Origin of the sequence: Pseudomonas sp. Leaf129 (assembly GCF_001423465.1) — a bacterium.
Lineage (GTDB): Bacteria > Pseudomonadota > Gammaproteobacteria > Pseudomonadales > Pseudomonadaceae > Aquipseudomonas > Aquipseudomonas coleopterorum.
In genome coordinates this window covers 23,642-135,085 of record NZ_LMOC01000006.1, presented here as the reverse complement: position 1 = coordinate 135,085, position 111,444 = coordinate 23,642, and the positions used below count along the sequence as shown (strand labels likewise).

Genomic DNA, 111,444 nt, shown 5'->3' with positions numbered 1-111,444 from the left:
ACCAACCTGAAAATCGATTCGTCCAACCTGCAGCCCAAGGCCACTTCCAAGATAGCCGAAACCGTCAACCTGAACTCCAGCGCTGTGCAGCCGACCATTACGCCGTTCGATCCGAGCAACGTCAGCAGCTACAACTACACCTTCAACACCGACGTCTACGACAGCCTGGGCAACGCGCACCAGATGAACCAGTATTTCGTCAAGGACGAGGCGGCCAACAGCTGGACGATGCACACCACCATCGACGGTCGCAATCCAGCCGATTCGACGCTTACCACACCGCTGGTGAACAAACTGACCTTCAAGTCCGACGGCAGCCTCATCGTTCCCGATCAGGGCGATGTCGCCGGCGGCCTGGGCATCAACGCCGACAAGAGCTTCAACCTGGCCGGCTGGATCCCTGCCAGCAAGGGCGCCGACGGTACCTGGACGCCCAGCGGCGCAACGGCCAATGCCGGTGGCGTCGCTCTGGACATGCTGAAGACCACGCAATACAACTCAGCCTCCGCCACCTCGGCCAAGACTCAAAACGGTTATGCGACCGGCGAACTCACCGGCCTCTCGGTGGACGGCACCGGCAACCTGTTCGCCAACTTCACCAACGGCCAGAACAAGGTCATCGGTCAGGTCGCCATGGCCAGCTTCGCCAACATGCAGGGTCTGGCGCCCAACGGCGGCACCAACTGGAAGGAGTCGTTCGCGTCCGGTACCGCCGTGATCGGCACTCCGGACACCGGCGTCATGGGCAACCTGCAATCGCAATCGCTGGAAGACTCCAACGTCGACCTGACCGCTGAACTGGTGAACCTGATCAAGGCGCAGAGCAACTACCAGGCGAACGCCAAGACCATCTCCACCGAAAGCACCGTGATGCAGACCATCATTCAGATGACCTGATGAGGGCAGGGCAGTGATGCGGTGTCTATGTGCGGCCTGGGTCATCGCGGCAACCTGCGCGATGGCGGTCGCTGCGCCAGCGCCCTGGTACAAATACCAGAGCCTGGAGACCGGTCGGTACCTGTGCAGTCAGGTCGACCCCGGGCCGCATTACCGGCGCTTTGCCGGGCCCTTCGGCAACGCCGGTTGCCGTCGTTGACAGCACACCTGCCACGCTTCGCCGTGGCAGGGTGACGTAAATCCTTTCTTCCTTTGCCGCTAGCGGCAATGTCGCGCCGACTTTTCGGCGTCAAGCTTCCAGTTGGTCTCTCCAGAATCGCTGCAGGCCCCGTCCCAGAGGGGCTGCAGGTATCTGCCGAAAGTTGGCCCGCATATTGCTCTACCTCTCTCAGTACAGCAGTAGACGGCATTCGCCCGTCGATGGAGAGACCTGTGGACAAGATGCTCTACGTGGCAATGACCGGTGCCAGCCAGAACGCGCTGGCGCAGAAGGCCCATGCCAACAACCTGGCCAACATTTCGACCACTGGCTTCAAGCGTGACCTGGAACAGGCGCGTTCCATGCCGGTGTTCGGCGACACCTTTCCTTCGCGGGCCTATGCGCTTACCGAACGCCCGGCGACCGATTTCAGCGGCGGTGCCTTGCAGGAAACCGGCCGAGACCTGGACGTGGCAGTGGGCGGCAACGGTTTCATCGCCGTGCAGACACCAGACGGCGGCGAAGCCTATGTGCGTACCGCCAGCATGAACGTCGATGCGCTCGGTGTACTGCGCGCCGGCAACGGTTTGCCGGTCATGGGCAACGGCGGTCCGATCGCCGTTCCGCCAGACGAGAAAATCGAGATCGGCATGGACGGCACCATCAGCATTCGCGGTCTGGGCCAGGCGCCGAACGTCATGGCCCAGGTCGACCGCATCAAGCTGGTCAATCCCGATGTGAAAACCCTGACCAAGGGGCTGGACGGCCTGATCCACACCACCAGCGGCCAGCCGGCGCCCGCCGATGCCGCCGTGCGGGTCGAGTCCGGTTTCCTGGAGGCAAGTAACGTCAACGCGGTCGAGGAGATGACCTCGGTGCTGGCGCTCTCCAAGCAGTTCGAACTGCACATCAAGATGATGAGCACCGCCAAAGAAGGTGACGAGGCCATGGCCCGGGTCTTGCAAATCTAATTCCAGCGTAGCGATCGCGCCGTAAACCAGGCGCTCCAGGAGATGACACATGCTTCCAGCACTTTGGGTCAGCAAGACCGGCCTCCAGGCCCAGGACACCAACCTGACCACGATTTCCAACAACCTGGCGAACGTATCGACCACCGGCTTCAAGCGTGATCGCGCCGAATTCCAGGACCTGCTCTATCAGATCAAGCGTCAGCCCGGCGCCCAGTCGACCCAGGACAGCGAATTGCCGTCGGGTCTGCAGGTCGGTACCGGTGTGCGCATCGTCGGCACCCAGAAGAACTTCACCGCCGGCAGCCTACAGACCACCGAGCAGCCGCTGGACATGGCCATCAACGGCCGCGGTTTCTTTCAGGTGATGCAGCCTGACGGCACCGTTTCGTACACCCGAGACGGCACGTTCCACCTGAACTCCGACGGCCAGATCGTCACCGCTCAGGGCCTGGCCCTGGAGCCGGCCATCGTCGTCCCCAACGACGCGCAGACCTTCACCGTGGGCACTGACGGCACCGTCTCCATCACCACCGCCGGCAACCCTGCTTCGCAGGTGATCGGCAACCTGCAGACCGCCGACTTCATCAACCCGGCAGGCCTGCAGGCCATCGGTGGCAACCTGTTCCTGGAAACCGCCTCCAGCGGCGCGCCGCAGGTGGCGACCCCCGGTCTGAACGGTGCGGGCACCGTGCTGCAGAACACCCTGGAGAACTCCAACGTGAGCACCGTGGAGGAGCTGGTCAACATGATCACCACCCAGCGTGCCTACGAGATGAACTCCAAGGTGATCTCCACCGCCGACCAGATGCTGCAGAACCTGACCCAGAACCTGTAACCCTGGGCTATCCGTAACCCCCAAGCTACCTGGGCGCCGTGTGCGCCGGCTACACCGTGAGGTCTGTGTCATGCGTCGTGTCTCGATTGTTCTTGCCCTGAGTGGAATGGCCCTGCTGACCGGTTGCGTCGCGCCACCGGCCAAGCCCAACGACCCGTACTACGCCCCGGTGCTGCCGCGCACGCCGATGCCTGCCGCCGCCAACAACGGCTCGATCTACCAGGCCGGCTTCGAGCAGAACCTGTACAGCGACCGCAAGGCGTTCCGCGTCGGCGACATCATCACCATCACCCTCAACGAGCGGACCAGCGCCAGCAAGAGCGCCAACTCCAAGGTCGGCAAGGACAGCAGCAACAGCCTGGGCCTGACCTCGCTGTTCGGCGCCGGCGTGAACACCAACAACCCGCTGGGCAGTGGTGATCTGAGCCTCAACGCGGGCTACAGCGGCACGCGCGCCACCAACGGCACCGCCGCGGCGGCGCAGAACAACAGCCTGACCGGCTCGGTCACGGTGACGGTGGCCGACGTGCTGCCCAACGGCATCATCTCGGTCCGCGGAGAAAAGTGGATGACGCTCAACACCGGCGAAGAGCTGGTGCGCATTGCAGGGCTGGTCCGGGCCGATGACATCGCCACCGACAACACCGTGTCCTCGACACGAGTAGCCGATGCGCGCATCACCTATTCGGGCACCGGTTCATTCGCCGAAGCCAGTCAGCCGGGTTGGTTCGACCGGTTCTTCGCCAGCCCCCTGTTTCCTTTCTGAGTGCGTCCGTCCATGCTCAACTTCAAGCACCTGATCGCCGCTGCACTGCTGATGTCCGCCGCGTTCGGCGTTCAGGCCGAGCGTCTCAAGGACATCGCCAGCATTTCCGGCGTGCGCACCAACCAGCTGATCGGCTACGGCCTGGTCGTGGGCCTCAACGGCACCGGCGACCAGACCACCCAGACCCCGTTCACCCTGCAGACTTTCAACAACATGCTGTCGCAGTTCGGCATCAAGGTGCCGCCAGGGTCGGGCAACGTGCAGCTCAAGAACGTCGCTGCGGTATCGATCCACGCTGATCTGCCCGCATTCGCCAAGCCGGGGCAGGTGATCGACATCACCGTGTCGTCCATCGGCAACTCGAAGAGCCTGCGCGGCGGCAGCCTGCTGATGACCCCGCTCAAGGGTATCGACGGCAACGTCTACGCCATTGCTCAAGGCAACCTCGTCGTCGGTGGTTTTGACGCCGAAGGTCGCGACGGGTCGAAAATCACCGTCAACGTGCCGTCGGCGGGACGGATTCCTGGCGGTGCCAGCGTCGAGCGCTCCGTGCCCAGTGGCTTCAACCAGGGCAACAGCCTGACGCTGAACCTCAACCGGCCTGACTTCACCACGGCCAAGCACATCGTCGACAAGGTCAACGAGCTACTTGGCCCGGGAGTTGCACAAGCTGTCGATGGGGGCTCGGTACGCGTCACTGCACCGGTCGACCCCAGCCAGCGTGTGGACTACCTGTCGATTCTCGAGAACCTCGACGTCGACGTGGGCCAGGCGGTGGCCAAGGTGATCATCAATTCGCGCACCGGCACCATCGTGATTGGCCAGAACGTCAAGGTATCGCCTGCGGCAGTGACCCACGGCAGCCTGACGGTGACCATCACCGAAGATCCGATCGTCAGCCAGCCCGGGCCTCTGTCCGGCGGCCAGACGGCGGTGGTGCCACGTTCGCGGGTCAGCGCCCAGCAGGAAGCCAAACCGATGTTCAAGTTTGGCCCTGGCACCACGCTCGACGAGATCGTCCGCGCGGTCAACCAGGTAGGCGCGGCGCCCGGTGACTTGATGGCCATTCTCGAAGCCCTGAAACAGGCCGGCGCCTTGCAGGCCGACCTGATCGTGATTTGAGGTAGCAGCTGATGGAAATGCCGAATGGCGGAGTATCGGGAACACGGGATTCAGGGGCTTACACCGACCTCAATCGCCTGAGCTCGTTGAAAGTCGGGGATCGCGACAGCGAGGCCAACCTGCGCAAGGTGGCCCAGGAATTCGAGTCGCTGTTCCTCGGTGAAATGCTCAAGTCCATGCGTTCGGCAAATGACGTGTTGGCCAAGGACAACCCGCTGAACACCGAAACCACCAAGCAATACCAGTCCATGTACGACCAGCAGCTGTCCGTGACCCTGTCCAAGGAAGGCGGCGGCATTGGCCTGCAGGACGTGCTCATGCGCCAGCTGTCCAAGACCAAGGGCGTGGCCCGTGCCGGGGCGAATCCGTTCGCCCATGCCGACAACAGCCTGACCAAGCCGCTGGGCGCCACCCGCGATGCTTCGGCCGATGCCAAGGCTGCCGGCACCACGGCGCACAACGACATGGCCTTGCTGAACCAGCGGCGCCTGTCGCTGCCGAGCAAGTTGGCTGACCGTCTCGTGGCCGGCATCGTGCCTTCCACGGCGACCGATGCGAGCGCCGCCACCGGCAGCAAGAACCTCATCAACGTCCCGGCCAGCGCACCGGCCAACAGCATTGCCAATGCCGTGCGCAGCGGTGCCGCGGTCGAGGGCAGCAGCCTGGCCAAAAGCGTCGCCCAGCCGCCCTTGGCGCCGGCCAAGCGCGCCTTCGGATCGTCCGACGAATTCATCGCGACCATGTTGCCCATGGCTGAAAAAGCCGCTGCGCGCATCGGTGTCGATCCCAAGGTGCTGGTCGCCCAGGCGGCGCTGGAAACCGGATGGGGCAAATCGATCATGCGTGCCGACGACGGCAGCAACAGCCACAATCTGTTTGGCATCAAGGCGACCGGCAACTGGAAGGGCGAGAACGCCCGTGCGATCACCAGCGAATTCCGCGACGGCCAGATGGTCAAGGAAACCGCCGATTTCCGCTCCTATGATTCATACGAAGACAGCTTCCACGACCTGGTCAGCCTGTTGCAGAACAACGACCGCTACCAGGGCGTGGTCAAGTCCGCGGACAACCCCGAACAATTCGTCAAGGAACTGCAGAAGGCCGGCTACGCCACCGACCCGAACTACGCCAGCAAGATCTCCTCGATCGCCAAGCAGATGCAAGGCTATGAGAACTACGCTCGCAGCAGCACCAGCGCTACCACGAATCTATAAGGTTTGAACCCATGTCGAATCTGATCTCCATTGGGCTGTCCGGTCTGGCGTCCAGCCAGGCATCCCTGGCGACCACCGGTAACAACATCGCCAACGTCGCGACCGCCGGCTATTCCCGGCAGTCGGTGGTGAATACTGCCAGTGGCTTGCAGAACATCGGCGTGGGCTATCTGGGCACCGGCACTACCATTTCCGACGTGCGCCGCATCTACAGCAGCTACATGGACACCCAGTTGCAGACCAGTACTGCACTGAGCGCCGACGCGACCGCGTACAGCACCCAGATCAACAGCATCGACAAGTTGCTGTCCGATGGCAGCACCGGTATCAGCGCCGTGCTCAGCAGCTTCTTTTCCGCCGTGCAGACCGCATCGGCCAACCCCAGCGATACCTCGGCGCGGCAGCTGCTGCTGACCCAGGCGCAGACCCTGAGCAATCGCTTCAACTCGATTTCCTCGCAGTTCAGTCAGCAGAACGACAGCATCAATGCCTCGCTGACCACCCTGACCGGGCAGGTCAACAAGCTCAGCGGCAATATCGCCGATCTCAACCGGCAGATCACCGAGATGTCGGGCAGCGGTTCCACGCCCAACAGCCTGATCGATGCGCGCAACGAGAACGTCCGCCAGCTCAACGAGCTGGTCGGCGTGACCGTGCAGCAGCGCGACGGCAACTACGATGTCTACCTGGGTTCGGGGCAGTCGCTGGTCACCGGTAGCTCGGCGAACTCGCTGGTGGCAACGCCTGGCGTAGCCGACAAGAGTCAGTACGGCTTGACCATCCAGTACCAGGGTTACAGCACCGACGTGACCTCGGTGACCACCGGCGGCGAGATCGGCGGCCTTTTGCGTTTTCGCAGCGACGCACTGAACCCGGCGATCAATGAACTGGGGCGCACGGCAATCGTCGTTGCCGACAGCCTGAACAGCCAGTTGGGTAAAGGCATCGACCTCAACGGTGACTTCGGCTCGTCGCTGTTTTCCAGCATCAACAGCGCGACTGCCGTTGCCAACCGCAGCCTGGCGTCGTCCAACAACAGCGCAGGTTCGGGCAACCTCAGCGTTACCGTGGCCGACTCCAGCAAGCTGACCATCTACGATTACAACGTCAAGTTCAGCAGCGCCACTGCCTACAGCGTGACCCGTTCCGACGGCACTTCCATGGGCAATTTCGACCTGGGCACGAACCCTGCGCCGGTGATCGATGGCGTTACCCTGGGTCTGAAAGGCACTGTAGCGACTGGCGACAGCTTCGTGGTCACGCCGACCCGCAGTGGCGCGAGCGCCATCACCAATACACTGACCGACTCGAACAAGCTCGCCTTCGCCGCGCCACTCACCGGCACGGCGACCGTCGGCAACTCGGGCACCGGCACCTTCACCCAGCCGGTGCTCAGCAGCGAGCTGGACATCTACAGCGGCACGGCTCTGAGCCAGTTGCAGAGCGGCATCGAAACCTCGTCGCCGGTCAAGCTGGTGTTCGGCAAGACCACCGACGGCGCGCAGAGCTACAGCCTGTTCAATGCCTCGGGCACCAGCATCGGCAGCGGCACGATCGTGCCCGGCCAGAGCAACAACCTGAGCCTGACCGTGCCGGTGGTGGGTGCCGATGGCCAACCGGTCAACGGCGCCGACGGCAAGCAACTGACCTTCACCTTCGAAACCACCGTGGGTGGCTCGCCTGCGGTCAACGACAGCTACACCGTGTCGTTCAACGCCGACGGCAAATCCGACAACCGCAATGCCACCCAACTGCTGGCGTTGCAGACCAAGGCCACCGTGGGCGCCACGGCGGGCAACCCCGGCATGAGCTTCACCAGTGCCTACGCCTCACTGGTTGAGCGGGTCGGCGCCAAGGCCAGCCAGGCCACCGTCGACACCAAAGCCACCGGCGCCGTGTTGACCCAGTCCAAGACCAATCGCGACTCGGTATCCGGCGTCAACCTGGACGACGAAGCGGCATCCCTGGTGAAGTTCCAGCAGTACTACACCGCGTCCTCGCAGATCATCAAGGCTGCTCAGGAAACCTTCAGCGTCCTGATCAACGCCCTCTAAGGAATAGTCGACCATGCGAATTTCCACTTCTCAGTACTTCGAGACCAGCGCGACCGGCTATTCCCAGAATTTCTCGGACACCGCCAAGACCCAGGCACAGATCAGCTCGGGCAACCGCATCCAGAGCGCTGGTGACGATCCGGTCGGCGCGGCCAAGTTGTTGCAGTTGCAACAGCAGAGCAGCTTGCTGACCCAGTACAGCGGCAACATGACCAGCGTCACCAACTCGCTGACCCAGGAAGAGAGTGTGCTCGACAGCATCACCACGGCCTTGCAGCGGGCGCAGGAGTTGACCATCCAGGCCGGTAACGGTGGCCTTAGCGACGCCGACCGGACGTCGATCGCCAGTGAAATCGGCGAGATCGAAAAGAACGTCCTGGGCCTGCTCAATACCAAGGATTCCAACGGCCAGTACATGTTCTCCGGGTCCAAGACCGGCACGCCGCCCTATGTGCAGAACAGCGACGGCAGCTACACCTATCAGGGCGACCAGACCCAGCTCAGCCTGCAGGTGTCCGACACCCTGCAACTGGCCACCAACGACACCGGCTACAGCATTCTGGAAACGGCGGTGAACACCAGCCGCACGCAGACCACCATGACCGCGCCGGTGGATGCCAACGGCGCGGTGGTCGACGACGGTCTGGTCACGGTGTCCGACGGCCGCCTGGAATCGCTGACGACCTACAACAAGGCCTTCACCGATGGCCAGCCGTACAAATTGACGTTCACCAGCAGCACCCAGTTCACCCTCACCAACAGCAGCGGCAAGGACGTGACGTCCCAGGTCAGCGGCAATGGCACCTTCGATCCGAAGGCCGACGGCGGCACCACCGTCAGCCTGTACGGTGTGGAGTTCGACATCGATGTGGCCACCAAGCAAAGCGAGCTGGGCACCGTCACCGATGCCGACATCGCCGGGCGCACGTTCAGCCTCGGTAGCAAGCCGGACAGCATCAGTTCGACGCGCAACGCGGCCAACACGTCCACGGCGCAGTTGGTCAGTGCGAACGTGACCGATACCCAGGGCTATGCGGCGGGCTTCCCGGCCGGGGGGGCGGTGATCAAGTTCACCAGCAGCAGCGAGTACGAGGTTTATGCCCAGCCCGTGACCGATTCCAGCCGAGCCATCGGCAAGGGTGCGGTGGTCGCCGGGGCCAATGGCAGCACGATCACGGCTGCGGGTGTGACTTTCAAGCTCTCCGGCGAGGCAGGTGCGGGTGACAGCTTCAGCGTCAACGCCAACAGCCACAAGACGCAGAACGTGCTGGACACCCTGCATCAGCTCAAGACAGCTCTGGAGATACCGGTGACGGACGCCAAGTCCGCGCTGGCGCTGAAGAATGCCACCGACTCGGCGCTGGGCAACCTGGCCAGCGCCAATGAGAACATCGACATCTCCCGCGGGCAGATTGGCGCACGGCTCAATTCGCTGGCCATTCAGAACGACGAGAACGTGAGCTTGGCTCTTGCCAACAAGGGGACCCAGTCGGCGATAGCCGACACCGACTTCGCCACGGCCTCGGTCACCCTGAGCCTGCAACAGACTATGTTGCAGGCCTCGCAGCTGGCTTTCGCGAAGATCTCTCAGCTCAGTCTGTTCAACAAGCTGTAAGCGGCGGGGCGCAAGCCCCGTCTTCCCTCTACCACCCCGCGTCGCGCCATTTCCTACGGCCTATGGCACAATATCCCTGTGACCAATGAGTCGGATCGTGCATCTTCACCCTTATGTATTACCAGGTCGCTGCATCAGCGGCCTGCAGCTGCTTGTTTTTCGGCAGCGCTGGCGCCGTCCCGTAGAGGTCGGCGCCGCCTGAGACCCTTTTCGATGGCATCGCGCACATGCCCCGCGTGATGACCTCCAGCTACCTTTGTATTGGGAAGCCACAATGATTGGCATAAAAAGCATCGCGAGTTACGTGCCTGCCGAAGGCCTGGACAACTACGCCCAAGGTGCCAAATTCGCCAAGGATGAAGAATTCATCATCGGCAAGATCGGCTCGGCCTTCCTGCCGCGCAAGGCTGCCGACCAGGAAACCTCCGACCTGTGCGTGGAAGCGGCCAACGCGCTGTTCGCCAGCAATCCGCAGCTGTCGCGCGAGTCCATCGACGCGTTGATCGTCGTGACCCAGAACGGAGACGAGGAGGGCTTGCCGCACACAGCCGCCATCGTTCAGGACAAGCTCGGCCTGCCGACCCACGTCGCAGCGTTCGACATCAGCCTGGGTTGCTCAGGCTATGTATACGGCATCTATGCACTCAAGGGCTTCATGGAAGCGGCCGGCCTGAAGAACGGTCTGCTGATCACCGCGGACCCGTACTCCAAGATCGTCGACCCTGAAGACCGCAACACCACCATGCTTTTCGGCGACGCGGCCACCGCCACCTGGATGGGTGAAGACGCGCCCTGGCAGTTGGGCAAGGCCAAGTTCGGCACCGACGGTTCCGGCGCGCCGCATTTGAAAGTGACCGATGGCGTTTTCTTCATGAACGGCCGTCAGGTGTTCAACTTTGCGCTGCTCAAGGTGCCGGCACATTTGCATGAACTGCTCGACGAATCGGGACTGACCAGCGCCGATGTTGACGCGTACTGCATCCACCAGGGCAGCGCGGCGATCGTCGACGCCGTGGCGCGGCGCTTCGAGGAAGAGCCGGAGAAGTTCATCAAGGACATGGTCGAAACCGGCAATACAGTGTCGAGCAGCATTCCGCTGTTGCTGGAAAAGCACATCCTCGACTCCTCCTGGAAGCGAGTCGCCCTGAGCGGCTTCGGCGTCGGCCTGTCCTGGGGCTCCGCGCTCATCTACCGCCCCTGATACCGCGCCGCCTGCCGACGCGGCTCGCGCCGCTGCTACAAAACCTGGGCCGCCCACGCGGACAACACGATCCCTGTAGCAGCGGCGCAAGCCGCGTCCGGCCGCCCCGCGGTCGTCCATACACACCGCGCATCTACCAACGCGACCGACGCCACTGCGACCGTCTATCCGTTGACGCCAGAAATCCCCGCTTTTCCCACGCATCTCCCTCAAGTTCCCCCTTCCCCGGACGAAATAGTTATCAAGAGAGATCAAGCCAACGCTTGCTTTTTCCGGCTACAGCGGCTCGAAGGTGAAAAAACATTGCAATCACCCTCAAGCAAAGCGCTGAACCGACGATAACTACTACGAAGGTTCTCTAGGCCACACCCGGCGCTCGCCAGGGCCGGAAGCCACAGCTAACAACCCCGAGGAATTTGTCATGGCCTTATCCGTAAACACCAACACCGCTTCCTTGACCGTTCAGAAAAACCTGAACAAGGCTTCCGATGCGCTGAGCACCTCGATGACCCGTCTTTCCTCGGGCCTGAAAATCAACAGCGCCAAGGACGATGCCGCCGGCCTGCAGATCTCCAACCGTCTGACCAGCCAGATCAACGGCCTGTCGGTTGCAGTCAAGAACGCCAACGACGGTATCTCCATCGCCCAGACCGCTGAAGGCGCGATGCAGGAATCCACCAACATCCTTCAGCGTATGCGTGAACTGGCTCTGCAATCGGCGAACGGTTCGAACAGCAGCGAAGACCGTTCTTCCCTGCAGTCCGAATACTCGCAGTTGACTTCGGAATTGACCCGTATCTCCACTACCACCACGTTCGGTGGTCGTAACCTGCTTGATGGTTCTTTCGGCTCCACCGCCTTCCAAATCGGCGCTAATGCCAACGAAACAATCAATGTGACGCTTGGCGACATCTCTGCGAACAAGATTGGCTCCCAGCAGCTGAAGTCCGCAACCATAGCTCCGACCACGGCCGGCGTGACGGGTGAATTGACATTTAATGTGACCGGTGGTGGTTCTGCCAAATCAGTCGTGATCGGCGCTGCCGACGTAGCTAACTCCGCGAAGTCTGTTGCAAGCGCACTCAACAACGCTGTGCCGGGTCTTTCCGCAACTGCAAGCACAACAGTTAGTCTTTCTGTTGCTAAAGATGCGGGGGCTTCTTTCAGTATCAAAGTTGGCGACGCCGATGCTGTTGATATCATCGGTGCGAACAGCACTGCCGAGCTTGCGGATCAATTGAGCTCGAATGCTGCTGCGCTGGGTATATCCGTTGACTTTGATTCGTCGAAAGGTACCCTCAAGATTACTTCGGCTTCAGGGGAGAACGTGTCCTTTGGTGATCTGTCTACAGCGGGTGGTGGTACTGCCGCTACTAAATTTGTGGGGTTGAGTGCAGCGGTCGCTGATGGTAGTGGAACAACTCCTGCTCTTTCTGGTGGTGCGGTTACTGCTGCCACGACGCTCACGGGCGCAGTTCAGATGAACTCAGCCAAGGCGTACTCGGTAACTGGTAGTGGTGCCACAGCATTTCTGGGCGGCGCTACGGCCGCTTCAACGCTCACCAGCATCGATAAGACGTCGATTACTACCGCCGACGGCGCGCAGAATGCTCTGGCCGCAATCGATAAGGCAATCTCCAACATCGACTCGCAACGTGCGGACCTTGGTGCAATCCAGAACCGCTTCGATAGCACTGTTTCCAACCTGCAGAGCATTTCGGAAAACTCCAGCGCTGCCCGTAGCCGCGTACAGGACGCCGACTTCGCTTCGGAAACCGCTGAGCTGACCAAGCAGCAGACCCTGCAGCAGGCATCCACCGCGATCCTGTCCCAGGCCAACCAGTTGCCTTCGTCGGTACTGAAGCTGCTTCAGTAATTCGCCACTTGGCTGACTGACGGAAGGGTGCCCACGCACCCTTCCGTTTTTTGATTTCCGGGGTGATGAACATGGACATGAGCGTTACAGCGAGACCGCCTCTTGCCGTCACGTCAGCGCCAGCCGGCGCCGCCTCCCTGCCTGCCCGGCAGGTCACGCAAGACGAACCCGCGGCGCAACCCGTTGCACCCGAGCGGGCCGAATTGGAACAAGCGGTGAAGGATATCCAGGCGCACGTGAACACCTCACAGCGCAACCTGGAGTTCTCTATCGATGACTCGACGCATCACGTCGTGGTCAAAGTCATCGCTACGGACAGCGGTGAAATCATTCGTCAGTTGCCGACCGAGGCCGCGCTCAAGCTGGCGCAGAGCCTTGCGGACGGTCGCAGCGGTCTGCTTGACGCGAAGATCTGAACTGGCACGAAAAATGTAGCTGGGTGTGCTTGGGGCGGTATCCGTCAAAAACACGCCTGACTCAGTTCTAGGAGATTGCGATGGCTACTGTTTCCTCCACCACTGGCACCACGGCCGCTACCACCGCTGCCAGCACCGCAAGTACCAGCAGCACCACCAGCTCGACCAGCACCAGCGGCGCGATCAAGTCCAGCGGCGTGGGCTCGGGTATCGACACCGATGCCATCGTCAAGGCCTTGGTGAACGCCGAGAAAGCGCCCAAGCAAAAGCAGATCGATACCCAGACGCTGACCACGACCACGACGTTGACTGCTGTTGGTACCGTCACCAGCGCGCTGGAAACCTACCGCACGGCCGTCGCGGCGATGAACAAGGCCTCGACCTTCAGTGGTTTGACCGGTGCCTCGTCCAATGACAAGACCGCTTCGGTAACGGTGACCGATTCCGCCTCCGACGGTACCTACTCGCTGGAAGTGACGAGCCTGGCCAGCGCCTCGAAGATCTCTTCCGGCGTGTATGCCGAGAAGAGCGCGGCGGTGGTCAACGCCACGTCGTCGGCTCAGGACCTGACGATCAGTCAATCCGGCAAGGACAGCAAAGTCAGCATTCCGGCAGGTGCCACGTTGGCGCAGACCCGTGATCTGATCAATACCCAGATGGCCAGCCGTGGCATCAGTGCCAACATCCTGACCGACGCCAGTGGCTCGCGTCTGGTACTCAGTTCGTCGACCACAGGCTCGGGCACCGAAATTTCCATGTCGGCCAACGCTGACAGCGGGCTCGACAAACTGACCGCTACCACCACCGTCACCGCGCCAGGCAATGCGAAATACAAGATCGACGGCATCGAGATGGAATCGTCGACCAACACGGTGGCAGCTGCTATCAGTGGCGTGTCGATCAAACTGTTGGAGGCCGGTAGTGAAAAGACGACCATCAGCGTCACCACCAACACCGACACCCTGAAAAAAGCCACCACCGGATTCGTGGACGCCTACAACGCGCTCATGACCCAGCTCAACACCTTGACCAAGGTCAGTACAGCGGCCGACGGCACGACCAGCGGGGGAGGGCTGACCGGAGATTCCACCGTGCGTCACCTGATCCAGTCGATGCGCAACGAGCTGGTCACTTCCTCGGGTTCGAGCAAGCTGACGTTGTCTCAATTTGGTATCAACACCGACCAGAAGACCGGCCTGCTGGTAATGGACGACGCCAAGTGGACCAAGGCCATGGGCGACACCGCCAATGTGGCTGCCATCCAGGAGATGTTCACCGGCAAGGACGGCCTGCTTGCGCGTATGACCATCGCAACTGATTCCTACGCAGTGAAGGGCGGCATTCTTGCCGCGCGCTCGGACGCGCTCTCCGGCACGCTGACCAAACTGACCGAGCAGCAGGAAGCCTTGGATCGCCGGATCAAGAACCTCACGGACACCTTGAATGCCAAGTACACCGCGATGGACACCCTTGTCGCACAGCTGAACGCCACCAGCAAAAGCATCATGACCACGCTTAATGCGCTGAACAAAACCGACAGCGATTGATGCTTCGCGAAAATCCAGAAGCCCGGTTCATACCGGGCTTTTGCTTATTCTGCCGTTTCTCGAATGTCTCCATATCGCCGACGTTGCCGGTGTGATTTCAGTTTCATGCGCATATTCCCCCAGGCCCGCTAAAGTTTTCCCCGCCCGCGACGACATAGTAATCAAGCGATACAACATCAAATACTGTGTGACGAGGTCCACCGCAATGAACGCCATGAGAGCGCTGAGCCAATACCAGAAGGTCGATTCCCATGCCCAGACATCCGAAGCCACGCCTCACCGGCTGGTGCAGATGCTGATGCAGGGCAGTCTCGATCGCATGGCCCAGGCCAAGGGCGCGATGAGCCGCGGTCAGGTTGCACAGAAGGGCGAGATGCTCGGCAAGGCCGTCGCCATCATTGGCGGTCTGCGCCAGGGGTTGGATGCCACCAAGGCGGCTAACGAACAGTCTGTCAAGGACCTCGATGATCTGTACGCCTACATGTCTGGACGCCTGACCGAAGCCAACATCAAGAACGATCCACAGCTGATCGACGAAGTCGCTCGCCTGATGATCACCGTCAAGAGCGGTTGGGACGCCATTGCCAGCCACGAATCGGCCCTGCCGGCCTGAGGAGTTCGTCATGAGTGCACTACAGCGTATTCAGCAGACTCGCCACGCCCTGGTAGACGCCATGCAGGCCGGAGACTGGGATGCGATCGGCGTACTCGACATCGAGTGCCGCGCCTGCGTCGACAGCGTGCTGCAGGAAGTCCCGGAAGATCCCTCCCAACTGCGCAGCCACCTGGAAGATCTGCTCGAGGTCTACCGTCAATTACTCAACGTCACTCGTTTAGCGCGTCAGTCGGTTGTCGACGAAATGTCACAGTTCAACCAAGCGAAGAACGCTGCAAAGGTTTACCATCTGTTCCGTTGACAGCCATTGCGCCATAAATTTGACTAAGTCGATTTTTTTGCCTTTACTAGTGGCTGTTGTGATTCGTCTGGCGTCTGTTAGCTGAAACCATGGCCAAAAACGTCGAGAGCGCCCTCCGGGCTTCGAGTTGACTAGGGAAGTTGCTATTGCATGTGGCGTGAAACGAAAATTCTGCTGATCGATGACGATAGCGTTCGCCGCCGGGATCTGGCGGTCATCCTGAACTTTCTTGGCGAAGAGAACCTGGCCTGCGGCAGCGGCGACTGGCAGATGTCGGTCGACTCGCTGTCGTCCAGCCGCGAGGCGCTCTGCGTTCTGGTGGGGGACGTGTCTTCGGGCAATCTGGCCGGGCTGCTGAAGACCTTGGCCAACTGGGATGAATTCCTTCCGGTGCTGTTGCTGGGTGATCCAGGCGCCGTCGAGCTTCCCGACGACCTGCGTCGTCGCGTGCTCTCCCACCTGGAAATGCCGCCCAGCTACAGCAAGCTGCTCGATTCCCTGCACCGCGCCCAGGTCTATCGCGAGATGTACGACCAGGCCCGCGAACGCGGCCGTCAGCGTGAACCCAACCTGTTCCGCAGCCTGGTCGGCACCAGCCGCGCGATCCAGCACGTTCGGCAGATGATGCAGCAAGTGGCCGATACCGACGCCAGTGTGCTCATCCTTGGCGAATCGGGTACCGGCAAGGAAGTGGTTGCGCGCAACCTGCATTACCACTCAAAGCGTCGCGATGCGCCGTTCGTGCCGGTCAACTGCGGCGCCATTCCCGCCGAGTTGCTCGAAAGCGAGCTGTTTGGCCATGAAAAAGGCGCTTTCACTGGGGCGATTACCAGTCGCGCCGGCCGTTTCGAACTGGCCAACGGTGGCACCCTGTTCCTCGACGAGATCGGCGACATGCCGTTGCCGATGCAGGTCAAGCTGCTGCGAGTGTTACAGGAACGGACATTCGAGCGGGTGGGCAGCAACAAGACCCAAAGTATTGACGTGCGCATCATCGCTGCCACCCACAAGAATCTGGAAAGCATGATCGAGGTCGGCACGTTCCGTGAAGACCTGTACTACCGCCTGAACGTGTTCCCCATCGAGATGGCGCCGTTGCGTGAGCGTGTGGAAGACATTCCACTGCTGATGAACGAGCTGATCTCGCGCATGGAACATGAGAAGCGCGGGTCGATCCGCTTCAACTCGGCGGCCATCATGTCGCTGTGCCGCCACGGCTGGCCGGGCAACGTACGCGAGCTGGCCAATCTGGTCGAGCGCATGGCGATCATGCACCCGTACGGCGTCATCGGCGTGGTCGAGTTGCCGAAGAAATTCCGCTACGTGGATGACGAAGACGAGCAGTTGGTCGACAGCCTGCGCAGCGATCTGGAAGAGCGGGTGGCAATCAACGGCCATACTCCCGACTTCGCGTCCAGCGCCATGCTGCCGCCCGAAGGCCTCGATCTGAAGGACTACCTCGGCGGCCTGGAGCAAGGCCTGATCCAACAGGCGCTGGACGATGCCAACGGTATCGTCGCCCGGGCTGCCGAGCGCCTGCGCATCCGCCGTACCACGCTGGTGGAGAAAATGCGCAAGTACGGCATGAGCCGGCGCGAAGGTGAGGGCGAAGAGCAACAGGCAGACGATTGACGCCTGTGGCTGCAACGGCCGCTGCTTGCAAGGCAGCGGCCACGCTTCACATCCAATCTGCTACTTCGTGTCAACCGCGCCAAGCCGCTGAAATCGCGGGCTTTAACCCAGCGCATCCGCCTCATTCTTTCCCGTGACTTGCGCCTTTCGAGTTCCATTCGGCACGGCTATTGCTTTTGCCCCTGTCACGATACCGTTTTTGACGGTGAGCCAAGTGAGAGAGAGCCATGCCACAGGCCGCTATCCAGCCGTCCGCTGCCCAGCCCCATCGCGACGTTAGCGCATCAGCAGCGCAGCCCGACAGCCGCCAGGGCCTGAATCAGGCCTTCGCTCTGTTCGACCAGATGTCCGATCGCCTGAGCGACTCCTACAGCCTGCTCGAAGAGCGTGTGGCAGCGCTCAAGGGTGAGCTGGAAGTGGTCAGCGCGCAGCGCCTGGCCGAGCTGGCGGAAAAGGAACGCCTCGCCAATCGCCTGCAGAACCTGCTCGATCTGTTGCCTGGCGGGGTCATCGTCATCGATGGTCAAGGTCACGTACGCGAGGCCAACCCGGCAGCCCTGGAAATGCTGGGTGCACCGCTGGAAGGCGAGCTGTGGCGTGAGGTGATCGTGCGCAGTTTCGCGCCGCGCCGGGATGACGGCCACGAGATCTCTTTGATCGACGGGCGACGCCTGTCGATTGCCACGCGCTCGCTGGATGCCGAGCCTGGCCAGTTGGTGTTGCTCACCGACCTGACCGAAACACGTCGGCTGCAGAGTGAGGTGGCGCGCAGCGAGCGCCTGTCGTCGCTCGGCCGCATGATGGCTTCGCTCGCCCACCAGATTCGCACGCCGCTGTCGGCTGCGCTGCTGTACGCCAGCCACCTGACCGATAAGCCTTTACCGGTCCAGACCCAGCAGCGTTTCGCCAGCCGCCTCAAGGAGCGTCTGCACGAGCTGGAGCATCAGGTCCGCGACATGCTGGTGTTCGCCCGCGGCGAGCTGCCGCTTCCGGATCGCTTGGCGCCCAAGCAATTGCTGCAGGCTTTGCAGGCTGCCGCTCAGCCCCATGTGCAGGAAGTACCTGTGCGTTGGCAATGCGACAGCCACGCCGGCGAGCTGCTGTGCAACAAGGACACCCTGGTGGGCGCCGTGCTCAACCTGGTGAATAACGCCATTCAGGCCAGCAACGGTCAGGCCCGTCTGAAACTCCACCTGTATACCCGCGGCGATACCCTGCGCCTGTGCGTCAGCGACGACGGGCCTGGCATGGCGCCGGCGATCCTGGCGCGTCTGGGTGAGCCGTTCTTCACCACCAAGGCCACCGGAACCGGGCTCGGCCTGTCGGTGGTCAAGGCCGTTGCGCGCGCGCATCAGGGTGACCTGGTCTTGCGTTCCACAGTCGGGCGGGGTACCTGCGCAACCTTGACCTTGCCGCTGGTCGTTCAGCAGGAGCCCATTCGATGAACATCAAGGTGCTGTTGGTCGAGGATGACCGTGCCCTGCGCGAGGCGCTGGGCGATACCCTCGAACTGGGCGGTTTCGAATTCGAAGCGGTGACCTGTGCCGAGGAGGCCTTGCTGGCGGTGGCACGCGAAGCCTTTGGCATCGTCATCAGCGACGTCAACATGCCCGGAATCGATGGACATCAGCTACTGGCACTGCTGCGCGCTCGCCAACCGCAACTGCCGGTGTTGCTGATGACAGCCCATGGCGCGGTCGAGCGAGCGGTGGATGCCATGCGCCAGGGCGCGGCCGATTACCTGGTCAAGCCGTTCGAGCCGAGTGCGTTGATCGATCTGGTGACCCGGCATGGTCGTGGTCTGGTTCCGGCGGGAAGCGAGCAGGGGCCGGTGGCGCTGGAACCCGCCAGTCAGGCTCTGCTCGAGCTGGCCGCGCGGGTCGCGCGCAGTGATTCCACGGTGCTGATATCCGGTGAGTCGGGTACCGGCAAGGAAGTGCTGGCGCGCTATATCCATCAACAGTCGAACCGCGCGCAGCAGGCCTTCGTTGCCATCAACTGCGCGGCGATTCCGGACAACATGCTCGAAGCCACCCTGTTCGGCCACGAGAAAGGCGCGTTCACCGGCGCCATTGCGGCCCAGGCCGGCAAGTTCGAGCAGGCCGATGGCGGTACCCTGCTGCTCGACGAGATTTCCGAGATGCCCCTGGGGCTGCAGGCCAAGTTGCTGCGTGTGCTGCAGGAGCGCGAGGTCGAACGTGTCGGCGCGCGCAGGCCCATTGCCCTGGACATCCGGGTCATCGCCACCACCAACCGCAACCTTGCGCAAGACGTCGCAGCGGGGCGTTTCCGCGAAGACCTGTTCTATCGGCTTTCGGTGTTCCCGCTGGCCTGGGCACCGCTGCGCGAACGGCCTGGCGACATTCTGCCGCTGGCCCGACGGTTGCTGGCCCGTCAGGTCGACAAGATGAAGCACGCGCCCGTGCGCTTCGCGCCCCAGGCCGAAAAGTGCCTGCTCGATCACCCCTGGCCGGGTAATGTTCGCGAGCTGGACAACGCCATCCAGCGTGCGTTGATCCTGCAGCACGGTAACCTGATCCAGGCCGCCGACTTCTGCCTGGCCGGGCCCGCCGGTGCAGTTGCGTCGTCACCGTTGAGCCTGGTGGAGCAGGCGCCCGCGCCTGTCGAGCCCGAGGCACTCCCCGGCGTGCTGGAGGACGATCTGCGCCGACGCGAATTCGAGATGATCATCGACACTCTGCGCAGCGAGCGGGGTCGGCGCAAGGAAGCCGCCGAGCGCCTGGGTATCAGCCCACGGACACTTCGCTACAAACTGGCCCAGATGCGTGACGCCGGAATGGATGTGGAGGCCAGTCTGTTCGCCTCTTGAAGGCCGTCCGATGAGCGACGGCCGGTGCGGTCATTTGTCGCCGCCGATCCGTTTGGCCACCCTGCGACTGCAACTGGCACCCTCCTTGCTACTACCTCTGTAGTGAATGCAGCAGTGTCAAAAAAACGCAGGTCGTCGCAGAGGGTTACCCATGAGCCAAGGTATTGAATTCAACCGCTTGATGCTGGACATGCGCGCCATGCAGGCGGACGCCATGGCCAGACCCAAGGCGGTTGCGGCACCGGAAGTCGGTGCCAGCAGCTTTGCCGATATGCTTGGCGGCGCGATCAACAAGGTCGCCGACGTACAGGGCGCCTCCAGCCAGTTGGCCACTGCCTTCGAGATCGGCAAGAGTGGCGTCGACCTCACCGACGTGATGATCGCCTCGCAGAAAGCCAGCGTCTCTTTCCAGGCCTTGACCCAGGTGCGCAACAAACTGGTCCAGGCTTACCAAGACATCATGCAGATGCCGGTCTGAGGACGAATTGAGTCATGGCTGAAGCGACCACCGACAATCTTCCGGCCAAGAGCGGCAACAAATCGCCGCTCATGGGTCTGTCCGTCCTGCAGAATCTGTCACAGATGACCATGCTGCGTCAGGTCGGCCTGCTGGTCGGCCTGGCGGCCAGCGTGGCGATCGGCTTCGCCGTGGTCCTGTGGTCGCAGCAGCCCGACTACCGTCCGTTGTACGGCAGCCTGGCGGGCATGGACACCAAGCAGGTGATCGATACCCTGACCACCGCCAACATTCCCTACACCGTGGAACCCAACTCCGGCGCCTTGCTGGTCAAGGCCGACGATCAGTCGCGTGCGCGCATTGCCCTGGCCTCGGCCGGCGTGGCACCCAGCGACGGCAATGTCGGCTACGAATCGCTCGACAAGGAGCAGGGCCTGGGCACCAGTCAGTTCATGGAAACCGCGCGTTATCGCCGCAGCCTGGAAGGTGAACTGGCCCGTACCATCGGCAGCCTGAACAACATCCGCGCAGCGCGTGTGCACCTGGCCATTCCGAAAAGCTCGGTGTTCGTCCGCGACGAGCGCAAGCCCACCGCGTCGGTCCTGGTGGAAATGTACCCCAACCGTACCCTGGACGCCGGCCAGGTGGCGGCCATCGTCAATCTGGTGGCGACCAGCGTTCCGGAGCTGAACAAGTCGAACGTCTCGGTCGTCGACCAGAAGGGCACGCTGCTCTCCGCGCAGCTCGAAGACAACGCGTTGACCATGGCTGGCAAGCAGTACGACTACAGCCGTCGCCTGGAAAGCATGCTGACCCAGCGGGTGCAGAACATTCTGCAGCCGGTGGTGGGCAGCGATCGGTTCAAGGCTGAAGTTTCGGCAGATCTGGATTTCAGCGCGGTCGAATCGACCTCCGAGCAGTTCAATCCGGACCAGCCGGCGTTGCGCAGCGAGCAGTCCACCACCGAGCAGCGTTCCAGCGGTTCGGGCCCTTCGGGTGTGCCGGGGGCCTTGAGCAACCAGCCTCCGGGGCCTGCCACCGCGCCGCAGAATGCCGCTCAGGGGCAGGCAGCCGCAGGCGCCATCCAGCCGGGCCAGCCGCTGCTCGACGCCAACGGCCAGCAGATCATGGACCCGGCCACCGGCCAACCGATGCTGGCACCGTATCCGGCCGACAAGCGTCAGCAGTCGACCAAGAATTTCGAGCTGGACCGTTCCATCAGCCACACCAAGCAGCAGCAGGGTCGTCTGAGCCGATTGTCGGTGGCGGTAGTGGTCGACGACCAGGCCAAGGTCAACCCGGCTGACGGTACCGTGACCATGACACCGTGGAACGCCCAGGAGCTGGCCCGTTTCACCCGCCTGGTGCAGGACGCCGTGGGCTTCGATGCCAGCCGCGGCGACAGCGTGACCGTGATCAACGTACCGTTCGCGCCGAACTCGGCCGAAGTCATCACCGAACCTGCGTTCTACAAGGAGCCCTGGTTCTGGGACATCATGAAGCAGGTACTGGGTGTGGTGTTCATCCTGGTTCTGGTGTTCGGCGTGCTGCGTCCGGTGCTGAACAACATCACCGGCGGTGGCAAGGGCAAGGCGGGGGATGCCGAACTCGGCGCCGCCGGCGCAATGGGCGGCGTGGCTGCCCTGGGCATGGATGGCGAGCTGGCCAACGATCGGGTCAGCCTGGGTGGGCCGCAGAGCATTCTGCTGCCCAGCCCGACCGAGGGCTATGACGCCCAGTTGAATGCGATCAAGAGTCTTGTGGCCGAAGACCCGGGCCGAGTGGCCCAGGTCGTGAAAGAGTGGATCAATGCCGATGAGTAGTTCACAAGCCGTCACCCCCAAGCTGACCAAGGTCGACAAGGCCGCCATCCTTCTGCTGTCGCTGGGTGAAACCGACGCGGCGCAGGTGCTTCGCCACATGGGCCCCAAGGAGGTCCAGCGCGTGGGCGTGGCCATGGCGCAGATGCGCAACGTGCACCGCGAGCAGGTCGAGCAGGTGATGAGCGAATTCGTCACCGTGGTCGGCGATCAGACCGGTCTGGGTGTCGGTTCCGACAACTACATCCGCAAGATGCTGACCTCGGCCCTGGGCGAAGACAAGGCCAACGGCCTGATCGACCGGATCCTGCTGGGCGGCAACACCAGCGGCCTGGACAGCCTGAAGTGGATGGAGCCCCGCGCCGTGGCCGACGTCATTCGCTACGAGCACCCGCAGATCCAGTCGATCGTCGTGGCCTACCTCGACCCCGACCAGGCCGGTGAAGTGCTGGCGCATTTCGAGCACAAGGCGCGGCTGGACATCATCCTGCGCGTCTCGTCGCTCAACACCGTACAGCCGGCAGCATTGAAAGAACTCAACACCATTCTGGAGAAGCAGTTCTCCGGCAATTCCAACGCCACCCGGACGACCCTGGGTGGGGTCAAGCGCGCCGCGGACATCATGAACTTCCTCGACAGCTCGTCCGAAGGCCAGTTGATGGACTCCATCCGCGAAGTCGACGAAGAACTGTCCGGGCAGATCGAAGACCTCATGTTCGTCTTCAACAACCTCAAGGATGTCGACGACCGGGGTATCCAGGCGCTGCTGCGCGAGGTTTCCTCGGACGTGCTGGTGGTGGCGCTCAAGGGCGCCGACGAGGGTGTGCGCGAGAAGATCTTCAAGAACATGTCCAAGCGCGCGGCCGAGCTGCTGCGTGACGACCTCGAGGCCAAGGGGCCGGTGCGGGTCAGTGATGTCGAGTCGGCGCAGAAGGAAGTGCTCACCATTGCTCGGCGCATGGCCGAAGCCGGCGAAATCGTGCTCGGTGGCAAGGGCGGGGAAGAGATGATCTAATCATCCCACCCCCAGACCTCTGTCGTGGAGGCCGGCTGCCCTGGGGTGGTCGGCTCCGAGCGACCCCACTTCGCACCCAGGCGTCAGGAATCGCAAGCCATGTCCCGCCCCACCCAAGAACCCGTCAGTGAACTGATTCGCGCCGTCGACGCGCGCAGTGCCGACCTGTGGGCGTTGCCCAGCTTCGATCCCGAGCGGCCTGCCGAAGAGGTGGTGCCGGAGCCCGTGTCGGTCGAGGAAATCGAAGAGGTGCCCCTCGATGAGGTGCAGCCCATCACCCTGGAAGAGCTGGAAGCCATTCGCCAGGAGGCCTACAACGAGGGCTTCGCCACCGGTGAAAAGGAAGGCTTTCACAGCACCCAGCTCAAGGTCCGTCAGGAAGCCGAAGCGGCGCTGGCCGGCAAGCTTGCCCAGTTCGACCGGCTGTTGGGACACCTGCTGACGCCTATTGCTGATCAAGATACCCAGATCGAGAAATCACTGGTCGAGCTGGTGGGCCACATTGCCCGCCAGGTCATCCGCCGCGAACTGCTCACCGATTCCAGCCAGATCGAAAAAGTCCTGCGCGAAGCGTTGAAGTTGCTGCCCATGGGCGCCAACAATATCCGCATCTTCATCAACCCTCAGGACTTCGAGCAGATCAAGTCGCTGCGCGAGAAGCACGAGGAAAACTGGCGAATCCAGGAAGACGACTCGCTACAGCCCGGTGGCTGCCGTATCGAAACCGAACACAGCCGCATCGATGCGAGCATGGAGACGCGCATTACCCAGGCCATTGCGCAATTGTTCGATCAGTTGCACGAGCAGAACATGCACCCGGCCCCGGCCGACATCACCGTCGATCTGGACGCGCCCGATGAAGCTTGATCGCACCAGCTTCGGCAAGCGCCTGGGCAGCTACGAGGCGGCCATCGACCTGCCGCGCCAGCCCATCGTCGAAGGTCGCCTGCTGCGCATGGTCGGCCTGACCCTCGAAGCCGAAGGCTTGCGCGCGGCCATGGGCAGCCGCTGCGTGGTGATCAACGACGACAGCGACCAGCCGGTGCAGGTCGAAGCCGAAGTCATGGGCTTTTCCGGCAGCAAGATCTACCTGATGCCCGTGGGCAGCGTCAGCGGCATCGCGCCCGGCGCGCGGGTGGTGCCGGTGGCCGATACCGGGCGTCTACCGATGGGCATGAGCATGCTCGGGCGCATCCTCGACGGCGCCGGCCGAGCACTGGACGGTAAGGGCGGCATGAAGGCCGAGGACTGGGTGCCGATGGACGGGCCCACCATCAACCCCCTCAAGCGTGACCCCATCAGTCAGCCGCTGGATGTCGGCATTCGCAGCATCAACGGTTTGCTGACCGTGGGCCGTGGCCAGCGTCTGGGCCTGTTCGCCGGTACCGGTGTGGGCAAGAGTGTTCTGCTGGGCATGATGACGCGATTTACCGAAGCCGACATCATCGTCGTCGGCCTGATCGGCGAGCGGGGCCGCGAGGTCAAGGAGTTCATCGAACACACGTTGGGCGAGGAGGGGCTGCGCCGTTCGGTGGTGGTGGCGTCACCGGCTGACGAAGCGCCACTGATGCGCCTGCGCGCCGCCATGTACTGCACGCGCATTGCCGAATATTTTCGCGACAAAGGCAAGAACGTCCTGCTGCTGATGGACTCGTTGACCCGTTTCGCTCAGGCCCAGCGGGAAATCGCCTTGGCCATCGGCGAGCCGCCGGCGACCAAGGGCTATCCGCCTTCGGTGTTCGCCAAGCTGCCCAAGCTGGTCGAGCGCGCGGGCAACGCCGAGGCTGGTGGTGGCTCGATTACCGCGTTCTATACCGTGTTGTCCGAAGGCGACGATCAGCAGGATCCCATCGCCGACTCGGCGCGAGGCGTGCTCGACGGCCACATCGTGCTGTCACGGCGCCTGGCAGAAGAGGGGCATTACCCGGCCATCGATATCGAGGCGTCGATCAGCCGGGTAATGCCCAGCGTGGTCAGCCCCCAGCACTTGGGCCAGGCACAACAGTTCAAGCAACTGTGGTCGCGCTACCAGCAGAGCCGCGACCTGATCAGCGTCGGCGCCTACGTCGCGGGCGGTGATCGCGAGACCGACCTTGCGATCGCCCTGCAACCGCAGCTGGTGCGTTACCTGCGCCAGGGCCTCAACGACAATGAAAGCCTGCAGGCCAGCGCCGAGCGCCTGGCTGCGGTGTTCACGCCTGTGGCGCCGGGGTAAGCGCGGATGGCGATGAGTCGCGCAGCGCGCCTGGCTCCCGTGGTGGAGATGGCCGAAAGCACCGAGCGCAAGGCTGCCCAGCGCCTGGGTCATTTTCAGGGGCAGGTGAACCTGGCCGAAGCCAAGCTGGCGGAGCTCGAGCGTTTTCGCAACGACTATCAGCAGCAGTGGATCAACAACGGCAGCCGCGGTGTGTCCGGCCAGTGGCTGATGAACTACCAGCGCTTTCTCAACCAGCTCGAAACGGCCGTCGGTCAGCAGCGCCAGAGCCTTGCATGGCACCAGAACAACCTGAACAATGCGCGCGCCACCTGGCAGCAGGCCTATGCTCGTGTGGAAGGGCTGCGCAAGCTGGTCCAGCGCTATATCCTCGAGGCCCGGCAGTTGGAGGACAAGCGTGAGCAGCGCTTGCTTGACGAGTTGTCGCAGCGACTGCCCAGGCACGACAGCTTCTAGTCAGATTTAGTCAGTACCCTGTTGAACGCCCCGTCATGCAGTGTTAAACCTTGCCTGCACGGCACACCCAAGGAGCATTACTACATGGCTGTAACCCAGAGTTCGGTAAGCCACAGTTTCAATGGCGAAAACAATACGTCATTGATTGCGGTCAAGGGTCGATTCGACTTCAGCCTGCACCAGCAATTTCGTGAGAGCTACGAGCGCGAGGGCAAGTCCACCCGCTATGTCGTCGACCTGAACGAAACCACCTACATGGACAGCTCGGCACTGGGCATGTTGCTGTTGCTGCGCGACCACGCCGGTGGTGACCACGCCGATATCACGCTGTCGAACATTTCCTCCGACGTGCGCAAGATTCTGGCGATCTCCAACTTCGACAAGTTGTTCAAGATCCCTTGAAACCGCCCGTCAATGAGGAAGCCCTGACGGTTCTGATCGCCGACGACAACATGACCGACCGCATGCTGCTGTCGAGCATCGTGCGTCGGCAGGGGCACGCGGTGATCACCGCCAGCAACGGTCAGGAAGCCATCGAACTGTTTCGCCAGCAACGACCGCAGCTGGTGTTGCTCGACGCCATGATGCCGGTGATGGACGGCTTCGAGGCGGCGCGCACGATCAAGCAATTGGCCGGCGAGGCGCTGGTGCCGGTCATCTTCCTGACGTCGTTGACCGAAGAACAGGCGCTGGTCCGCTGCCTGGACGCCGGTGGCGACGACTTTCTGGCCAAACCCTACAATCAGGTGATTTTGGCCGCCAAGATCAAGGCCATGGATCGCCTGCGCCGCTTGCAGGCCACGGTGCTGGAGCAACGTGACCTGATCACCCGTCACCATGATTACCTGCTCAACGAGCAGCGCGTGGCCAAGGCGGTGTTCGATCAGATCGCCCACTCCGGCTGTCTCGATGCGCCCAACGTGCGTTATCTGCAATCACCCTACGCGCTGTTCAACGGTGATCTGCTGCTCGCCGCCTATACACCGTCGGGCGACATGCATGTGCTGCTCGGCGATTTCACCGGGCATGGACTACCGGCAGCGGTGGGGGCCATGCCGCTGGCCGAGGTGTTCTACGGCATGACCGCCAAGGGATACGGGCTGGCCGAAATCCTGCGCGAGATGAACGCCAAGCTCAAGCGCATCCTGCCGGTGGACATGTTCTGCTGCGCCACCCTGCTGCGCCTGAGCTTTCAGCGTTGCACCGTGGAAGTCTGGAACGGCGGCATGCCCGATGGCTATCTGCACCGCCAGGACGGCTCGAAGCGCGTGGCGCTGGTATCGCGGCATCTGCCGCTGGGTGTACTGCCAGCTACCCGTTTCGAGGACCAGACCGAAGTCTGGCCGCTGGCGCCGGGTGATCGGGTGCTGCTGCTGTCCGATGGCGTTATCGAAACGAGCAATGCGCAGGACGAATCCTTCGGGGTGGAACGGCTCGAACGGGTATTCGACACCCACAAGGACCCCGAGTCACTGTTCGAAGGCATCCTGCAGGCCCTTGAGGATTTTCGCGGTGAATCGCGCGACGACGTGAGCATGGTGCAGTTGGCCCTGATCGACGCCCAACGCCAGCCGCCGGCCAGCCTGATCTATTCCGACAGTGGTCAATCCAGTCCGCTCGACTGGTCGGCCATGTTCGAATTTCGTGCCGACACCCTGCGTCGTTTCAATCCGCTGCCTTACATCCTGCAACTGTTGCAGGAGATTCACGGCCTGCGCTCGCAGAGTGGTGAGCTCTACAGCGTGTTGGCCGAGCTATACTCCAACGCTTTGGAGCATGGCGTGCTGGAGCTCGATTCCGCACTCAAGCGCGACGCCGCTGGTTTCTCCCGGTATTACGCGCTGCGCAACGAGCGTCTGGCCGCTTTGGAAGACGGCTATATACGCTTACACTTGCAGGTACGTCCGCAAGGCGTTGGCGGCGTGCTGCGCATCGTGGTCGAAGACAGTGGCAAGGGCTTCGATCCGGCCAAGGTGCTGGCCAGAGCGCCGAGCGTGCATGGGCTGTCGGGGCGCGGGGTCAACCTGGTCCGCCAGCTCAGCAGCAGTTCGGGGTGGTCGGAAGACGGACGCAGTGTCCACGTTGAATTTACCTGGGAGTCTCAAGCGTAACTGGCTTGATCAAGGAGCGAACAAGTGACTATCGAACATCTAGCTGGCGAACCGCTGACGGTGCACAAGCCCAGCCATGAACAGCCGGAAAAGCCCCATGTCGACCCCACGGCCCTGGCCGCTCTGGAGGATGTCATGGAAGATGAATACCCTCTGTTGCTCGATACCTTCCTCAGTGACTCGCAACTGCGCCTGAACGAATTGCATCGATCCCATGATGTGGTCGAGCTCGGCCATGCTGCCCACAGTTTCAAGGGCAGCAGCAGCAACATGGGCGCCATGCGCCTGGCGCAACTGTGCAGCGAATTGGAGCAGTACTGCCGTCAGGGCACGCCGGATGGCGTGGATGCCTACGTGCAGCGTATCGACAGCGAGTTCGCGCTGGTCCTGAAACTGTACTCCGAAGAGCGTGCGCGATTCCATGACTGAGCGACACCTTTGGCCGTTGACTGCCGATGGCCCGATACTTGCTTTCTCCCAGGCTATCAGCGTTAACGCCACCGTATCGGGGAGATCTTCATGGCTGTCGCTTCAAACCCTCTGCTGCTGCAACTGGGCGCTGCCGCACGCGCGGCCTCCGCCACCGGTGCGGCCAAGCCCGCTGCAGCGGACACCGATTCGTCGCCGCGTTTCGCCGATCTCTATGCCCGCCAAAACCACGCAACCACAGTCAAGGCCAAGGCCGACCCTGCGTCCGTGGCTGCACGGGAAACGGCTGCTACTCCTGCCAACAAAGCTGCCGGACCCAGCTCGACAGTTGCCGATAGCGGCAAGAAGTTGCCAGTGGCCAAGGCGGACAAGCCGGAGAAACCTGAAAAGATCGACAAGCCCGACAAGGCCGACAATGTTGCCGACAAGGACGACGACAAGGTCACCGCTGCCGACGACAAGGATGATTCTGCCGTCGCCTCGACGGCTGCACCGGTCGATCCCGCCGCTGCGCCGGTCCCTGTCGACCCAGTCAGCAACCCAGCGCTGGTCCAGGCTCCGCCTGCGGCGTTGACCGCTGCCAGTCTCACCGACAGCGACACCGATACCCCGTCCGAGGAGTTCGATCCGACCCAGGACGTCCTGGCTGACCTGCCTGCACTGCGTCTGGCGCTTGAGCAGACCGCCAAAAACAATGGCACCACCTCCGCACATGCCAGCCAAACGTCACCGACCGACCCTTCGGCGACCAGCGAGCGAGGTCTGGAGGGCAGTTTCGTCAACGGTCTGGCGGCGATGATGGGCAAGGAGCAGGCAGGTGAAGCGGGCGAGGGCGGTGATACCGGCTTTGCCGGTTTGCTCGACAGTGGCTTGAAAGACCCCGACGCGGCCGCCAGCGACAGCCACATCGACAGTTTCGCCGATCGCCTGCAGGCCCTCACTCAGGCCGCCCCGGCCAAGGCCGGCGGTGCCGCACCGCTGGCCGGTCCGCTGGGCCAGCCCCTGGCCATGCAGCAGTCAGGATGGACCGAAGGCCTGGTCAATCGGGTCATGTACCTGTCGAGCCAGAACCTCAAGTCGGCGGATATCCAGCTGACACCCGCAGAGCTGGGACGTCTGGACATTCGAGTCGACATCACGCCCGACCAGCAGACGCAGGTGACCTTCTCGAGCGCTCACATCGGCGTACGCGAGGCGCTGGAAAGCCAGCAGCATCGCCTCAAGGACATGTTCAACCAGCAGGGCATGGGACAGTTGGATGTCAACGTATCCGACCAGTCTCGCCAGTCTCAGGGCGAGCAGCAGCAGGCCCAGCAGAGTCGCCGCAGCACTGGTGAACGCTCAGGCGGCGACGCGATCGACACAAGCGAGTCCGCGGTGGCTGCTGTCCAGCCCGTGACCTCCAGCACGGTGCTGGGCAGCAGTGCGGTGGATTACTATGCCTAATCCAGCCGCCTGATTCAGCCGCCTGATCCAGCCGGTCGATCCTGGCGATGCGCCGCACAGGCGCGTCGCGATGAGTGTTGGCATAACCCTTGCTCCATCGTCGCCATGGGTACGCTTACCCCTCAATGGTGACGGATTATTGGCATGGCAAAGACCGAAGAAGCAAAGGACCCCGCAGCCAAGGAAGGCAAGGGCAAACTCAAGCTGATCATCCTGGTGGTCGTAGGCCTGTTGCTGGCTGTCGGCCTTTCGGTGGGCGCCACCTGGTACTTCATGCACAAATCCGCCAGTGCGCCCGCCGCGGAAACCCCGGCGGCAGCCACCAACGTCAAGCCTGCGGCAATATACGAATCGATGACTCCCGCCTTTGTGGTCAACTTCAAGCAGAACGGCCGTGATCGCTACATGCAGGTCAGCATTGTCCTGCAGGCGCGCGACAAGGCCGACATGGAGGCCTTGAAGGTGCACACCCCGGTGATCCGCAACAACCTGGTCATGCTCTTCTCCGGGCAACCGTTCGACACCCTGACCACGCCGATCGGCCAGGAAATGCTGCGCCAGAAAGCGACCGCAAGTGTGCAGGAAGTGGCGCAGAAAGAAGTGGGCAAGCCAGTCATCGACCAGGTGCTCTTCACTAACTTCGTATTGCAGTAGGAACAACTCATGGCCGTGCAGGACCTGCTGTCCCAGGACGAGATCGATGCGCTGCTGCATGGTGTCGACGATGGCCTGGTGCAAACCGAAGGCAATGGCGAACCCGGAGGCATCAGGAGCTACGACCTGACCACCCAGGATCGCATCGTGCGGGGGCGCATGCCCACGCTGGAAATGATCAACGAGCGCTTCGCCCGCTATACCCGGATCAGCATGTTCAACCTGTTGCGTCGCTCCGCCGATGTGGCGGTTGGCGGCGTGCAGGTGATGAAGTTCGGCGAGTACGTCCACTCGCTGTACGTCCCCACCAGCCTCAACCTGGTGAAGATCAAGCCGCTGCGTGGCACCGGTCTGTTCATTCTCGATGCCAAACTGGTGTTCAAGCTGGTCGACAATTTCTTCGGCGGCGACGGTCGCCACGCCAAGATCGAGGGTCGCGAGTTCACCCCGACCGAGCTGCGCGTGGTGCGCATGGTGCTGGACCAGGCGTTCCTCGACATGAAGGAGGCCTGGCAGGCGATCATGGAAGTCAACTTCGAGTACATCAACTCGGAGGTCAATCCGGCCATGGCCAACATCGTCGGCCCCAGCGAGGCGGTGGTGGTGTCCACGTTCCACATCGAGCTCGATGGCGGTGGCGGTGACCTGCACGTGACCATGCCGTACTCGATGATCGAGCCGGTGCGCGAGATGCTCGATGCCGGCTTCCAGTCCGACCTGGACGACCAGGACGAGCGCTGGAGCAAGGCGCTGCGCGAAGACGTGTTGGACGTCAGTGTGCCGTTGAGCGCCACCGTGGCGCGACGCCAGCTGAAACTACGCGACATCCTGCACATGCAGCCCGGCGACGTGATTCCGGTGGAACTGCCGGAAGAGCTGGTGCTGCGCGCCAATGGCGTACCTTCGTTCAAGGCCAAGCTGGGCTCGCACAAGGGCAACCTGGCTTTACAAGTAATCGAACCGATCGAGCGTCGCTGATCGCTTCAATCCGATGATTTAGATGCCCGTCGAGGACCACTGATGGCTGATCAAGATGAAACAATTTCCGCCGAAGACCAGGCGCTCGCCGATGAATGGGCCGCTGCACTGGGTGAGTCCGGGGACGCCGGGCAGGACGACATCGATGCGCTGCTGGCCGCCGATGCCCGTGGCGGTTCCGCCTCCTCGCGCCTGCCCATGGAAGAGTTCGGCAGTTCGCCCAAGTCGGGCAACGGCCCGGTCACCCTCGATGGCCCGAATCTGGATGTGATCCTCGACATTCCGGTGACCATCTCCATGGAAGTCGGGGCGACCGACATCAGCATCCGCAACCTGCTCCAGCTCAACCAAGGTTCGGTGATCGAGCTCGACCGGCTGGCGGGCGAAGCGCTGGATGTGCTAGTCAATGGGACGTTGATCGCTCATGGCGAAGTCGTGGTGGTCAACGAGAAGTTCGGCATCCGCCTGACCGACGTGATCAGTCCCAGCGAACGCATCAAGAAGCTGCGGTGATGGGCCGCCTTCTGTGGGCTCTGCTGCTCCTGCCCATGGTCGTTCTGGCGGCGCCCGAAGCGGCGCCGGCTGCGGCGCCGGTGGTGGCGTCGGGTGGAACTGGCCTGGCCGGTCAATTGACCCAGACGGTGCTGGGGCTGTTGGCCGTGGTGGCCTTGATCTTCGGTCTGGCCTGGCTGATGCGCCGCGTGCAGCAGGTCGCACCGCGTCAGGGGCAGGTCATCGACGTGATCGGCGCCAAGGCGTTGGGTCCGCGTGACCGGCTGGTGCTGGTGCAGGTGGGCGAGGAGCAGATCCTGTTGGGCGTCAGCCCCGGTCGCATCAGCGCCCTGCACGTGATGAACACGCCGGTCATGCCGCCCGACCGAACCACGCAGGCCACACCCGAATTCGCCCAGCGCCTGATGGAACTGCTGGGCAAGGACCAGAAGGATAAGAAGTGATGGTTGCGTTGCGCGTAGTCCTGCCCCTGGCCTTGATGTTGGCAGCGCCTTTGGCGCTGGCCGCCGATCCGCTGCAGATTCCGGCGTTGACCATGACCAGCGGCGCCAACGGCCAGCAGGAGTATTCGGTCAACCTGCAGATCCTGCTGATCATGACCGCGCTGAGTTTCATTCCGGCGTTCGTCATGCTGATGACCAGTTTCACCCGCATCATCATCGTCTTTTCCATCCTGCGCCAGGCACTGGGCCTGCAGCAGACCCCGTCCAACCAGTTGCTGACCGGCATGGCGCTGTTCCTGACCATGTTCATCATGGCGCCGGTGTTCGACAAGGTGAACCAGCAGGCCCTGCAGCCCTACCTGAACGAACAGCTCAGCGCCCAGGACGCGGTCGCCCGCGCCGAAGGTCCGATCAAGGACTTCATGCTGGCGCAGACGCGGCAGAGCGACCTGGAGCTGTTCATGCGGCTGTCCAAACGCACCGACATCGCCAGTGCCGACCAGGCGCCGCTGACCATCCTGGTACCGGCTTTCGTCACCTCGGAGCTGAAGACGGCGTTCCAGATCGGCTTCATGATTTTCATCCCGTTCCTGATCATCGACCTGGTGGTCGCCAGTGTGCTGATGGCCATGGGTATGATGATGCTCTCGCCGCTGATCATCTCGCTGCCGTTCAAGATCATGCTGTTTGTCCTGGTCGATGGCTGGGCGCTGATCATCGGGACCCTCGCGGGGAGTTTCGGTGGTGTCTGACTTTGCGATGTGCTGTGTTGTCGAGGGCTTCTTCGCGGGCAGAGCCCGCTCCCACATCAGTCGCGGCGCTACCCATCGTGTGGGAGCGGGCTCTGCCCGCGAAGAAGCCAGATCTGCCTTGCCCAGGAGCCTGAACCCATGACCCCAGAAGTCGCCGTCGACCTGTTTCGCGAAGCGCTGTGGCTGACCACGGTAATGGTCGCGATCCTCGTGCTGCCGAGCCTGATCGTCGGCCTGATCATCGCCATGTTCCAGGCTGCCACGCAGATCAACGAACAAACCCTGAGCTTCCTGCCGCGCCTGCTGGTCATGCTGGTGACGCTGATCGTCATCGGCCCGTGGATGGTGCGCACCTTCATGGAGTACATCACCACCCTGTACTCCAACATCCCGCAGGTGATCGGCTGATGCAGCCACTGCTGCAACTGACCGACGCGCAGATCGGTGGCTGGGTGGCCAGCTTCATCCTGCCGCTGTTCCGGGTTGCCGCGATGCTGATGACCATGCCGATCTTCGGCACCCAGGTGCTGCCGCAGAGGGTGCGCCTGTACGTCGCCGTGGCCATTACCGTGGTCATCGTACCGGGGCTGCCGCCCGCGCCGACGGTCGACGCCATCAGTGTCCAGGCGCTGCTGCTGGTGGCCGAACAGATCATCATCGGCGCGCTGTTCGGCTTCTCGCTGCAGTTCCTGTTCCAGGCCTTCGTGGTCGCCGGGCAGATTCTGGCGATCCAGATGGGTATGGCCTTTGCGTCCATGGTCGACCCCACCAACGGCGTATCGGTGGCGGTGGTCGGCCAGTTCTTCAGCATGCTGGTGACCCTGGTGTTCCTGTCCATGAACGGCCATCTGGTGATCTTCGAGGTGCTGACCGAGAGCTTCACCACGTTGCCCATCGGCGGCGGCCTGCTGACCGCGCATTACTGGGATGTGGTGCTGCGCATGGGCTGGGTGCTGGGTGCCGGTGTGCTGCTGGTGCTGCCTGCCATCACTGCCTTGTTGGTGGTCAACATCGCCTTCGGCGTGATGACCCGTGCCGCGCCGCAATTGAACATCTTTTCCATCGGTTTCCCGCTGACCCTGGTGCTGGGGATGTTCATCCTCTGGGTCAGCCTGGGCGATATCCTCAACCAGTATCAGCCGCTGGCGACCAACGCCTTGCAGTGGCTGCGCGAATTGGCGCGAGCGGAGTAGGCAATGGCCGAAAGCGAAAGCGGTGCCGACAAGACAGAAGACCCCACGGACAAGCGCAAGAAAGACTCGCGCGAAAAAGGCGAGGTCGCCCGATCCAAGGAGCTCAACACCCTGGCGGTGATGGTCGCCGGGTGCGGCGCGCTGCTGGCGTTCGGCGGACATTTGGCGCAGAGCCTGCTGGAACTGATGCGCAGCAACTTCACCCTGAGCCGCGAGGTGCTGCTCGACGAGCGCTACATGGGCATCTTTCTGCTGCAGTCGGGCAAGGTGGCGATCCTGGCCACCCAGCCGATTCTGGTGACGATGCTGCTCGCAGCCCTGATCGGGCCGGTCGCATTGGGCGGGTGGCTGTTCGCCGCCAGCTCCATGGCACCCAAGTTCAGCCGCATGAACCCGGCCGCGGGCCTCAAGCGCATGTTTTCCATGCATGCGCTGACCGAGTTGCTGAAGGCCCTGGCCAAGTTCGCCATCATCCTCATCGTTGCCATAGCTGTCCTGGCCAAGGACCGCGCCGACCTGCTGGCCATCGCCAATGAGCCACTGGAAATGGCGATCATCCACAGCGTGCAACTGGTCGGCTGGAGCGCCTTGTGGATGTCCTGCGGGCTGGCGCTGATCGCCGCCGTGGACGTGCCGTTCCAGCTGTACAGCAGCAAGCAGAAGCTGATGATGACCAAGCAGGAGGTCAAGGACGAGCACAAGGACGCCGAAGGCCGTCCCGAGGTGAAAGGGCGGGTGCGCCAGTTGCAGCGCGAGATGTCCCAGCGGCGGATGATGACGGCCATTCCCGAGGCGGACGTGATCATTACCAACCCGACCCACTACGCCGTGGCGCTCAAGTACGATCCGGAGAAGGGCAATGCGCCGGTGCTGCTGGCTAAGGGCTCGGACTTCATTGCCCTGAAGATTCGCGAGATCGGCAACGAGCACCGTATCCAGGTGCTCGAATCACCGGCCCTGGCACGCTCGATCTTCTATTCCACGGAAATCGAACAGCAGATCCCGGCCGGGCTGTACCTGGCGGTGGCGCAGGTGCTCGCCTATGTCTACCAGATTCGCCAGTACCAGGCCGGACGCGGCAAGCGACCCGATCCGTTGAATGACCTGCCGATTCCGCCGGATCTGCAGCGCGACAGTTGAAACGGGTCGCGGCCCTCTGCCCGCGAAGGGCGCACCGCCGATATCAGAGATTTACCCGGTCTCGGCAGCTCTCCAAGATTCTTTAACCCCTTCCGCCAAAAGTTGGACCCCTTCTTGCACTGCCCCCTGGCAGGACGCCTGGCGCGTCAAAAGTTCGCTTGGGGAAGTGGGGAATGCCGGTGGATCGCTCTCAATTAATCAACACCGCTCGCAGCAACATCGTCGGCCTTGGCCGCGGCAACCTTGGGGTGCCGCTGCTGTTGCTGGTGATGCTGGCGATGATGATGCTGCCGATCCCGGCACTGCTGCTCGACGTCTTCTTCACCTTCAACATCGCCTTGTCCATCGTCGTCCTGCTGGTGTGCGTGTACGCCCTGCGGCCGCTGGATTTCGCCGTGTTCCCGACCATCCTGCTGGTGGCCACGCTGCTGCGCCTGGCGCTCAACGTGGCGTCGACGCGGGTGATCATGCTTCACGGCCAGGAAGGCCACGCCGCTGCGGGCAAGGTGGTCCAGGCCTTCGGTGAAGTGGTGATCGGCGGTAACTACATCGTCGGTATCGTGGTGTTCGCCATCCTGATGATCATCAACTTCGTGGTGGTCACCAAGGGCGCCGGGCGTATCTCGGAAGTGAGCGCGCGTTTCACCCTGGACGCCATGCCCGGCAAGCAGATGGCCATCGACGCCGACCTCAACGCCGGCCTCATCGACCAGAACCAGGCCAAGGCGCGTCGCGGCGAAGTGGCGGCCGAGGCCGAGTTCTACGGCTCGATGGACGGTGCCAGCAAATTCGTCCGCGGCGACGCCATCGCCGGCCTGCTGATCCTCTTCATCAACCTGATCGGCGGCATGCTGGTGGGTATGCTGCAACACAACATGCCGTTCGCCGAAGCGGGCAAGGTGTATGCCCTGTTGACCATCGGTGACGGCCTGGTGGCGCAGTTGCCCTCGCTGCTGCTCTCCACCGCAGCCGCGATCATGGTCACCCGTGCCTCGGGCTCAGAGGAAATGGGCAAGCAGATCCAGCGGCAGATGTTCGCCTCGCCCAAGGCGCTGGCCGTTTCCGGCGCGCTGATGGCCATCATGGGCATGGTGCCTGGCATGCCGCACCTGGCCTTCATTACCCTGGGTGCCATCGCCGGTGGCGCCGCCTACCTGTTGTGGAAGAAGCAGAACGACGTCAAGGTCCAGGCTCTGGCCGAAGTGCAGCGTCAGCAGGAGCTGCTGCCATCGCCGACGCGTACCCAGGAAACCAAGGAGCTAGGCTGGGACGATGTGACGCCCATCGACATGATCGGCCTGGAAGTCGGCTATCGCCTGATTCCCCTGGTGGACCGCAACCAGGGTGGGCAGTTGCTGGCGCGGATCAAGGGTGTACGCAAGAAGCTGTCCCAGGACCTCGGTTTCCTGATGCCGACGGTTCATATCCGCGACAACCTTGACCTTGCTCCTAGCGCCTATCGTTTGACGCTGATGGGCGTGATCCTGGCCGAAGCCGAGATCTACCCGGATCGCGAACTGGCGATCAACCCGGGTCAAGTGTTCGGCTCGCTCAACGGCATCACCGCCAAGGATCCGGCGTTCGGCTTGGATGCGGTATGGATCGACGTCAACCTGCGCAGCCAGGCGCAGTCCCTGGGCTACACCGTGGTCGATGCCAGTACGGTAGTGGCCACGCATTTGAATCAGATTCTGCAGAAGCACGCCCACGAGCTGATCGGTCACGAAGAAGTGCAACAATTGCTGCAAGTTCTGGCAAAAGGCTCGCCCAAGCTGGCTGAAGAGCTGGTGCCGGGAATCCTTTCGCTGTCCTCGCTGCTCAAGGTGTTGCAGGCACTGTTGGCCGAACAGGTGCCTGTGCGCGACATCCGCAGCATCGCCGAAGCAATCGCCAACAACGGTCACCGGAGTCAAGATACCGCCGCGCTGGTCCAGGCCGTACGGGTCGGTTTGTCCCGTGCAATCGTGCAAAGCATTGTAGGCGTTGAGCCGGAGCTGCCAGTTATCACCTTGGAACCAAGGTTGGAACAGATATTGCTCAATAGTCTGCAGAAGGCTGGTCAGGGTCAGGAAGAAGGCGTTTTGCTGGAACCGAGCATGGCGGAAAAGCTGCAACGATCCCTGATCGATGCGGCGCAGCGGCAGGAGATGCAGGGCCAACCGGTGATACTGCTGGTGGCCGGTCCGGTCCGCGCGATGCTGTCACGCTTCGGTCGCCTGGCGATCCCCAACCTTCACGTACTGGCCTATCAGGAAATCCCTGATAACAAGCAAGTCACCATCGTAGCGACAGTAGGGCCCAACGGCTGAGGTAGTGGGTTATGCAAGTGAAGCGATTTTTCGCCGCCGACATGCGTCAGGCCATGAAATTGGTCCGCGATGAGCTGGGTGCCGACGCTGCCATCATCGGCAACCGTCGCATTGCCGGCGGCGTCGAGCTGACCGCTGCGCTGGACTACAAGCTGTCGGCCCTGGCCCCGCGCGTACCCAACCTGGAATTGGAAGAAGAGCTGCGCAAGACCCAGTCGCGCATCGTTTCTGCCCAGGCCGAACTGAGCACCCGTGGCGAGACCGACGCCGCCACCAATCGTCAACTGGTCGCCGGTCTGCCGTTGACCGCCGCCGAGCCGTTGGTGGAGCCGCGTCGCGAAGAGCCAGCGCGTGCCCAGCCAGCACCGGCGCCTCAGCCCGCCGTCGACCAGCGCGTGTTCGATTCCATGCGTTCGGAACTCAACGGTCTGCGCCAGTTGCTCGAAGTGCAGTTGGGCTCCCTGGCCTGGACGCAGCTGCAGGGCAGCAAGCCGGCCCAGGCCAATCTCTGGCGGCGCTTGCAGCGCATCGGCCTGTCTGGTCCGATCGCTCGCGAACTGCTCAGCCTGACCAGTGAAATTCACGAGCCACGGCAGGCCTGGCGGATGCTGCTGGCGCACTTGGCGCGTATGATTCGCACGCCGGACGTCGAACCGCTCGAAGAAGGTGGCGTGATCGCCATGGTCGGCCCGGCGGGGATGGGCAAGACCACCACACTGGCCAAGCTGGCGGCACGCTATGTGCTCAAGTACGGCTCGCAGAGCGTGGCTCTGGTGAGCATGGACAGTTTTCGCATCGGTGCTCAGGAACAGCTCAAGACCCTGGGTCGCATTCTCAACGTTTCGGTGACTCAGGTGGATCCGGGCCAGTCATTGGTACAGGCCCTGGAGCCGCTGCTGCGCAAGCGCGTGGTATTGATCGACACCGCCGGCCTGCAGGCCAGCGATCCGGCCCTGCGCATGCAGCTCGAAAGCCTGGCCGGACGCGGGATCAACGCCCGCAACTACCTGGTCCTGGCGACCACCAGCCAGAAGCAGGTGCTGACCGCGGCCTACCATAGCTACAAACGTTGCGGTCTGGCCGGGTGCATCCTGACCAAACTCGATGAAACGGCCTGTCTCGGCGAAGTGCTGAGCCTGGCCATCAGTCAGGAACTGCCGATTGCCTATCTTACCGATGGGCCGCGCATTCCCGACGACTTGCATCTGCCACGCCGGCATCAGTTGGTCAGCCGTGCGGTGAGCGTGCAGATGCAAGAAGAGCCCAGCGAAGAGGCCATGGCCGATATGTTCGCGGGTCTCTACCACAGCCCCGACAAGCGAGTTGGCTGAGGTGAAGAACGTTAGGCAAGCACAATCTTCCTGCATCGTAGGGTTGCCAGGAAATACTCGAGCAATCGAACTGGCAGCCACTGGTGTGGCCTCGGTCTAGACAAGGTAAAGAACGAACATGGGCAGCATGCATCCCGTACAGGTGATCGCGGTGACCGGCGGCAAAGGCGGCGTCGGCAAGACAAATGTGTCAGTGAACTTGTCCCTGGCATTGGCCGAACTCGGCCGTCGGGTCATGTTGCTGGACGCCGACCTTGGCCTGGCCAACGTCGACGTGCTGCTGGGCCTGACCCCCAAGCGCACCCTGGCCGATGTGATCGAAGGTCGCTGCGAATTGCGCGACGTGATGTTGCAGGGGCCCGGCGGCATTCGCGTGGTGCCGGCCGCGTCAGGTACCCAGAGCATGGTGCACCTGACCCCGGCCCAGCACGCAGGCTTGATCCAGGCTTTCAGTGACGTGGGCGACAACCTCGACGTGTTGATCATCGACACCGCTGCCGGCATCGGCGACTCCGTGGTGAGTTTCGTGCGCGCGGCCCAGGAAGTGCTGCTGGTGGTGTGCGACGAGCCGACCTCGATCACCGATGCCTACGCCTTGATCAAGCTGCTCAACCGCGACTACGGCATGAACCGCTTCCGGGTCCTGGCCAACATGGCGCAGAGCCCTCAGGAAGGCCGCAACCTGTTCGCCAAGCTGACCAAGGTGACCGACCGCTTCCTCGACGTGGCCCTGCAGTACGTCGGCGCCGTGCCGTACGACGAGTCGGTGCGCAAGGCCGTGCAGAAGCAGCGCGCTGTCTACGAGGCGTTTCCCCGCTCCAAATGCTCGCTGGCCTTCAAGGCCATCGCGCAGAAGGTAGACACCTGGCCGTTGCCGGCCAATCCCCGCGGCCACCTGGAGTTCTTCGTCGAACGCCTGGTGCAGCAAACCAGTGCAGGGCCCGTATCATGAGCGCCAGCGGATACCGTATGTACAGCAAGGCGTCGCGCGACTCGCAGCAGCATCAGCTGATCGAGCAGTATGCGCCGCTGGTCAAGCGCATCGCCTATCACCTACTGGCGCGACTGCCGGCCAGCGTGCAGGTCGAAGACCTGATCCAGGCCGGCATGATCGGTCTGCTGGAAGTCTCGACAAAGTACGATTCGAGCAAAGGGGCCAGTTTCGAGACCTATGCCGGTATCCGTATCCGCGGTGCGATGCTCGACGAGGTGCGCAAGGGTGACTGGGCACCGCGTTCGGTACACCGCAATACCCGTATGGTCAGTGATGCCATTCGCCGAATCGAGTCAAAAACCGGTCGCGACGCTAAAGATCACGAGATTGCGGCCGAACTCAATCTGAGTCTGGATGATTACTACGGGATTCTGAACGATACCTTGGGCAGCCGCCTGTTCAGTTTCGACGATCTGCTGCAGGACGGCGAACACGAGGGGCTGCACGAAGACGGCGCCAGCGGTTCGCTGGAGCCCTCGCGGGATCTGGAGGACGAGCGCTTCCAGGGCGCGCTGGCCGAGGCCATCGCCAACCTGCCCGAGCGCGAGAAACTGGTGCTGTCGCTGTATTACGACGAAGAGCTGAACCTCAAGGAAATCGGCGAGGTGCTGGGCGTTAGCGAATCGCGCGTCAGCCAGTTGCACAGCCAGTGCGCAGCGCGATTGCGCGGGCGCTTGGGAGAGTGGCGGGCACGCTGAAGGAACGGCGAGATCGGTGCGGGCTTTTTCGCGGGCAGAGCCCGCTCCCACAGTCTCGACCTATGTGGGAGCGGGCTCTGCCCGCGAAGAGGCCTGCAGGCGTAGAGCGTGTAGGCGATCTGCAGCGACAAGTGGCTCAGGCGAATTCGATTGTTATGCACGCTCAGGGGCTGGGCGTGTTCAAGACTGCTGGAGGTCTAATTGGACAAGAACATGAAAATCCTCATCGTCGACGATTTTTCGACGATGCGGCGCATCATCAAGAATCTGCTGCGTGACCTGGGCTTCACCAACACCGCCGAGGCCGATGACGGCAACACCGCCTTGCCGATGTTGCACAGCGGCAACTTCGATTTCCTCGTCACCGACTGGAACATGCCGGGCATGTCGGGCATCGATCTGCTGCGCCAGGTGCGCGCCGACGACCGCCTCAAGCACCTGCCGGTGCTCATGGTGACTGCCGAGGCCAAGCGCGAGCAGATCATCGAAGCCGCCCAGGCCGGGGTCAACGGGTATGTGGTCAAGCCTTTCACTGCGCAAGTGCTGAAAGAAAAAATCGAAAAGATTTTCGAGCGCGTCAATAGCTGAAGTCTGCAATGGGGGCGCAATGGACCACAAACAAAGCACGTTGGGGGACTTCGAGTCGACCCTGAAGAAACACGCCGTCGAGCTGGTCGACAGCCTTGAAAAAGGCCGATTCGGTGAAGCGGTGCAATTGATTCACGAACTGAACCAGACCCGCGATCGCGGTTTGTATCAGGAAGTCGGCAAGCTGACCCGCGAGCTGCACAGCGCCATCGTCAGTTTCCAGATCGATCCGACCATTCCCCAGGCTGAAGAGGTGTCGCAGATCACCGACGCGACCGAACGCCTGTCGTACGTGGTGCGCCTGACCGAGAGCGCGGCCAACCGGACGATGGACCTGGTCGAGCAGAGCACGCCAGTGCTCAATACCCTGAGCACCGAGGCCAGCGCCTTGAGCGCCGACTGGCAGCGCTTCATGCGCCGCGAAGTGGCCGCCGACGAGTTCCGCGAACTGGCCCGCCGGGTCGACGGATTCCTGACCCGCAGCGAGCAGGGCAATCGTGAAGTGGCCAGCCACCTCAACGACATCGTGCTGGCACAGGATTACCAGGACCTCACCGGCCAGGTCATCAAGCGCGTCACCGCGTTGGTCACCGAAGTGGAAAGCAATCTGCTCAAACTGGTCCTGATGGCCAGCCAGGTGGACCGCTTCGCCGGCATCCAGCACGACCACGAAAAGCTTCGTGCCGAAAAAGATCAAGAAAAACATCCCGCCAAGGGTGAAGGTCCGCAGATTCATGCCGATAAACGTGAAGACGTCGTATCCGGTCAGGACGATGTCGACGATCTGCTGTCCAGTCTGGGCTTCTAGGCCACCGCCTGCGTCTGACTGTGTTGACCGTTAATCACGTATTCCAGGGAGCATCCACATGAGCTTCGGCGCCGACGAAGAAATCCTTCAGGATTTCCTGGTAGAGGCCGGCGAAATTCTCGAGCAACTGTCCGAACAACTGGTCGAGCTGGAAAGCCGTCCCGATGATGCCGACTTGCTCAACGCAATTTTTCGCGGTTTTCACACTGTAAAAGGCGGCGCCGGCTTCCTCCAGCTCAACGAGCTGGTGGAGTGCTGCCATATCGCCGAAAACGTCTTCGACATCTTGCGCAAGGGTGAGCGCCGGGTTGACTCTGAGCTCATGGACGTTGTGCTCGAAGCCCTGGACGCGGTCAATGGCATGTTCGCCGAGGTGCGCGAGCGCGCCCCGGTCACGCCGGCCAGTGCGCAGCTGCTCGACGCTCTCGCGCGTCTGGCCGAGCCGGCAGTGGCCGTCGCAGCACCCGCAGTGGCGGTTGCACCGCCCGTGGCGGCACCGGTGGCTGCACCGGCCTCGGCGCCGAGCGACGACATCACCGATGACGAGTTCGAACAATTGCTCGATTCTTTGGGTGCGGCCAAGGCGCAGGCTACCACGCCGACCGCGGGCGTGCCCGATGGTCCGATCAGCGACGAAATCACCGATGACGAATTCGAGTCGCTGCTCGATCAGTTGCATGGCAAAGGTCAGTTCGCCGTCGACGCGCTGGCGCCCACCACCGCAGCACCTGTTACCTCAGGACCCTCTGGTGCGCCGGCCTCCGAAGCAGTGACACCATCGACCACCGCAGCGGCGCCTGGTGACGAGATCACCGACGACGAGTTCGAGGCGCTGCTCGACCAGCTGCATGGCAAGGGTGCGTTCACGGCCGATGCGGTCAAGCCGCAACCGCCTGCGCAGGTGCAAGCCCCGGCTCCGGTAAGCGATAACATCACCGACGACGAATTCGAATCATTGCTCGACCAGCTGCACGGCAAGGGCAAGTTCAGCGATGTTGCCAGCCTGCCCGACGCTCAGCCGACTTCTGCCGTAGCGGCGCCGGTTGCAGCCCCGCGCAAGGCCGAGGCCGCTCCGGCACGTGCGCCGGTGGCCGAGAAACCGGTCGCCACCGAAGCCGAGACGACCGTGCGCGTCGATACCGCGCGCCTCGACGAAATCATGAACATGGTCGGCGAACTGGTGCTGGTGCGTAACCGCCTGGTCCGCCTGGGTGCCAACAGCAGCGACGAGGCCATGTCCAAGGCGGTGTCCAACCTCGACGTGGTGACGGCCGACCTGCAAACCGCCGTCATGAAGACGCGGATGCAGCCTATCAAGAAAGTCTTCGGACGCTTCCCGCGCCTGGTCCGCGATCTGGCCCGGCAGTTGAAGAAGGAAATCAACCTGGAGCTGGTCGGTGAAGAAACCGACCTCGACAAGAACCTGGTCGAGGCCCTGGCCGACCCGCTGGTGCACTTGGTGCGCAACGCCGTCGATCACGGCATCGAAACGCCCGAAGAGCGTGAGCGCAGTGGCAAGGCGCGCGGCGGTCGGGTGGTATTGTCGGCAGAGCAGGAGGGTGACCACATCCTGTTGTCGATCAGCGACGACGGCAAGGGCATGGACCCTGCCGTTCTGCGCGCCAAGGCCGTGGAAAAGGGCCTGATGGACCGTGACGCGGCCGACCGACTGAGCGAATCGGACTGCTACAACCTCATCTTCGCCCCGGGTTTCTCCACCAAGACGGAAATCTCCGACGTGTCGGGCCGCGGCGTGGGCATGGACGTGGTCAAGACCAAGATCAGCCAGCTCAATGGCTCGATCAACATCTTCTCGGCCAAGGACCAGGGTTCCAGGATCGTCATCAAGGTGCCGTTGACCCTGGCCATCATGCCAACGCTGATGGTGATGCTGGGCAACCAGGCGTTTGCTTTCCCACTGGTCAACGTCAACGAGATCTTCCACCTGGACCTCTCGCGCACCAACGTCGTCGACGGCCAGGAAGTGGTCATCGTGCGCGACAAGGCGCTACCGTTGTTCTACCTCAAGCGCTGGCTGGTGAAGTCTGCGGCTCACGAGGAGCAGGGCGAGGGGCATGTGGTCATCCTGTCGGTGGGCACCCAGCGCATCGGCTTCGTGGTGGACCAATTGGTCGGCCAGGAAGAAGTGGTGATCAAGCCATTGGGCAAGATGCTTCAAGGTACGCCCGGCATGTCCGGCGCGACCATCACCGGGGACGGCCGAATAGCCTTGATCCTCGATGTACCGAGCATGCTCAAGCGCTACGCCGCGCGGCGTATCTGATCGTAGTGGAGTGTTTATGGCAGTCAAGGTCCTGGTGGTGGATGATTCTGGTTTCTTCCGCCGTCGCGTCTCGGAAATTCTCTCGTCGGACCCCACCATTCAGGTGGTCGGGACCGCCACCAATGGCCGTGAAGCGATCGATCAGGCCCAGGCGCTCAAGCCTGATGTGATCACCATGGACTACGAGATGCCGATGATGGACGGCATCACCGCCGTGCGTCACATCATGCAACGTTGTCCCACTGCGGTATTGATGTTTTCCTCGCTGACCCACGAAGGCGCGCGGGTGACCCTCGACGCCCTCGACGCGGGGGCAGTGGATTACCTGCCGAAGAACTTCGAAGACATTTCTCGCAACCCCGAGAAGGTCAAGCAGATGCTCTGCGAGAAGGTCCATACGCTCTCGCGCAGCAACCGCCGTCTGGGCGCGCACTTCACGGCGCCCGCTGCGACGGCCGCGCCTGCGGTCACGCCAGGTTCCAGCACCGCAGTGGCTTCTTCGCGGCCAGCGCCAAGCCGGTCACCATCGCCTGCCACGAGCGCGCCAGCCACGCCTGCACGTGCCCCGGCGCCGACGGCCAGCAGCGCGACGCCGCGGCGCAAGCCCTACAAGCTGGTGGCCATCGGTACCTCCACCGGCGGGCCAGTGGCCCTGCAGCGTGTGCTCACCCAACTGCCTGCGCATTTTCCAACGCCCATCGTCTTGGTCCAGCACATGCCGGCCGCCTTCACCCGGGCCTTCGCCGAGCGGCTCGACAAACTGTGCCGGATTATCGTCAAGGAAGCCGAAGACGGTGACGTGTTGCGTCCCGGGCTGGCCTTGCTGGCGCCCGGCGGCAAGCAGATGATGATCGACGGCCGTGGCGCGGTGAAGATCCTGCCGGGTGACGAGCGGCTGAACTACAAACCGTGCGTGGACATCACCTTCGGCTCGGCAGCCAAGTCCTACGGCGACAAGGTGTTGGCGGTGGTACTCACCGGCATGGGCGCCGACGGGCGAGAGGGCGCGCGTCTGCTCAAGCAGGGCGGCAGTCAGATCTGGGCCCAGGACGAAGCCAGTTGCGTCATCTATGGCATGCCCATGGCCATCGTCAAGGCCGGCCTGGCCGACGCCGTCTACAGCCTCGACGACATCGGTCGGCACTTGGTCGAGGCGTGCGGCTGATGGATGTCTTGAGCCTGATCGGGATCATCCTCGCGTTCGTCGCCATCATTGGTGGTAACTTTCTCGAAGGCGGCCACCTGTCGGCTCTGCTCAACGGTCCGGCGGCGCTGATCGTGGTTGGGGGAACATTGGCTGCGGCGCTGATCCAGTCGCCCATGAGCGCGTTCAAGCGGGCCTTGCACAATGTCCGCTGGATCCTCGTTCCGCCCCGGATCGACATGGCCGGCGGTATCGATCGCGTCGTGAACTGGAGCCTGGTCTCGCGCAAGGAAGGCTTGCTGGGCCTCGAAGCCAGCGCCGAAGCCGAGCCCGACGACTATGCCCGCAAGGGCTTGCAGCTGCTGGTCGATGGCGCCGAACCGGCAACCATCCGCAGCATTCTCGAAGTCGATCTGTACAACCGCGAAACCCGCGATCTGCAAGCGGCCAAAGTGTTCGAAAGCATGGGTGGCTATGCGCCTACCATTGGCATCATCGGCGCCGTCATGGGGCTGATCCACGTCATGGGCAACCTGGCCGATCCCAGCCAGCTGGGCAATGGTATTGCCGTGGCGTTCGTGGCGACCATTTATGGCGTGGCCAGCGCCAACCTGCTGCTGTTGCCGGTGGCTCACAAGCTCAAGGCATTGGCCCAGCGTCAGGCGGCCTATCGGGAAATGCTGCTCGAAGGGCTGCTATCCATCGCCGAGGGCGAGAACCCGCGTTCCATCGAAATGAAGCTGCAAGGCTACCTCGACTAGGAGAGCAAGCCATGGCCCGTCGTCGTCGCGTTGAAGAGCCGGAGAATCATGAGCGTTGGCTGGTGTCCTACGCCGATTTCATTACCTTGCTGTTCGCGTTCTTCGTGGTGATGTATTCGATCTCGTCGATCAACGAAGGCAAGTACAAGGTGCTCTCGCAAGCGCTGGTCGGGGTCTTCAATGACCCGGACCGCAGCATCCGGCCGATTCCGATCGGCGAGGAGCGACCCTTGACGACCCGTCCGGCGCAGCCGTTGGTGACCGACAGCGAACAGTCGGAAGCGGCCATCGGCGAGGCGGCCGATCCGCTGCAGACCATCGCAAACGATGTGCGTCAGGCGTTCGGTGACCTGATCGCCTCGGATCAATTGACGGTCCGCGGCAACGAGCTGTGGATCGAGATCGAGCTCAAGTCCAGCCTGCTGTTCGGCAGCGGCGATGCGATGCCCAGCGACATGGCGTTTTCGATCATCGACAAGGTCGCGACCATTCTCAAGCCTTTCGACAACCCGGTGCATGTCGAGGGATTCACCGACAATCAGCCCATCAGCACGGCGCAGTACCCGACCAACTGGGAGCTGTCGACCGCACGGGCGGCGAGTATCGTGCGCATGATGGCCTTGGAGGGGATCGACCCACGGCGCATGGCTGCGGTGGGCTATGGCGAGTTCCAGCCGGTGGCCGACAATGCCACCGCCGATGGGCGAGGGCGCAACCGTCGGGTGGTGCTGGTCATTTCACGCAACCTGGACGTACGTCGCAGCATCACCAGTTCAGGCAGTGCCAATGCGCAGCCGGACGCGGCGTTGCGTCGTGCTGGCACACAAACTGCACTGACGCCGCTAAACGCGCCGTCGGCGGCTGGCTCTGTCAAAAGTCCGCCGCCCGGCCCATAAATGAAGCATCACTGTCTCGGTGGCTGTTGACCGAGGGGAAACCACCATCATGAGAGTCTGGGCAGTAGCCAATCAAAAAGGCGGGGTCGGCAAGACCACGACCTCGATCGCCTTGGCGGGTTTGCTGGCCGAGGCAGGCAAGCGCGTGGTCGTGGTCGATCTCGATCCACACGGCTCGATGACCAGTTATTTCGGGCACAATCCGGACGAGCTGGCGCACAGCTGTTTCGATCTGTTCCTGCACAAGGGCGCGGTGCCCGCAGGCCTCGCTCACCAGTTGCTGCTGCCGACCAGTGAAACCAACGTATCGCTGCTGCCGTCGAGTACCGCACTGGCCACGCTGGAGCGGCAACAGCCAGGGCAGAGCGGGCTTGGCCTGGTGATCGCCAAGACGCTGGCGCAACTGTGGCAGGATTTCGACTATGCCGTGATCGACAGCCCACCGTTGCTGGGTGTGCTCATGGTCAACGCCTTGGCGGCCAGCCAGCAGTTGGTGATTCCGGTACAGACCGAGCATCTGGCAGTCAAGGGCCTGGAACGCATGGTCAGCACCTTGACCATGATCAACCGTTCGCGGCGCCACGCGTTGCCGTACAGCATCATCCCGACTCTGTTCGACCGTCGTACCCAGGCATCGCTGAGCACCCTGCGCACCCTGCGCGACGATTACCCGCAACATCTGTGGCCGGGCTACATCCCGGTCGACACCCGTCTGCGCGATGCCAGCCGGGCCGGACAGACACCCTCGCGCTTCGACGGCAAGAGCCGCGGCGTAGTCGCCTACCGTGCCTTGCTCAAGCACTTGCTGGCTCAACAACTTGTCGCGCAGGTAGCCTGATGAACCGTCCCGTCGATATTGCCCAGCGGCCGCAGGTGGCCTTGCAGTCCTATCTGGACAGCCTGTTGCACGAAGCCACCGAAGCACTCGAACCGGAGCCCAGCCTGGACCGTCTCGACGAATTCCAGGCCGCCGTGCTCGAGGAGCAGGCGCGCGACGCCCTCAGTCTGCAGTCGACGCCAGCTTCAGCCGTCGAACCGGTACCGGAACCAGAACCAGTGCCATTGCAGTCAGCGCCAATACCCATGCCGGTCGCCGATCCGTTGTCCACCGCCGAGCCCGAACGCGTCTCGCCCGTGGCCGACGTCCATCTGCCGACTGCCACCACACGGCCGTTGCTGGCAGCGATCGATGGCCGTCCCACTTGGGCGGCCGAGCCGTTCGAGTGCCTGCTGTTCGACGTGGCCGGGTTGACCCTGGCCGTACCGCTGGTGTGCCTGGGCTCGATCTACGCCTTGGCCGGTCAGACCCTGACGCCGTTGTTCGGCCAGCCTGACTGGTTTCTCGGCATCCTGCCCAGCAACAGCGGCAACCTGAAGGTGCTCGACACCGCGCGCTGGGTCATGCCCGACCGCTACCGCGATGACTTTCGCGAAGGCTTGCAGTACGTCATTTCGGTACAGGGCTACGAGTGGGGCCTGGCCGTGCATCAGGTCAGTCGCTCGCTGCGGCTGGACCCCAGCGAGATCAAGTGGCGCGGCCAGCGCGGCCAGCGCCCATGGCTGGCAGGAACGGTCATCGAACACATGTGCGCGCTTCTGGACGTCGCCGAGCTGGCGGAACTGATCGCCAGTGGCGGCGCGCGGCATCTGCGCGCGGTCGACTCGGCGCCGGGCAAGCCTGCCACCAGCAGCACCAACACGGTCATAAAGCATTGAATGAACACGCCGCCGTCAAGGCATTTGAGGGGTTAGTAGCATGAAGAAGTCGTCTGCCCAAGGTTCCGAAGATCCGATTCTGCAATGGGTCACCTTCCGTCTGGACAATGAAACCTACGGCATCAATGTGATGCAGGTGCAGGAGGTGTTGCGCTACACCGAAATCGCGCCGGTGCCCGGTGCACCCAGCTACGTGCTGGGCATCATCAACCTGCGTGGCAACGTGGTCACGGTGATCGATACGCGCCAGCGGTTCGGTTTGCAGTCCAGCGATGTGAGCGACAATACGCGCATCGTCATCATCGAGGCCGACAAGCAAGTCGTGGGGATTCTGGTCGACAGCGTCGCCGAGGTCGTCTACCTGCGCCAGTCCGAAGTCGAGACCGCGCCCAACGTCGGTAACGACGAGTCGGCCAAGTTCATCCAGGGCGTGTGCAACAAGAACGGCGAGTTGCTGATTCTGGTAGAGCTGGACAAGATGATGTCCGAAGAAGAGTGGTCCGAGCTGGAGAATATCTGAGTGATCTTCGAGGTCGCGGTAGTCCTGCTGGCAGTGCTGTGGGTCGGAACGGTGTCATTGTTTCTGTCCTATCAGAAAAGCCAGCGCCTGTTGGCCGCCGAGCAGGCGGCCGGCGACGCGCTGCGTGATCAGCGGCTGCGCGAGCTGACCAAGCGCCTGGATGACTACCAGAACCTCAACGTGCGTCTGGGCGAAGCGCTGCACGAACTGCGCGCGGTGGTCGGACCGCTGCCCGAGAAGCTGGCGCAACTCGAGCAACGCGACCCGGGCAGCTTGTCGTTTGCCCAAGCTGGCAAGTTGGTGGCCATGGGCGCTTCGGTGGATGAGCTGACCCAGGCTTGCGGCCTGACTCAGGCCGAGGCCGAACTCATGAGCAAGCTGCACCGCGGTTGATTCGCCCAGCCCGGTGCAATCGCGGTGTGCTCGCAGCGCTCCTGTCAGGTAGAGGCCCAGCTCAGGCTGCCGCGTACCATCCCGATGGAGTCCAACGGCAGGCACTGCCTGAACGCCTCGCCGATGGCGGATTTTTCCGCGATCAAATGCCCATTCACGGTCGGACACACGGCAAAGTTGCGCAGCTGCGCCAACACCTTCAGGTACGGTAGGCGTGTCTGGATGATGTCGTTCAACACCCGGGGGCCGGTCATGTAGCTCAGCCGTCGAGCATGTTGGGCAAAGGCCTGCGGGTCGGCTTCCCGGTCCGGGCGGCTGTGATAGAAATCCTGGTTGGCTTGATACCGTGCGTGGATCTCGTCACTGATTGCATCCAGCGTCGGATTGCCGGCATGGCTGCCGATGAAGCTGTTGTTGAATTCATGGCGCATGCCCATCAGTTCATTGGACACGGGCGTTGACAGCACCAGGCCTTCGGGTGTCGCCAACAACCGTGCTTCGTCGAGATGTACGGCGGGCGCACCGAAAGCAACGCCTTCGTATTCGGCCCGCTGGCCCGGCCGCAGCAGGTTGTCATCCACATCCATGTACACGCCGCCTTCGGCCTGCAGCAGGCGATAACGCAACACGTCGCAGGCCGACGCATAGTTGGTGGCCACGCCGCCGTTGCCATCGAGTGCGGCCTGGTATTGGGCGAAGTATTGGCTGTCGGCGAACTGGGTATAGAACGGCTGCTGTTCCAGCGCGAGGATCTTCAGGCCCGGGGCGTGGCGGGCCAGTCGTTCGACATTCTGCGCGTAGACCTGCGGGTCTGTCTGGGTCAGGTACAGCTGGTAGTCATAGGCAGAGTTTTTGACGATGGCCGCGTTGTTACCCAGGTTTTCCAGGATTTCAGGTCCGATAACCTTGTTGCCTACCCATACGCAGGAAATCTTCTTCGGAATCGGCGTGCCACCTTCAGGTTTCAGATCGCTGAGATTGACGGGCAGTTTCAGGTCCACACCGAGGGCCAGCAGGGTATCTTCTCGCTGCTTCAGGCTGGCAGTGGCTGGCGCCGCCACGTCCACCATCTGGCGACCCTGTGCTGGCGCCTGAAGATGACGTGGCTCCACGTCGTTCAAGCCCGAACGCGGTACGAAGGTGTTGGTTTCCACATCCCAGGCCAGTGAGGTGAGGTAGCCATCCACCTGGCTTTCCAGAACGTCGTAGCCCCCGTCGTATTTGGGCAGGCGGATGACCGCTTCGCCGATTCGATTGTCGCCTCCGGGCAGCGGCTCGACATGGGAGGGTAATGAAAAGAACGCTTTCAGCTCGTCTGCCGACAAGACCGGCAGGCGCGGCGGTGCGGTGGGGCCCAAGGGGTAGCCGATCTGACCGTTGATTTTGCGTGGCGGCACGAAATCCTGCGGCTCGTAGGCCGGCACCATGGCGGGATCTTCGAAGCGAAAGATCGACGCCTTGAGCGTCGCCATGTGCAACATCGGCAACGCATTGAGCAGACCATAGACCTGGCCTTCGGCGCCTTCCACGCGCTGCTCCAGGGTTTTGGCCTGTATCGTGGCGTCCAGCGCCAGCCCGAACTGCGCGAACCCTCCCACCGCGAACAGCGGCGCGAGTTCCGGCACGATGCAGGCGAGCGGCGCCAGTGTGTTGATGGCCGAACTCAAGTAGTGCCGCCACTGTGCTTTTTCCACGTCGCGATCACGGGTGATGATGAAGTCGGCGTCCTGATAGCAGCGCTTCTGCTGACGCTTGGTCAGCGCGGTGAAGACATCGCCGGTAATCGCAGGACTGTGTTTGTCGGGCTTGTAGTTGATGGTGGACTGCGGATGCCAGACGCCGCTGGTGGCGAAACCGGCGTGGCTGTCAGGCAGGCGATCAGCGTCAGGGTAGTGCCCCAGTCCGCGCAGAGCCGTGGCCAAACCGCTGAAGCTCAGGCCGTCGTCCACATCGCGTGGCGCGAAATGGGCCTGCAAGGCCTCACGTTTGGCGGCATCCCGGCACTGCTCGGCGATCCACACCTTCATGCAGGGCTCGTCGACGAACTCGTGCAACGGCGCGCTATTGCCGGGGATGTACAGCACGGTCAGGCCGGTGTGCGCATTGCTCATGCACAGAATATCCGTGGCCGGATAGCCATAGATGTTCAGCGGCGCCACGCGCATGACCGAGCGAGTCTGCGCCGTTCGGCCGTAATCCGACCAGCGTGGCGGGGGCACCAGGCCTGCCACTTGCCAGGTCAGCCGCTGGCCGACAGCCGACAGGCTGCCTTGCATGGCCTGACGGTTGCTCGCGGCCATGAAATCCAGCAAAGCTGCCTTGCGATAGGCCTGGAAATGTTCGCGCCAGAAAGCATCCAGTGTCTGTTTGTAGGGCGTGTGAAAGTCCTGCTCCCAGATGAATGCCTGCAAGCTTTCGGCGGGCAGGTTCAGGCGGTTGCCGGCGTCGTACCGCATTGGATGGGTACGTCGGTACAGGCCGTTGAACACCTGGTAATCCTGACCGTATTGCGGTGCAGCGCGGCTGTGCAGTTTATCGGTGATCAGCAGCGGCGTTGGCGGTGGGTGTCCAGCCCAGGGTGAATGCAGGAGGGCGCCGAAGAGGTTGTTGGTCGATTCGCCTTGCCAGTTTTCGATCAGTGCCTGGGTCAGGGACAGGTGCTGGACCACGACGGCCTGCCAGATACCCCGATGCTGCTGGTAGTGCAGCGTGACAACGTCGATCTGGTCGGGATCCAGGATCATGCCGCAGCGTTTGGCCCACTGGGTCAGGGCTGCGGCAGCGCAATGGTCGGGCCGCGGCAGTTCGGGTGCGAGCGCGCGTGCGAAGGCGACGGCGTGGGCGTTGATAGCGGGAGTGTTGGCGTGCATGAAAGGCTCCAAGGCCTGCTGTAGAGGCCTTGGAGGGTGGCGTTATGGACAACCGCGAGCGCGGTGATTATGTAGGGGAGGTATCAATCAGGTGTGCGCCCAGCTCAAATTGCTGCCGACCTGGGAAAACCGGTTCAGCGGGGTCAGTGCCTGATAGGCTTCGCGGAACCCGGACCAGTCGAGCACACCCGTGTTGTCCCTTATCGGCAGTGCCGAGATATTCCACACTTCGCGAAACTGCGCCAGCTCGAGTAGCCGGTGAGTGATGGCATCGTTGAGAGCGCCAGGGCCGCTGATATGGTTCAAGTCGATGGCATAGCGATGGAAACCCGCCAGATCCTGGCGCGGATCCGGACGGCTGTCATAGAAATCCGGTTGTGCCTCGAAGCGTTCCAGCATGGTGTCCGATATCGCATTCAAGGTCGGGTTGCCTGCGTGGCTGCCGATCATGCTGTTGCCATACTGGATGTTCATGCCCAGGGTTTCGTTTGACATCGGCACGGACAGAATCAAGCCTCTGTTCGAGGTCTGCAGAGGCACCGCGTCGATGGACTCGGCGGGCTGCCCGAGCGGCGTTCGCTGCCCAGGCCGCAGAATGCTGTCATCCATGTCCATGTACAGCCCGCCTTCGCTGTAAAGCACTCGATAACGCAGCACATCCGATGCCGACGCGAAATTGGTACCCACGCCGCCATTGCCGTCGATGGCAGCCTTGTATTGACGGTAGTAGCGGCTTTGTTTGAACTCAGCATAGAGCGGCTGAGATTCAAGCGGCAGGACCTGCATGGACGGCGCGTGCTGGGCCAGTAACTCGACATTGCGCGCATAGACCTCGGGCGAGGCCGTGGAGAGGTATATGCGATACACGTAATCGCTTTCGCGCAACAAGGCCGCATTGCGCCCTACATTCTCCAGGAGCGGCTGACTGATCACCTTGTCGCCCACCCAGATGCAGGAGATCTGCTTGGGAATGGGTTTCATCGCCGGCGGCCGCAACTCGCCAAGACTCATGGGCAATATCAAATCGACCCCCAGGCCCTGCAGGGTCTCCATGCGCTGGGCATCGGTAACCGGGCGGTCGACGTCCTTCAAGCGCGTCAGTGACCGTTCACCGGGCCGCGGTGCGATGTAGTAGGGCGGTTCGATCTCGTTGAGGTCCGAGCTGTGGACGAAGGCGTTATATTCGATGTCGTAATGGACGTCGGCCACATAGCCACCGATTTCGCATTCCAGAACATCTTTTTTGCCACTGTAGCTTGGCACTCTGATCACTGCATCGGCGATGTCTCGAGGCGCTTCGGCGACGGGTGCCACGGCGGTGGGCAGGCTGAAGGCCTCCTCCAGAATCGGTTCGATCGGTGGAAGGTGTGGCGGCTGGACCGGGCTCAAGGGGTAGCCGATCTGACCATTGATGCGTGCCGGGATGACGAACTCGGGTCGCTTGAAACGGAAGATGGCCGGCCGTTCCGGGATCTGCACGTGCAGCAGGGGCGTCGCGTTGAGCAGGCCCCAGATGGCATCGTCCGCGCCTGCTGCGCGCTGCTCCAGGGTTTTGCCGTTGATCGCCCGATCCAGACCCAGGCCCAGTTGAACGATGCCGCCCAGGGCAAAGATCGGCGCCAGTTCCGGCACCACCATCGCAATCGGTGCCAGGGTATTGATTGCGGAGGTGAAATAACCGCGCCATTTTTCCTTGGTCACCGAGCTGTCGGTGTTGATGATGAACTCGGCATCCTGCTCGCTGCGCTTCTTCTGATGGCGAGCCATGGCCATGAACAGGTCGCCTTCGATGGGCGGGCTGTATTTGCTGGTCCGGTAATTGACCGTGTCGTGCGGCACCCACAGGCCGCTGGTGGCGAAACCGGGATGCTTGTCAGGATCGAAATGGTGATAGCCGGGGTACAGGCCCAGCCCCGTCAGCGCGGTATTGAGTCCGCTGAAGCCCAGCGTATCGGCCTCGTCACCGGGTGGAAAATGGTCTTCCAGCGCTTGACGGGTACGTGGGTGCCAGCACTCTCGGCCACCCAGCGTGCCATTGACGATTCGTCGGTGAACTCGTGGAACGGCGCGCTGTTGCCAGGGATGTAAAGCAGGGTCAGCCCGGTCTCGTCGTTCTTCAGGCACAACAGGTTGGTGGCGACATAACCGTAGATGTTCAGACAGGCGACGTGTACGCCATGTGGACGCGGCAGCAGGCCGGCGACCTGCCAGGCCAGGACGCGGCCGGCATCGGAGAGGCTGGCTTCGCTGATCTGCATGTTGCAGGCGGCGATGAAATTGACCTTGGCCGCATCGCGGTACGCCTGCAGCCCGTCTTTCCAGTAGGTCTTAAGCATCTGCTTGTAGGGTTTGTGGAAGTCCAGGTGCCAGATGAAGCTTTGAAACGCCTCGGCGCCCAGGCGCACATGGTGCGCCGCGTCATAGCTTGCCGGGCTGACCTGCCGATAGAGGCCGTTGTACACCAGGTACTCGGCGCTGTTGTCGAACAGGCTGTGTTCGTCCAGGTGGTCGACCAGGGTGATCGGATAAGGCGGTGGATGGCCCGCCCAGGCCTCGTGCAGCGCAGCGCCGATCAGGTTGTTGTCCGACTCGCCCTGCCAGTTGGACAACAGTGCCTGAGTCAGGGTGAGCTTCTGCACGACACGGGCGATGCAGCGTTGCCCCTTGATTTGGTAGTGCAGGGTAACGGCATCGACGTTGTCCGGGTTCAGGTTCAGGCCCTGCTTCAAGGCCCACGCGCGCACCGCGTCGGCGGCGGCGCGGTCGGGCCGGGGGTAATCCTTGAGGGAGTCGCGGACGGTTTGAACGCCTTGCGCGCTGATGAATCGGGAAGTCATGGCGGTATTCCTCTGTAGGCACGGAAAGTCGTGCCAGGCCATGATTCGGTTGGCGCAGCCAAGGGACGTGGTAACTATGTAGGGCAGCGGCTGCCGGTGTGGCCGGGGAACCGGTCTCGGGAGGGCCTCGGAGACGCCGGACGCAGGCTTGGTCCAAAGCCTTGGAAAAGCCCCAAGGCCCAGGTGCTACGGGGCCTTGGGGGTGATGTCGCGCTCGCTCGGCGCGGGCGCAAGCTCGAACCCGGCAGGGGTCTTGCCCTGCAGGTGCCAGGCGAAGGCAATGATCTCTGCGATGGTCAGATACAACTCGTGGGGGATGCTGTCGCCCAGTTCCATGCGTGCGAGCATCTTCACCAGCTCGGCATTTTCGTAAACCGGCACTTCATAGTCGCGGGCCATCGCCAGGATCGCTTCGGCCAGCTCATCGTCGCCCTTGGCGGTAAGGGTAGGGGCCTTCTGGCCGTCGTAGCGCAGGGCGATGGCTTGGCGCGGGGCTCGTTCGCTCATGCGGTTTCGTCCACCCAGCGTTGCTCCAGTCGCGTCCGTGCACCTTGCGGTGCGCTGCCCTGATGGCATTGCAGATCAGCCACGTTCAAGCCGGTGGCTTGCAGACGCTGGCGCAAATTGTCCAGTTGGTTCTCGATCAGCAGGGCGGTAGCCGGACGCTGTGCCCACAGTTGGCTGGACAGGCTGCCGTGGGCCAGTTGCGCCTGCACCTGGAGCGGGCCCAGTGCGTCCAGATCGAAGGCCAGGTCCAGCCGCCAGATCTTTTCCTGGGCGGGCCTGGGCTCGTTCTTGTCAGGGGGCTGCTGGTCCGGTGGCGGGTCTTCGCGTTGCACCTTGACCTGCAGCGGGATGAAGTCGTGCAGATGGCGCATGGGAATTTCCAGTTGCCAGGTGGTCTGCGTGGCCCCATCGGGGGTGCGCCCGGTTTGCTCCAGACCGGCGAGCTGATGGCTCTGCAGCCGCGCCACCGCTGCACCGGCCAGGCGCAGCAGGTGTTCGAGGTCGTCTTCGCCTTCGCCTTTCTGCGCGGTACGGGCGGGCAGGGGGAAGCTCACCGGCACGGTCTTTTCGCTGACCTGCCCCCAGGCATTCAGGGCATTGCGCACCCGGCCCGGCAAGACCTGAGCGAGGACATTGGCCGCCACCGCCGGTTGTGCCGCCGGATTGGGCAGCGCGCCCGGCGCGATCTGCGCCATCAGGCGCAGCAGCGCCGACTTGAGATCGGGGGCCGGTTGTCCGTTGAGCAGATTGGCTTCCAGAAACGCGCCGCTGGCGACCACGGCCTGAGCGACGGTTTTCGGATCGGCCATCTGCTGCACATCCGGCAGGCTGGCCAACAGGCGTTCCAGGCCGGCGCGGGTCGGCGGCGCCATATCGGGGTTCTGGCTCAGGTTCTGCACCAGGCTCAGCAGGCTGTCGAGCGAACCCTGCCGGGCTTGCTGGGCCCCCAGTTGCTGGGCCACGGCCAACTGGTCCATGCGCCCGCTCAAGGGCACGAAATTCAGGCTCTGGTCACTCATCACCTGGGCGCTGAGCAGACTGCCCAGGCGCAGTGGCTGGGGGCTCTCGATGGCCAGAATGTTGCCGGCCTGGGCCGTGTTGAGCAAGGTCACCATCGCTTTGTACACCGCCGGTTGCCCGGCGATCTGCGGCAGCATCTGGCTGCTGCTGACCTTGCCCTGCAACAGCGTGCCGACCGGCAGGGCCTGGGTGTCGATGCGCGTCAGGGTCACCGGTGCGTTATTGCCGCGCTCCTGGGTGGTGACCAGCGCCGCGCCACCGGCCAGGTGCGAGACCAGCAATGCAGTGCCTTGGGGCACGGGCTGCAGGCTGCTGGCGGTGATCGTCGCCACGCCGCCGCCGCCCAGACTCAGGCGCAACACCAACTGAAAGTCCTGCGCGCCGGCCTTGACCGACACCACTTCGGCATCGACCGTCTCGCCCAGGGCCAGCAGGCTGTCCAGGGGCTGGGTGATCTTCACCGTCTCGGTGTTCGACGCACTGACGCGCGCGGCACCGCTGGCGGTGGGAAGCGCGGCGAGGTTGCTGATCAGGTCAGGCATGATGAAACCTGTGTCGGTTACGCCCTTGGGCAGAGACTGCGCATGTATAATGCGCGGCCACGGCGGCCGGCTCTGCTACACAGCGCCATGGGAGTATAGCGGCCTTGCCCTGCGAAACTTGAGTGCGGCACGGTGCCGTTACCTGCGACCGAACCCGATGAGGCGGATTCTTGACCCCATACCTGCACGCCACCGATCTTGCCTGCGACCGCGATGGGCGCCTGCTGTTCGAGCATCTGCAGGTCCAGGTGGCTGCAGGCGACATGCTGCAGGTAGGGGGACCCAACGGCTGTGGCAAAACCAGTCTGCTGCGCCTGCTGGCCGGGCTGATGCAGCCCGCCGATGGGCAGGTCGTCTTTGCCAGCCCGGCGCTGCCCGCGCAGCGCAGCGAGCGTGGCGGTCAGCTGCTGTGGATCGGCCATGCGATGGGTATCAAGGATGCCCTCAGCCCAGAGGAAAACCTCGCCTGGCTTTGTGCGCTGCATACGCCCGCCAGTCGAGAGCAGATCTGGACGGCCTTGGCGGCGATCGGTCTGCGCGGCTTCGAAGACGTGCCGTGCCGTATGCTTTCCGCGGGTCAGCAGCGCCGCGTGGCGTTGGCCCGTCTGTATCTGCCCAGCCCGCCGTTATGGATTCTCGACGAACCCTTCACCGCGCTCGATGCGCAGGCGGTCGAGCAGCTGGAGCAGCACCTGGTCGATCACTGCGAGCGAGGCGGCATGGTGGTGCTGACCACACACCATGTGCTGGGGCAGACGCCGAATCGCTACCGGCGACTGGAACTGGATGCGAACGCGGCATGAGTGTCTTCGTCCTGTTGCTCAAGCGCGAGGCGCGACTGCTGTGTCGGCGACCCGCAGAGCTGGCCAATCCTCTGGTGTTTTTCGCCATCGTGGTTGCGCTGTTCCCGCTGGCCGTCGGACCGCAGATGCAGCTGCTGCGAAGTCTGTCCCCAGGCCTGGTGTGGGTGGCCGCGTTGCTGGCGGTGCTGCTGTCGCTCGACGGCTTGTTTCGCAGTGATCTGGAAGACGGCTCGCTCGAGCAATGGGTGCTGTCCGAACACCCATTGCCAGTGCTGGTGCTGGCCAAGGTGCTGGTGCACTGGGCGTTCTCCGGGCTGGCGCTGGTGCTGGTTTCACCGCTGCTGGCCCTGATGCTCGGCTTGCCTGAACGATGCCTGCCGGTGCTGCTGGCCTCGTTGCTGCTCGGCACGCCGGTGCTCAGCTTGCTGGGCGCGGTGGGGGCGGCGCTGACCGTCGGGCTCAAGCGCGGTGGTCTGTTGTTGGCCTTGCTGACGTTGCCGCTGTACATCCCGGTGCTGATTCTGGGCAGTGGCGCGCTGCAGGCGTCGTTGCAGCAGCTGCCGACCGCTGGCTACCTGTTGTGGCTGGGCAGCCTGACGGCACTGGCCGTGACCCTGGCGCCCTTCGCGATCGCGGCCGGGCTCAAGATCAGTGTCGGCGAATGAACGGACGAGGCCGGGTGTGCGACCGGCTCATGCTTTTGAATACGGGGTCATGAAGAACAAGGTGATGAACTGGACGTGGTTTCACAAGCTCGGCTCGCCCAAGGCGTTCCATGCCCTGAGCGGGCGCTTGCTGCCCTGGCTGGGCCTGGCGGCGGCGTTGCTCATCGGTGCAGGTGTGGTGTGGGGCCTGGCCTTCGCTCCGCCGGATTACCAGCAGGGCAACAGCTTTCGCATCATCTACATCCACGTGCCTGCGGCCATGCTTGCCCAGTCCTGCTACGTGATGATGGCCCTGGCCGGTGTAGTCGGGTTGGTCTGGAAGATGAAGATCGCCGACGTCGCACTGCAATGCGCCGCCCCCGTGGGCGCCTGGATGACTGTGCTGGCGCTGGCCACCGGCGCCATCTGGGGCAAGCCGACCTGGGGCAGTTGGTGGGTGTGGGATGCGCGCCTGACGTCCATGCTGATCCTGCTGTTTCTGTACCTGGGGCTCATTGCCCTGGGCCAGGCCATCAACAATCGCGAGAACGCGGCCAAGGCCTGCGCGGTGCTGGCCATCGTCGGCGTGGTCAACATTCCGATCATCAAGTACTCGGTGCAGTGGTGGAACACCCTGCACCAGGGCGCCACCTTCAGCCTGACCGAAAAACCGGCGATGCCCGCGCAGATGTGGCTGCCGCTGTTGCTCACGGTCCTGGGTTTCTATTGTTTCTTCGGTGCGGCACTGCTGCTGCGCATGCGCCTGGAAGTGCTCCGGCGCGAGGCTCGCAGCCGCTGGGTTCAGGAATACCTGGCCGGTGAACTGAAACCGAGGGTCGGTCCATGAGCTTCACTTCGTTCGCCGAGTTTCTGAGCATGGGCCGCCATGGCGTCTATGTCTGGTCGGCCTATGGCCTGTGCCTGCTGGTACTGATCGTCAACGTGGTCGGGCCGCTGCTGGCCCGGCGACGCTATCTGCAACAAGAGGCGCGACGCCTGCGCCGGGAGGGCCGACCGTGAAACCGCAACGGCGCAAACGCCTGACGCTGATCCTCTCCCTGGTGGCCGGCGTCGCCCTGGCCGTCGGACTGGCCCTTGGCGCATTGCAGCAGAACATCAACCTGTTCTACACGCCAACGCAGATCGCCAATGGCGAGGCGCCGACGGGCACGCGCATTCGCGCCGGTGGCATGGTCGAAAAGGGCTCGCTGCAACGCTCCGGCGACTCGCTGGATGTGCGCTTCGTGGTCACCGATTTTCAGCACAGCGTCACGATTACCTACCGTGGGATCCTTCCCGATCTGTTTCGCGAAGGGCAGGGCATCGTCGCTCTGGGCACCTTGAACGCTGACGGCGTCGTAGAGGCGGATGAGGTACTGGCCAAGCACGATGAAAAATACATGCCGCCGGAGGTCACCAAGGCCTTGAAGGATTCCGGCCGAATGGGAGCTTCACAATGATCGGTGCTCTGCTGGTGCCCGAGTTGGGCCACTTGGCGATGATCCTGGCGCTGTGTCTGGCCCTGGTTCAGGCCAGCGTGCCCTTGGTGGGCGCATGGCGCGGTGATCGACTGTGGATGAGCCTGGCACGGCCGGCTGCCTGGGGCCAGTTCACCTTCCTGGTATTGGCATTCGCCTGCCTGGCCGCGAGCTTTCTGAGCGACGATTTTTCCGTGCGCTACGTGGCCGAGAACTCCAACAGCGCATTGCCCTGGTATTACAAGTTCAGCGCCGTATGGGGTGCCCACGAAGGCTCCTTGCTGCTGTGGGCGCTGATCCTGGGCGGCTGGACCTTTGCCGTGTCGATCCGCTCACGGCAGTTGCCCCAGGTCATGCTGGCGCGGGTGCTGGCAGTGATGGGCATGATCAGCGTCGGCTTCCTGTTGTTCCTGATCCTCACGTCCAACCCCTTCACCCGCGTGCTACCGCAGATTCCGGCCAACGGTCGCGACCTCAACCCGTTGCTGCAGGACATCGGTCTGATCGTCCATCCGCCGATGCTGTACATGGGCTACGTCGGCTTTTCGGTGGCCTTCGCCTTCGCCATCGCCGCGCTGCTGGGCGGCAAGCTGGACGCCGCCTGGGCGCGTTGGTCGCGCCCCTGGACCATGGTGGCCTGGAGCTTCCTGGGCATCGGCATCACCCTGGGTTCGTGGTGGGCGTACTACGAACTGGGCTGGGGCGGCTGGTGGTTCTGGGACCCGGTGGAAAATGCCTCGTTCATGCCCTGGCTGGTCGGCACTGCGCTGATCCACTCCCTGGCGGTCACCGAGAAGCGCGGCGTGTTCAAGAGCTGGACGGTGCTGTTGGCCATTGCTGCGTTTTCCCTGAGCCTGCTGGGCACATTCCTGGTGCGCTCGGGCGTGTTGACCTCGGTGCATGCGTTCGCCTCGGATCCGACCCGTGGCGTGTTCATTCTGATCTTCCTGCTGTTCGTGGTGGGCGGTTCATTGACGCTGTTCGCGCTGCGTGCGCCGGTGGTCAAGAGCCACGTGGGCTTCGGCCTGTGGTCGCGGGAGACCCTGCTGCTGGGCAACAACCTGATCTTGGTGGTGGCCGCTTCGATGATTCTGCTGGGCACCCTGTACCCGCTGGCGCTGGATGCTCTGACCGGCGCCAAGCTGTCGGTCGGTCCACCGTATTTCAATGCGCTGTTCGTGCCCCTGATGGCGTTGCTGATGCTGGCCATGGCCGTTGGCGTGCTGGTGCGCTGGAAACACACGCCGACCGCCTGGCTGCGTAGCATGCTGGTGCCGGTACTGCTCGGCAGCGCCGTGCTGGCGCCGCTGGCCGCCTGGTGCCTGGGGGATTTCGCCTGGCCGGTGCTGAGCACGTTCGCCCTGGCGGCCTGGGTGGTGCTGGCCGGGGTGCGCGACTTGCACGACAAGACCCGTCACAAGGGCCTGCCCCGCGGCATTGCCGGCTTGCCGCGCAGCTACTGGGGCATGCAGCTGGCTCACCTGGGCATTGCCGTTTGTGCCCTGGGCGTGGTGTTGTCGAGCCACAACAGTGCCCAGCGTGATCTGCGCATGGCGCCGGGCGATGCGGTCGATCTGGGTGGCTATCAGTTCATCTTCCAGGGCGCCGAGCCTCATCGGGGGCCGAATTTCAGCGCCCAGCGGGGCAGTGTTCAAGTCCTGCGCAATGGCGTGCAAGTGAGCCTGCTGCATCCGGAAAAACGCTTGTACAGCGTGCAGCAATCGGTGATGACCGAGGCAGGCATCGATGCCGGCTTCACCCGCGATCTCTACGTCGCGCTTGGCGAACCCTTGGAAAACGGCGCGTGGGCGGTGCGGATCCACGTCAAGCCGTTCGTGCGCTGGATCTGGCTGGGTGGGCTGATGACCGGTCTGGGTGGCTTCCTCGCCGCACTGGACCGGCGCTATCGCATCAAGGTCAAGGCGCGTGTGCGTGACGTATTGGGCAAAGGGGCCGTAGCATGAAACGTTGGCTGTTGGCGGTGCCGCTGGGCGCATTTCTGGTGCTGGCCGTGCTGCTTTACCGCGGGCTCTATCTTGACCCCGCGCAGTTGCCGTCGGCCCTGATCGGAAAGCCGTTTCCCGAGTTCAGCCTGCCTGACACCCAGGGCCAACGAACGCTGACTCGAGTCGATCTGCTGGGCAAGCCGGCGTTGGTCAATGTCTGGGGAACCTGGTGCGTGGCCTGCCGCGTCGAACACCCCGTGCTCAACACGCTGGCCGAGCAGGGCGTGCTGATCTACGGCATCAACTACAAGGATGACAACGTGGCAGCACGGCGGTGGCTGGCCGATTATCACAACCCCTACACGCTGGACATCAACGACAAGGACGGCAGCCTGGGCTTGAACCTGGGCGTGTACGGCGCACCGGAGACGTTCCTTATCGACGCCAGGGGCGTGATTCGCCACAAGTGGGTCGGGGTCATCGACCAGACCGTTTGGCGCGAGCAACTGGCGCCGTTGTACCAGGCGCTGCTCGACGAGGCCCGGCCATGAAGCGCTGGCTGCTGCTGTCGATACTGCTGTTGAGCCTGTCCGGCGTGGCACGGGCTGCCATCGATACCTATCAGTTCGCCAATGACCAGATGCGCGAGCGCTTTCACCAATTGACCCAGCAACTGCGTTGCCCCAAGTGCCAGAACCAGGACATCGCCGATTCCAATGCACCTATCGCCGGTGACCTGCGCCGTGAGATCCATCGGCTGTTGACCGAGGGCAAGGATGACGGGCAAATCATCGAGTTCATGGTCGATCGCTACGGTGAGTTCGTCCGTTACAAGCCAGCGCTGACCGCGCGTACCGGGCTGCTCTGGTTCGGCCCGGCGGTTTTGCTGGTGGTCGGCATGGGCGTGATCGCGGTGACCTTGCGACGTCGGCGCAGGCAACCCGCTACCAGCCCGCGTGATCTCGACCCCGCCGAACGCGCCCGTTTGGCCGCGTTGCTCGCCCAAAAACCGTTGGATGAAGACCGCCCATGATCGATTTCTGGCTCGCTGCCGGCCTGTTGCTGCTGCTCGCCCTGGGTTTTTTGCTGGTGCCGTTGCTGCGTGCCCGTCGCACCCAGCCCGAGCAGGACCGCACCGCCCTCAACGTGGCGCTGTATCAAGAGCGCCTGGCCGAACTGAATACGCAACAGGCTGCAGGCGTCTTGACGGCCGCGCAATTGGAAAGCGGCCAGGCCGAGGCCGCCCGCGAGTTGCTGGCCGATACCGAGGGCGGGGAGGTGCTCGCTGACGCCCGTCTGGGCCGCTCGATACCGCTGGCGGCTGCGGTTCTGGTGCCGGTGGTGGGGCTCATGTTGTACCTGCACTATGGCGCCAGCGACCAGGTCGAGTTGAGCCGCGAGTTCGCCGTACCGCCCACGTCCATGGCGCAGATGACAGCGCGCCTGGAACAGGCGGTGCAGATGCAGCCGGAGGCGGTGGAGGGGTTGTACATCCTGGGTCGGACCTACATGGCGCAGAACCGGCCGGCGCAGGCGGCGGACTTGTTCGAGCGCGCCGCAAAACTCAGCGGTCGTCAGCCAGAGGTGCTGGGGCAGTGGGCGCAGGCGCTGTATTTCGCTGCAGGCAAGAAATGGTCCGAGCAGATCCAGGCACTCACTGACGAAGCCCTGCTGGGTGATCCGAAGGAAGCCACCAGTCTGGGTTTGCTCGGCATCCTCGCGTTCGAAGGGCGCGATTTCGACAAGGCTATCGCTTACTGGGAGCGCCTGCTGGCCACTCTTCCGGACAAAGACCCCGCACGCACGGCATTGCAGGGTGGAATCGAACGTGCCCGTGGCCAACTGGCCGCCGGTGGCAAGTTGCCTGTTGCCGAGCCCGCTCCGGCACGTGCCGTATTGAAAGTGCAGGTGGCCTTGGCACCCGGTGTGGCGGCCAAGGTGCAGCCCGGCGACAGCGTGTTCGTCTTTGCCCGCGCGGTGTCCGGGCCGCCCATGCCACTGGCGGTCAAGCGCCTGACGGTGGCTGACCTTCCGGCTCAGGTCGAACTGGCGGACAGCGATGCGATGATGCCGCAGCTGAAACTGTCGAACTTTCCCGAAGTCCAACTCATCGCCCGGATATCCAGGGCCGGCCAGCCCACGCAGGGCGAATGGCTGGCGCGAGGTGCGCCGATCGCCAGCGAAAGCGCCGCCGTGCAGCAATTGATGATCGACAGCCCTGACCTGTAGAGAGATGCCATGAACCGTTTAGCTCGAATGGCCGTCATCGGCCTGGCCCTGGGCATGAGTGCCTGCGCAGTGCAGCGCCCGTCCGAACCTGCGCCGCAGCCACCGGTGCAGACCCTGCCACCGACAGGACCGAGCACCGCGCCCACTCCAGCCCCACCTGCGACGCCCACGCCACCCGCGCCCAAGCCAATGCCGCGGACCTCGGCCAGCTTCGCCCCGCCTCCGGGCGGTGCCAGCCACTGGGACCCGAGTCTGGGCGTGTACGTGCTTGAAGATCAGCCCGACACCTACTATCGCCAGCGCACCTACTACCGCTGGAACGACGGCTGGAGCTGGGCCACCAGTCCCAGGGGCCCATGGGAAGCCACCGATACCACCGGCGTGCCGGCTGGCTTGGGACGCAAACATCCCTGAAGCACGGCAGGCGCGAGTCAGTTCTGCATGATCTGACCCACCAGGCTCGCCACCCGCTCGACCCCGCGGGCACTCAAGTGGTCGTGGTCCTTGTACCACGACCCACTGTCACCGATCAGGCACGTTTGTGGACTGCACAGCGCTTCATCGAGGCTGACCAGGCGAATGCGTTCGCGCGCGCTGTCGGCGGCGAACAATGCGCGTGTGTAGTGCTGAAACTGCAGGTGTTTCGCGTAGGGCACGGACAGCCGGTCGAGCAGCCGTTGCGTGTGTTCGGTATTGTCCCCCTTGTCGCGCGCCAACCGATAGTAGAGCTGCTTCGGACTGGTCTGCTGTTGCGGTGCCTGAGCCACCACGTAGACCTGTGCGCCCAACGCTCGGTAGGCATCGATGGTCCGTTCCAGGGCTTTTTCGAATACCGCGCGCGAGGCCTCGCGGGTGCGCGCCTGGCTGGCTTGATCCACCAGGAAATAGCCGCTCATGCGGTTCTGGTCGTAATCGCCATCGGTGTACAGCGTCCAGCGTGAAACCAGCACCACCGTCTTGATGCCATGGGCCTTCACATAGTCGTACTCGCGCTGGGCCAATGCCGGGCACGCCCCTGGCGCATAGTTGCCCACCGCCACGTCGACGCCCAGCAACGGCGGGCAGCCACCCATGCCAATGTGAGCGATGCGCCGGTCGTACCGCTTGCCTGCGGTATCGAACGCCGGCAACAGGGCTTCGGCATGGCTGTCGCCGAACACCGCCACGTCTGCGGCCTGCTGCTGGCGATCGGCACCGAACAGGCAGAAGTCCATGCCCCAGCCCTTGCCGTCATAGTTCGTGTCGCAGGCGTCGCGGATATGCGGGTCTTCGAAGGCGGTCATGATGCTGGGATCGACGTCGAAACGCTGGCTGAAGCCATTGTTCACGAAGCCGGTGATGCCTAACGCCACTAACAGTAACGAAGCGCTGGCACTGTAACGCCACAGGCGAGCAGCAGGCACGTGGCGTCGGTCGCGAAAGGCGCGTTCGACAAAGCGCCAGCTCAGCCAGGCCAGTACCAGCGACAGCCCGCTCAAGCCCAACATGGTCGTTGGAGTGGGCGCCACCAGGCTGTTGTTGCGGGCAAAAGCGAACAGCGGTTGATGCCATAGATAGGCGCTGTAGCTGATCAGTCCGATGCCTACCAACGGGCGGCTCGCCAATACCCTTCCGACAGGGTTACCCGGATGGGCGAAGAGGATCACCAATCCTGCCCCAACGGTGGGCAGTAAAGCATTGAAACCGGGAAACGCCGTGGCGTGATCAAAGGCAAGCACGCCATAGCCGATCATGGCCACGCCTAGCAGACTGCCAGCCTGCGCGTGCCAGGACGAAGCGGTCGAGCGTGGTCGCCTAGCGAGGTAGAAGGCGATGAAAGAGCCCACCAGCAGCTCCCACGCGCGTGCGTGCAGCAGGTAGAACGCGGCCACGGATTCCTGGCGGGCGCCATGCTCGGCCAAGGCCAGACTGGCCAAGGCGAGCACGGCCAGTATCGCCACCACGGTGCGCCGACCCAGGCGCCACCCAGCCATCAGCAGCAATGGGAAGAGCAGGTAGTACTGCTCCTCAACCGCCAATGTCCAGGTATGCAGCAGAGGTTTCATCTCGGCGGCAGCGTCGAAATAGCCGCTTTCGCGCCAGAACAGCAGGTTCGACGAGAACAGCGGCACCGCCGCCAGGCTCTTGCTGAAAGCCTTGAGGTCCGGCGGGTCCAGCCACATCCACGCCATGGGCAGACAGACCAGCAACATCACGAACAGCGCCGGCAGAATCCGTCGGGCCCGACGCTCGTAGAAGCGCAGCAGGAAGAAGTCGCCTTTGGTCATTTCCGCCAGGATGATCGAGGTGATCAGATAACCGGAGATCACGAAGAACACGTCGACCCCCACGAATCCGCCGGAAAACAGGCTGAAGCCGGCATGGAACAGGATCACCGGCAGCACGGCTAGCGAGCGCAGGCCGTCGATTTCCGGGCGGTATTTCAGTACGGCATCCGATGGTGTGCTCATGATGATCGAACTCGCGCCAACGCTGGAGCGCGCGCGATGAAAAACCATCGGGCAGGCTACCGCCGAACGTTGGACGTAGGAAAGAGAAGGGGGGAGAAGCGAAAGGCAGGGCGTTACAGGCGAGTTTTTACCCCAAGCCTGCAACGCTGTCCAGCGGTTGAGCGATCGTTTACTGGCCGGTGTAGATCTGGTCGAACACGCCACCGTCATTGAAGTGGGTCTTCTGCACGCTGCGCCAGTCGCCGAAGGTTTTCTCCACCGAGAGGAATTCGACTTTCGGGAAGCGATCGGTGTACTTGGCCAGCACTGCAGGATCACGTGGGCGCAGGTAGTTGTTGGCCGCGATTTCCTGGCCTTCCGGCGACCACAGGTACTTCAGGTATTCGTCGGCCGCGGCACGCGTGCCCTTTTTGTCGACGACCTTGTCGACCACACTGACGGGGGGCTCGGCCTCGGCTGAAACGCTGGGGTAGACGACCTCGAACTGATCGCGGCCGAACTCGCGGGCGATCATTTCGGCTTCGTTTTCGAAGGTGATCAGCACATCGCCGATCTGGTTGGTCATGAACGTGGTGGTCGCGCCGCGTCCACCGGTGTCCAGGACCGGTGCCTGCTTGAACAGCTTGCCGACGAAGTCGCGGGCCTTGTTTTCATCGCCACCATTCTTGAGCACATAGCCCCAGGCCGACAGGTAGGTGTAGCGGCCGTTGCCGGAGGTCTTGGGGTTGGGGACAATAACCTGCACGCCATCCTTGAGCAGGTCAGGCCAGTCCTTCAGCGCTTTTGGGTTGCCCTTGCGCACGATGAACACGGTCGCCGAGGTGAACGGTGCGCTGTTGTTCGGCAGGCGCGTGACCCAGTCGTCGGGCACCAGTTTGCCGTTGTCAGCCAGGGCATTGATGTCGGTGGCCATGTTCATGGTGATGACGTCAGCCGGCAGGCCGTCGATCACCGAACGCGCCTGCTTGCTCGAACCACCGAAGGACATCTGCACGGTGATGGCTTCGTTGTGTTCGGCTTGCCAGTGCTTCTGGAACGCACTGTTGTAGTCCTTGTAGAAGTCGCGCATCACATCGTACGAGACGTTGAGCAGGCTGGGCGCGGCCTGGGCCAGGCCGGTCAGGCTCAAGCCTGCCGCCAACAGCGAGGCACCGATCAATTTTTTCACTGCAGTTCCCTCTTCGAGCGTTCTTGGAAATAGGCGGCATTATGCCTGCGGCCCGTTGCCAGGCGTTATGGGGGCGATTAGATCAAAAAGGGCGGTGCTTATAGCACTTTCTTGAACAGCGCATTGCCACACTGGGAGCAGAACGAGGCTGTCTGTTCGTGGCTGCTTTTGTGGCACACCCCGCACTCGTGCTGCAGGCCTTCGCTGCGCATGGCGTTGGCCAGTTCGGCGGTGAAGATGCCGGTGGGCACGGCGATGATCGAATAACCGGTGATCATGACCATCGCCGAGAGCACCTGACCGATCGGCGTGGTCGGCACGATATCGCCGTAACCTACCGTGGTCAGCGTGACGATGGCCCAGTAGATGCCCGTGGGGATGTTGGCGAAACCGTTCTGCGGGCCCTCGACCACGTACATCAAGGTGCCGAACACCGTGACCAGAGTGGTGACGCTCACCAGAAACACGATGATCTTCTGCTTGCTGCCACGCAGAGCCGCCAGCAGGTAGTTGGCCTGCTTCAGGTAAGGGCTGAGCTTGAGCACGCGGAAGATCCGCAGCATGCGCACCACGCGCACGATCATCAGGTACTGGGCGTCGCTGTAGTAGATGGCCAGGATGCCGGGGACGATTGCCAGCAGGTCGATCAGGCCGTAGAAGCTGAACGCATAGCGCAGGGGCTTGGGCGAGCAGTACAGGCGTAGCAGGTACTCCACGGCGAAGATGAACGTGAAGCCCCATTCGATCCAGGCAAACAGGTCGGCGTATTGGCTGTGCACCGTCTCGACGCTGTCGATGATCACTACCAGCAGGCTGGCGAGGATGATCAGCAACAAGGTCTTGTCGAAGCGGCGTCCGGCAGGGGTGTCGCTCTGGAAGACGACGACGTACAGGCGATCACGCAGAGTGGTCATGGCAAAGGGGTTCCCAAGAAGGCGCACAGCGTAGGAGCTTTGCCGCGTCGGTGCAAGGCTGTGCGCCGACCTCGTCAGCGGGTCTGGCGAGGTGGCGCTATTCCGGCGCGCAGCCCTTGAGCACCAGCCGCGTGATGGTGTCGATGGCTGCTTCGTAATCGCTGTCGTCCAGCTTGGCCTTGCCGGTGATCGAGGCGATCTGCCAGTCGAAGTCGGCGTAGGTCTGCGTCGCGGCCCAGATGCTGAACATCAGATGATGAGGGTCCACCGGAGCAATCTGCCCACGATCGATCCAGGTCTGCAGACACTGGATGTTGTGCAATGCCTGGGCGTTGAGCTGTTCGACCTGATCGGCGCTCAGGTGCGGCGCGCCGTGCATGATTTCGCTGGCGAATACTTTCGAGGCGAAGGGCAGGGCGCGGGAGATGTGGATCTTGGAGCGGATATAGGCGCGCAGCACCGCTTGCGGCTCGCCGGCCGTGTCGAACGGCGTGGAGGCCTGCAGGATTGGCGTGATGATGCTTTCCAGCACCTCGCGGTAGAGGTTTTCCTTGGACTTGAAGTAGTAGTAGACGTTGGGCTTGGGCACACCGGCCTTGCTGGCGATGTCCTGGGTCTTGGCGGCGGCGAAACCCTTGTCGGCGAATTCTTCGCTCGCCGCACGCAGGATGAGGGCCTTGTTGCGCTCGCGAATACTGCTCATGGTGGGCAAAGATCCTTGTTTCTGCGCAGTGGCATCCGGCCGCGCCGGAGGGTCTGCGATGGTAGCACCGGCCTTGCCGAGCGCTCAACAACGGCCCGCCGGGGAACTAAGCCGGTGTCCCATGCGTCAGCCACCTAACTCACCCATAAGGATGCTCCCCGTGGCCGCAGGCAATTTGCTTACGCTTCTCGACGATATTGCAACCCTGCTCGACGACGTTTCCCTGGCCGCGAAGAAAACCGCTGGGGTGCTTGGCGACGACTTGGCGCTCAACGCCCAACAGGTCACCGGGGTCAAGGCGGATCGCGAACTGCCGGTGGTCTGGGCAGTAGCGAAGGGCTCCTTGCTGAACAAGGCGATCCTGGTGCCGGCGGCGCTGTTGATCAGCGCGTTCGCACCGTGGCTGATTACGCCGCTGTTGATGATTGGCGGTGCCTATCTGTGTTTCGAAGGTTTCGAAAAGGTGGTGCACAAGTTCCTGCACAAGGACTCGGCGGCTGACCTTGAGCAGCGCAAGGCCGCCATGGCCGATGCCAAGGTCGACATGGTCGCGTTCGAGAAGGACAAGATCAAAGGCGCGGTGCGTACCGATTTCATCCTCTCGGCGGAAATCATCGTGCTGGCCTTGGGGGTGGTGTCAGCGCGACCCTTCCTGGACCAGGTCGGCGTACTGGTCATCACAGCGGTGCTGATTACCGTCGGTGTCTATGGGCTGGTGGCCGGCATCGTCAAGCTGGACGATGTGGGACTGTACCTCAAGCAGAAAACCGGATCGGCCAGCCAGGCGCTGGGCAATGGTCTGCTGTGGCTGGCGCCGGTGTTGATGAAGGTGTTATCGATTCTGGGCACCATCGCCATGTTTCTGGTGGGTGGCGGCATCATTGCCCACGGCCTGCCGTTCGTGCATCACATCAACGAGGCAGCGGTGGCGTTGGCCGGTGGCGGCGTGATGGGCACGGTGGCCAGCACCTTGGTGGACGCACTGACCGGTATCCTTACCGGCGCCGTGGTCCTGGCTGTTGTCACCCTTGGCAAAAAGCTCTTCGGCAAATCCTAGCCCCTGTAGCAGCGGCGCAAGCCGCGTCCGGTTCCGACGCGGTCCGACTGCCACACCGCATCCACCGCCGACGCGGCTCGCGCCGCTGCTACAGGCACCGCGGCCGGGTTTGCCTGGCGTTCTGCCGGATTCAGGGCTTCATGCCCAGCCCTGAGGACAGGTCCGTACCCTCGCTCGCCATGGCGCGCGTGACCGGGGACGGTTCGGGTGCCTTGGCGGTCGCCTGCTTCACCGTGTCCTTGGCCACCGCATAGGCTTCCTGCCCCTTGGACTTGAGCGTATCGGCCAGGTCATCTCGCGTCTGTCCCATCAACTCATTTTCCTTGCGCGTCGATGGCAATGCCGCGCCCAACGCCGCTCCCAGAGCAATGCCGATGGCCGCAAGCACCAACGGTTGCTCTTTGAGCAGTTGCTCGAACTGACCTTTCACCTCGCTGGCCTGCTCCTGCACGCGTTGACCGACGTCATGAGCCTTGTCCGTGAGTTGGCTTGCCGTAGCGTCCAGAGAATCGGTGGCCCTGTCAGACAGATCACTCGCCTTGGAACGCAGGCTCTGCCCGTGGCCACGCGCCGTATCGGCCGCGCCATGCAGGCGATCACCAGCACCCGAAAACGCCTGACTGACCTGATCCGCCACCTGACTGACCATGCCGCCCAACCCCGACCCGCTCGACGCCGAATCAGGCTGGAACGGCTTGTTCTGGTTCATCGCCAGCCAGGCCAGACCGACCCCGGTGAGCACCGTGGGCACCGGATTGTTCTTCAAGGTCGTGCCCAGGTTCTGGAAGAACTCACCGCCGTTGCCCTTGGTGTACGACAGGGCCTGGTCGAACAGCTGGCCCGGCGTGAACCGGCTTTCCAGGGAGTCGACCAGATTGCTGATGCTGGCACGCTTGGCGTCGATCTCGCGTTCCAGATCTTCCGGGCTTTTGTCCAGATCGCTATTCAATGAGCTGCTCATGAGACTTTCCTCTTCAGTGCTTCCTTGTCCTGCTGCATGGCGTGCAGGGTCCGGTCCGGTGTGAAGTGCGACGGTTCGAACTGCTTCTTGCCCGACTGCAACATGATGAAACCGGCGATCACGGTGATACCGCCGACGATCAGCGCGGCGAGCCACAGCTGCATCACGGTACCCAGGCCATACACGGCCGCCATCAGCAGGATGATGAAACCGGCCAGTAGCACGATCGCACCGCCCGCCACGGCGGCAATGCCCGTTTTGAGCGTGGTCAGGCTCTGCTGCATTTCGGCCTTGGCCAGTGCCAGCTCCTTGGTGAACAGCTCCGGCACCTCGCGCGTCAACTGGCGCAGCAGGCCGCCGATGGAGGCATCGTCCTGGCGGACCGAGTCCATACGTTCCTGGGGTGTGTCGAACGGATCGTTGTTCATCACAGAGCCTCCCGTGGCGGCGTGGGCGTCGAGTACAGCGTGGTCCCGCCCAGCGGCGGACTGACGGCGGCCTGGGTGGCCGGTTCCGGGACGCTGGCCGCGGCAGGATCGGCCGACAATGGCGGCACGGAGGTCTGGTATTGCGGTAGGTCGGAAGGCGCAGGCAAGCTCGAACCTGGCCTGGACGGCGCGCTGGCGCTGGCGCGCAAGAACCGCGACAGCGCGAAGCCTATCGCCACGCTGCCGGCCAGGAACACGGCCGGATTGTCCCGTGCCAACTGCGCGCCCTTGTGCAGAAGCTCTTCGGCGCTCTGGTCGCGAACCTGGTCGGCAAAGGTGCCAAGCCCCGATGCCAATTGACCTAGGTATTGCGACAACCCCAAGGTGTCCTTGCCCTCCAGCGCAGAAGCAGCTGATTGCGCGCTGTCCACCAGGGAATCGATCTGATCGGTGGCCAGGTCGCGCAGGTGTTCGTACTGTTCGGCGCCCTGCTGCTTGGCGTCGCTCAATGCAGCGCCAGCTTCGTCGGCCAGAACCTGCAGGTGCTCTTGTGGCGTGCTGCCTGGGGACGTGTTGGCGTCAGCCTCGTCGCTGGCAGGTCGTTGCGTCGTATCCATTGCTTTTCTCCCATCATTGGAATGAGCACAGGGCACAAAGCACAGCTTGCCGAGCACAGGTTTACCGCGACACTCAAGCGGATGACGTTCGATACTTTGCAATAGTTCACGCCAGTGGATGAATGCCTGATTTAAAGAGTTCGTTAAATACGTGTGTGCTTGGCTGAATAAAGATCATTGCGCAATTATTGAAACGATAAACCCATGCTAATGTGCCAGTAGTCATTCTTTTATAAATAACCTTCCGTCCGGCTGGTCAATATAAATGGCATTAACTCGGCGAACTATCTTCCTACTTAGGACGGCGTTGTTTAAGTGGCTCTCGTTTGTCAAGAGTTTCCGTGTGCCGCTCCATGACTTGCTCGCATAATTAGATAGCCTGAGGATTTGACAATGTTCTTGCACAACAAGCGTTTGCAATACACCGTGCGCGTTGCCGCACCCAATCCCGGACTGGCTAACCTGTTGCTGGAACAATTCGGTGGCGCACAGGGCGAACTGGCTGCCGCGGCACGCTATTTCACCCAGGCCCTGGCCGAGGATGATCCGGGCCGCAAGGATCTGCTGATGTCCATCGCCACCGAAGAGCTGAGCCACCTGGAAATCGTCGGTTCGATCATCGTCATGCTCAACAAGGGCGCCAAAGGTCAATTGGCCGAAGGCGTGCAGGAAGAGGGCGAGTTGTACCGTGCCATCAACGGTGCCGGCAATGACTCTCATATCACCAGTCTGCTTTATGGCGCCGGTGCGCCCTTGGTCAACTCGGCCGGTGTGCCGTGGACGGCAGCCTATATCGATACCATTGGTGAACCCACTGCCGATATGCGCTCCAATATCGCCGCCGAGTCGCGCGCGAAGATTGTCTACGAGCGGTTGATGAATGTGACCGATGATCCAGGCGTGAAAGAAGCGCTGGGCTTTTTGATGACGCGTGAAATAGCGCATCAATTGTCGTTCGAGAAAGCCTTGCACTCCATTCAGCCCAACTTCCCCCAGGGCAAGTTGCCGGGCATGCCGGAATTCACCAACAAGTATTTCAATATGTCGGGTGAGCCGAATGTACGTGGGCCGTGGAATCAGGGTGAAGAGTGGGAGTTCGTCGAATCACCCGAGCCTGCGGTCGACGGCGGTGATGGCAGCGCTTCGGTAACCTTGTCTGCAGACGATGCGGATGTACTGGAAGCCATGAAGCTGCGTACCGAGTCCGATCCGGATGCGGACCCAGTCACCGGGGCCGATCTGGGCTCGGGCAAGGCGTAAGGCATCGCGCTCTGATCGCTGTACGGATCAGAGGCAAAAAAAGCCCCCGCAGCCAGGCTGCGGGGGCTTTTTCATGCTGCGAGACCTGTGCATACCGCAGCTGTCGCCGACGCGGCTCGCGCCGCTGCTACAGCGTTCAAGGAATCAGGCGTTCGCTGCGCAGCTTCTCGAACACGTCGAAGAATGCCTGATCGCTGGCCTGAAACTCCGTGAAGCCCAGTCGACGGCTCTTGGACACATCAGTGACCACCTCGATCGGACGGCCCAGATCGGCATCGGTGTGCCAAGGTGAAACCAGCCGATCGATATCCGCTTCGCGCAGGCCATGTTTCTGGGCCAACTGTTGCCATACGTCGGCGTCGTCGGTCATTTGCTCTGCCAGAGGCGTGACCTGCTGCGGATAGGGCGCTGCCTCGACACCGAACCAGTCGGCGATCTGCTGCCACATCCAGCTCCAGCGGAACACGTCACCGTTGGTCACGTTGAAAGCCTGATTGGCCGCCGCGGGAGTCGTACTGGCCCAGAGCAACTGCTTGGCCAGCAGACGGGCGTCGGTCATGTCGGTCAGGCTGTCCCACTGCACGCGCGAGCCGGGGAACACGAACGGGCGGCCGGTGGCTTTGCAGATGGAGGCATACACCGCCAAGGTGGTTGCCATGTTCATGGCGTTGCCAACAGCCACACCGGTAATGGTGTGGGGGCGATGCACACTCCAGGTGAAACCATCGCGCTCGGCGGCGGCGAACACTTCATCTTCCTGGGCGTAATAGAAGTTCTCGACGTCCAGGCGACCCTGCTCCTCACGAAACGGGGTCTGCGGCAGGCTGCCCTTGCCGTAGTTTTCGAACGGGCCCAGGTAGTGCTTGAGACCGGTGACCAGGGCCACATGCTTGACGCTTCCTGCCGCGCGCAAAGCGTCGAGCACGTTGCGCACCATGGCGGCGTTGACGCGGATGTTCTCCGCTTCGGTGTCCTGGCGGGCCCAGGTGGTCAAAAAGACGTGGGTGGGCTTGAGCTCGGCCAGCGCCGTGGCCAGTGAAGCCGGGTCCATCAGGTCAGCCTGGACCGGGGTGACACCCTCGGCCACGGCTGGCTTGCGCGCCAAGCCGGCGACCTGCCAACCCTGGTCGAGCAGCAGCCGCGAAGTCGCGCTACCAACGATGCCGCTGGCGCCTACCACCAATGCAGAATGAGTCATGTTGTCTCCCGTTTTGAGTGGATGCTGTGGCGTTGGACCGCAACATCCCGCAGGGGACTGCATCGAATTGCGTGTGGTGGGACGTCGCAGCGCTGCTGCGCAGAGCGCCTAGCGCTCGTCGAGGGCGAAGCGGGTCAGGCAGAAGGTGCCGACCCCGGCGTCCCGAAGACGCTGAGAGCCTTGAAGTTCGGGCAGGTCGATGATGGCCGCCGCCTCGAACACCTCCGCGCCCATCCGCCGAACCAGATTGGCCGCCGCGATCAGTGTGCCGCCGGTGGCGATCAGGTCATCGAACAGCACCAGCGAGTCTCCTTCGCACAGGCTGTCGGCGTGCACTTCCAGAAACGCTTCGCCGTATTCGGTCTGATAACCCTCGCACAGCACGTCCGCCGGCAGCTTGCCTTGCTTGCGGAACAGGATCAGTGGCTTGTTCAGCTCATGGGCGACGATGGAGCCGATCAGAAAACCGCGCGCATCCATCGCGCCGATGTGGCTGAACTGAGCGTCGATGTAGCGGTGTACGAAACTGTCGATCACCAGGCGCAAGGCCTTGGGTGATTGAAACAACGGGGTGATGTCGCGAAACACCACGCCGGGCTTGGGGAAATCCGGTACGGGGCGGATCAGGGACTTGAAGCTGTGTTCGTCGAAAACCATCGGTCATAGCTCTGGAAGGGCAGGGATGGCGCAGTATAACCTTCACCGCTGGCCAGTACTGCCCCGCCGGCTGCGGTCATTTGACTAGGCTCTGTGTGAAAAGCCTTGATACTCGGTGATGCTGCGTTGAAAACAGCCGAGGAATGCTCATTTACAACCCGTAAACTCCGCTTCCTCGGCTGTTTTCGCCTTGCCTGACCTTCTTCTCAAGACTTTTCACACAGACCCTGGGGTGCCACCGGCCACCGCGCACAGCTGCTGCGCATCGAGGATACGCACTTCCTTGCCTTGCGCTTCGAGCAGGCCGTTCTGCTGGAAACGGGTGAACACCCGCGACACGGTTTCCACCGCCAGGCCGAGAAAGTTACCGATCTCGTTGCGCGACATGCTCAGGCGAAACTGCACAGCCGAGTAGCCGCGGGCGGTATGCCGAGCCGACAGGTTGACCAGAAAGGTGGCGATGCGCTCGTCGGCGGTCTTCTTCGACAGCAGCAGCATCATCTGTTGGTCGTCGCGGATCTCGCGGCTCATCACCCGCATCAGTTGGCGACGCAACTGCGGCAGTTGCTCCGACAGCTCGTCCAGACGCTCGAAGGGAATCTCGCACACCGAAGTGGTTTCCTGAGCCTGCGCGGTGACCGGGTACGTCTGGCTGTCCACCCCGGACAGTCCCAGCAGTTCGCTGGGCAAGTGAAAACCGGTGATCTGCTCTTCACCGTTGTCGCTCAGGCTGAACGTCTTCAACGCACCTGAACGCACCGCGTACACGGCACCGAAGGCTTCGCCTTGGCGAAACAGGAACTCGCCTTTCTTCAGCGGGCGGCCGCGCTTGACGATATCGTCCAGCGCGTCCATGTCGGCCAGTTCCAGCGACAGGGGCAGGCACAGGGGCGCCAGGCTGCAGTCCTTGCAATGGGTCTGATGAGTGGCGCGGTTTTTCGCCGGCTCGGACATTGGTCGATCCTTCTTGAAACATCTTGATAAGCACTCGTGACCGGACAAGGGTAACCCAGTCAACCGCCTCCAGGCCAACAACCGCCATCAGGCGCGGGGAACTACGCGCCAACCACAGGCTCAGCTACATCAGGAAAGCCACCGCGTCACAGCCAAAGGTAGATACCCATGAACACGCTTTTTCGTGCACTGAAATACAGCGGGGTGATCGGCATGCTTTTATCGGCCTCATGCGGCGTCGGTGCCGCAACCGGGCTCAGCGCCTCGAGTCCTGCGGCGGGCGGCGGGGGCGGGTCGACCGTGAATACGGCCCCGGCCGCCAGCACTGCGCAGCCCCAGGCCAACACCACACGCAACCCGTCCAGCAGCATGAATCGCGCCCCGGCCACCCGAAGTTCGAGTACGATCCAAGAGCCCGCGTCCTCCTCACCGTCGGACACGACCGACACCTTGCAACAGCAACGCCAGCAGAGCGGTGCGCAGATGATCGAAGAACGCAAGGGGCGAGCGGCGGACAGTAACTGACCCGAAACCAGAGGAACAAGCATGTCGAAGAGAATAGCGTTGGTGACAGGCGCCGGCAGCGGCATTGGCCGGGCGACCGCCCTGGGGCTGGCGGCCGATGGTTTCTGTGTGGTGCTGGCGGGCAGACGCCTGGAAGCCGTGCAGGCGGTGGCGCAGCAGATAGCGGAGCAGGGTGGTGAAGCCCTGGCGGTGGCGGCCGATGTCCGCGACAGCGTCAGCGTCGATGCCTTGTTCGCACAGGTTGAGCAGATCTACGGACGTCTCGATGTGATTTTCAACAATGCGGGCATTGGCGCCCCTGCGGTGCCGATCGACGAGCTGGACGTGGCCAAATGGACCGACGTTCTGCAGACCAATGTCACCGGCGTATTCCTGTGCTGCCGCGCCGCGTTTGGGCTGATGCGCCGCCAACAACCGCAAGGCGGACGGATCATCAACAACGGTTCGATTTCGGCGCACATGCCGCGCAGTTTCAGCATGCCCTATACGGCCAGCAAGCACGCCGTGCTCGGCATCACCAAAAGTCTGGCGCTCGATGGCCGCGAGTTCAGCATCGCGTGCAGCCAGATCGATATCGGCAATGCCCTGACCGAACTGTCGGCACGCATGACCAAGGGTGTACGCCAGGCCAATGGCGACATCGCCGTCGAACCTATGGTGGACATGGAGCATGTGGTCGATGCAGTTCGTTACATCGCAAAGCTGCCGTTGTCGGCGAACGTGTTGAACATGACCGTGATGGCCACCAATATGCCGTTCGTTGGACGAGGCTGAAACGCCTCCCTGCGACTTGCGCGGTCTCGCTACGCTGTCGATCGGCGTGGATCAGGGTTTATCATGGTGCTCTTTCCCTTGCGAGCACCCTGCCGGAGCCCTGCCACCGATGTCACTGATTCACCATTCCAGTTCCGCGCCGTCCGAGGACATCAAGAGTCAGCTGCTGCAGATGGTCGTCGACTATCTCACCGACATCAGCAGTCTGGGTATCACCCCGAGCAATCCGCTCTATCAGCTCTACCAGTATGGTGTTGGCTACGAAGTGCATCAGTATCTGGAAGCGATGTCGGGCGGTCGTGAGGTGCGACCGGAACTGGTCTTGGCATTCGACGAAGCGCAGCCGGAAACGCTGGACGGGTTCGCCTTGTTCCTGCGCGCCGAGCACGACCCTTCCGTGTGCACCGTGGCCTACATGGCAGTACGCGCCTCGAAACGTCGCAGGGGCGTGGCGCGGGGCTTGCTCGATGTGATCAAGCAGCGTCATGCCCACGTGGAACTGGCGTGCGTGGTGAGCAAGGTGTCATGGTTCGAAAACATGGGGTTTCAGGTGATCGGCGCGCAAGGCCCGCAGGTCAAACTCAGTTGTGACGGTGAAGCGACCGATCAGCCCATTGCGGTACTGGATGTGGCGCCCATCTATGCATCATTGGAAGTACGGCAGATTCACGCCTATCTGCTCAATCAGCACGGCCGCAAGGCCATGCTCGACGCCGAAAAAAAGCGTGACCGGCAACTCGACCACATGACCCGCCAAGCCGCCACATTCGCCCGGGACTCACAAATCTGACCGGTTGTCCCATTCCCCTGTAGCGGCGGCGCAAGCCGCGTCATCTACCACCCAGGTATCCCTGATCAAGCACCCGTTCGAACGCCGAGGCCGGCGCGCACCGCTCACATCAATGAATATGCAGCGACTTGTTGACCTTGTTCAGCAACCGCTCGCTCGTCCAGGGCTTGGGCAAGAACTCGACGTTCGGCCCCAACACCAGGTCGCGACCGGAGAAACCGGAAGTGAGCAGGATCGGCAGGGCAGGCCAGCGCTCGGCGGCCAACATGCTCAGGTCGTAGCCGTCCATTTTTCCGGGCATGCGAATGTCGCTGACCACCATGTTGACCTCGCCTGGATGGGTTTCCAGAAAGTCGCAACCTTGGTCAGCCGTCTGAAATGCCGTGACCTTGAAGCCTGCATCTTCAAGTACCGTCGTCAGCAGATCACGGATAAGATCTTCGTCTTCGAGGACCAGAATGGAGGCGGTGGGCATGGGGCGTACCTTCAAAGATGCATAAGCGGCTACACAGTCGACTGATACAACTTGAAAGGGTTCTGTGCCAAGAAAAAAAGACTGACGAAAGGGCATAAACTGTTGCGTACAAGTAACGGATATGCAAAGAGATTCAGCCCAGATTGCCAATGTCGAATAAAGTCCCCAGCGGTATCCTTTTCCTTCGCAGCGCTCACGTCTCTGGCTGGCTGATCACCACGCGCAGGTGCTAACCTCATGCCGAGCGCGCCACCGTCTTGCGCCAGGGCCCCGTTGGCCCGGCATCCTTTCGAACGAGTCCGATCATGAACAAAGCAACAGGCATCCTCGCTGGCATCGTCGTCGTGGCCGCAGCCGCCACCGTGGGTGGGGCCTGGTACACCGGCACTCAGCTGGAGCCGGTCCTGAGCACTGCCATCAGGCAAGCCAACCGGGAAATGGCGGCGTCCTTCAACGTCGACGGCCAACCCGGCATGCAGATCGAACTGCTGTCGCTGGAGCGACGTTTCTTCACCAGCACGGCGCACTACCGCATCACACTCAACAACTTGCAAGGTGATAGCGGACCTGAACGCCGCGAGCTGTTGCTGGTCGATCACATCGAGCACGGGCCACTGCCATGGTCGCACCTCAAGGCCTTCAGGCTCATGCCGGTGATGGCGGCGAGCAACTTCGAGCTCGAGCGTAACGCCGATACCCAGGCCTGGTTCGCCATGAGCCAGAATCAGCCGCCGTTGCGCGGTCAGGTCAGCCTTGGCTACGACGGCGCCAGCGATACCCGCCTGCAACTGTTGCCGCTCGACGCCCGTGAAGGCAATGACACCGTCCGGTTTTCCGGCTTGAATGCACGCCTGACGCTGAACGCCGACGCCAGCCGCTACAGCCTGACCGGTCAGAGCGATGAACTGCTCGCCGATATCGAAGGCCAGGCCGGACGCCTCCAGGCGCAGTTCAAAGGCCTGAGTTTCGACACCGGTGGCATCCTGGGCGCCTCCGGCCTGTACCTGGGGCACTCCGATCTCAAGCTGGCCCAGGCCAGCCTGCAAGGCGCCGATGTTGCGCCCGTACGGGTGGAAAATCTTTCCGCCTCCGGCCTGATGCAAGAAGTCGAGGGCAACCTGGATGTCCAGGCCAGCTACAGCGTCGGCGCCTTGAACTATGCCAGCCGCCCGGTCGGCGCGCTGCAGATGAGCGTCAAGCTGGCCAACCTCGACATCGCCGCCAGCCGTGAATTCGGCGATCTGTACCGAACCGTCATCGCCCCGCAATGGCAGACACCTCTGCCTGATGGCACCTTACCGCCCCTGCGCTTGACCCAGGTGCAGCGCCAACAACTGGACGCGGTCATCGGCAAGCTGCTCGATGCCAAGCCCCGCTTGCAACTGGAGCGGTTGAGCCTGGCCACCGAACACGGTGAGAGCCATTTGAGCATGATGGCGCAACTGGCCAATCCGGCGCCGACGCAACCAGGCTCTCCTGCCTATTGGCCTGCGCTGATCGCCAGTCTGCAGGCCGATTTGCAAGTGTCCAAGCCGATGCTGGCCGACGTGGGCAGTCTGCAAGCCAGCCTGCAAGGGCAGAGCGACCCGGCACGGGTGGCCCAGGCCGGACGTGATCTGACTGCAACCATTGCTGGCTTGGGGCAGATGCTGGGCTTGGTCAAGGATGAAGGCGAACACCTGCGCGCTACCCTGCGCTACAGCGATGCCGTTGTGGATTTCAACGGTCAGAAGATGCCGCTGCAGCAATTCGCCCAGATGCTCGGCCAGGTCGGCGTCATGGGGAAGCGCTGAGGGCAGAGGTGCCGCAAGCGTCAGTCGCGCTGCGGCGGCAGCATGCGTTCGAGCATGCCGTCGCGCCGCACCGCCACGTGCCATACCGTGGCGGCCACGTGCATGACGATCAGGCCGTACACCGCAAACTGGCCCCACACATGGACGGTGTTGGCCAGTTTGCCCAGGTCCTCGTTCTTGGCGAATCCAGGCAGCGATACCAGGCCGAAGAACGGCACGTCCTGGCCATTACCCGCCATCAGGTAGCCAGTCACCGGCATGGCCAGCAGTACGGCGTACAACAGGCCATGGTTCAAGTGGGCGAGCATCCGGGTGCACGCGCCAATGTCCGAACGATAGGCCGGAGCTGGGTGCCGCCAGCGCCAGGTCAGCCGGATCAGCACCAGCAGGCCGACGCTGACGCCCATGGATTCATGGGCCAGGTACCAGAGCACCCGCACCGGGCCGGGTGGGAAGTTCTCCGCGACCCAGACACAGGGCAGTACCAGGCACAGCGCGGCGACCGTCAGCCAGTGCAATGCCTGGGCGAAGCCGTTGTAGCGTTCGATCACCATCCTCTCACTTCCTCAAGCGCCGCACCTGGCGGACGTATCTCGATGTCGGCGTGCCGACCGGCGGCACCCACTGGGTCATAGTATGTCCGTTACTGCCGTGGTGCGAACGGCGTACCGGTCAGGCGGGTATTGTCCGATGACCCTATAACCGCCAGTCGGAAAAGATGAATCGATTCACGTTTCTGTTTCATTTCATTCAATAGCGGCCAGTCGGTGCCGATAGCCCCTGCAACTACATAGCGGACCTATCGGCCATGCAAAAAACCCTGAAATTCAGCCACAAGATTCTCCTGGCCGCCTCGCTCATCGTGACTGCAGCCTTCGCGCTGTTCACCTTGTACAACGATTACCTGCAGCGCAACGCCATTCGCGACGACCTGGAAAGTTACCTGCATGAAATGGGCAGCGCTACGTCCACCAACATTCAGCACTGGCTCTCGGGTCGTATTCTGCTGGCCGAAACCCTGGCCGAGAGCGTTGCCTTGAACCCCAGTGCCGAGGCCGTGGGCGCTTTGCTCAAGCAGAAAACCCTGCTGGCCAACTTTGACTTCGCCTACCTGGGCGATGTCTCCGGCAACTATTTCCTCGAACCACCGGACACCATGCCCGAAGGCTACGATGCACGCACGCGGCCCTGGTACACCGATGCCATGAGTGCGCGTCGGACCGTTCTCACCGAGCCCTACATCGATGCCGCCAACGGCAAGACCATCCTCACCATCGCCACCCCCGCCATGAGCAGCAATGGCCAGCCGGTAGGCGTGGTGGGTGGCGACCTGAGCCTGGACACGTTGGTCAAGACCATCAACTCACTGGATTTCGACGGCGGTGGCTACGCCTTTCTGGTCAGCGGTGATGGCAAGATCCTGGTTCATCCCGACAGTCAGTTGGTCATGAAGTCACTCAAGGACGTGTACCCGCAGCACACCCCGCGTATCGGCGATGACGTGACCGAGGTCGAACGCGATGGCCGTGCCTCCATCGTTACTTTCGCCAAGGTCGAGGGCTTGCCTTCGGTGGACTGGTACATCGGTCTGAGCATGGACAAGGCCAAAGCCTACGCCATGCTCAGCCAATTCCGCAGCTCGGCGGTGATCGCCACGATCGTCGCCGTGGTCCTGATCATCGCCTTGCTGGGCATGCTGATTCGCCTGCTGATGCAGCCGCTTCATACCATGGGTCGGGCCATGCACGACATCGCCGAAGGCGAGGGCGATCTGACCCGTCGCCTGAGCATCCACAGCGCCGATGAATTCGGCACCCTGGCCCTGTCCTTCAACCGTTTCGTGGAGCGTATCCACGACTCGATCCGCGAAGTGTCCTCGGCCACCGGCCAGGTCAACGAAGTGGCCCAGCGGGTTGTCAGCGCTTCGAACTCTTCGATGCTCAACTCCGATCAGCAGGCCAATCGCACCAGCAGCGTGGCGGCGGCCATCAACGAACTGGGCGCCGCCGCCCAGGAAATCGCTCAGAACGCCGCTCTGGCGTCGCAGCACTCCAGTGCCGCGCGCAATCTGGCCGCCGATGGCCAGGCCGTGGTCGGCCAGACCATCAACGCCATGAACCTGCTGTCGCAGAAAATCAGCGGCTCGTGCGGCAACATCGAAAGCCTCAACGCCAGCACGGTGAACATCGGTCAGATTCTGGAAGTGATCACCAGCATTTCCCAGCAGACCAACCTGCTCGCGCTCAATGCCGCCATCGAAGCGGCGCGGGCCGGTGAAGCAGGGCGCGGCTTCGCCGTGGTCGCCGACGAAGTGCGCAATCTGGCGCACCGTACCCAGGAATCGGCTCAGCAGGTGCAGGGCATGATCGAGCAGTTGCAGGTGGGGGCGCGCCAGGCCGTCATCCTGATGAACGAAAGCCAGGGCCAGAGCGAATCCAGTGTCACCATCGCCAACCAGGCCGGCGAACGTCTGGTCAGCGTGACCCAGCGCATCGGCGAGATCGACGGCATGAACCAGTCGGTGGCCGCAGCCACCGAAGAGCAGACTTCGGTGGTGGAATCGATCAACGTCGATATCACCGAGATCAACACCCTCAATCAAGAGGGCGTCGAGAACCTGCAATCCACTCTGCGTGCGTGCGCCGACCTCGAACAGCAGGCGTTGCGCCTCAAGCAACTGGTCGGCAGTTTCCGCATCTGATCACCCCAGCGCCGGCACGACGGCTTCCAGGGAAGGAACCGCCGCCGGCTACAGATCCATCGCCACGCTGAAGGTCAGGTTGCGCGGCTCGCCGGGCATCGCCCAGTAGTTGCTGTAGGAACGCTCGAAGTACTTCTCGTCGAACAGGTTGTTCAGGTTGACGCCCAGGGTGACCTTGTCGCTGGCCTTGTAATGCGCCAGCAGATCGACCGTGTGGTAGGCGGGCAGCTCGAAATTGCCCCCCGACTCCCCGGACCGGTCGCCCACGTAGGTGAACGCTGCACCGATATCGGAACCGCGCAGCCGACCATCCTGAAACTCATAGACGCCCAGCAGGCTGGCGCTGTTGCGTGCCACACCGAGCAGGCGGCTGCCCTTGGGCACGCTGGCGTCGCCCTCTGTCACCTCGGCATCGATCCAGGCGTAGGCGCCGATCACACGCAGCGCGTCGCTCAGCTGGCCGCTGAACTGCAGGTCGACGCCCTGGCTGCGTGCTTTGCCGATGGCCCGGTTGAGGTTGCTCGTCGGGTCCAACGCCAGCACGTTTTCCTTGTCGATGTGAAAGGCTGCCAAGGTGGCGCTCAGGCGTTCGTCGAACAGTTCGGCCTTGAAACCGGCTTCGTAGCCGATGCCTTCTTCCGGGTCGAATGACTTGCCACTGGCATCCAGTCCGTTGTTGGGCTTGAACGAGGTGGACGCATTGGCGAACACACCCCATTGCGGCGTGAGCTGGTAGAGCAGCCCGGCACGCTGGGTGAGGGCATCCTGGCGCTGGGTACTGCGGTTGCCAGTGGTGTAGTCGGCGATGCGCTGGTCGAAATGCTCATAGCGAACCCCCAGCATGCTGCGCAGCTTTTCGCTGAAGACCAGTTGATCCTGCAGGTTCAGCGCGTGGCTGCGCACATGCTCGCGGAAGTCGGTGCCCGAACGCGCGCCGGTGGGTTTGGCCTGGCCATACACCGGATTGAATACGTCGATGGGATAGGCACCGGCTGTGTTGGTCACCCGTTCGTTCTTGCGGTAATCCTCGTACTCGGTGCCGATCAACAGTTCATGCTGCACGCTGGCGGTGTCGAGAAAGCCACGCAGCTCGACCTGGCTGATGCTGTCGTGCCAATCCATGTCGCGCTCGCGATAGCGGCGGTTGACGGTGCGTCCGTCGGCGTTGAGCGCGCGGGCCTCGCTGGCATCGCCGCTCAGCTCGCCCTGTTTGTAGTGACTGGCCACACGCAGTTGCCAGTCGTCGCTGAGGCGGTGCTCCAGCGCGGCCTGGATACGGTTGTTGTCGTTGTCGATGAAACCGTCGTTGGGCTCGCCGAGAAAGGTCCGCCGCGAGCCGCCACCCCAGCCGTTGCCCGGGGCCACCACGCCGCGGTCGAACACCGACTGGTGCCGCACCAGCTCGGTCTCCACCAGCAATGAAGTGTCCGGATCCAGTTGCCAGCTCAGCGACGGCGCCACGTACAACCGCTTGCTCTGCAGATGGTCACGAAAGCTGTGGTTGTCTTCCACCGCCAGGTTGACGCGGCTGAGCACTTGGCCTTCGTCATCGAGCGGGGTGTTCAGGTCCAGGCTGGTGCGGTAGCGATCCCAGGACCCGGCACTGCCGTACAGACGGGCGAAGGATTCGGCCTGCGGTTTCTTGCTGACGATGTTGACCGTCCCACCGGGGTCGCCCCGCCCGTACAAGCTGGCGGCCGGCCCCTTGAGCACCTCGATGCGCTCGATGCTGGACACGTCCGGTGTAGCGGGGTAGCCACGATTGGCGCTGAAACCGTCGCGGTAGAACTCGGAGGTGGTGAAGCCGCGCACGCTGTATTCATACAGGGTGAGCCCGCCGAAGTTGTTCTGCTGGGACACCCCACCTGCGCATTGCAGGGCCCGCTCCACGTTAGTGCTGCCCAGGTCCTCCAGGACCTGTACCGGAACCACGCTCACGGCCTGGGGGATGTCCTTGATCGCAGCGTCGGTCTTGGTCGCGCTGCCCGAGCGCGTGGCGCGGTAGCCGGTGACCGGGCCATGGGCCGTCTCCATTTCGCCGCCAGCGGTGACGCTGATGGCTTCCAGTTCAAGGGTCTCGGGCGAGGTTTCGGCATAGGCGGGCAACCCCAGCACGCTGAAGGCGAAGCCGGCCAGGGGGGCGAAGCGAGGTGAGCGCATGTGCAGCAGTCCATTGGTGATTATAGTTATATTATAACGTAATGAATTGCGCCGTTGCCTATCTCTTTTCTACATCCTCTGGAAGCGGTGTTCCTCCTTGAGCAGTCACTGTGGCGCTTGGTCGCAGCTTGGCGCTCGAGAATTATTGATCTGGATCAATGGCCGTCTGGCGGTGCGGGCAGAAAATCCGCCCACCTACCGACCCGCCCGACACCGAGTACCACCCATGTCCGGACACTTCGACTTCCTCAAGAGACCGCTCGCGCGGGAAATCGCCGTGATTGTGCTGATCAAGCTGGTCCTGCTGCTGGGCATCCGCAGCCTATGGTTCGACGCGGGCGTAGACGTCAAGGATGACGGCACCACTGTTGGCCAGCATGTGCTCGGCTCCGCTTCCCCACCTCTCGAGAAGAACCTGAAATGATCTCCGAATCAGTCGTCGACCTCTCTCGGCTGCAGTTCGCCATGACCGCGCTCTATCACTTTCTGTTCGTGCCCCTGACCATCGGCATGGCGTTCCTGCTCGCCATCATGGAATCGGTCTACGTCATGACCGGCAAGCAGGTGTACAAGGACATGACCCAGTTCTGGGGCAAGCTGTTCGGCATCAACTTCGCCCTGGGCGTGACCACGGGGCTGACCATGGAACTCCAGTTCGGCACCAACTGGGCCTATTACAGCCACTACGTGGGCGATATCTTCGGTGCGCCGCTGGCCATCGAAGGGCTGATGGCGTTCTTCCTCGAATCGACCTTCATCGGCTTGTTCTTCTTCGGCTGGGACCGCCTCTCACGCAAGCAGCACTTGGCGGTGACCTGGCTGGTGGCGCTGGGCTCGAACCTTTCCGCGTTGTGGATCCTGATCGCCAACGGCTGGATGCAGAACCCGGTGGGCGCCGAGTTCAACTTCGTCACCATGCGCATGGAGCTCACCAGCTTCACCGACCTGCTGTTCAACCCGGTGGCCCAGGTCAAGTTCGTCCACACCGTGGCCGCCGGCTACGTCACCGGCGCGGTCTTCATCCTGGCGATCTCCAGCTGGTACCTGCTCAAGGGCCGCGACATCGCTTTTGCCCGGCGCTCGTTCGCCATCGCCGCCGCGTTCGGCATGGCGTCGATCCTCTCGGTGATCGTGCTGGGCGATGAGTCCGGCTACGAGATCGGCGACGTGCAGAAAACCAAATTGGCCGCCATCGAAGCCGAATGGGAAACCGAACCGGCACCGGCCGCCTTCACCTTGTTCGGCCTGCCCAACCAGGCTGAACAACGCACCGACTACGCGGTGAAGATCCCCTACGTCATGGGCATCATCGCCACCCGCTCGGTGGACAAGCAGGTCACCGGCATCAAGGACCTGGTGATCGAGCACCAGGCACGCATCCGCAATGGCATGCAGGCCTACGCACTGCTGGGGCAACTGCGTGGCGGCGACCTCAGCGAACAGACCCTGAGCGCCTTCAATCAGGTCAAGAAAGACCTGGGTTATGGCCTGCTGCTGAAGAAGTACACCGACACCGTGGTCGACGCCAGCGACGCGCAGATCGAGGCCGCCGCGTTGGACTCGATTCCCGGTGTCGCGTCGATCTTCTGGACCTTCCGCCTCATGGTGCTCAGCGGCGTGCTGATGCTGGGGCTGTTCATCTGCGCCTTCTGGGCCTCGATCCGCCGTAACGAAACACGCAAACCCTGGCTGCTCAAGTGGGCGCTGTTCAGTCTGCCGTTGCCGTGGGTCGCGACCCAGACCGGCTGGTACGTCGCCGAACACGGCCGCCAGCCCTGGTCGATCGGTGAAGTGCTGCCCACCCACCTGTCGGCGTCGAGTCTTTCCACGGGTGACGTCTGGGGATCGCTGCTGGCCCTGGCCGCGTTCTACACCGTGCTGCTGGTGATCGAGATGTACCTGATGATCAAGTTCACCCGGCAGGGCCCGAGCAGCCTGCACACCGGTCGCTATCACTTCGAGCGCGGGGCGGCGTTGCCCCACGGTCCGCTACAGGGAGCCATCTGATGCTCGATTACGAGAATCTCAAGTTGATCTGGTGGGTGTTGGTCGGCGTGCTGCTGATCGGCTTTGCCCTGACCGACGGGTTCGACCTGGGTGCCGCTGTGCTGATGCCCTTCGTCGGCCGTAACGACAACGAGCGCCGGGTGGTGATCAACACCATCGCACCGCACTGGGATGGCAATCAGGTCTGGTTGATCACGGCTGGCGGCGCCTTGTTCGCAGCCTGGCCACTGGTCTACGCCGCGGCCTTCTCCGGCCTTTACTGGGCCTTGCTGCTGGTGCTGTTCGCCCTGTTCGTGCGTCCGGTGGGCCTCGATTACCGCAGCAAGCTGGCCAACACGCGCTGGCGGCAGAGCTGGGATTGGGGCCTGTTCATCGGCGGTGTAGTCCCAGCCTTGGTGTTCGGCGTCGCCTTCGGCAACCTGCTGCTGGGCCTGCCGTTTCGTTTCGACGACACCTTGCGTTCCAGCTACCACGGCTCGTTCTGGCAACTGCTCAGTCCCTTCGGCGTGCTCGCCGGCGTGGTCAGCCTGAGCCTGCTGAGCCTGCACGGCGGGACCTGGCTGATGATGCGCACCGAAGGCGCGATCGCCGGACGCGCCCGGCAGGCTGCCATGGCCATGGCGGTACTGTTCGTGCTGGCCTTCGGCGGCGCCGGTGCCTGGTTGGCGAGCGGTCATGTGCAAGGCCTGGTGATCAGTTCGAATCTGGATCCGCAACTGGCGCTCAACCCCTTGGCCAAGACGGTCGTCAGCGGCAACCCAGGCTGGATGGGCAATTACGTGCGCCATCCGCTGACGGCCATCGCGCCGGTGCTGGGCATGCTTGGCGGCGTGCTGGCGCTGTTGGCCGCCGCAGGCCGACGCGCCTCGCTGGCCTTCGCCGGCAGCAGCCTGGCGATCGTCGGCACACTGTGCACCGCAGGCTTTGCGCTGTTCCCGTTCGTCATGCCCTCCAGCCTGGATCCGGCGTCGAGCCTGACCGTGTGGGACGCGGTGTCCAGTCACAAGACCCTGCTGATCATGCTGGTCGCCGCCGGCATCTTCGTGCCCTTGATCCTTGGCTACACCCTGTGGTGCTACCGCCGCATGTGGGGCCGGGTCACCACCGCTCAGATCGAGCAGAACGCGCACAGCCTTTACTGAAGGAGCCTGACTATGTGGTATTTCGCCTGGATTCTGGGAGTGCTGCTGGCGTGCAGCCTGGGCATCATCAACGCCCTGTGGCTGGAAGCCTCCAACGCTCTGGACGAGGACCCTGCGGATGAACGCTGAAGCGGCGCCCGCGCTGCGCACGCCCGGCTGGCGCTGGCTGTCATTGCTGCTCGCCGGACCGATCAGCCTGGTGTTGCTGCTGCACCCGGTGGCCTTGCTCGATGCCCAGGGACATTACAGCCATGGCCTGCTGAGCCTGATGATGTGGGGCATTGCCGCCGGCTATGTGCACGGGGTCGGCTTCGACCCGCGTGCCTGGGCCTGGCGCCTGATGTTTCACCCCTTGCTGGGGTGGGCCTCGATGGCCCTGGGTTACTGGGTACTGTTGCGTAACCTCTGAACCCACCCACAAAGGGTGTTCAGGCCGCGCGACGCAGCGAGATGAACATGGCGTCGTCGGCCAGGATGGCGGCGATCATCGCACCGGTTTCGGCCAGGCGCCGGGCCAGGTCCTCGTCCGGAATGTGCAGGTCCCAGCGCGTCGAGTTGTCTTCCAGCATCGGCATATCGTCGACTTCGCGCAGCGCGGCAAGGAACGCGGCGGGCTGGGGCAGGTAGGTGGTGAAACCGTCGCCCTTGAGCGCCGCCGTATGAATGCCCAACTGCGCGCAGACCTGTGCCTTGGCAGCGATGTCGTCACGGTCGGCCTGGCGCGATTGTTCAATCAGCGCCGCCAGCGGCGCGTCCACCAACTGCCCGCCGACAATCAGCGCAGGGCCCGTGGCCCAGGCTTCGCTGGGGCAGTCCTTCATGTCCGGACGCAGCGGGATGTGCGGATTGATCTCCATCGGATAGATGCGACACACCAGCGGCCGCTCGGCATAGATACCGCAGCGGTTGTCGGCATTCAGATTCCGGCAGGGGCCCAGGTTGTAGGCTGCGAAGGTGATCGAGACGTAGGCGGGCGCGCTGCCGCACAGCACTGGCAGCGAGCGACGGCGGGCATGTTCCTGCTGCGCGTGGCTGAGGTTGAGGCTGTGCAAACCGGGGCCGTTTTCCAGGAAAGCCTCGAGCAACACGATCAACTGACCGCCATCCTCCGCCCAGCGCCGCGCCTCGGCCAGGGTCAGCGGTACGTGGTGATCGCTGCAGCATTTGCCGCACCCGGTGCAAGAAAAACGTGTGTCCATGCAAACCCCGTCTGAACTGGATGAATGACGAAAACGTGGCGCTTCGTCATCAGTGAGAGGGGAGAGAGCAGATTTCGTGCCAGCCTGGCTTCAGCCTCCGAGCAGGTCATGGGCGTCCAGCAGCCTGTAAGCCACTTGAGGGTTCTTTTCCAGGCCGCGACGGATGGCCGCCGGAATCGACTGCCGCGTCTTGCGACACAGTCCCGGCAACGCCTCGATGTGAATGGCGATGCCGCGCATGCTGCGCACGGTGCTCGCGCCTGGCGTGACTTCCACGCGCAGCCCCAGCTGCTCGAAGATGCGTTGTTGCAGGCGCCGCAGCTCCTCCAGGCTTTCCACGTTCTCCAGGCGTTCGAGCAGGCGTTTCTCTTCCTCGCGAGTTAGGCGCAGGATGCGCAAGTCGGCGTCGGGTAACGCGTGCAGCCGTTCGCGCTCGCAGATGCAAGCGCCGGGCGGGCAGGGTTGGCGTGCGACAGGGGCCATGTTCATGACCCGCAGCATAGCCATGGTGCAGGTGATTTGCACAGGGGCTGTCGACAGGCCGGGTGCTCGTCCATACTGGCGCGAATTCATCCGTTCCCAAGGCCTTACATGTCCAGAAGTCGGCTCGCCGTGCGCCATGGCGCACTGAGCATCCTCCTTGTACTGCTCGCCGCCTGTTCCACCCAGCGCGCCGGTCAACCCCCGGCGCCTTCGTCCGAGCAGGTCCGCGCCAAGCTCGTGCAGCTGTTGCCCGGCAAGGTCGCCGACCGTGAGGGCTGGGCCGCCGATATCGAAACCGCCCTGAAGGTGCAGGACATCGCCGGCACCGACGACAACCTCTGCGCAATACTGGCGGTAGCCGAGCAGGAGTCCACCTTTCAGGTCGATCCCAGCGTGCCGGGCCTGGGCAAGATCGCCCGCCAGGAAATCGACCGCCGCGCAGGGCGCGTGCACGTGCCCGGTTTTCTCGTCGACACTGCCCTGGGCATCCGCTCGGGCGACGGCAAGACCTATGCGCAGCGGCTGGAAGCCGCGCGCTCTGAGAAACAGCTCAGCGAAATCTTCGATGACTTCACCGGTATGGTGCCTCTGGGCCGACAGCTGTTCGGCACCTTCAACCCGGTGCGTACCGGCGGGCCGATGCAGGTCAGCATCGACTTCGCCGAGAAACACCGAGCGGGCTACCCCTACACGGTGGACGGCTCGATTCGCCGCGAAGTGTTCACCCGGCGCGGCGGCATGTATTTCGGCATTGCCCATCTGCTCGGCTACCCGGCCAGCTATGAACGACCGCTGTATCGCTTCGCCGACTTCAATGCCGGCTGGTACGCCAGCCGCAACGCCGCGTTCCAGAACGCCGTGAACCAGCTGTCCGCCAGCCGCCTGGCGCTCGACGGTGACCTGATCCGCTACGACTCCAGCGCCGCGAGCAATACCGAGCTGGCAGTGCGGGGGCTGGGCAACCGCTTGAACATGAGCGACCGCGACATTCGCCGTGCTCTAGAAGAGGGGGAGACCCTGGATTTCGAGAAGACCACGCTTTACCAGCGTACCTTCGCCCTGGCCGACAAGGCCGCTGGCAAGCCGATACCACGCGCGATCCTGCCCGGCATCAAGCTGCAGAGTCCGAAGATCACCCGCAACCTGACCACCGCCTGGTTCGCCCAACGCGTCGACGAACGCTACGCCCGCTGCATGGCCCGCGCACGCTGAGCCTGATCGGCGTGCTCAATCCGCGCGCAGTACCAGGGGTTCGGCCAGGCTGTAGCCGAAACCGCGCAGGGTCTGCAACGCCTGCGGGCAGTCCAGCTGGGCGAGCTTGCGGCGCAGGTTGCACACGTGGCGTTCGATCAGTGCGGTCCTGGGCTCGAGGCCCGTGCCCCATAACTGCTGCTCGATGGATTCCCGGCTGACCGCACCGGGAGTGCTTGCCAGCATGGCCAGCAAGCGATGCTCGCTGACCGTCAGGCTCTGTTGACGTTTGCCCCGCCCAACCATCAGCCGTGAAGGCGACAGCCACAGACGCGATGGCGGTAGCGCCGTCGCCCGGGGGCGCGGCCGAGTCAAGGCCTGCAGGCGCGCCAGCACTTCGGCAGGGGCCACCGGCTGCGCCAGGCACGCATCGGCACCGGCGCGCAGCGCCGCGATGCGCGCCAGCCGGTCGTCCTCGGCCAGCAGTACCATTACCGCAGCATCCCCTCGTTTCGCCAGGCAATGTTGCAGCAGGCTATCGCCGGGTCGTTCCAGCGCCAGGACGATGAAGCCGTACCGTTCCTGTGCCAATGCCTGCGCTGCGGCGGCCGTGTCGACCGTGTTCAGGGCCGTGTGATGTTGCGCCAACCCCTGTTGCAGGGTCGGATCGGGCGTATCGCTGATATAGAGCAGGTTCATGGTCACACCAATGCCTTGCTTTGTCGGCACCACAGAGTCATCCGAGTGCCACCTTGTTCGCTGCTGCCCACTTCGAGGGTGAATCCGTGCAGTTTGACCACCGCCGCAACGATCGACAGCCCCAGACCGAAACCGCTGTGCTGACCATCGCCCTCGCAGCGATAAAAACGTTGAAAGATCGCCTCACGTTCCTCGGGCGCGATGCCCGGCCCGCTGTCGCTGATCTCCAGCCGCGTGGCGCCGTTCTCTGCCGTGGCGCGCAGCACCACCAGGCCGTCGGCCGGGGTGAACTTGATGGCGTTGCTGAGCAGGTTGCCCACGGCCTCGAACAGCAGCGCGCGGTCACCATGCAGCATTGGCAGCGTGTCCGGCACGTCCAGACGTAGATTGATGCCCTCGTCTTCGGCCAGGGGCAGATAGAAGTCGTGCAGCTCGTGCAGCAGGGGTTGCGGGTCGAAGGAAATGAAGCCCGAACGTCGACGGTGATCCTCTATTTCGGAGATACGCAACAAGCCACGGAATCGCGCCATCAGCGTGTCGGTTTCAGCGATCACCTCGTCCAGTTGCAGCGCCTGGCGCGAATCCTCCGGCGCTTCCTGCTGGATGCGGTAGAGCTGCGCGCGCAGGCGGGTCAGGGGTGTGCGCAAGTCATGGGCAATGTTGTCGCAGACACCTTTGACCTCGATCATCAGTTGCTCGATACGTTCGAGCATCGTGTTGACGATGGCCGCCAGCATGTCCAACTCGTCGCGCCGGTCCGACAGCGGCAGGCGGGTGGTCAGATCACCGGCCACGATTGCATCGGCGCTTGCTTCGATGGCGCGGATGCGCCGCAACGGCCTGCGCCGTAACAGATGCCACCCGGCAATGCCGGGAATGATCGTCAGGGAAATACCCCACAGCAGCGCCCGCAGAATGATGTGAGTGACCGCGAACAGCGAGCCGTTGTCGCGCACCAGCACCAGCCAGCGGCCATCCAGGGTGCGCATCGCCACCGCGTCGCAGCTGTTCTGCGGCATTTGCGGATTGTCGCTGTCCACGCAACTGTTCAGGTCATGGATGCGCCCGTCCAGTGGTAGACCTCGCGGCACCTGCAACAACTGGCCGGACAACGGCCGCAATTGCAGATCGAACAGACCATAGGCGTCGAAGGTACGGTCGTCGAACGCTTCGCTGGCGGCCAGCGCCTCGTTCAATGCTTCGCCGTGAAAGCGCGAGAACAGGTGTTGACGCTGCATCAGCGAGTGCCGCGCCAGGTCGGCAAGATAGGCCGAGACTTCGAAGTACAGCACGCCCATGAGCAAACTGCTCCAGGCCACGAACAGAAAGCTGTAGAGCGCCAGCAGCCGACTGCTGGACGAGCGCCAGCCTTTAGACAGGTTCGGCAATGACATAGCCGGAGCCTCGCACGGTCTTGATCAACGGTGCGGTGCCCGGTGGGTCGATCTTCTTGCGCAAGCGGCCGATGTGCACGTCGATCAGGTTGGTGCCCGGGTCGAAGTGATAGCCCCAGACTTCCTCGAAAATCATCATGCGCGTGAGGATCTGGCCGGCATTGCGCATGAGGAATTCCAGCAACTTGTACTCGGTGGGCAGCAGGTTCAACGCCTGTTCGCCACGGCACGCCTCGCGGGTCATCAGATCCAGCGTCAGGTCCGCCACGCGCAGCGTGTTGTCGACGGCGGCCACGGCGTTGTTGCGACGCAGCAGCACCTCGACTCGGGCGGCCATCTCGTCCGAGGCGAACGGTTTGGTCAGGTAATCGTCGCCACCGGCACGCAGACCGCGCACCCGCTCGTCGACATCCGACAGCGCGCTGATCATCAGGATCGGCGTGCTCACACCGATGGTGCGCAGGGTGGTCACGATGGCCAGTCCATCGAGCTCCGGCAGCATCCGGTCCAGGGTGATCACGTCATAGTTGCCGCTCACCGCTTTGACCAGCCCCTCGCGGCCGTTGTCCACCCAGTCGACCTGCAGGCCGTGGCTGCTCAGTTCCGCCACGATTTCCCTGGCGGTCACGGCATCGTCTTCGATGGTCAGTACGCGAGTCATGTTGGTCTCTACCCGATGATTTCTGCTGAGGATGGCGGCATTGTGACAACAATCGGCCCAGGGCTCGTTGAAGTTTTTTTCATCTTGCGCCACCTGACCCCATTGGCGTGAGCCCAGTCGCGCTGCACGCGCGATTGGCCGACGAATCACAGACTCATCCTAAAGCCTGGCCGATCGGCGCCGATGTAACGGTCACAGCCTATCGGGACACGATCGCCATGAGCACCTTGAGTACCATCGCCAGCAACTTGAGCATTCGCACCCCAGCGGTTACCCCAACGGCCGCCGCCCCCGTCGCCACTGCTGAAAGTGATGCAACGCAGACCGCTGCCGCGCCTTCTGCAACGCCAACGAACGCGCCGGTCGGTGGCGCAGGCGGGGCGGGTGCCAGTCAGAGCAGCAGTAGCAGTAGTAATTCGGACACGATCGAGCAACTGCAGAAGCAGATTGCCGAGCTGCAGAAGCAGTTGAAGGAGCAACAACAGGAGATGGCCCGAATCCAGGCCAGCCAGCAAAGCGAAGAAAGCAAGGCCGCCGCAGTGGCCGCCATCCAGACACAGGTCGTCGCCACGTCCGCAGGGCTGCAAACCGCCACCGCCGCATTGCTTCAGGTCATGCAGGAATCAGGCAGCAGTACCGCCGGCTCCATGGTCAGTACCACCGCCTGAGGCGCTGTCAGCTCCCGGCCCATCACGGCAACACCAAGCGTCTGCTCGCCGATTCCCGTGCCGATGCCACCAAGTACACCCGCAACCGGGCCGCCCGCCGTGCCTGAAGGATGCGGTCAGTCGGCAGCCTGGCGCATCTGCTTTTTCTGCGCCTTGTAGTCCATGGCCACAGCCGGCGGCGCGCTGCTCTTGCCGGTTTCCACCCATTTGCGCAAACGGCTGGCATCGGCAAAGTGGGTGTACTTGCCGAACGCATCGAGGATCACCATCGCCACAGGCCGACCGCCCATGCGCGTTACCAGCACCAGGCAGTGGCCGGCCATATTGGTGAAACCGGTCTTGGTGATCTTGATATCCCAGTCATCCTTGTTGATCAGGTGATCGGTATTGTGGAACCCCAGGGTGTAGCTGGGTTTCTTGAACGCCACGGTCTTTTCCCGCGTGGTGCTCAGCTCGCTGAGCAACGGATACTGCTGCGCCGCGATCAGCAACTTGGCCAGATCACGTGCGGTGGACACGTTGCTGGTCGACAAGCCGGTCGGCTCCACATAGCGGGTATGGGTCATGCCCAGTGCGCGTGCCTTGGCGTTCATTGCCGCAATGAAAGCGCCGTAACCGCCGGGGTAATGATGGGCGAGACTCGACGCTGCACGGTTCTCCGAAGACATCAGAGTGATCAGCAGCATGTCCCGGCGGTTCAGCTCGCTACCGAGCTTGACCCGGGAAAACACACCCTTCATTTCCTTGTTGTGAGTGATGTCGACCGAGATCACTTCGCTCATCGACTGCTTGGCGTCCAGCACGACCATGCCGGTCATCAACTTGGTCACCGATGCGATAGGCACCACATGGTCGGCGTTGTTCTCGTAGACCACTTTGTTGGTCTGCAGATCGATCAGCAGAGCGCTACCCGAAGCCAGGTGCAACTGCGAGGGATCCCGGGGCACGGCGGCTTTTTCCGCCGCTTCAAGGTTTGGGGTGGCGACGAAAGTGGTCAAAGCCAGCAACAGGCTGAAAAGAGATAGCGGGGTCTTCACGCGGAGCGCTCACTGAAATAGAGGTAGATCGGGCCTGGGGTGGAGCGGAGTCGAAGTGACGATTGTCACGTGGCGCGAGTATGGCAAAGCGCCTGTCGATTGTCGCGCCCGGCAAGGCCTGGTGCGTGAAGAAAAGCTCATCCAGCGCGGACACCATGAAAAAAGCCCCGCAGAGCGGGGCTTGATCGATTCGATGTAGCGCGCCGGCTAGTGGGGCTGCGCTGCATTGAGCGTGGCGAAGGCTTGTTTGGCGTGGGGCAGGGAGGGGAGGGGCCCACTGACAGGCTCGCCGTCGCGCACCACGTACCAGCACGCCAAAAGGCCCAGATCACGCAACTTCTCGGGGACCGCGCTGCCGACTACCGACATGATTCTTAATACAGGCATGAGACACCTCCGGTGGTTCCTGCCAGCCACCTTACGAGTTCGCCGCTGCCCATAGAAATCACCTTGCTCGATAGTCACCATCGACAATTCCTATCACGCCCTGCCGTGGCGACTCACCAGCGTGGTGGACCGTAGTACACCGGTGGCGGCCCATAGTAGCCACGCGGTGGAGGCGGGGCTGCGTACACCGGATAAGGCTGCACATACACAGGCGGCGACTGCACATACACCGGTTGCTGCACATAGGCAGGTTGTTGCACGTACACCGGTGGCGGGCTCTGCACATACACCGGCGGCTGTTCCACATAGACCCGCTGTGGTGTATTGGAAGTGACCACCGCACCGACCACGGCTGCGCCCAGCACAGCACCCAATATACCCGGCCCGGCACCGTGCCAGCCGCCGCCGTGCGCCGAGGCCTGACCGGCCATCGCCAGCGCCCCTACCAGCAGAGCCATCTTGGGAAGTTGACGCATCATGATAGATTCCTCGTGTTTCGCGCCCTGGCGTTCGAACCTGCGATAGGGTCAAATCATTTCGCCGGGGACATGACTATGACAAAAAAATGGTCAAAAGCGTCCCCGTCGATGGGTAAATTTTGTGTAAGGGCAGAGTGTCCTCTGCCTGCTTTTCTAATGTCACACGCCGCCAGGAGGCCAAGAATGTCCATTGCTCCCAACCGCGACACCATCCTGTGCATGTCGCTCGCCGCGCGTCCCGGAACGTTCGGTGTACGCTTTCACAACCATCTGTATGAGCAGATGGGTCTCAACTATTATTACAAGGCCATGACCACAGGCGATCTGCCGGCAGCCATTGGCGGCATCCGCGCCTTGGGCATCCGTGGCTGCGGCGTGTCGATGCCGTTCAAGGAAGCTTGCATACCCTTGGTCGACGAACTCGATGCATCGGCGTCGGCCATCGAATCGATCAATACCATCGTCAACGACAACGGTTATCTGAAGGCCTACAACACCGACTATCTGGCCATCCGCCAATTGCTGGATGCGCACGCCGTCGACCCCGACACCACCTTCGCCCTGCGCGGCAGCGGCGGCATGGCCAAGGCCGTAGCGTCGGCGTTTCGCGACGCCGGTCTGCGCAATGGCCTGATCATTGCGCGCAACTACGAAACCGGCCGCGCGCTGGCCGATACGTGCGGTTATCCCTGGCAGGCCGAGTTGGGCGACTCGCGCCCGCAGCTATTGGTCAATGTCACGCCGGTTGGCATGACCGGCAGCAACCAGGCAGAGGAATTGTCATTCGATATGGCCGCCATCGAAGCGGCGCAACAGGTGTTCGACGTCGTCGCCCTGCCGTGGCAAACCCCTCTGATCAAAGCTGCCCAAAAACTCGGAAAGCCGGTGATCACCGGCCTCGAGGTCATCGCCATTCAGGCGCTGGAGCAGTTCGTGCTCTACACCGGCGTACGCCCTAGCGCCGAGCAGTTACGCCTGGCCACTGAGTACGCCCGCGGCTGACGCAGCTGTCATTCCAGCCGCGACAAGCGCTCTTCAAGCGCAGCGATACGTGCTTCCAGCTCGTCCAGGCGGGTATCGTCGTGTTTTGAGCCGTTGCGTTCGGGCGGCACGCCCCGGGCGCTCAAGATGGCGTCGATGGCCGCAGGATCACCCAGGGCATGGCTGTAGCGATCCTCGCGCTGCCCCGCCTGGCGTGGCACATGTACCGCGAAGCCGCGGCTTGCGAGACGCTCCAGCTGATGCACGATCTGCTCGGCGTCCTCGAAATCGTGGAGGCGGGCACTGCGCGTCAGCAACTCGCCAACGGTCTGTGGTCCGCGCAGGAACATCAGCCCCATCAGAATGACCTGAGCGGGCACTAGCTCCAGCGCTTTGTCCAACCGATGCTCCCAGCGATCGGCGCGGCTGCCCATCACCAGACGAGTCATCTGCCGACCTTCGAGCGCGCGCAGGCTCTGCCCGATCTGCCCCTGAGTGTACTGGGTCACCGGTTCGCGACTGGTTTTCTGATTGCACGCCAGCACCAGCGCATTGAGCGTCAATGGGTAGGTTTCAGGATTGCTGGCCTGTTTCTCGATCAGTGCGCCCAGTACGCGAATCTCCACGGCATCGAGCCGTACGGGTTCGGAAGCGGTTGTTTCAACATCGGTCATGGCATAAACCCCAGGCAATCGGTAACGGCCAGTATGCTATAAAAACCGCCCAGACGGCTGCCTGCCGCCGCCTGTGGCGCGGTCGCGCCTGCGCCAGCGAGCAGGCCCTCGGCTCCCTGCCAAATTTAGGGTTGCTGCGCATGTAAACCGGCCTTAGACTGCCGCCCCTCTTGACCATGTGCCGTGTGGTGCTTGAAGAATTCTGCCTGCGTCGCTGACAGCGTCGCGGGCTTCCTGTTTTGCCCTAGCGCATTATTCGTTTGCAGAGAAATCAATGACAAAGGAAAAGTTGCTGGCCATGCCGGCTGATGACTACATGAACGCTGAGCAACTGGCCTACTTCACCGAGCTGTTGCAGGCCATGAAGATCGAGACCCAGCAGCGCATCGAGCAAAGCCGTGTAGCCATTGAAAGCCTGGACACGCCCGCCGATCCTGCCGACGCTGCCTCTGTAGAAGAGGAGCGTCATTGGTTGGTCAATGTCATCGAGCGCGACCAGCGCCTGCTGCCGCAATTGGAAATGGCCCTGGGCCGCATCAATGACGACAGCTTCGGCTGGTGTGACGACAGTGGCGAGCCGATCGGCCTGAAGCGCCTGTTGATCAGCCCTACCACCAAGTACTGCATCGAGGCGCAAGAGCGCCACGAGCAGATCGACAAGCATCAACGTCAAGCGTGATCAATAGACCGCAGGCGTTTTTCACGCCTGCGGATGCAAGGCCACGTTGAGTTCATCGACGATGGGTGCCCACTCCGCATCGCTGTGCAGCTCCTCTTTCAGAAAGCTGCGCTGCTGATCAGTCCAGAAGGGCGCATCGATCAGCTTGGTGTCTTGGTCGAGCTGATGCTCGGCAATGAATTTCTGAATGTCAGCTTCTTCGCTGGCCAGGCCCAGTTGATCGAAAAGGCCAGTAAGGCTTGGGTTCGGCAGATCCATGTTGACTCCTCTGCGGCCGTTTCCAGCCATGGTTGAAAGGTTACTCAGTATCTGAGGCGAGGGCTTCGCCAGAGTTCGCTCGCAGTACCGTGTTTGTTTGCAATGGACGGCACAGGGCATCGAGCTTTGTCCCGATCCTGTTTTGAACGTGTCCATCCAACAAACTTCTTGACCGCGCTGGGGTTCGATTCGGTACTATTCGCGTCAGATCACCGTCATGCGCTTCGCTGCCCTGCACGTGTTGGTCGCCAGCTTCCCCATGAGGCCGCGGCGCCGCTCTGCCATACACGTCCAGGCTTGCCTTTTTCCTTCGCGGTCTTCGGCAATTTTCCCTGCAGCAGGTCGACGCTGCGCATCCCGGATCAAGGTTCGATCCTTTAGTCTTTCGTTAGCAGGTCGGTGGCAATCATTGCACGTGCTGCCGACCGTTCGGCGCTCCCCGCGTCTTCAGGTTATTACCACGCGAACAGCGTCCGGTAGTCTGTGTTTCGATTTGAGGATTCTTCATTGGCAGTAACTAATCTGGATATGCACGCCCTGTTCGTGCTCGGCGACTTGCGTGCGAAGTTGGTCAAACTCTTTCAGTCGCGTTTCGTCTATGTCACCGAGCAAAGCGCGGAAGGCATCTACATGGCCGAACTCGATACCGAGTCCGCACTGGTGGTCGACGACAAGCCGCGGCTCGAACTCAAAGTAGGCGATCACTTCCGCGCCGCCGTTTTGCCAAGCCGTGAAGGTGGCAAGTTCGAGCTCAAGTTTCGTGACATCAAGCTTACGGTCTATGGGCTTGGCGAATATGCATTCGTCAGCATGGCTCAGGGCGAAGGCATCGTATTCAAGGAAGGCCAAACCGTGATGCTGGTCTTCGCTGCCCACGAGCGCATCGAGGAAAATCTGGGCAAGACCTTGAAAGCGGCGACCGCCAAGGCAGCCAAATGGCGCAAGGGCGAATTGACCTTCAAACCCAGCGAATAATGCTTCGGGGAACCTGCGCTACAGTAAGGTGACTTACCCAAGTCATCGACTGTTTACCGAGGAACCCCGCATGAAAGGATTACGTGCCTGGCTTGTCGCCTGTGGCGCCGGCCTCTGGCTATCGACCGCAACACTTCCGGCCCACGCGCAAACCACGCCCATCCAGTTCGCCGACCTGAACTGGGAGAGTGGCAGCCTCATTACCGAACTGTTGCGCTATATCGTCGAGAAGGGCTACGGCCTGCCCACCGATACCCAGCCTGGCACGACCATCACTCTGGAAACGGCGTTGGCCAAGAACGACGTCCAGGTCATTGCCGAAGAGTGGGCCGGCCGTAGTCCTGTCTGGGTCAAGGCCGAAGCCGAGGGCAAGGTGATTGGCTTGGGTGACACCGTCAAAGGCGCCACCGAAGGCTGGTTCGTGCCTGAATATGTGATCAAGGGCGACGCCGCCAAAGGTATCAAGCCGCTGGCGCCGGATCTGCGCAGCGTCGCTGATCTGCCGCGCTACAAGGATGTTTTCAAGGATCCGGAAAGCCCAGACAAAGGCCGCTTCCTCAATAGCCCCATCGGCTGGACATCCGAAGTCGTCAACGCGCAAAAACTCAAGGCCTACAAGCTGACCGATGACTACGTCAATTTTCGTTCGGGTTCAGGCGCCGCACTGGACGCCGAGATAGCCTCGTCGATCCGTCGCGGCAAGCCGGTGCTCTTCTACTACTGGTCACCGACCCCGCTGTTGGGCCGCTACAAGTTGATCCAGCTTGAAGAGCCACCGTTCGATGCCAAGGCCTGGGCCACCCTGACCGATGCTGACAATCCCGCGCCGCTGCCTACCCGTTCGCTGCCATCGAAGCTTTCGATCGGGGTGTCCAAGGCATTCCAGCAGGAGTATCCGCAACTGGTCGAGTTCTTCGCCAAGGTCGACCTTCCTATCGATCCCCTGAACAAGGCCCTGGCCAACATGAGCGAAGCCCGCACTTCGCCTCGCCAGGCTGGCGAGGCGTTTCTGAAGGATCATCCTGAAGTGTGGAAGACCTGGCTGCCTGAAGACGTGGCCAGCAAGGTGAGCGCCAGTCTGAAATGAGTCAGTGACCGCTGTCGCTGCGGTGGCTGCTGACCTCGGCAGGCACCGCTTCTCCAGCCGTGCGTTTGCGAAACAGTGCGGCCCGGGCCAGCAGCAGCGTGGTCACCGGCACGGTGATCGACAGCAGGATGGGGATGAGCCAGGCATGCACCACCGGCCCATGCTTGAGCCAGGAGAAGTACAGGATCGACGCCAGCGCCACACACCAGGCGCCCAGCGTGGACGCCAGCGCTGGCGGGTGCATGCGCTGGAAGTAATCCTTGAAGCGCAGCAACCCCAAGGCGCCCGTGAATGCGAACAGACTGCTGGCGAGCAGCAGTATGGCCGTGGCCACCTCTACCCAGAAGGGTAAAACCTGGAGTGAATTCATTCGATCACTTCTCCACGCAGCAGGAACTTGGCCAGCGCGAACGACCCTACGAAGCCGAACAGGGCAATCAGCAGGGCCGCTTCGAAATAGGTGTCACTGGCGTAACGTATGCCCAGCACCAGCATGACCAGCATCGCCAGAATGTACAGGTAGTCCAGAGCCAGTACCCGGTCCTGGGCCGACGGTCCTCTGAACAGCCGAATCAGCGTAAGCAACATTGCCAGCGCGAATATGAACAAGCTCGCGACAATGGCGTTGGACAGCAATGCGCTCATTGAAAGATCTCCATCAGCGGGCGTTCGTAGGTGTCCTTGAATTCCTCGATGAATTGCGCCTCATCATCCAGATCCAGAACATGCATCAGCAAAACGCTGCGATCCAGCGCCAGCTCGGACCATACGGTGCCTGGAATGACGGTGGCGACTGCCGCCAAGGCGGCCAGTCCGTTGGCATTGTGCAACTGCAACGGAATCTCCACGAACGCCGAACGTGGCGGGCGAGCGTCCATGTTCCACACCTGCCAGAACACCTGCAGGTTCGACACCAGTACACCGCCGCCTACGCGCAGCAGCAGCCGCAGTATCACCATGGGCCGACGGATACGCACGGCCTGAGGTCGTAGCGGCGACATCAACAGCGGCGCCAGCCACCCCAGCAGCACGGCGAGCAAAAGGTTGCCGGCACTCATTGAGACATTGAGCAGCAACCACAGTATGGCGAGGGCGATCGACAGCAACGGAGCAGGGAACAGGCGACTCATGGTTCACCCTCAAGGCTTGTTGTAGTCGGACCGGGCACCGGCTGGGCGCCCAGCACGGTCATCACGTATTGCTTGGGATCATCGAGCATGGCCGCCGTATCGGCTGTGTACCGCAGCAGAGGTTCTGCGCGCATCGCCAACAACACACACAATCCCAGCAGGACCATGATCGGTACACACTCGTTGAGCCGCAGCAACGGTGAAGGCCGCTCGTGCGGGGTCCAGAAGCGCTGCATGCCCACACGCGCCAGAGCGATCAGCGACGCCAGTCCGGACAGGATCAGCAACGCCAGGTAGACCCACGCGCTTGCACTCGGGGTTTGCTCGGTGGCCACCCCGAGTCCCTGTGGATTGAACAACGCGGCAATCAGATTGAGTTTCCCGATGAACCCGGACAACGGCGGCATGCCGATGATCAGCAATGCGCAGGCAATGAAACTCAGCCCCAGGAAGGCCATGGTCCAGGGGATCACCTGGCCTACCACGGCCTTCTGCTCGTCATCCAGATTGATACCCTTGGGCGGATGCAATGCCTCGACTGCAGCTGGCAGCGGGTCGGCATCGTACTCCAGCGGAATCTCGTTGGCGGACCGCGAACGTTCGATCAGTTCGGCAAGAAGGAACAGCGCACTGAGCGCCAAGGTCGAGCTGACCAGATAAAACAGCGCGGCAGCGATCAACCCGCTCTGCCCGAAACCGATCGCTGCCAGCAGGATGCCGGCTGAAATCAGGATGCTCAGGCTCGCCATGCGCTCCAGTCGCTGCGCCGCAAGAATACAGACGGCAGCCACGGCGATGGTCGCCAGGCCCCCGTAGATCAGCCACTGGCCGCCGAAATGCGCCGAGGCACCGGCCTGTCCGGAAAACATCAGGGTCCACAGCCGCAGCAGGGTATAGAAGCCCACCTTGGTCATGATCGCGAACAGAGCCGCAACCGGGGCGCTGGCGGACGAGTACGCCGGCACCAGCCAGAAATTCAACGGCCACATGCCCGCCTTGGCCAGGAAGGCTGTCGCGAGAATGGCAGCACCGGCGTGCAGCAGGCCGCGATCTGCCTCGGGCACCAACGGAATCTTCAGGGCCAGGTCAGCCATGTTAAGGGTTCCCGTGACCCCGTAGATCATGGCCGCCCCGATGAGGAACAACGACGAGGCCAGCAGGTTGATCGCGATGTAATGCAGCCCGGCCGATACCCGGGCCTTCCCCGAACCATGCAGCATCAGGCCATAGGAGGCGGCCAGAAGCACCTCGAAGAACACGAACAGGTTGAACAGATCGGCGGTAAGAAATGCGCCGTAAAGGCCCATCAACTGAATCTGGAACAAGGCGTGGAAGCTCGCGCCTGCCCGATCCCACCGGGCCATGGCGAACAGCAGGGCGCAGACGCCGACGATACCTGTCAGCACCAGCATCAACGCCGAAAGCCTGTCCACCACCAGTACGATACCGAATGGCACCTGCCAGTTGCCGGGCAAGTACACACCAATCGAACCGGCCTGGCCTTGGTCCTGGACCCACCACATCAGGTAACAGGCAATCGCCAGTCCCAGCAGGCTGGAGATGATGTTGATCTGCGCTTTCAGCGAACGGTGTTTCTCTCCGAGCAGCATCATCAACGCCGCCGTGAACAGCGGCAGAATGATGGGCGCAGCGATCAGATGGGGCATCCAGCTCATTCCTTGGGCTCCCGGCCGTCTACGTGGTCAGTGCCGGTCAGGCCCCGCGAAGCCAACAGAACCACCAGAAACAGCGCAGTCATCGCAAAGCTGATCACGATGGCAGTCAGTACCAGTGCCTGGGGCAGGGGGTCTGTGTAATTGAGCAGGTCCTGTGGCACACCTTCCTTGATGATCGGCTCCTTGCCGATGAACAGGCTGCCCATGCTGAAGATGAACAGGTTGACCCCGTAGGACAGCAGGCAGAGGCCCATGACCACCTGGAACGTCCGTGGACGCAAGATCAGCCAAACGCCCGATGCAGCCAGTACGCCGATGGCAATCGCTATCACTTCTTCCATCAGACGGCTCCTTTTGGGGCAATGCCTTTGGGTAGGCTCGAGGGACGGTGAGCACGCACCGACTGGTGACCCAGCGCGGTGAGCATCAGCAGAGTGGATCCCACCACCACGGTGAACACACCGATGTCGAAGAACAGGGCACTGGCGACATGAAAGTCACCCAGGACCGGCAAATGAACATGCGCAGTATGTGTGGTAAGGAATGGATAACCCAAGGCAATGGCGCCGATCCCGGTGACAGTGGCACAAAGCAGTCCGGTACCCATCCAGCGCAGTGGTCGCAGGCGCATCTGCGCCTCCACCCACTGGGTACCCGCCACCATGTATTGCAGGATGAACGCTACCGACAGCACCAGGCCGGCAACGAATCCACCGCCAGGCTGATTGTGCCCGCGCATGAACAGATACATCGACACCACCACTGCCACTGGCAGCAACAGACGAACCAGAACGGCCGGAACCATCATGAAGCCCAGCGCAGTGTCGTCCGCGCCGCGCGGGTTGATGAGATCGGTGACCACGTCGGGTGCCAGCGAACGCTGCTGCGCCGGCAGTTGCATGCTTTCCTTGGGTGGCCGGAAGCGCCGCAGCAGGGCAAACACGGTCAGGGCCACGGCGGCAAGCACGGTGATCTCGCCAAGGGTATCGAAACCGCGGAAGTCCACCAGCATGACGTTGACCACGTTGGTCCCGCCGCCTTGAGGCAGGGCACGGCTCAAGTAGAACTCGGAAATGAAGTTGGGCGTGGCCCGGGTGAGCATCGAATAGGACAACAGCGCCATGCCGCCACCGACCACCACTGCCAGCACCAGATCGCGCAGACGGCGCAATTTGGCGCGATCCAGAGTCGTCCTGGAGGGTGCGACATCCTCGATCCGCCGAGGCAACCAACGCAGCCCGAGCAATATCAACACCGTGGTTACCACCTCGACCACCAGCTGAGTCAGCGCCAGATCCGGCGCCGAGAACCAGACGAAGGTGACGCAGGTCATCAATCCGCACACGCTGACCATGGTCAGTGCCGCTAATCGATGGTACTTCGCCTGCCAGGCAGCCCCCAATGCGCAGGCAATGGCGATCAACCAGAGAATCACGAAGACGCCCGATCCCGGGATCTTGGGTCGATCCCCCCAGCTCAGTCCGCTATAAAGCATCGGCGCCAGGCCTGCGAGCACCGCAACCAGCACCAGCATGAACAATTGGGCCTGCAGGCGTCTGGTGGTAAGCAGTCGCTCCACCCTGCGCGCCAGCCGCATCATGACCACCTGCGAGCGCTCGAACAGCCGCTTGCCGTTGAAGCGCTCGATCACCGGTGGATAGCGCAGCCGACCGTGACGGAACTGATTGCGCAGCAACACATAAAGGAGCACGCCTGCCCCCATCGCAATCAGGCTCATGACCATGGGCGCGTTCCAGCCGTGCCATATGGCCAGGCTGTACTCAGGCAGTTCGCCCCCCACAACGGGTATCGCCGCGGCCGCCAGGAAGGGCGCCACCGACTGTGCCGGGAAGATGCCGACCACCAGGCAGGTCAGCACCAGCAGCTCCACGGGAGCACGCATCCAGCGCGGCGGCTCGTGGGGAATGTGGGGCAGATCGGTGGCTTTGGGGCCCAGGAACACGTCAACCGTGAAGCGCAGTGAATAGGCGACGCTGAAGATACCGGCCAGCGTCGCGACTACCGGCAGGGCGATCTCGACCCAGGCGGTGGAGCTGATGAAAACCGTTTCGGCGAAGAACATTTCCTTGGACAGGAAGCCGTTCATCAGTGGCACCCCTGCCATGGCCGCGCTGGCAACCATGGCCAGCGTCGCTGTGTAGGGAATAAGGCGAAACAGCCCGCTCAGGCGGCGTATGTCGCGTGTTCCACTTTCGTGGTCGATGATGCCGGCGGCCATGAACAGCGACGCCTTGAATGTCGCGTGGTTGAGAATGTGAAAAACCGCGGCCACGGCTGCCAGCGGGCTGTTCAGCCCCAGCAGCAGCGTGATCAGGCCCAGGTGGCTGATCGTCGAATACGCCAGCAGGCCTTTGAGATCGTTCTGGAACATTGCCGCATAAGCGCCGAGCATCAGCGTGCAGGCTCCCGCGCCACTGACGATCCAGAACCACTGTTCGCTGCCGGACAGTGACGGCCACAGCCGGGCCAGCAGGAACACCCCTGCTTTAACCATGGTTGCCGAGTGCAGATACGCCGAAACCGGCGTCGGCGCCGCCATCGCGTGAGGCAGCCAGAAATGAAACGGAAACTGGGCGCTCTTGGTCAGTGCGCCCAGCAGGACCAGGGTCAGCATGACGGGATACAGGCCATGCGCACGGATGGCGTCACCGGCAACGAGCACCTTGTCCAGGTCGTAGCTGCCGACGATATGCCCCAGCAGCAACACGCCAGCGAGCAGGCACAGACCACCGGCGCCGGTCACCATGAGCGCCATGTAGGCACCACGGCGCGCATCGGCGCGATGGTGCCAGTAGCCAATCAGGAGAAAGGAGAACAGGCTGGTCAATTCCCAGAAAAACACCATCTGGATGAGGTTGCCGGAAATTACCAGACCCAGCATGGCGCCCATGAACGCCAGGAAAAATGCGAAGAAGCGAGGGACTGGGTCCTGCGGCGACATGTAATAGCGCGCATAGAGCGCCACCAGCGTACCGATGCCCAGCACCAGCAGTGAAAACAGCCAGGCGAAGCCGTCCAGGCGCAGCACCAGGTTGAGTCCGAGGCTGGGCAGCCAGAGGAATTCCTCGCGGATCACACCACCGTTGGCAATTTGCGGGTACAGCATGGCTACCTGTACCGTGCCGACCAAGGCAACCAGTCCGGCCAGAAGCGATTCTGCGTTGCGTGCGTTATGCGGCAAGATGGCCGCCACGCAGCTGCCTACGAAGGGCAGAAGCAATAGTACTATCAAGGACATAGGCTTCTAATCTGCAGGAATATTGAAAAGGATCATACGGGGTCACTGGGTGATCACCAACCCGCAAGCTGTGCCAGAAGCGTACAGGCATGCCATAACGACTTGTTTTTTTATGACAATTTTTTACCATCGATAGCTCCGCCTTGATCGCGTCGATCAGCGGGACTACTCCCAGCGAGCGCAGATTCCCTTGGTCAAAGACCCCAGTTCCAGAGCCTCGGTACTCCAGCACGTCAGTCATAACGTACGTCGCCTGCGCCAGGCCGCCGGGCTTTCGCAGAGCGCCCTGGCAGAGTGCTCCGGGGTCAGCCGCCGCATGCTGGTGGCTATCGAAGCCGGTGACAACAACGTCAGCCTGACGACCCTGGACCGTATTGCCGAAGCCCTTGATGTCGCTTTCAGCGATCTCATCCAGCCTGGCGAGAATCGCGACCCTGGCCGGATCAATGAACTGGCCTGGGTCGGCACATTCCCTGGCAGCAAGGCCGTCCTCTTGGCCAGTACAGTAGCCAGCAAGGAGGTCGAACTGTGGGAGTGGCTGTTGCAGCCTGGCGAAACCTATTCATCGGAACCCGATGCCGAAGGCTGGAGCGAGCAGATCTACGTTTGTGAAGGGCGACTGACCGTCGTATTGGACGGCCGCTCTCATGCCTTGGCAGCTGGCGAGTTTTTTGTCTATCCCAGCAATCAGCCCTATGCCTATCGCAATGACAGTGCAACGTTGGTGCGCTTCGTACGCAACGTCGTCATCTAAGTTCGTTTCCGCCAACAAAGACCCGCAGCCGTCTGGCTTCCGAACTCACCTCCTTTTCAAGGTTGCCCGGCGCTGCGGCATTCGCCATGATCGGCCCACAAAAGCAGCCCACACGATCCAGCATCCGAACCGGAGCCCGAATGAGCCTGAAACCTTCTGCCACTTTCCCCGTTCCCGAGCGCCTGCGCGCTACGCGCGCGCTCATGCAACGCGAGGGCATCGACGCCCTGCTGGTGCCTTCGGCGGACCCGCATCTGTCCGAATACCTACCCGAACACTGGCAGGCACGCCAATGGCTTTCCGGTTTCCAGGGCTCTGTCGGCACCTTGATCGTGACCGCTGATTTCGCAGGGCTTTGGGCCGACAGCCGCTACTGGGAACAAGCTCAGGTCGAACTCGCCGGAAGCGGCATCGAACTGGTCAAGCTGATGGCTGGGCAGCCGGGTCCATTGGACTGGCTGGGCTCGCAGATGCATGCTGGGACCACGGTCGCGGTCGATGGCGCAGTCATGGCCGTTGCTGCCGCCCGTCAGTTGCGAGAAAAACTGCAACACACAGGTGCGTCGTTGCGTACCGATATCGACCTCTTCGCAGAGATCTGGCCAGATCGCCCCCCATTGCCTGCCCAAGCTGTCTACGCCCACCTACCGCCGTACGCCGCTCGCGAGCGCGCCGAAAAACTCAGAGCGCTGCGCGAGCAGACTCGATCCCAGGGCGCTCAGTGGCACCTGCTGGCAACTCTGGACGATATTGCCTGGCTGTTCGACCTGCGCGGTTCGGACGTTTCCTATAATCCGGTCTTCGTTGCCTTTGCGTTGATAGGCGAGCACTCGGCAACCCTGTTCACCACACTGTCCAGGATAGATTCCACGCTTATCCAAAGCTTGGCGCAGGAAGGCATTGACGTCCGCGAGTACACCGAGATCGGCGCCGCCCTGGCTGTGGTGCCAGCCGGCGAGAAGCTTCTGATCGATCCTGCTCGCGTTACCGTTGGCATCATCGAAAACCTCGCTACCGGCGTTACCTTGATAGAAGCGCTGAACCCAACGACCTTGAGCAAGTCACGCAAGACCGCAAAAGAAGCAGAGCATATTCGTCACGCCATGGAGCAGGACGGTGCGGCGTTGTGCGAGTTCTTCGCGTGGCTGGAGGGTGCCTGGGCAGGCGAGCGCATAACCGAATTGACCGTCGACGAGCAGCTCACGGCCGCACGCGCGCGTCGGCCCAATTTCGTCTCCCTGAGCTTTTCGACCATTGCCGCGTTCAACGCCAACGGTGCCATGCCTCATTACCGCGCCACTGAGAAAGCCCACGCCGTCATCGAGGGCAACGGTCTGTTGTTGATCGACTCGGGCGGCCAATACCTGGGCGGCACTACCGACATAACCCGCATGGTCCCGGTCGGTACGCCCACGGCGGATCAGAAAGCGGATTGCACTCGAGTGCTGAAAGGCATGATCGCCCTGTCACGGGCTACGTTTCCAAAAGGGATTCTTTCGCCCTTGCTCGATGCCATTGCGCGTGCACCCATCTGGGCCGACCAGGTCGACTATGGGCACGGCACAGGCCACGGTGTGGGTTACTTCATGAACGTTCACGAGGGGCCGCAGGTCATTGCCTACCAGGCCCCAACCATGCCCCAGACAGCTATGCTGCCGGGGATGATCACCTCCATCGAGCCGGGAACCTATCGGCCTGGACGCTGGGGAGTGCGTATCGAAAATCTTGTTCTCACGCGTGAAGCCGGGCAGGGCGACTTCGGTCAGTTCCTGAACTTCGAAACACTGACGCTATGTCCGATCGATACCCGCTGCATCGACATTCCCCAGTTGTCGACCGTCGAGCGCCAGTGGCTCAACGACTACCATGCCGAAGTCGCCAGACGGGTAGCGCCGCTGCTTGCCAACGCGCCATTGGAATGGCTGCGCGAACGCACCCAGCCGATCTGACCTGCGTATTCAGTCGGCAGCGACGGCAGGAGCATGCTCGGCGCGGATCGTCAACGTG

114 protein-coding genes (2 of these 114 only partly in view) are annotated in these 111,444 nt (G+C 62.5%); 78 read left to right on the top strand and 36 right to left on the bottom strand.

The window, feature by feature from the left end:
* The 49 genes from flgE to ASF66_RS08510 all read left to right on the top strand — a co-directional run.
* Nucleotides 1-897, top strand: the 3' portion of a protein-coding gene (gene flgE / locus ASF66_RS08750; protein WP_056843554.1) for a flagellar hook protein FlgE. 414 nt of this gene lie to the left of the window's left edge; the window shows 897 of its 1,311 coding nt (coding positions 415-1,311); its start codon lies off the left edge, out of view; the stop codon is at nt 895-897.
* 432 nt (nt 898-1,329) lie between these two features.
* Entirely contained in the window at nt 1,330-2,067 is a 738-nt protein-coding gene (locus tag ASF66_RS08745) for a flagellar basal body rod protein FlgF (protein WP_049858812.1), read from the top strand.
* A 49-nt stretch (nt 2,068-2,116) separates the two neighbouring features.
* A complete protein-coding gene (gene flgG / locus ASF66_RS08740) occupies nt 2,117-2,902 on the top strand; it encodes a flagellar basal-body rod protein FlgG (RefSeq protein WP_049858811.1) in 786 nt (261 codons plus the stop codon).
* A 70-nt stretch (nt 2,903-2,972) separates the two neighbouring features.
* Nucleotides 2,973-3,668, top strand: coding sequence for a flagellar basal body L-ring protein FlgH (gene flgH / locus ASF66_RS08735; protein ID WP_049858810.1), 696 nt, complete (start codon nt 2,973-2,975; stop codon nt 3,666-3,668).
* Nucleotides 3,669-3,680: 12 nt separating this feature from the next.
* On the top strand, nt 3,681-4,790 hold the full coding sequence (locus ASF66_RS08730) for a flagellar basal body P-ring protein FlgI (protein WP_049858809.1): 1,110 nt from the start codon (nt 3,681-3,683) through the stop codon (nt 4,788-4,790).
* An 11-nt stretch (nt 4,791-4,801) separates the two neighbouring features.
* The gene (flgJ, locus tag ASF66_RS08725; RefSeq protein ID WP_056843553.1) at nt 4,802-6,004 is read left to right on the top strand and encodes a flagellar assembly peptidoglycan hydrolase FlgJ; all 1,203 of its coding nucleotides are present in this window, start codon (nt 4,802-4,804) and stop codon (nt 6,002-6,004) included.
* Nucleotides 6,005-6,015: 11 nt separating this feature from the next.
* Entirely contained in the window at nt 6,016-8,058 is a 2,043-nt protein-coding gene (gene flgK, locus ASF66_RS08720; protein WP_056843552.1) for a flagellar hook-associated protein FlgK, read from the top strand.
* A 13-nt stretch (nt 8,059-8,071) separates the two neighbouring features.
* Nucleotides 8,072-9,673, top strand: a complete 1,602-nt coding sequence (locus tag ASF66_RS08715) for a flagellar hook-associated protein 3 (RefSeq protein ID WP_056843551.1) — start codon at nt 8,072-8,074, stop codon at nt 9,671-9,673.
* 274 nt (nt 9,674-9,947) lie between these two features.
* On the top strand, nt 9,948-10,874 hold the full coding sequence (locus tag ASF66_RS08710) for a ketoacyl-ACP synthase III (protein ID WP_049858805.1): 927 nt from the start codon (nt 9,948-9,950) through the stop codon (nt 10,872-10,874).
* 421 nt (nt 10,875-11,295) lie between these two features.
* On the top strand, nt 11,296-12,750 hold the full coding sequence (locus tag ASF66_RS08705; protein ID WP_056843550.1) for a flagellin N-terminal helical domain-containing protein: 1,455 nt from the start codon (nt 11,296-11,298) through the stop codon (nt 12,748-12,750).
* A gap of 71 nt (nt 12,751-12,821) precedes the next feature.
* Nucleotides 12,822-13,166 carry a flagellar protein FlaG gene (locus ASF66_RS08700; protein WP_082484643.1) on the top strand — a complete coding sequence of 115 codons (345 nt, stop codon included), beginning with the start codon at nt 12,822-12,824 and terminating at the stop codon, nt 13,164-13,166.
* 80 nt (nt 13,167-13,246) lie between these two features.
* The gene (gene fliD / locus ASF66_RS08695; RefSeq protein WP_082484600.1) at nt 13,247-14,713 is read left to right on the top strand and encodes a flagellar filament capping protein FliD; all 1,467 of its coding nucleotides are present in this window, start codon (nt 13,247-13,249) and stop codon (nt 14,711-14,713) included.
* Between the two features lie 205 nt (nt 14,714-14,918).
* Nucleotides 14,919-15,326 (top strand): flagellar export chaperone FliS, encoded by a 408-nt coding sequence (gene fliS / locus ASF66_RS08690; RefSeq protein WP_056843549.1) that lies wholly within the window; start codon nt 14,919-14,921, stop codon nt 15,324-15,326.
* 10 nt (nt 15,327-15,336) lie between these two features.
* Nucleotides 15,337-15,630 (top strand): flagellar protein FliT, encoded by a 294-nt coding sequence (locus ASF66_RS08685; protein ID WP_049858802.1) that lies wholly within the window; start codon nt 15,337-15,339, stop codon nt 15,628-15,630.
* 150 nt (nt 15,631-15,780) lie between these two features.
* Nucleotides 15,781-17,262, top strand: a complete 1,482-nt coding sequence (locus tag ASF66_RS08680; protein WP_056843548.1) for a sigma-54 dependent transcriptional regulator — start codon at nt 15,781-15,783, stop codon at nt 17,260-17,262.
* A gap of 227 nt (nt 17,263-17,489) precedes the next feature.
* On the top strand, nt 17,490-18,707 hold the full coding sequence (locus ASF66_RS08675) for a sensor histidine kinase (protein WP_056843547.1): 1,218 nt from the start codon (nt 17,490-17,492) through the stop codon (nt 18,705-18,707).
* Nucleotides 18,704-20,092, top strand: a complete 1,389-nt coding sequence (locus ASF66_RS08670) for a sigma-54-dependent transcriptional regulator (protein ID WP_056843546.1) — start codon at nt 18,704-18,706, stop codon at nt 20,090-20,092. The genes ASF66_RS08675 and ASF66_RS08670 overlap by 4 nt, the downstream gene beginning before the upstream one ends.
* A 151-nt stretch (nt 20,093-20,243) precedes the next feature.
* Nucleotides 20,244-20,570 (top strand): flagellar hook-basal body complex protein FliE, encoded by a 327-nt coding sequence (gene fliE / locus ASF66_RS08665; RefSeq protein WP_049858798.1) that lies wholly within the window; start codon nt 20,244-20,246, stop codon nt 20,568-20,570.
* Nucleotides 20,571-20,584: 14 nt separating this feature from the next.
* Nucleotides 20,585-22,372 (top strand): flagellar basal-body MS-ring/collar protein FliF, encoded by a 1,788-nt coding sequence (gene fliF, locus ASF66_RS08660; protein ID WP_049858797.1) that lies wholly within the window; start codon nt 20,585-20,587, stop codon nt 22,370-22,372.
* Entirely contained in the window at nt 22,365-23,384 is a 1,020-nt protein-coding gene (gene fliG, locus ASF66_RS08655; RefSeq protein ID WP_043193255.1) for a flagellar motor switch protein FliG, read from the top strand. Before fliF ends, fliG begins: the two co-directional genes overlap by 8 nt.
* Nucleotides 23,385-23,483: 99 nt before the next feature.
* On the top strand, nt 23,484-24,251 hold the full coding sequence (gene fliH / locus ASF66_RS08650; RefSeq protein ID WP_056843545.1) for a flagellar assembly protein FliH: 768 nt from the start codon (nt 23,484-23,486) through the stop codon (nt 24,249-24,251).
* On the top strand, nt 24,241-25,599 hold the full coding sequence (gene fliI, locus ASF66_RS08645) for a flagellar protein export ATPase FliI (RefSeq protein ID WP_049858795.1): 1,359 nt from the start codon (nt 24,241-24,243) through the stop codon (nt 25,597-25,599). The genes fliH and fliI overlap by 11 nt, the downstream gene beginning before the upstream one ends.
* A gap of 6 nt (nt 25,600-25,605) precedes the next feature.
* Nucleotides 25,606-26,055, top strand: coding sequence for a flagellar export protein FliJ (gene fliJ / locus ASF66_RS08640; RefSeq protein ID WP_049858794.1), 450 nt, complete (start codon nt 25,606-25,608; stop codon nt 26,053-26,055).
* An 84-nt stretch (nt 26,056-26,139) separates the two neighbouring features.
* A complete protein-coding gene (locus ASF66_RS08635; RefSeq protein ID WP_056843544.1) occupies nt 26,140-26,457 on the top strand; it encodes an STAS domain-containing protein in 318 nt (105 codons plus the stop codon).
* Nucleotides 26,454-28,166, top strand: coding sequence for an ATP-binding SpoIIE family protein phosphatase (locus tag ASF66_RS08630; RefSeq protein WP_056843543.1), 1,713 nt, complete (start codon nt 26,454-26,456; stop codon nt 28,164-28,166). Before ASF66_RS08635 ends, ASF66_RS08630 begins: the two co-directional genes overlap by 4 nt.
* A 135-nt stretch (nt 28,167-28,301) precedes the next feature.
* Nucleotides 28,302-28,595 (top strand): Hpt domain-containing protein, encoded by a 294-nt coding sequence (locus tag ASF66_RS08625; protein WP_056843930.1) that lies wholly within the window; start codon nt 28,302-28,304, stop codon nt 28,593-28,595.
* A gap of 90 nt (nt 28,596-28,685) precedes the next feature.
* On the top strand, nt 28,686-30,041 hold the full coding sequence (locus ASF66_RS08620; protein ID WP_056843542.1) for a flagellar hook-length control protein FliK: 1,356 nt from the start codon (nt 28,686-28,688) through the stop codon (nt 30,039-30,041).
* Between the two features lie 144 nt (nt 30,042-30,185).
* Nucleotides 30,186-30,695, top strand: coding sequence for a flagellar basal body-associated protein FliL (gene fliL, locus ASF66_RS08615; protein ID WP_056843541.1), 510 nt, complete (start codon nt 30,186-30,188; stop codon nt 30,693-30,695).
* A gap of 9 nt (nt 30,696-30,704) precedes the next feature.
* The gene (gene fliM / locus ASF66_RS08610; RefSeq protein ID WP_056843540.1) at nt 30,705-31,673 is read left to right on the top strand and encodes a flagellar motor switch protein FliM; all 969 of its coding nucleotides are present in this window, start codon (nt 30,705-30,707) and stop codon (nt 31,671-31,673) included.
* A gap of 42 nt (nt 31,674-31,715) precedes the next feature.
* Nucleotides 31,716-32,186, top strand: coding sequence for a flagellar motor switch protein FliN (fliN, locus tag ASF66_RS08605; RefSeq protein ID WP_049858788.1), 471 nt, complete (start codon nt 31,716-31,718; stop codon nt 32,184-32,186).
* Nucleotides 32,186-32,629: a flagellar biosynthetic protein FliO gene (gene fliO / locus ASF66_RS08600; RefSeq protein ID WP_056843539.1), complete on the top strand. Its 444-nt coding sequence runs from the start codon at nt 32,186-32,188 to the stop codon at nt 32,627-32,629. The genes fliN and fliO overlap by 1 nt, the downstream gene beginning before the upstream one ends.
* Entirely contained in the window at nt 32,629-33,381 is a 753-nt protein-coding gene (gene fliP / locus ASF66_RS08595; protein ID WP_056843538.1) for a flagellar type III secretion system pore protein FliP, read from the top strand. Before fliO ends, fliP begins: the two co-directional genes overlap by 1 nt.
* Before the next feature lie 138 nt (nt 33,382-33,519).
* A complete protein-coding gene (fliQ, locus tag ASF66_RS08590) occupies nt 33,520-33,789 on the top strand; it encodes a flagellar biosynthesis protein FliQ (protein WP_043186065.1) in 270 nt (89 codons plus the stop codon).
* The gene (gene fliR, locus ASF66_RS08585) at nt 33,789-34,574 is read left to right on the top strand and encodes a flagellar biosynthetic protein FliR (RefSeq protein WP_049858785.1); all 786 of its coding nucleotides are present in this window, start codon (nt 33,789-33,791) and stop codon (nt 34,572-34,574) included. The genes fliQ and fliR overlap by 1 nt, the downstream gene beginning before the upstream one ends.
* A gap of 3 nt (nt 34,575-34,577) precedes the next feature.
* Nucleotides 34,578-35,714, top strand: coding sequence for a flagellar biosynthesis protein FlhB (gene flhB, locus ASF66_RS08580; protein ID WP_056843537.1), 1,137 nt, complete (start codon nt 34,578-34,580; stop codon nt 35,712-35,714).
* A 179-nt stretch (nt 35,715-35,893) separates the two neighbouring features.
* Nucleotides 35,894-38,023, top strand: a complete 2,130-nt coding sequence (gene flhA, locus ASF66_RS08575) for a flagellar biosynthesis protein FlhA (RefSeq protein ID WP_049858971.1) — start codon at nt 35,894-35,896, stop codon at nt 38,021-38,023.
* 11 nt (nt 38,024-38,034) lie between these two features.
* Nucleotides 38,035-39,354, top strand: coding sequence for a flagellar biosynthesis protein FlhF (flhF, locus tag ASF66_RS08570; protein ID WP_056843536.1), 1,320 nt, complete (start codon nt 38,035-38,037; stop codon nt 39,352-39,354).
* Nucleotides 39,355-39,472: 118 nt separating this feature from the next.
* Complete coding sequence (gene fleN / locus ASF66_RS08565) at nt 39,473-40,306, top strand: flagellar synthesis regulator FleN (RefSeq protein WP_043186074.1); 834 nt, start codon at nt 39,473-39,475, stop codon at nt 40,304-40,306.
* A complete protein-coding gene (gene fliA / locus ASF66_RS08560; protein WP_236690444.1) occupies nt 40,300-41,046 on the top strand; it encodes an RNA polymerase sigma factor FliA in 747 nt (248 codons plus the stop codon). The genes fleN and fliA overlap by 7 nt, the downstream gene beginning before the upstream one ends.
* Nucleotides 41,047-41,259: 213 nt before the next feature.
* Nucleotides 41,260-41,634, top strand: a complete 375-nt coding sequence (locus ASF66_RS08555; RefSeq protein WP_090362272.1) for a chemotaxis response regulator CheY — start codon at nt 41,260-41,262, stop codon at nt 41,632-41,634.
* 19 nt (nt 41,635-41,653) lie between these two features.
* Nucleotides 41,654-42,442 (top strand): protein phosphatase CheZ, encoded by a 789-nt coding sequence (locus tag ASF66_RS08550; protein WP_049858781.1) that lies wholly within the window; start codon nt 41,654-41,656, stop codon nt 42,440-42,442.
* A 58-nt stretch (nt 42,443-42,500) separates the two neighbouring features.
* Nucleotides 42,501-44,726: a chemotaxis protein CheA gene (locus ASF66_RS08545; protein WP_056843535.1), complete on the top strand. Its 2,226-nt coding sequence runs from the start codon at nt 42,501-42,503 to the stop codon at nt 44,724-44,726.
* A 16-nt stretch (nt 44,727-44,742) separates the two neighbouring features.
* Nucleotides 44,743-45,891, top strand: a complete 1,149-nt coding sequence (locus ASF66_RS08540; RefSeq protein WP_056843534.1) for a protein-glutamate methylesterase/protein-glutamine glutaminase — start codon at nt 44,743-44,745, stop codon at nt 45,889-45,891.
* Nucleotides 45,891-46,631 carry a flagellar motor protein gene (locus ASF66_RS08535; protein ID WP_049858778.1) on the top strand — a complete coding sequence of 247 codons (741 nt, stop codon included), beginning with the start codon at nt 45,891-45,893 and terminating at the stop codon, nt 46,629-46,631. The genes ASF66_RS08540 and ASF66_RS08535 overlap by 1 nt, the downstream gene beginning before the upstream one ends.
* A gap of 11 nt (nt 46,632-46,642) precedes the next feature.
* Nucleotides 46,643-47,527, top strand: a complete 885-nt coding sequence (gene motD, locus ASF66_RS08530) for a flagellar motor protein MotD (protein WP_056843533.1) — start codon at nt 46,643-46,645, stop codon at nt 47,525-47,527.
* 49 nt (nt 47,528-47,576) lie between these two features.
* Nucleotides 47,577-48,365 carry a ParA family protein gene (locus ASF66_RS08525; protein ID WP_056843532.1) on the top strand — a complete coding sequence of 263 codons (789 nt, stop codon included), beginning with the start codon at nt 47,577-47,579 and terminating at the stop codon, nt 48,363-48,365.
* Complete coding sequence (locus ASF66_RS08520) at nt 48,365-49,243, top strand: CheW domain-containing protein (protein WP_056843531.1); 879 nt, start codon at nt 48,365-48,367, stop codon at nt 49,241-49,243. The genes ASF66_RS08525 and ASF66_RS08520 overlap by 1 nt, the downstream gene beginning before the upstream one ends.
* 40 nt (nt 49,244-49,283) lie before the next feature.
* On the top strand, nt 49,284-49,763 hold the full coding sequence (locus tag ASF66_RS08515) for a chemotaxis protein CheW (RefSeq protein WP_049858774.1): 480 nt from the start codon (nt 49,284-49,286) through the stop codon (nt 49,761-49,763).
* Nucleotides 49,764-50,156: a DUF2802 domain-containing protein gene (locus ASF66_RS08510; protein ID WP_049858773.1), complete on the top strand. Its 393-nt coding sequence runs from the start codon at nt 49,764-49,766 to the stop codon at nt 50,154-50,156.
* Nucleotides 50,157-50,200: 44 nt separating this feature from the next.
* Here the strand turns inward: ASF66_RS08510 and ASF66_RS08505 are convergent, their stop codons facing one another.
* From ASF66_RS08505 to fliK, 5 genes are all read right to left on the bottom strand, one after another.
* Complete coding sequence (locus ASF66_RS08505) at nt 50,201-53,026, bottom strand: dermonecrotic toxin domain-containing protein (protein WP_056843530.1); 2,826 nt, start codon at nt 53,024-53,026, stop codon at nt 50,201-50,203.
* Between the two features lie 87 nt (nt 53,027-53,113).
* Nucleotides 53,114-53,812 (bottom strand): glycosyltransferase, encoded by a 699-nt coding sequence (locus ASF66_RS22900; RefSeq protein WP_236707095.1) that lies wholly within the window; start codon nt 53,810-53,812, stop codon nt 53,114-53,116.
* Between the two features lie 1,130 nt (nt 53,813-54,942).
* On the bottom strand, nt 54,943-55,863 hold the full coding sequence (locus tag ASF66_RS22895) for a dermonecrotic toxin domain-containing protein (protein WP_236707080.1): 921 nt from the start codon (nt 55,861-55,863) through the stop codon (nt 54,943-54,945).
* 186 nt (nt 55,864-56,049) lie between these two features.
* Nucleotides 56,050-56,370, bottom strand: coding sequence for an EscU/YscU/HrcU family type III secretion system export apparatus switch protein (locus ASF66_RS08495; protein ID WP_049858770.1), 321 nt, complete (start codon nt 56,368-56,370; stop codon nt 56,050-56,052).
* Complete coding sequence (gene fliK / locus ASF66_RS08490) at nt 56,367-57,932, bottom strand: flagellar hook-length control protein FliK (protein WP_056843529.1); 1,566 nt, start codon at nt 57,930-57,932, stop codon at nt 56,367-56,369. Before fliK ends, ASF66_RS08495 begins: the two co-directional genes overlap by 4 nt.
* A gap of 170 nt (nt 57,933-58,102) precedes the next feature.
* Between fliK and ccmA the strand changes: the two genes are divergently transcribed.
* From ccmA to ASF66_RS08440, 10 genes are all read left to right on the top strand, one after another.
* Nucleotides 58,103-58,735 carry a cytochrome c biogenesis heme-transporting ATPase CcmA gene (gene ccmA, locus ASF66_RS08485; protein WP_056843528.1) on the top strand — a complete coding sequence of 211 codons (633 nt, stop codon included), beginning with the start codon at nt 58,103-58,105 and terminating at the stop codon, nt 58,733-58,735.
* Entirely contained in the window at nt 58,732-59,400 is a 669-nt protein-coding gene (gene ccmB / locus ASF66_RS08480; protein WP_056843527.1) for a heme exporter protein CcmB, read from the top strand. The genes ccmA and ccmB overlap by 4 nt, the downstream gene beginning before the upstream one ends.
* Before the next feature lie 61 nt (nt 59,401-59,461).
* On the top strand, nt 59,462-60,226 hold the full coding sequence (locus tag ASF66_RS08475) for a heme ABC transporter permease (RefSeq protein ID WP_177331298.1): 765 nt from the start codon (nt 59,462-59,464) through the stop codon (nt 60,224-60,226).
* Nucleotides 60,223-60,399, top strand: coding sequence for a heme exporter protein CcmD (ccmD, locus tag ASF66_RS08470; protein ID WP_056843526.1), 177 nt, complete (start codon nt 60,223-60,225; stop codon nt 60,397-60,399). The genes ASF66_RS08475 and ccmD overlap by 4 nt, the downstream gene beginning before the upstream one ends.
* Nucleotides 60,396-60,839 (top strand): cytochrome c maturation protein CcmE, encoded by a 444-nt coding sequence (gene ccmE / locus ASF66_RS08465; RefSeq protein ID WP_049858765.1) that lies wholly within the window; start codon nt 60,396-60,398, stop codon nt 60,837-60,839. Before ccmD ends, ccmE begins: the two co-directional genes overlap by 4 nt.
* Nucleotides 60,840-60,850: 11 nt before the next feature.
* A complete protein-coding gene (locus tag ASF66_RS08460) occupies nt 60,851-62,821 on the top strand; it encodes a heme lyase CcmF/NrfE family subunit (protein WP_162240084.1) in 1,971 nt (656 codons plus the stop codon).
* Nucleotides 62,818-63,354: a DsbE family thiol:disulfide interchange protein gene (locus ASF66_RS08455; protein WP_049858763.1), complete on the top strand. Its 537-nt coding sequence runs from the start codon at nt 62,818-62,820 to the stop codon at nt 63,352-63,354. The genes ASF66_RS08460 and ASF66_RS08455 overlap by 4 nt, the downstream gene beginning before the upstream one ends.
* Nucleotides 63,351-63,836: a cytochrome c-type biogenesis protein gene (locus ASF66_RS08450; protein ID WP_056843524.1), complete on the top strand. Its 486-nt coding sequence runs from the start codon at nt 63,351-63,353 to the stop codon at nt 63,834-63,836. The genes ASF66_RS08455 and ASF66_RS08450 overlap by 4 nt, the downstream gene beginning before the upstream one ends.
* Entirely contained in the window at nt 63,833-65,032 is a 1,200-nt protein-coding gene (gene ccmI / locus ASF66_RS08445; protein WP_056843523.1) for a c-type cytochrome biogenesis protein CcmI, read from the top strand. Before ASF66_RS08450 ends, ccmI begins: the two co-directional genes overlap by 4 nt.
* A 9-nt stretch (nt 65,033-65,041) precedes the next feature.
* Nucleotides 65,042-65,446 carry a hypothetical protein gene (locus ASF66_RS08440; protein WP_056843522.1) on the top strand — a complete coding sequence of 135 codons (405 nt, stop codon included), beginning with the start codon at nt 65,042-65,044 and terminating at the stop codon, nt 65,444-65,446.
* Between the two features lie 17 nt (nt 65,447-65,463).
* Here the strand turns inward: ASF66_RS08440 and ASF66_RS08435 are convergent, their stop codons facing one another.
* The 4 genes from ASF66_RS08435 to ASF66_RS08420 all read right to left on the bottom strand — a co-directional run bounded on the left by ASF66_RS08435 (nt 65,464) and on the right by ASF66_RS08420 (nt 70,267).
* Entirely contained in the window at nt 65,464-67,482 is a 2,019-nt protein-coding gene (locus ASF66_RS08435; RefSeq protein ID WP_056843928.1) for an acyltransferase family protein, read from the bottom strand.
* 169 nt (nt 67,483-67,651) lie between these two features.
* On the bottom strand, nt 67,652-68,650 hold the full coding sequence (locus tag ASF66_RS08430; protein WP_049858759.1) for a sulfate ABC transporter substrate-binding protein: 999 nt from the start codon (nt 68,648-68,650) through the stop codon (nt 67,652-67,654).
* A gap of 98 nt (nt 68,651-68,748) precedes the next feature.
* Complete coding sequence (locus ASF66_RS08425; RefSeq protein ID WP_056843521.1) at nt 68,749-69,564, bottom strand: ion transporter; 816 nt, start codon at nt 69,562-69,564, stop codon at nt 68,749-68,751.
* 97 nt (nt 69,565-69,661) lie between these two features.
* Nucleotides 69,662-70,267, bottom strand: a complete 606-nt coding sequence (locus ASF66_RS08420) for a TetR/AcrR family transcriptional regulator (RefSeq protein ID WP_049858757.1) — start codon at nt 70,265-70,267, stop codon at nt 69,662-69,664.
* 160 nt (nt 70,268-70,427) lie between these two features.
* Between ASF66_RS08420 and ASF66_RS08415 the strand changes: the two genes are divergently transcribed.
* Complete coding sequence (locus ASF66_RS08415; protein WP_056843520.1) at nt 70,428-71,324, top strand: DUF808 domain-containing protein; 897 nt, start codon at nt 70,428-70,430, stop codon at nt 71,322-71,324.
* Between the two features lie 130 nt (nt 71,325-71,454).
* Here the strand turns inward: ASF66_RS08415 and ASF66_RS08410 are convergent, their stop codons facing one another.
* Genes ASF66_RS08410 through ASF66_RS08400 form a run of 3 tightly spaced genes read right to left on the bottom strand, consistent with a single transcriptional unit; the run spans nt 71,455 to nt 73,330 of the window.
* Complete coding sequence (locus ASF66_RS08410; protein WP_056843519.1) at nt 71,455-72,285, bottom strand: DUF3618 domain-containing protein; 831 nt, start codon at nt 72,283-72,285, stop codon at nt 71,455-71,457.
* On the bottom strand, nt 72,282-72,677 hold the full coding sequence (locus ASF66_RS08405; protein WP_156463178.1) for a phage holin family protein: 396 nt from the start codon (nt 72,675-72,677) through the stop codon (nt 72,282-72,284). Before ASF66_RS08405 ends, ASF66_RS08410 begins: the two co-directional genes overlap by 4 nt.
* Before the next feature lie 35 nt (nt 72,678-72,712).
* Nucleotides 72,713-73,330, bottom strand: coding sequence for a hypothetical protein (locus ASF66_RS08400; protein ID WP_056843517.1), 618 nt, complete (start codon nt 73,328-73,330; stop codon nt 72,713-72,715).
* A 393-nt stretch (nt 73,331-73,723) separates the two neighbouring features.
* Between ASF66_RS08400 and ASF66_RS08395 the strand changes: the two genes are divergently transcribed.
* The gene (locus tag ASF66_RS08395; RefSeq protein WP_049858752.1) at nt 73,724-74,590 is read left to right on the top strand and encodes a manganese catalase family protein; all 867 of its coding nucleotides are present in this window, start codon (nt 73,724-73,726) and stop codon (nt 74,588-74,590) included.
* 136 nt (nt 74,591-74,726) lie between these two features.
* Here the strand turns inward: ASF66_RS08395 and ASF66_RS08390 are convergent, their stop codons facing one another.
* The 4 genes from ASF66_RS08390 to ASF66_RS08375 form a co-directional block, all read right to left on the bottom strand.
* On the bottom strand, nt 74,727-75,788 hold the full coding sequence (locus ASF66_RS08390) for an SDR family oxidoreductase (RefSeq protein ID WP_056843516.1): 1,062 nt from the start codon (nt 75,786-75,788) through the stop codon (nt 74,727-74,729).
* A gap of 108 nt (nt 75,789-75,896) precedes the next feature.
* Nucleotides 75,897-76,445, bottom strand: a complete 549-nt coding sequence (locus tag ASF66_RS08385) for an adenine phosphoribosyltransferase (protein ID WP_056843515.1) — start codon at nt 76,443-76,445, stop codon at nt 75,897-75,899.
* Between the two features lie 216 nt (nt 76,446-76,661).
* Nucleotides 76,662-77,399: a fumarate/nitrate reduction transcriptional regulator Fnr gene (fnr, locus tag ASF66_RS08380; RefSeq protein WP_056843514.1), complete on the bottom strand. Its 738-nt coding sequence runs from the start codon at nt 77,397-77,399 to the stop codon at nt 76,662-76,664.
* Between the two features lie 146 nt (nt 77,400-77,545).
* The gene (locus tag ASF66_RS08375) at nt 77,546-77,839 is read right to left on the bottom strand and encodes a hypothetical protein (RefSeq protein WP_056843513.1); all 294 of its coding nucleotides are present in this window, start codon (nt 77,837-77,839) and stop codon (nt 77,546-77,548) included.
* 106 nt (nt 77,840-77,945) lie between these two features.
* Between ASF66_RS08375 and ASF66_RS08370 the strand changes: the two genes are divergently transcribed.
* Together ASF66_RS08370 and ASF66_RS08365 are read left to right on the top strand one after the other, a co-directional pair.
* Complete coding sequence (locus ASF66_RS08370; protein WP_056843512.1) at nt 77,946-78,698, top strand: SDR family oxidoreductase; 753 nt, start codon at nt 77,946-77,948, stop codon at nt 78,696-78,698.
* A 109-nt stretch (nt 78,699-78,807) separates the two neighbouring features.
* Nucleotides 78,808-79,488: a GNAT family N-acetyltransferase gene (locus tag ASF66_RS08365; protein ID WP_056843511.1), complete on the top strand. Its 681-nt coding sequence runs from the start codon at nt 78,808-78,810 to the stop codon at nt 79,486-79,488.
* Between the two features lie 109 nt (nt 79,489-79,597).
* On the opposite strand, the gene ASF66_RS08360 is transcribed toward ASF66_RS08365, so the two are convergent.
* The gene (locus tag ASF66_RS08360; RefSeq protein WP_049858745.1) at nt 79,598-79,963 is read right to left on the bottom strand and encodes a response regulator; all 366 of its coding nucleotides are present in this window, start codon (nt 79,961-79,963) and stop codon (nt 79,598-79,600) included.
* Between the two features lie 305 nt (nt 79,964-80,268).
* Here ASF66_RS08360 and ASF66_RS08355 point away from each other — a divergent pair, with 305 nt between their 5' ends.
* Nucleotides 80,269-81,756 (top strand): YdgA family protein, encoded by a 1,488-nt coding sequence (locus tag ASF66_RS08355; RefSeq protein WP_056843510.1) that lies wholly within the window; start codon nt 80,269-80,271, stop codon nt 81,754-81,756.
* Between the two features lie 20 nt (nt 81,757-81,776).
* On the opposite strand, the gene ASF66_RS08350 is transcribed toward ASF66_RS08355, so the two are convergent.
* Nucleotides 81,777-82,310 (bottom strand): cytochrome b, encoded by a 534-nt coding sequence (locus ASF66_RS08350; protein WP_056843509.1) that lies wholly within the window; start codon nt 82,308-82,310, stop codon nt 81,777-81,779.
* A 254-nt stretch (nt 82,311-82,564) separates the two neighbouring features.
* On the opposite strand from ASF66_RS08350, the gene ASF66_RS08345 reads away from it, so the two are divergent.
* Nucleotides 82,565-84,457: a methyl-accepting chemotaxis protein gene (locus tag ASF66_RS08345; protein WP_056843508.1), complete on the top strand. Its 1,893-nt coding sequence runs from the start codon at nt 82,565-82,567 to the stop codon at nt 84,455-84,457.
* Nucleotides 84,458-84,505: 48 nt separating this feature from the next.
* Here the strand turns inward: ASF66_RS08345 and ASF66_RS08340 are convergent, their stop codons facing one another.
* Complete coding sequence (locus tag ASF66_RS08340; protein WP_056843507.1) at nt 84,506-86,617, bottom strand: TonB-dependent siderophore receptor; 2,112 nt, start codon at nt 86,615-86,617, stop codon at nt 84,506-84,508.
* Between the two features lie 226 nt (nt 86,618-86,843).
* Between ASF66_RS08340 and cydP the strand changes: the two genes are divergently transcribed.
* The 5 genes from cydP to ASF66_RS08315 are packed head-to-tail and all read left to right on the top strand — an operon-like array spanning nt 86,844 to nt 90,175.
* The gene (cydP, locus tag ASF66_RS08335) at nt 86,844-87,041 is read left to right on the top strand and encodes a cytochrome oxidase putative small subunit CydP (protein WP_056843506.1); all 198 of its coding nucleotides are present in this window, start codon (nt 86,844-86,846) and stop codon (nt 87,039-87,041) included.
* The gene (locus ASF66_RS08330) at nt 87,038-88,624 is read left to right on the top strand and encodes a cytochrome ubiquinol oxidase subunit I (protein WP_056843505.1); all 1,587 of its coding nucleotides are present in this window, start codon (nt 87,038-87,040) and stop codon (nt 88,622-88,624) included. Before cydP ends, ASF66_RS08330 begins: the two co-directional genes overlap by 4 nt.
* Complete coding sequence (gene cydB, locus ASF66_RS08325) at nt 88,624-89,766, top strand: cytochrome d ubiquinol oxidase subunit II (protein WP_056843504.1); 1,143 nt, start codon at nt 88,624-88,626, stop codon at nt 89,764-89,766. Before ASF66_RS08330 ends, cydB begins: the two co-directional genes overlap by 1 nt.
* 12 nt (nt 89,767-89,778) lie before the next feature.
* Nucleotides 89,779-89,895 carry a cytochrome bd-I oxidase subunit CydX gene (gene cydX / locus ASF66_RS08320; protein WP_056843503.1) on the top strand — a complete coding sequence of 39 codons (117 nt, stop codon included), beginning with the start codon at nt 89,779-89,781 and terminating at the stop codon, nt 89,893-89,895.
* Nucleotides 89,885-90,175: a cyd operon YbgE family protein gene (locus ASF66_RS08315; RefSeq protein WP_056843502.1), complete on the top strand. Its 291-nt coding sequence runs from the start codon at nt 89,885-89,887 to the stop codon at nt 90,173-90,175. Before cydX ends, ASF66_RS08315 begins: the two co-directional genes overlap by 11 nt.
* Before the next feature lie 19 nt (nt 90,176-90,194).
* Here ASF66_RS08315 and ASF66_RS08310 read toward each other — a convergent pair whose 3' ends face one another.
* Both ASF66_RS08310 and ASF66_RS08305 read right to left on the bottom strand, forming a co-directional pair.
* Nucleotides 90,195-90,965: a YkgJ family cysteine cluster protein gene (locus ASF66_RS08310; RefSeq protein ID WP_056843501.1), complete on the bottom strand. Its 771-nt coding sequence runs from the start codon at nt 90,963-90,965 to the stop codon at nt 90,195-90,197.
* A 90-nt stretch (nt 90,966-91,055) separates the two neighbouring features.
* The gene (locus ASF66_RS08305; RefSeq protein ID WP_056843927.1) at nt 91,056-91,454 is read right to left on the bottom strand and encodes a hypothetical protein; all 399 of its coding nucleotides are present in this window, start codon (nt 91,452-91,454) and stop codon (nt 91,056-91,058) included.
* A 102-nt stretch (nt 91,455-91,556) separates the two neighbouring features.
* Between ASF66_RS08305 and ASF66_RS08300 the strand changes: the two genes are divergently transcribed.
* On the top strand, nt 91,557-92,660 hold the full coding sequence (locus ASF66_RS08300) for a DUF1615 domain-containing protein (RefSeq protein ID WP_056843500.1): 1,104 nt from the start codon (nt 91,557-91,559) through the stop codon (nt 92,658-92,660).
* 15 nt (nt 92,661-92,675) lie between these two features.
* On the opposite strand, the gene ASF66_RS08295 is transcribed toward ASF66_RS08300, so the two are convergent.
* The 3 genes from ASF66_RS08295 to ASF66_RS08285 are packed head-to-tail and all read right to left on the bottom strand — an operon-like array spanning nt 92,676 to nt 95,393.
* Nucleotides 92,676-93,338 carry a response regulator transcription factor gene (locus tag ASF66_RS08295; protein ID WP_056843499.1) on the bottom strand — a complete coding sequence of 221 codons (663 nt, stop codon included), beginning with the start codon at nt 93,336-93,338 and terminating at the stop codon, nt 92,676-92,678.
* 2 nt (nt 93,339-93,340) lie between these two features.
* Nucleotides 93,341-94,732 carry a sensor histidine kinase gene (locus ASF66_RS08290; RefSeq protein WP_056843498.1) on the bottom strand — a complete coding sequence of 464 codons (1,392 nt, stop codon included), beginning with the start codon at nt 94,730-94,732 and terminating at the stop codon, nt 93,341-93,343.
* Complete coding sequence (locus ASF66_RS08285) at nt 94,710-95,393, bottom strand: response regulator transcription factor (protein ID WP_056843497.1); 684 nt, start codon at nt 95,391-95,393, stop codon at nt 94,710-94,712. Before ASF66_RS08285 ends, ASF66_RS08290 begins: the two co-directional genes overlap by 23 nt.
* 218 nt (nt 95,394-95,611) lie before the next feature.
* On the opposite strand from ASF66_RS08285, the gene ASF66_RS08280 reads away from it, so the two are divergent.
* On the top strand, nt 95,612-96,061 hold the full coding sequence (locus tag ASF66_RS08280) for a hypothetical protein (protein ID WP_056843496.1): 450 nt from the start codon (nt 95,612-95,614) through the stop codon (nt 96,059-96,061).
* A 116-nt stretch (nt 96,062-96,177) separates the two neighbouring features.
* On the opposite strand, the gene pbpG is transcribed toward ASF66_RS08280, so the two are convergent.
* From pbpG to ASF66_RS08265, 3 genes are all read right to left on the bottom strand, one after another.
* Entirely contained in the window at nt 96,178-97,098 is a 921-nt protein-coding gene (gene pbpG / locus ASF66_RS08275) for a D-alanyl-D-alanine endopeptidase (RefSeq protein ID WP_049858730.1), read from the bottom strand.
* 207 nt (nt 97,099-97,305) lie between these two features.
* The gene (locus ASF66_RS08270) at nt 97,306-97,485 is read right to left on the bottom strand and encodes a hypothetical protein (protein ID WP_049858967.1); all 180 of its coding nucleotides are present in this window, start codon (nt 97,483-97,485) and stop codon (nt 97,306-97,308) included.
* A 113-nt stretch (nt 97,486-97,598) separates the two neighbouring features.
* Nucleotides 97,599-97,964 (bottom strand): hypothetical protein, encoded by a 366-nt coding sequence (locus ASF66_RS08265; protein ID WP_049858729.1) that lies wholly within the window; start codon nt 97,962-97,964, stop codon nt 97,599-97,601.
* 183 nt (nt 97,965-98,147) lie between these two features.
* On the opposite strand from ASF66_RS08265, the gene ASF66_RS08260 reads away from it, so the two are divergent.
* Nucleotides 98,148-98,966 (top strand): shikimate 5-dehydrogenase, encoded by an 819-nt coding sequence (locus tag ASF66_RS08260; protein ID WP_056843495.1) that lies wholly within the window; start codon nt 98,148-98,150, stop codon nt 98,964-98,966.
* Nucleotides 98,967-98,974: 8 nt separating this feature from the next.
* Here the strand turns inward: ASF66_RS08260 and ASF66_RS08255 are convergent, their stop codons facing one another.
* On the bottom strand, nt 98,975-99,619 hold the full coding sequence (locus ASF66_RS08255; protein WP_049858727.1) for a YceH family protein: 645 nt from the start codon (nt 99,617-99,619) through the stop codon (nt 98,975-98,977).
* 274 nt (nt 99,620-99,893) lie between these two features.
* Between ASF66_RS08255 and ASF66_RS08250 the strand changes: the two genes are divergently transcribed.
* Complete coding sequence (locus tag ASF66_RS08250) at nt 99,894-100,298, top strand: TraR/DksA family transcriptional regulator (protein ID WP_049858726.1); 405 nt, start codon at nt 99,894-99,896, stop codon at nt 100,296-100,298.
* Nucleotides 100,299-100,319: 21 nt separating this feature from the next.
* On the opposite strand, the gene ASF66_RS08245 is transcribed toward ASF66_RS08250, so the two are convergent.
* Complete coding sequence (locus ASF66_RS08245) at nt 100,320-100,556, bottom strand: DUF2789 domain-containing protein (RefSeq protein WP_049858725.1); 237 nt, start codon at nt 100,554-100,556, stop codon at nt 100,320-100,322.
* A gap of 507 nt (nt 100,557-101,063) precedes the next feature.
* Here ASF66_RS08245 and ASF66_RS08240 point away from each other — a divergent pair.
* A complete protein-coding gene (locus tag ASF66_RS08240; protein WP_082223526.1) occupies nt 101,064-101,531 on the top strand; it encodes a hypothetical protein in 468 nt (155 codons plus the stop codon).
* A 70-nt stretch (nt 101,532-101,601) separates the two neighbouring features.
* The gene (locus ASF66_RS08235; protein WP_056843494.1) at nt 101,602-102,618 is read left to right on the top strand and encodes an ABC transporter substrate-binding protein; all 1,017 of its coding nucleotides are present in this window, start codon (nt 101,602-101,604) and stop codon (nt 102,616-102,618) included.
* 1 nt (nt 102,619) lies between these two features.
* Here ASF66_RS08235 and ASF66_RS08230 read toward each other — a convergent pair whose 3' ends face one another.
* From ASF66_RS08230 to ASF66_RS08205, 6 genes are read right to left on the bottom strand one after another with little or no spacing between them, the layout of a single operon-like run.
* Nucleotides 102,620-102,988 (bottom strand): Na+/H+ antiporter subunit G, encoded by a 369-nt coding sequence (locus ASF66_RS08230; protein WP_049858722.1) that lies wholly within the window; start codon nt 102,986-102,988, stop codon nt 102,620-102,622.
* Nucleotides 102,985-103,263 (bottom strand): K+/H+ antiporter subunit F, encoded by a 279-nt coding sequence (locus ASF66_RS08225; RefSeq protein ID WP_049858721.1) that lies wholly within the window; start codon nt 103,261-103,263, stop codon nt 102,985-102,987. The genes ASF66_RS08230 and ASF66_RS08225 overlap by 4 nt, the downstream gene beginning before the upstream one ends.
* Entirely contained in the window at nt 103,260-103,748 is a 489-nt protein-coding gene (locus ASF66_RS08220) for a Na+/H+ antiporter subunit E (protein ID WP_056843493.1), read from the bottom strand. The genes ASF66_RS08225 and ASF66_RS08220 overlap by 4 nt, the downstream gene beginning before the upstream one ends.
* The gene (locus ASF66_RS08215) at nt 103,745-105,424 is read right to left on the bottom strand and encodes a monovalent cation/H+ antiporter subunit D (RefSeq protein WP_056843492.1); all 1,680 of its coding nucleotides are present in this window, start codon (nt 105,422-105,424) and stop codon (nt 103,745-103,747) included. The genes ASF66_RS08220 and ASF66_RS08215 overlap by 4 nt, the downstream gene beginning before the upstream one ends.
* Nucleotides 105,421-105,765 carry a Na+/H+ antiporter subunit C gene (locus ASF66_RS08210; protein WP_043186251.1) on the bottom strand — a complete coding sequence of 115 codons (345 nt, stop codon included), beginning with the start codon at nt 105,763-105,765 and terminating at the stop codon, nt 105,421-105,423. Before ASF66_RS08210 ends, ASF66_RS08215 begins: the two co-directional genes overlap by 4 nt.
* On the bottom strand, nt 105,765-108,683 hold the full coding sequence (locus ASF66_RS08205; RefSeq protein ID WP_056843491.1) for a monovalent cation/H+ antiporter subunit A: 2,919 nt from the start codon (nt 108,681-108,683) through the stop codon (nt 105,765-105,767). The genes ASF66_RS08210 and ASF66_RS08205 overlap by 1 nt, the downstream gene beginning before the upstream one ends.
* A gap of 190 nt (nt 108,684-108,873) precedes the next feature.
* Between ASF66_RS08205 and ASF66_RS08200 the strand changes: the two genes are divergently transcribed.
* Complete coding sequence (locus ASF66_RS08200) at nt 108,874-109,437, top strand: XRE family transcriptional regulator (protein ID WP_056843490.1); 564 nt, start codon at nt 108,874-108,876, stop codon at nt 109,435-109,437.
* Between the two features lie 140 nt (nt 109,438-109,577).
* Complete coding sequence (locus ASF66_RS08195) at nt 109,578-111,386, top strand: aminopeptidase P family protein (protein WP_056843489.1); 1,809 nt, start codon at nt 109,578-109,580, stop codon at nt 111,384-111,386.
* 9 nt (nt 111,387-111,395) lie between these two features.
* Here the strand turns inward: ASF66_RS08195 and rhtA are convergent, their stop codons facing one another.
* Nucleotides 111,396-111,444, bottom strand: partial view of a threonine/homoserine exporter RhtA gene (gene rhtA / locus ASF66_RS08190; protein ID WP_056843488.1) — the end only. 833 nt of this gene lie beyond the right edge of the window; 49 of the gene's 882 nt are visible here — the last part of the coding sequence; its start codon lies beyond the right edge, outside the window; the stop codon is at nt 111,396-111,398.

What these genes read in the sequence shown, in the direction of transcription:
- flgG (WP_049858811.1), top strand. Translation starts at nt 2,117, where the DNA reads ATGCTTCCAGCACTTTGGGTCAGCAAGACCGGCCTCCAGGCCCAGGAC.
- flgH (WP_049858810.1), top strand. Translation starts at nt 2,973, where the DNA reads ATGCGTCGTGTCTCGATTGTTCTTGCCCTGAGTGGAATGGCCCTGCTG.
- ASF66_RS08730 (WP_049858809.1), top strand. Translation starts at nt 3,681, where the DNA reads ATGCTCAACTTCAAGCACCTGATCGCCGCTGCACTGCTGATGTCCGCC.
- flgJ (WP_056843553.1), top strand. Translation starts at nt 4,802, where the DNA reads ATGGAAATGCCGAATGGCGGAGTATCGGGAACACGGGATTCAGGGGCT.
- flgK (WP_056843552.1), top strand. Translation starts at nt 6,016, where the DNA reads ATGTCGAATCTGATCTCCATTGGGCTGTCCGGTCTGGCGTCCAGCCAG.
- ASF66_RS08715 (WP_056843551.1), top strand. Translation starts at nt 8,072, where the DNA reads ATGCGAATTTCCACTTCTCAGTACTTCGAGACCAGCGCGACCGGCTAT.
- ASF66_RS08710 (WP_049858805.1), top strand. Translation starts at nt 9,948, where the DNA reads ATGATTGGCATAAAAAGCATCGCGAGTTACGTGCCTGCCGAAGGCCTG.
- ASF66_RS08705 (WP_056843550.1), top strand. Translation starts at nt 11,296, where the DNA reads ATGGCCTTATCCGTAAACACCAACACCGCTTCCTTGACCGTTCAGAAA.
- ASF66_RS08700 (WP_082484643.1), top strand. Translation starts at nt 12,822, where the DNA reads ATGGACATGAGCGTTACAGCGAGACCGCCTCTTGCCGTCACGTCAGCG.
- fliD (WP_082484600.1), top strand. Translation starts at nt 13,247, where the DNA reads ATGGCTACTGTTTCCTCCACCACTGGCACCACGGCCGCTACCACCGCT.
- fliS (WP_056843549.1), top strand. Translation starts at nt 14,919, where the DNA reads ATGAACGCCATGAGAGCGCTGAGCCAATACCAGAAGGTCGATTCCCAT.
- ASF66_RS08685 (WP_049858802.1), top strand. Translation starts at nt 15,337, where the DNA reads ATGAGTGCACTACAGCGTATTCAGCAGACTCGCCACGCCCTGGTAGAC.
- ASF66_RS08680 (WP_056843548.1), top strand. Translation starts at nt 15,781, where the DNA reads ATGTGGCGTGAAACGAAAATTCTGCTGATCGATGACGATAGCGTTCGC.
- ASF66_RS08675 (WP_056843547.1), top strand. Translation starts at nt 17,490, where the DNA reads ATGCCACAGGCCGCTATCCAGCCGTCCGCTGCCCAGCCCCATCGCGAC.
- ASF66_RS08670 (WP_056843546.1), top strand. Translation starts at nt 18,704, where the DNA reads ATGAACATCAAGGTGCTGTTGGTCGAGGATGACCGTGCCCTGCGCGAG.
- fliE (WP_049858798.1), top strand. Translation starts at nt 20,244, where the DNA reads ATGAGCCAAGGTATTGAATTCAACCGCTTGATGCTGGACATGCGCGCC.
- fliF (WP_049858797.1), top strand. Translation starts at nt 20,585, where the DNA reads ATGGCTGAAGCGACCACCGACAATCTTCCGGCCAAGAGCGGCAACAAA.
- fliG (WP_043193255.1), top strand. Translation starts at nt 22,365, where the DNA reads ATGAGTAGTTCACAAGCCGTCACCCCCAAGCTGACCAAGGTCGACAAG.
- fliH (WP_056843545.1), top strand. Translation starts at nt 23,484, where the DNA reads ATGTCCCGCCCCACCCAAGAACCCGTCAGTGAACTGATTCGCGCCGTC.
- fliI (WP_049858795.1), top strand. Translation starts at nt 24,241, where the DNA reads ATGAAGCTTGATCGCACCAGCTTCGGCAAGCGCCTGGGCAGCTACGAG.
- fliJ (WP_049858794.1), top strand. Translation starts at nt 25,606, where the DNA reads ATGGCGATGAGTCGCGCAGCGCGCCTGGCTCCCGTGGTGGAGATGGCC.
- ASF66_RS08635 (WP_056843544.1), top strand. Translation starts at nt 26,140, where the DNA reads ATGGCTGTAACCCAGAGTTCGGTAAGCCACAGTTTCAATGGCGAAAAC.
- ASF66_RS08625 (WP_056843930.1), top strand. Translation starts at nt 28,302, where the DNA reads ATGGAAGATGAATACCCTCTGTTGCTCGATACCTTCCTCAGTGACTCG.
- ASF66_RS08620 (WP_056843542.1), top strand. Translation starts at nt 28,686, where the DNA reads ATGGCTGTCGCTTCAAACCCTCTGCTGCTGCAACTGGGCGCTGCCGCA.
- fliL (WP_056843541.1), top strand. Translation starts at nt 30,186, where the DNA reads ATGGCAAAGACCGAAGAAGCAAAGGACCCCGCAGCCAAGGAAGGCAAG.
- fliM (WP_056843540.1), top strand. Translation starts at nt 30,705, where the DNA reads ATGGCCGTGCAGGACCTGCTGTCCCAGGACGAGATCGATGCGCTGCTG.
- fliN (WP_049858788.1), top strand. Translation starts at nt 31,716, where the DNA reads ATGGCTGATCAAGATGAAACAATTTCCGCCGAAGACCAGGCGCTCGCC.
- fliO (WP_056843539.1), top strand. Translation starts at nt 32,186, where the DNA reads ATGGGCCGCCTTCTGTGGGCTCTGCTGCTCCTGCCCATGGTCGTTCTG.
- fliP (WP_056843538.1), top strand. Translation starts at nt 32,629, where the DNA reads ATGGTTGCGTTGCGCGTAGTCCTGCCCCTGGCCTTGATGTTGGCAGCG.
- fliQ (WP_043186065.1), top strand. Translation starts at nt 33,520, where the DNA reads ATGACCCCAGAAGTCGCCGTCGACCTGTTTCGCGAAGCGCTGTGGCTG.
- fliR (WP_049858785.1), top strand. Translation starts at nt 33,789, where the DNA reads ATGCAGCCACTGCTGCAACTGACCGACGCGCAGATCGGTGGCTGGGTG.
- flhB (WP_056843537.1), top strand. Translation starts at nt 34,578, where the DNA reads ATGGCCGAAAGCGAAAGCGGTGCCGACAAGACAGAAGACCCCACGGAC.
- flhF (WP_056843536.1), top strand. Translation starts at nt 38,035, where the DNA reads ATGCAAGTGAAGCGATTTTTCGCCGCCGACATGCGTCAGGCCATGAAA.
- fleN (WP_043186074.1), top strand. Translation starts at nt 39,473, where the DNA reads ATGGGCAGCATGCATCCCGTACAGGTGATCGCGGTGACCGGCGGCAAA.
- ASF66_RS08555 (WP_090362272.1), top strand. Translation starts at nt 41,260, where the DNA reads ATGAAAATCCTCATCGTCGACGATTTTTCGACGATGCGGCGCATCATC.
- ASF66_RS08550 (WP_049858781.1), top strand. Translation starts at nt 41,654, where the DNA reads ATGGACCACAAACAAAGCACGTTGGGGGACTTCGAGTCGACCCTGAAG.
- ASF66_RS08545 (WP_056843535.1), top strand. Translation starts at nt 42,501, where the DNA reads ATGAGCTTCGGCGCCGACGAAGAAATCCTTCAGGATTTCCTGGTAGAG.
- ASF66_RS08540 (WP_056843534.1), top strand. Translation starts at nt 44,743, where the DNA reads ATGGCAGTCAAGGTCCTGGTGGTGGATGATTCTGGTTTCTTCCGCCGT.
- ASF66_RS08535 (WP_049858778.1), top strand. Translation starts at nt 45,891, where the DNA reads ATGGATGTCTTGAGCCTGATCGGGATCATCCTCGCGTTCGTCGCCATC.
- motD (WP_056843533.1), top strand. Translation starts at nt 46,643, where the DNA reads ATGGCCCGTCGTCGTCGCGTTGAAGAGCCGGAGAATCATGAGCGTTGG.
- ASF66_RS08525 (WP_056843532.1), top strand. Translation starts at nt 47,577, where the DNA reads ATGAGAGTCTGGGCAGTAGCCAATCAAAAAGGCGGGGTCGGCAAGACC.
- ASF66_RS08520 (WP_056843531.1), top strand. Translation starts at nt 48,365, where the DNA reads ATGAACCGTCCCGTCGATATTGCCCAGCGGCCGCAGGTGGCCTTGCAG.
- ASF66_RS08515 (WP_049858774.1), top strand. Translation starts at nt 49,284, where the DNA reads ATGAAGAAGTCGTCTGCCCAAGGTTCCGAAGATCCGATTCTGCAATGG.
- ASF66_RS08505 (WP_056843530.1), bottom strand. Translation starts at nt 53,026, where the DNA reads ATGCACGCCAACACTCCCGCTATCAACGCCCACGCCGTCGCCTTCGCA.
- ASF66_RS22900 (WP_236707095.1), bottom strand. Translation starts at nt 53,812, where the DNA reads ATGCAGGTCCTGCCGCTTGAATCTCAGCCGCTCTATGCTGAGTTCAAA.
- ASF66_RS22895 (WP_236707080.1), bottom strand. Translation starts at nt 55,863, where the DNA reads ATGACTTCCCGATTCATCAGCGCGCAAGGCGTTCAAACCGTCCGCGAC.
- ASF66_RS08495 (WP_049858770.1), bottom strand. Translation starts at nt 56,370, where the DNA reads ATGAGCGAACGAGCCCCGCGCCAAGCCATCGCCCTGCGCTACGACGGC.
- fliK (WP_056843529.1), bottom strand. Translation starts at nt 57,932, where the DNA reads ATGCCTGACCTGATCAGCAACCTCGCCGCGCTTCCCACCGCCAGCGGT.
- ccmB (WP_056843527.1), top strand. Translation starts at nt 58,732, where the DNA reads ATGAGTGTCTTCGTCCTGTTGCTCAAGCGCGAGGCGCGACTGCTGTGT.
- ccmD (WP_056843526.1), top strand. Translation starts at nt 60,223, where the DNA reads ATGAGCTTCACTTCGTTCGCCGAGTTTCTGAGCATGGGCCGCCATGGC.
- ASF66_RS08455 (WP_049858763.1), top strand. Translation starts at nt 62,818, where the DNA reads ATGAAACGTTGGCTGTTGGCGGTGCCGCTGGGCGCATTTCTGGTGCTG.
- ASF66_RS08450 (WP_056843524.1), top strand. Translation starts at nt 63,351, where the DNA reads ATGAAGCGCTGGCTGCTGCTGTCGATACTGCTGTTGAGCCTGTCCGGC.
- ccmI (WP_056843523.1), top strand. Translation starts at nt 63,833, where the DNA reads ATGATCGATTTCTGGCTCGCTGCCGGCCTGTTGCTGCTGCTCGCCCTG.
- ASF66_RS08440 (WP_056843522.1), top strand. Translation starts at nt 65,042, where the DNA reads ATGAACCGTTTAGCTCGAATGGCCGTCATCGGCCTGGCCCTGGGCATG.
- ASF66_RS08435 (WP_056843928.1), bottom strand. Translation starts at nt 67,482, where the DNA reads ATGAGCACACCATCGGATGCCGTACTGAAATACCGCCCGGAAATCGAC.
- ASF66_RS08425 (WP_056843521.1), bottom strand. Translation starts at nt 69,564, where the DNA reads ATGACCACTCTGCGTGATCGCCTGTACGTCGTCGTCTTCCAGAGCGAC.
- ASF66_RS08420 (WP_049858757.1), bottom strand. Translation starts at nt 70,267, where the DNA reads ATGAGCAGTATTCGCGAGCGCAACAAGGCCCTCATCCTGCGTGCGGCG.
- ASF66_RS08410 (WP_056843519.1), bottom strand. Translation starts at nt 72,285, where the DNA reads ATGAGCAGCTCATTGAATAGCGATCTGGACAAAAGCCCGGAAGATCTG.
- ASF66_RS08405 (WP_156463178.1), bottom strand. Translation starts at nt 72,677, where the DNA reads ATGGACTCGGTCCGCCAGGACGATGCCTCCATCGGCGGCCTGCTGCGC.
- ASF66_RS08400 (WP_056843517.1), bottom strand. Translation starts at nt 73,330, where the DNA reads ATGGATACGACGCAACGACCTGCCAGCGACGAGGCTGACGCCAACACG.
- ASF66_RS08395 (WP_049858752.1), top strand. Translation starts at nt 73,724, where the DNA reads ATGTTCTTGCACAACAAGCGTTTGCAATACACCGTGCGCGTTGCCGCA.
- ASF66_RS08390 (WP_056843516.1), bottom strand. Translation starts at nt 75,788, where the DNA reads ATGACTCATTCTGCATTGGTGGTAGGCGCCAGCGGCATCGTTGGTAGC.
- ASF66_RS08385 (WP_056843515.1), bottom strand. Translation starts at nt 76,445, where the DNA reads ATGGTTTTCGACGAACACAGCTTCAAGTCCCTGATCCGCCCCGTACCG.
- fnr (WP_056843514.1), bottom strand. Translation starts at nt 77,399, where the DNA reads ATGTCCGAGCCGGCGAAAAACCGCGCCACTCATCAGACCCATTGCAAG.
- ASF66_RS08370 (WP_056843512.1), top strand. Translation starts at nt 77,946, where the DNA reads ATGTCGAAGAGAATAGCGTTGGTGACAGGCGCCGGCAGCGGCATTGGC.
- ASF66_RS08365 (WP_056843511.1), top strand. Translation starts at nt 78,808, where the DNA reads ATGTCACTGATTCACCATTCCAGTTCCGCGCCGTCCGAGGACATCAAG.
- ASF66_RS08360 (WP_049858745.1), bottom strand. Translation starts at nt 79,963, where the DNA reads ATGCCCACCGCCTCCATTCTGGTCCTCGAAGACGAAGATCTTATCCGT.
- ASF66_RS08355 (WP_056843510.1), top strand. Translation starts at nt 80,269, where the DNA reads ATGAACAAAGCAACAGGCATCCTCGCTGGCATCGTCGTCGTGGCCGCA.
- ASF66_RS08350 (WP_056843509.1), bottom strand. Translation starts at nt 82,310, where the DNA reads ATGGTGATCGAACGCTACAACGGCTTCGCCCAGGCATTGCACTGGCTG.
- ASF66_RS08345 (WP_056843508.1), top strand. Translation starts at nt 82,565, where the DNA reads ATGCAAAAAACCCTGAAATTCAGCCACAAGATTCTCCTGGCCGCCTCG.
- ASF66_RS08340 (WP_056843507.1), bottom strand. Translation starts at nt 86,617, where the DNA reads ATGCGCTCACCTCGCTTCGCCCCCCTGGCCGGCTTCGCCTTCAGCGTG.
- cydP (WP_056843506.1), top strand. Translation starts at nt 86,844, where the DNA reads ATGTCCGGACACTTCGACTTCCTCAAGAGACCGCTCGCGCGGGAAATC.
- ASF66_RS08330 (WP_056843505.1), top strand. Translation starts at nt 87,038, where the DNA reads ATGATCTCCGAATCAGTCGTCGACCTCTCTCGGCTGCAGTTCGCCATG.
- cydB (WP_056843504.1), top strand. Translation starts at nt 88,624, where the DNA reads ATGCTCGATTACGAGAATCTCAAGTTGATCTGGTGGGTGTTGGTCGGC.
- cydX (WP_056843503.1), top strand. Translation starts at nt 89,779, where the DNA reads ATGTGGTATTTCGCCTGGATTCTGGGAGTGCTGCTGGCGTGCAGCCTG.
- ASF66_RS08315 (WP_056843502.1), top strand. Translation starts at nt 89,885, where the DNA reads ATGAACGCTGAAGCGGCGCCCGCGCTGCGCACGCCCGGCTGGCGCTGG.
- ASF66_RS08310 (WP_056843501.1), bottom strand. Translation starts at nt 90,965, where the DNA reads ATGGACACACGTTTTTCTTGCACCGGGTGCGGCAAATGCTGCAGCGAT.
- ASF66_RS08305 (WP_056843927.1), bottom strand. Translation starts at nt 91,454, where the DNA reads ATGAACATGGCCCCTGTCGCACGCCAACCCTGCCCGCCCGGCGCTTGC.
- ASF66_RS08300 (WP_056843500.1), top strand. Translation starts at nt 91,557, where the DNA reads ATGTCCAGAAGTCGGCTCGCCGTGCGCCATGGCGCACTGAGCATCCTC.
- ASF66_RS08295 (WP_056843499.1), bottom strand. Translation starts at nt 93,338, where the DNA reads ATGAACCTGCTCTATATCAGCGATACGCCCGATCCGACCCTGCAACAG.
- ASF66_RS08290 (WP_056843498.1), bottom strand. Translation starts at nt 94,732, where the DNA reads ATGTCATTGCCGAACCTGTCTAAAGGCTGGCGCTCGTCCAGCAGTCGG.
- ASF66_RS08285 (WP_056843497.1), bottom strand. Translation starts at nt 95,393, where the DNA reads ATGACTCGCGTACTGACCATCGAAGACGATGCCGTGACCGCCAGGGAA.
- ASF66_RS08280 (WP_056843496.1), top strand. Translation starts at nt 95,612, where the DNA reads ATGAGCACCTTGAGTACCATCGCCAGCAACTTGAGCATTCGCACCCCA.
- ASF66_RS08270 (WP_049858967.1), bottom strand. Translation starts at nt 97,485, where the DNA reads ATGCCTGTATTAAGAATCATGTCGGTAGTCGGCAGCGCGGTCCCCGAG.
- ASF66_RS08265 (WP_049858729.1), bottom strand. Translation starts at nt 97,964, where the DNA reads ATGATGCGTCAACTTCCCAAGATGGCTCTGCTGGTAGGGGCGCTGGCG.
- ASF66_RS08260 (WP_056843495.1), top strand. Translation starts at nt 98,148, where the DNA reads ATGTCCATTGCTCCCAACCGCGACACCATCCTGTGCATGTCGCTCGCC.
- ASF66_RS08255 (WP_049858727.1), bottom strand. Translation starts at nt 99,619, where the DNA reads ATGACCGATGTTGAAACAACCGCTTCCGAACCCGTACGGCTCGATGCC.
- ASF66_RS08250 (WP_049858726.1), top strand. Translation starts at nt 99,894, where the DNA reads ATGACAAAGGAAAAGTTGCTGGCCATGCCGGCTGATGACTACATGAAC.
- ASF66_RS08245 (WP_049858725.1), bottom strand. Translation starts at nt 100,556, where the DNA reads ATGGATCTGCCGAACCCAAGCCTTACTGGCCTTTTCGATCAACTGGGC.
- ASF66_RS08235 (WP_056843494.1), top strand. Translation starts at nt 101,602, where the DNA reads ATGAAAGGATTACGTGCCTGGCTTGTCGCCTGTGGCGCCGGCCTCTGG.
- ASF66_RS08230 (WP_049858722.1), bottom strand. Translation starts at nt 102,988, where the DNA reads ATGAATTCACTCCAGGTTTTACCCTTCTGGGTAGAGGTGGCCACGGCC.
- ASF66_RS08225 (WP_049858721.1), bottom strand. Translation starts at nt 103,263, where the DNA reads ATGAGCGCATTGCTGTCCAACGCCATTGTCGCGAGCTTGTTCATATTC.
- ASF66_RS08220 (WP_056843493.1), bottom strand. Translation starts at nt 103,748, where the DNA reads ATGAGTCGCCTGTTCCCTGCTCCGTTGCTGTCGATCGCCCTCGCCATA.
- ASF66_RS08215 (WP_056843492.1), bottom strand. Translation starts at nt 105,424, where the DNA reads ATGAGCTGGATGCCCCATCTGATCGCTGCGCCCATCATTCTGCCGCTG.
- ASF66_RS08210 (WP_043186251.1), bottom strand. Translation starts at nt 105,765, where the DNA reads ATGGAAGAAGTGATAGCGATTGCCATCGGCGTACTGGCTGCATCGGGC.
- ASF66_RS08205 (WP_056843491.1), bottom strand. Translation starts at nt 108,683, where the DNA reads ATGTCCTTGATAGTACTATTGCTTCTGCCCTTCGTAGGCAGCTGCGTG.
- ASF66_RS08195 (WP_056843489.1), top strand. Translation starts at nt 109,578, where the DNA reads ATGAGCCTGAAACCTTCTGCCACTTTCCCCGTTCCCGAGCGCCTGCGC.